We start from the raw sequence: 115,343 nt of genomic DNA, 5'->3' as shown, positions 1-115,343 counted from the left end.
GATAAGTAGAAAGTATACTTTAAGTATAGCTACAACCTGAAAAGCCATTGAAGTATAAAGCCTATGTTGGCTTATACTTTCATGGCTGTACTATATTTTACATAATGTTTATTACGTTTATCCTCCTATATTTGATAGGTTAAATGTGATAGGTTTCGTTTAGCAGATAATTATCGCCAATTCTAAAAAAAATATAAATGCAATTTTATCAGCAGAAGAATATTGAATTTTATGATTTTCTGAATGAGAATTTTAAAATTAACAAAGCTCATCGATGGACTGATATATCGCAGCAAATCACTAAAGCAAGAATTTCAGCTACATATAAATTTTTCTCTAAACTTTTTCCTTTGAATAATGAATATGCAAAGCATTTAAAATCTGAGTCAAATTCATTTAAGAGTATTCATTATAACACCTTGAACCCGAATAAAATAATTAATGAAATTGTAAGATATTCGTTATATTCTGATGAAATAATTGTATTTCATCCATTACAAAATCCATCAATCACTAATCAAAGATTTAGCCCAATAAAAAACCCTCAGTACTGGCTACAAAATTTCATTGATTCACTTTATTTCTATGTTGTGCTGCAAAAATGGGTTCGTTCGGGGATTGTTAAATTAATTGTAAACCCTTATGATTATGATTTTGAGTTAAGAACTAAATTTGATATTGAAGCAAAGAAAAGGGTGGATTCTTTTTTATCTGAAAAGGAATATAACGAAATTGTTATGGAAGAAGCTTCAAATTTTATGGCAGAAATGTTGGCTCAATCATACAAAGGAGAGAGTATTGACAAAATAAAACAAGGATTACTAAATATGGAAAATCCTAAGTTCGGTAAAAAAGAAGCAGATGATTTTGCTCAATTAATTTTTTCAAAATTTAAATTATGCAATCCTTTATACGATAAAATGAACGTTCCTTATAAGCAAAGCTCAATTATGACAATGAGAGGGGGCGGTAATCTTGAATCAATATTGTATGTAGCAGAACTTGTAAAAGGCAATCTTTATACAACAGATAAAACAAATTGATTTCAAATAAATCATTCAAAAAAAGCTGATTACTGGATTAAAGTTGCTCATTTGTACTCAAAAATTGAAATGCCTTTTTTAAATAATGTTAATACATCATTTGCTTTACATTTAAGAGAGGAGGATAGACTTTCAGGTGTTAGAACAGAACTAAGAAAAATATATAGTGCTGTGAATTCCATGTCTTCCGAAGAATTAAAGGGACAAAAAATTATTGAGCTTAATAACGAGTTTTTTGAAGCAGTAAAACAATCTGAGGCGGAATGGAATTTTATTAAAAAAGATGCTCAAAATAAAAGAATGTATTGGGCAGCAACAACTATTGGACTTCCTATAATTTTTAATGATGTTTCAATATTACCTTTGATTTTAGGATCTTCATTTTGGTTAGGTTCAAGTATGCGTGAAGAGAAACTAAAAACGACAAAATTCAAATTAACAAATCCTCTTTCGGTTTATATATATTTGAAGAATAAAGAACCCAATTTTTTTAGCGAATTGAAGAATTGCATATTATAAAAGAACAGGTGATAACACATGTTATAGTGCATGCAGGTTTCAGAGATTTCTAAAGTTTGTGGCTCGGAAATGAAGTCAGTGTATTCTGATAGGAAATTACTTCGTAATCCCGCACGACCTTATACCATCAAGCGTTGTCAATCAAAGAAACAAATTGAAAAACTGGAAGTATATACAAATAGTGTATACTTTTGTTTAAAACTTCAAGTATGAAAAATCTATCATTAAAACTGGAAGACGATATTTTCCAGGAAACGGAACATATAGCAGCTAAAGTCCATAAAAACAGAAACAGATATATCAATGAAGCTTTAGAATTTTATAACAAGGTTCAAAAAAGAAGGCTCCTCGCCAGTCAACTTGACAAAGAGTCGAAACTTGTTTCGAGCGAATCTCTTTCGGTATTAACTGAATTTGAAGCGCTGGAAGATGAAGGTTAAACAGTTCGAATTATGGATTGCTGATTTAAATCCAAGAAAAGGAACAGAAACAGGAAAAGTACGCCCCGTAGTCATAATACAAACTGACCTGCTAAACAAATCTCATCCTTCTACTGTAGTTTGCCCCATAACTACGAATGTGCAGCCTGAATCAAATATATTACGGGTTCATCTGACAAGAGGTACAGCTAACGTTAAAGAAGATTGCGACATAATGATTGACCAAATCAGGGCAATTGACAACTCCAGACTTAAGCACAGAATTGGTCAGCTAGATGACGCAATTAAAACCAAAATAAAAGAGAACATCAAGATTATATTGGACTTGAATTAAAAAGAACATCCGGCAACTATAGCTAAAAACCATTGAAAAGCTTTTTAGTCCACTCCAAAATTCAAAATCAACTCCATCCCGCAAATATGCTACACAGGCATTTCATCGTGCATAAGCCATACGGTTACCTCAGCCAGTTTGTGTGCGATCAGAAAAAGAAGAAACTGCTGGGCGACTTACATGAATTTCCGGCAGGCACCATGGCGATTGGCCGCCTGGACGAAGACAGCGAAGGTTTGCTTTTGCTTACCACGAATGGTAAGATGAGCGAGTACGTCAGGAGCAAAAAGATAGAGAAAGAATATTACGCGCAGGTGGATGGGCTGATAACGGATGAAGCCATTGAACGCCTGCAACAAGGCATAGAAATTACCGTCGAAAAACAGAAGTACCGGACCAAACCATGCGCGGTACATAAGCTCGAAAAAGATCCTGGTTTTGCAGAGCGCAGCCGCAGAATACGCGACGACAGGCACGGCCCGACAAGCTGGATTTCTATTACCTTAAAAGAAGGCAAAAACAGGCAGATTCGGAAAATGACTGCTGCCGCCGGCTTCCCTACCCTGCGGCTGGTGCGGGTGCGTGTTGGCGCCATACACCTCCGCGATTTGGAACCAGACATAGTAAAGGAAGTAGAAAGCTTTGTGAGTACGGACTCTGCTGGTGCGAGCTTGTAGCTCGTACCAGCATTAGGTTATATTTATCACCAGCAAAGGCTCACCGCAGTTATACTTACGTCATCGGAAACCACGCAAAATTTTATGTAGTTTGCCAGTAAGATTTACAGTATGCCAGCAAGAGCTTAAGCCATTGTTGCACCTATACTTGGTTAGCTCGAATGGTCGGCAATAATTTTCCAGCCATCGGCAAAGTGCTTCAGGATTATTGAAAAGTGACCTTCCAGATCGCCTATACCTGCCTCACGGTCTAAATGCCATTTGCCCACTACCAGCATCGTTTCAGGCGATAACGGCCGCATTTCTTTCAGGTCGAAAGTAAGCTTTCCCATGGCCGAGACATCCGGGTAGTTGCGCTTGTAATTGTCAAGGGTTTGCTGCCAGCCATAGGTCAGGCCGCTTTTGCCCACAAACAGCAGCGAGTCCGATTTCCAGTAGCCGGCCATATAGCATTCCAGATTTCCGCGGCTCCAGCAGGCACTTTGTTCCGTCAATACCTGGCGCACCGCTGCTTCCGCATTTGTATTGGTTTCTTCAGATTCGTGGCTGGTGCAGGCAGTGGTCAGGCCAAAGCTGCAGGCAAGTATAAACAGTAAGGCTTTTCTCATGGATTTAAGAAGCAGATAAAATTTAACGAAACAGGAAATAGCAGCCGTAATCCACCCACTCCTTACCTCTCCTTTGCTGAGGAGGAGAACTTTGGTTCGTATGGTTCTTTTGTCCTTTGCCATACTTTCCTTTGATCTGTTACTCATTGCTCGTCATCTGGAGGAAGTATGGCCTCAATATAAGTGGCGCCGCCGAGGTTGTTCATGGCACGGGCAATGCGCCTGCGGCGGGTGCGTACGTAGGAAGACGGGTTTTTAGCAGAATACTTGATCGGGTTTGGCAAGACGGCTGCCAGCAAAGCCGACTCCTGCCGCCCTACCGCTTTGGCTGGTTTGCCAAAGAATTGCTGCGACGCTGCCTCCACCCCAAATATGCCATCACCCATCTCGGCAATATTCAGGTATACCTCCAGTATGCGTTCCTTGCCCCACAGCACTTCAATCAACAGGGTAAAATACGCCTCCACGGCTTTACGCAAATAGCTGCGGCCATGCCAGAGAAAAACGTTTTTTGCTACCTGCTGGCTGATGGTGCTGCCTCCGCGGATTTTACTGCTTTCCTGGTTCCGCTGAAACGCATCCAGTATGGCCTGGAAGTCGAAGCCGTGATGCTGCAGGAAAAGCTGATCTTCGGATGCCACAACCGCCAGCGGCAGCTGCGGCGACATTTCTTCCAGCGGAACAAAAGTATAAGCTATGGTTGGGTCGTCTTTCTCGGCTTTACCGGCCTCAGCACGGCGCTTTACCATGTGCAGCGTGGCAGGCGGAGCCACCCACCTGTATAGCAGCACCCATACTATACTTAGCAGAAAAAGGGTTAATACCAGTTTGATGAACAGCAGTTTTACCTGCCGCAGCCCTATCTTTTTAATCATACTTCATCACTTTCCGAAGGAGGCAAAGGTAATCAGTTTGCAGTATATTTCCAGTGGCTTTCCGGCCCGGCGGCTTTTGCCAACACAGGCCCCGTTTGCCGCGTAAGAATCAAAAATAAAAGGTGGCTTCTGTATCATGATACCGGACACAAGTTTTTTCATTTTATAATTGATCTCCGCTATTTTAAGTAAAAGGACACAGGTAGCAGGGCACTAGACACAAGGTTTTATTTCTGCTTATACCTGATAATCCGGTTTCTATACCTGATAGAGAAATACTTAAAATCTGTCATTTATTTTGTCTGCTATTACATACTTTAACCTGAAGCGAAGGAGATGTATGGGATAATTTACAGGCTTTTAAATTCCTGAGTTCCTCAACCTCCTGCCATGTTTTGGGTTATACTTAGAAACTGAAAAATCTATGTCCAGATATATACCACTCTTTCCGCTCAGTATCGTTGCTTTTCCGGGCGAAAAACTGAACCTGCATATTTTTGAGCCCCGCTACAAGCAACTGGTGCTGGACTGTACTACCGAAGGCAAAACGTTCGGCATCCCGACTTTTATCAACAATGGTGTGGGCGAGTTTGGTACGGAGGTGGAGATCCTGCGCGTGGAGAAGAAGTATGAAAACGGCGAGATGGACATCCGGGCCCGCGGCCTGCGCGTCATCAGAATAAAGCGGTTCGACAGGATGGCGCCGGGCCGGCTGTATGCCGGCGGCGAAGTGGAGACAGTAGAAGACAACACCGCTGAGGATATTGTTGTGAAACAGAAAATAAAAGAACTGCTGGTGCAGCTCTACGAGGCACTGGGCATCAGCAAAATGTTTCTGGATCTGCCCGGCAACTTTAAATCTTTTGACATTGCCCATAACCTGGGCCTGAGTACGGAGCAGGAATATGCGCTGCTGCAGCTCTCTGACGAGAGTACCCGGCAGGATGTAATACTGCTGCACCTGGAGCAGATACTGCCTGTTGTCCGGGAAACAGAGTTGCTGAAGGAACGGGCCCGCCTCAACGGGCACTTCAAACACCTGACGCCTCCTAACTTTTAATCTTCCTCCTCGATAAACCTTATATGCTGGTATACTTTCTTCTCATTATTCCTGCCCTTGTTTTTTTGTTTCTGGCCTTTAGCTACTGGCAGGAGCGGAAGTACAGGCGCAAACCGTTTTACAGGCTCTCGGATGTTGGCTGGCAGCACTGCACACCGCCCGATGATGCCATGCGCCTGCATTCGGTGGCCATGCTTGGCGATGTAGGCGCTGTAGCCACCGACGGCTCTGATCCGGTGCTGCACACGCTGGCAGCCTGGCAGCAGGAAGCCGGCGCCAAAGGCACAGCCATCTTTCTGGGCGACAATTTATACCCTGTGGGGCTCCCGCCGGTTGGGAACATACACCGGCCTGCCGCTGAAAAACGGCTGCACCTGTTGCTGCAGCAACTGCACCACTATGCCGGGCAGGGCATTCTTCTGAGCGGAAACCACGACTGGAACAAAGGCCGGAAAAACGGGTATGCGCAGATGCTGCTTCAGGAAAACTTCGTAAAAGCGCATGCAGGAGAAAATATACAATACCTGCCGGCCAATGGTTGCCCCGGCCCGGTAACCATACAACTGGCAGAAGGCTTGCTTCTGTTAATTATTAATACGCAATGGTGGGTGCAGAAAGGCGAAAAACCCCTGGGTGAAGCTTATGGCTGCGCCTACGCCCACATTGATGAGTTTTTTGTGGCCCTGAACAGCATACTGCAACAGAACAGGCATCAGCGAATCCTGGTAGCGGCACACCACCCCATGTACAGCAATGCCATGCACGGCGGCAAGTTTACCATGAAACAGCATATATTCCCGCTCACCACCGCCAACAAAAGGTTCCTGATACCATTGCCTATCTTCGGCTCTATCTATCCTTTTTATCGCAAATTTTTCGGCGCGGATGAAGACATGTCGCACCGCAGGTATAAAAAAATGCGCAAGCGCCTGTTGCGTATCTTTCACCGCTACAGCAACATTATTTATGTAGCCGGGCACGACCACAACCTGCAGCATTTCGAAATCAGGGACAACCATTATCTGGTGAGCGGTTCCGGCAGCAAAACAGCTTTTGTGCAGAAAGGCGGTAAAGCTACCTTTACTTTAGAGCAGCTGGGCTTCTTCATAATCGATTACTATAGCAACGGACAAGTATGGCTGGAGGCGCGTACGGCTGCCGCGGAAGGTACCAAAGGCGGAACAGTCGTTTTTCGCAAAGAGCTAAGCTTTAGCCATGTGCCGGTTCCGGCGCAGACCGAACGGTCCGGCTAAAGACAATATTTATTCCTCATCGTCGCCAGGCAACGGCAGCACCACACGCAGGCTTTGAGGATGCATGGTTACGGTTATCTCTGTTCCCAATTCAACAGGCTCTCCGTCAATGTGCATTACTTCGTGATCGATGTTATAAATGATTGCCTTCCTGCAACTGAGCTTGCGTGTGTATACGGAGTCATCTATACTATCGGTGTACAGCTTGTACAGGATGCCGATGCCTGCAGTCTTGGGGAATGGCTCTATCAGGCAAATCTCAAAGCGGCCATCGTTCAGAATACCATTCGGGTTGATGCTGGCATTGCTGCCGAAAGCATTGGCGTTGGCTACGGTTACCATAAAAGCATTGCCCTCAAAGGTTTCCAGGTCGGTATCGATGCGGTAAAACTTTGGTTCATACGTCAGGTATTCCTGCATGGCAATCCAGGCATAAGCGCCCGGGCCACGGGTTTCGCCGTTGCTGAACCGCTTTACGACCAGCGCATTAAAACCAAGATCGCTCAGGTGAATCGAAGGGCGTCCGTTCAGATCGATGGTGTCGATGGCCCGCACCTCGTGCCGGTAAATCAGCTTGAGCGCTTCTTCCGTATCCTGCGGAATATGGAGATCTTTGGAAAGCCCGTTGCCGGAACCTAAGGGAATAATGCCCAGGGGCACGGAGGTACCTATAAGTATGGAGGCCGCCATACTTACCGTACCATCTCCGCCAACCGCAAACACGGCATCATATGACTGCTTCCCCATCAGCTGCCTTACCTGATCGATGTCCTGCTGTCCGGAGGTTTTATAAATATCATACGTAATCCGGTGGGCCTGGCAGGTAGAGATTATCTCCTCTTCCAGTTGGTCTTTTTCTATATCGCCTGCTATGGGGTTAATGATAAAAAGCAGGTGTGGCTGTGCGGGGTTTTCCATAGGTGCGGGCGGCTTGTTGGTTGCCTGTGATACAAGTATCCGGTTAAATGAATGATTTTAGAGCATGTTTAAATTTCGTTTTTGCAAGCGAAAATTATTAAGAAAGGTTCTGGCGAAACGGTTTTTGAGCCGCATAGCAGCGCTATGTGGCGATAAAAGCGTGAAGACAGGTTCCTTTATGGGAAATTTGCAGCGCAAAGGATGAATTTTAACCATGCTCTTAGTAAAGCCTTTTACTGCTCAAGTCCTGCCGGAAGTCCGTTGGGATATTCCTCCTGAATGGCGCGTTCTATTTCGGCTATGCGGTTGCCGGGGTTCGGGTGCGTCTGCAGGAACTCGGGCCCTCCTGCCCCACCGCCTGCTTCTTCCAGTATTTTCATCACTTCAATCATAGCGCGTGGGTCGTAGCCCGCCTCTCCTGTGAGGCGCACAGCCAGCCTGTCCGATTCCAGTTCATCTTCGCGGCCATAGCGCATGTTCACCAGGCGGCCTACCATCGCTGCCACCACGGCGCCGGATTGGCTGGCCGGGTTCTGCGGATCATAGGTAGCGATGGCGGCAGCGCCCGTTAACCCCTGGGTGAGCTTTGCTTTTGCCAGCTGTTCGGCAGAGTGGCGCGCCACCACATGCCCGATTTCATGGCCCAGCACCCCGGCCAGTTGCGCTTCCGAGTTCAGCCGCTTCAGCAAGCCTGCTGTAATAAATACCTGCCCGCCAGGTAAAGCAAAGGCATTCACGGTTTCTTCATCGGCCAGCAAATGGAAATCAAAATTATAAGGCGAATTTTTAACTTCGGTGCTTTGCACCAGCCGCTGCCCCAGCGCTTTTACAGCGGCAGCGGCCTGTTTATCGGGGTGCAGCCCGCCATACTGCTGCGCCATTTCCGGCGCCGCCTGCAAGCCCAGTGCAATCTCCTGATCCACGGTCATGTCTACGTGCTGGTTTTCGCCTGTAAACTCGTTTTCCTGCGTGTTGCACCAGTAAGTCCCCAGCGACACCAGCGCTAAAAGTATAGCTACTATAAATTTAACAATGCCTCTCATATTTTCTTTTTCAAATTGAAGTATAAACCCTTTTTACCTAAGTGCTTTTGCCGGACAAGACAGAACGGCCCAGTCCGGCAAAAGTATCATGCGCTGCGGCTTCCGCTGAAGCAATTTTAAGCCATCCGGAAGAATAGCCGGTCCAGCCCTAAGTACAGAGGTGAAACGGCGCAGGCTCACATGTGGTTGCGCCCATTCTGCCGGCCTTGTACCGGCAGGCTACGGCCGGTACGAGGCCGGCGGACATTACTGTTCAGGATATCCGAAATTGCCAGTGGCAGCCCATAAAATAAAGCGCATCCATACTCTTTAATACAACTTCCGTAGTACATACATCAGTCGTGTTAACTGCTGAAATTAATTTAATAACTGAATTTAAAACCTGAATAAAATATGAAAAGGACATTTGGTGCTATCCTCACGGTACTTGGTATTGCCGGTATTATCTGGGGAGCCTACGCTTTCATGATGGGAGGCGATGGCGGGGTTGTCGGCAAGTATTCTGCTGCCGTACCTTTTATAGTTGGCCTGATATTTTTCTTTTCCGGCATTGGGCTTATCAAAACGACAAGAGATAGAACATGAACAGGCAAACCCCATAAGCAAAACAGCCTGCGCTACATTGTAGCGCAGGCTGTTTTGCTTATGGGGTTTATATTATACCGTTGTTCAGATTTGCTGCGGCAGGTTTACTGCTTCCATAGCAAATGCTTCTACAGCGCTGGCCGTGTTTAAAAAGTTTGAGGTATAACTGTTGTCGGAGCCGTTGATGTAGAGGCAGGAATTATCCTTGATTAAGTTTATAACTTCTTTGGACACTTCCTCGGGCACAGCCGGGCAGCCGAGGCTACGGCCTAAACGGCCATACTGCTTTACAAAAGCTTCGCTTACGTAATCTGCTCCGTGCACCACAATGGCGCGAGCCATGGCATTGGAATTATACTTTGCATCCATCCCGTTCAGCCTTAAAGAAAGGCCGTGCTTGCCGAAATAAGTTTTATCAGTCAGGTAAAAGCCAATGCTGCTCATGTATGAGTTAGGCTTGTTCGAGAATTTCGTGGCTTTGTCTTGGCCGGTATTGCGGCCATGCGCCACCAGGGTATTATAAAGCAGTTTTTTTGTTTGCAGATCTACTATCCACAGGCGCTTTTCACGGCTGGGTTTTGAAAAGTCTATTACTGTCAGAATGGTATTGGCAGGATCAATTAACTCCTGCTGCCTGAAGTTGTGGTATCCTACAAAAGCTTTCTGAAACACATCAAACGACAAGCCGGCTTTCTTCAGGCTGGCATCGTTGTAAACCTCCAGCGCATAATCATCAAAAGCCATTTGTTTTTCGGCAAAGGTAACAGCGGCAGTTTTAGAGGCTACAGCATGCACATTCTCTTTCAGAGCAACACGTTCCTTAAAAGCATGTGAGGTAAAAGTTGAAATGCCAGCCTTTGGGGCATTGGGACTGGTAAAAGAAAGTAAAGCAAGGGTAAGGGAAGTCAGAACTGCTCTTATCATAGGATTTCTTTAAGCTTGGTTTAAGCGATCAGTTTAGAAACAGATGACCAGCTAAAAATTGTTCCACTATTTCTTTCTTCCGGCAAAAGAAAATTTTTCCGCTGGCTTGTGCCTAATGTTATAACGCTTTAAAGTTAATTACAATATCCTGCCCGCACAAATTAATGACTAAAGTAAACCTGCTGAACGCACAGGGCCGTTTCAGGGTCATTTTGCTGCAGCTTTATACTTTCCCAGCAGTTGAAGGCTTCAGCCTTTCCTTATGCCTGCACATGGGACGGACAAATCCAGGGGCGCAACGTTTTTCAGGTTATACTTGTGTTATAAAGCCACAAACTGCAACTTTGGGCCATAAACAAATAGATATGTTAAAGCGATTCATTTTCTTCATGCCCCTGCTGCTGTGCCTGCTGCTTACCTCGTGTTATACCCCGGAGAACCTGCGGGATTTTGATAGCGAAACCTGGAAAGCAGACCGCTATGCCTGCAACGGTAAACGAAAAGAACTGGTGCAGGAATTTGAGAAGATACGCCGCAACCTGTACGGGCAGAAAGAGTATGTTGTCCGCAACGTGCTTGGCAAACCTGATCAGGAAGAACTGCTGAAAGGCAACCAGCGCATTTATTTTTATTATCTCGAAGCGGGCGAGCAATGCAAAGATCGCCATGTACGCGCTGCTGCCAACTGGGCCGAAGTGCGCATCAATGCTGTAGGCAAAGTATCGGAGGTTTCCTATAAATACCCCATTACAACAGTAAAGCCCGGATAAACCGGGCTTTACTGTTGCAGGCAGGAGATAATAAACTATCTATTTATCATTTTCAGTTACAAAGCGGGCATTCTGCCGGCCTTCCAGTTCCAGGAAGTAGCGCAGTTGCGTCTGCGTAAGCACCTGACGTAAGGCTTTGTCGTTTTCCAGATTGATATCACGCATTGCCCTGGAGCGTTGAATAGGATCCTGGGCAAAAGTATCTGCGGCTTTCTCCAGTTGCTCGTAGCGGTCCTGGTTCAGTTGCGTTACCTGTACATACTGCGCGTCATCGAGCAACAGTTCCTTCTGCATCTCAACCGTTGCCATGGCCGGGCCATTCAGGCTGACTGCCAGCACCTGCTTGTCTAGTTTATCATCGGTTACATGCAACCCTTGCGAAAAGGTGGCTATCTGCGTGAGGCATATGGCGGTGGTAAGTATAATTTTTTTCATACCATGTTCAGCTTATAATGATCGGTTTATTAACCTACAATGTTGTTCTATGTATAAGAACGTTTATTCTGAGAACAAGTTAATTTTAATGCAAAGGTATACCAGACCTTTCTATCGGGCGTTGGCAGGATGCGCAGCTGGAGCTATCATTATTTAAATTTAAATCTTAACTGCTTACAGAAACTTCCTTCAAAAGCAGCTTTACGAAACTATCAGGCCGCTGTAAAGTATAACCTACTATAGATTTATAGACAACATTATTGACATATAACAGCAGCCAGTGACAGCCACAGGCTTTGTTTTAACCCAGCACGCATGAGAACAACCAACTATAACCCAAGTAAATTAGAAGTTGATTTTGCCAAAGCATTCAGAGATTTAGCCCCGCAATTAGAAGACAAGTTATACCAGGGCGAGCAGGTAACGGACATCGAGTCCATACATGATGCGGATAACCCGCTGGTAATTTTTAAACTGCAAGATAAGGAAGGCGACAAGCATGAAGTCGTCGTACAAATCATTCAGCGCCCCGATACGATTGTAAAATAAATATTCAGTTATAAATAAAACAGAAGGCTTGCAATTTATTGCAAGCCTTCTGTTTTATAATGCTGCTCTTCCGACAGTTATCTCTCTGTTGCAGCTTATACTTTCATCAGGGGCTACCAGGTACTTTCATGTCCTTGCGCTTAAAAAACTGCATGGCGATAAAAGATATCAGCACCCCGGAAATAACACCCTCTAACATCAGCACAGCAAAAATAACAATACCGGGTGTTGTATTGATCCGCTGGCCAAAATACTGCTCTGCTGAGAGGGTTTCCAATAGTTCGGCACCGGCTATGTTTATGTAGATGACCATAAAAACAGCAAAGAGCGTAGTACCCACGATGGCTGTCATGATACCGGTACCCAAACCTTTGAAATAAGAAATATTGCCATTTACGCTATGCTTGTAAGATTTAATGGCAATAGTAATTCCCACTGCCAGGATGAGGCCATTCAGAAAGCGTAGTTCTGTGATGTGTGTAAGCCCCAGCAGGTGCATCAGCACAAAATAAATGATTAGTGCCGCTGCCGTAAAAAGTCCGTACTTGATGCCGATTTTTTCCATACTTTAAATTTTTACAGGCATGGACCACAAACTTTTCAGTTGCGCTAAGCCTGATTAGATACAGAGTGATCCTGGCGTTTAAACCACTGCATGATTACGAAGGTGGCAATAAAACCAGGTACCGATCCCTCCAGCAGCGTCACCAGAAACAACGACAGCACTGTTAAACCTTCCGGAAAAAGCCCGCTGGCACTAAGTGCCTGGATATACGTGCTGTCGAACAAGGTTACAAACAGCACCAGGAACAGCGCCAGAATCAGGCTGGATACAGCAGCGGTAATTGCCCCGATACCGAGGCCCTCAAAATAACGCAACATACCGCCCTGCAGCTTCTTATACTTTGATATGGCTACCACAATCCCGATAAGCAGGAAAACACCACTTAGGTAAGAAAGCCCGATGTTATGAATTAATCCAAGAATGCGCATCAGCAAAAAGTATGCAATGTGCGCGACGCCTACCAGCAAACCATACTTAATTGCCAGGTTCTGAAAAGATACTTTCGTGTATGCCATAGTTCATTTCCATTTAAGTTTATCATTCTGCTTTCTTAAGGAACAGATCAGGAGCGTATTTGGTTAATATAAAGGGCCAGGGTTTAACAAGCAAGGGAGCAATAGCATGCTTTTTGCCATGTACCAGGTATATTATCAAAAATATATACTAGATAAAGGAGCCTGGTGTTGTGGTAAAGGCTATATTTTTTCAAAGTGCCCGCCCCCGCAGGCACTTCCTCCAAAGCTTGATGCCCGACCTTTATGATTTCATGCACTAACCGCCAAAGCCGAAATTATTTGTATTTTTGCGGCGGCAACCATTTTTTAATTCTGACTTAATTTTATTTATGATAAGCACCAGCAACGTTAGCCTGGCATATGGCAAGCGCACACTATTTGAAGATGTTACCATTAAGTTTACGCCCGGCAACTGCTATGGCCTGATTGGCGCAAATGGCGCCGGCAAATCTACATTCCTGAAGATATTATCCGGCGAAATTGACCCCAATACCGGCACGGTAGATATTCCGGCTACTGCCCGGCTTGCTGTTCTGAAACAGAACCACTTTGAATACGATGCTTTTCCTGCCCTGCAAACCGTTATCATGGGCCACAAGCGCCTCTGGGACATTATGCAGGAGCGGGATGTAATTTACGCCAAGCCTGACTTTAATGAGGCAGACGGCCTGCGCGTAGCAGAGCTGGAAGGCGAATTTGCTGACCTGGAAGGCTGGAATGCCGAGTATGAGGCAGCCGAACTTCTCAGCGGCCTGGGCATCAGCGAAGACCTGCACCACGCGCTGATGCAGGACCTGAGCGGTAGCGAGAAAGTACGCGTGCTGCTGGCGCAGGCTCTGTTCGGCAACCCCGATATCCTGCTGCTCGACGAACCAACCAACCACCTGGATGCCGAATCGATTATGTGGCTGGAGAACTTCCTGGATAACTTCCAGAACACCGTGCTGGTGGTATCGCACGACCGTCACTTCCTGGATGCCGTTTGCACGCACGTCGCCGACATCGACTATGGCAAAATTCAGCTTTATGCCGGTAACTATGGCTTCTGGTACGAGTCGAGCCAGCTGGCTTCCAAGCAACGTTCGGATGCTAACAAGAAAACAGAAGACAAGCGTAAAGAACTGGAAGAATTCATCCGCCGCTTCAGCGCCAACGCCTCCAAATCCAAGCAGGCCACTTCGCGCCAGAAGTTGCTGGAGAAACTTACCGTGGAAGACATCAAGCCTTCGTCGCGCAAATATCCATACATTGCTTTTAAGCCGGAGCGCGAGGCAGGCAACCAGTTGCTGAATGTGGAGAACCTGAGCAAATCCGTGGACGGGCAAACCATTTTCAGTGATGTAACTTTTATGGTGAACAAGGGCGACAAGATTGCGGTACTTGGCCGTAACGACATTGCTGCCTCCACTTTCTTCCGCGTTGTTATGGATGAGTTGCAGCCGGACAGCGGCGAGTATAAATGGGGAACTACCATCACGGCGTCTTTCTTCCCGAAAGATAACCAGTCGTTTTTTGATACTGACCTGAACCTGGTGGACTGGCTGCGCCAGTTCTCTGAGGAGAAAGACGAGAGTTTTATCCGGGGATTTCTGGGCCGTATGCTCTTTTCCGGTGAGGAGTCGCTGAAAAAAGCCACGGTGCTTTCAGGAGGTGAAAAAGTGCGCTGCATGTTTTCGCGCATGATGCTGCAATCCGGCAACGTGCTGCTGTTCGACGAGCCGACCAACCACCTGGATCTGGAGTCTATCACAGCCCTGAACAATGCACTGCGCGATTTTGATGGCACTATCCTGTTCTCTTCCCACGACTTGCAGTTTGTGGATACCATTGCCAACCGCATCATCGAACTGACGCCAAACGGCATTATCGACAAACGCATGACGTATGAAGAATACCTTTCGGATGAGGCAGTTAAAGAGCTGCGCAGGAAAATGTACGCAAAAGCACTGGCTTAGCGTTAAAACTGCAACTGCTCTCTAACAGAAGAACCCATGAAACGACACCTGCACCTGGCCGGCATGTTTGCCGTGCTGATCCTGCTGCTGTTTATAAGCAATCGGGCCGCCGCACAGACACCCGACACGGTATACCGTAAACCCACTTTGCCCACTGGTCCGCCAGTGCCGGCAGAGCAGCCAGCCAGGCAGCCACAGCCCGTGAAGCGGCCACAGCCGCTGCCGCAGGAGCAGCCGGAAGTGGTGCGGCAGCAAGACGAAGCAGGAAAACCTGCCCTGATGGATCGCTTATACTTTGGCGGAGGCCTTGGCCTGCAGTTCGGCACTTTTACCAATATTTCGCTGCTGCCTATACTTGGCTACCGGATAACGGACAGGTTTAGTGCAGGCGTTGGGGCAGTATATCATTTTGTGAGTTATAGCAGTTATAGTTACAGCAACTATGGCGGGCGTGTTTTTACGCAGGCCGAGCTGTTTGATATAGGAGATGGCGCCATACTGGCACATGGTGAGGTGGAGGTGCTGAATGCGGAATATAATGGCCCGGGTTCTTACCTGGGAGGCGGTTTTGAGCGGCGCAGCACCGTGGCGTTTCCTATGGTCGGGTTAGGCTACAGGCAGCGCATCGGCGAGAGAGCCTCGTTTGATTTACTGGTGCTGTACAACACCAACGATGCCAGCTACTATAATCCCTACAATAACCCGGTCTTCAGGGCGGGCATCAATATCCCTTTCCGGAAATAACATCCGGGCAGAAAACAAAAAAGCTGCTGCACCTGGGTGCAGCAGCTTTTTTGTTTATTTATAAACGTGTTAGCCCCTGATAAGCCGGAGCAATACTATGATAACGGCAATAACCAGCAGGATGTGGATTAAACCACCTACAGCATCCGGGAAACCCAGAAAGCCAATCAGCCAGAAAATTACCAGAATAACTGCGATAATATACAATAGATTTCCCATAGTTTTATTTTGTTTAAGTGTTCTGTGTTTGTTGTTGTTAAAGAAGCGTCAGGCGGCAATCAGGCGCGTCTTATCAGGCGCAGCACAATTGCAATAATAGCCAGTACAAGCAGTACGTGAATAATCCCACCAACGGCATCCGGGAAACCCAGGAAACCAATCAGCCAGAAGATTATTAAAATAACTGCAATGACATAAAGTATATTTCCCATAGTTTTAAGTTTAGAGCTTTTGTTTTTTATACATTTTCATGCTTCTGAAGATGGCCGGAAACAAACCTGGCCTTCGGTTGTTAGCATTAAATGCTTTTGTATTTTTTAATTTTTAGCTTTTACGGATCTATATTTTAAAGGGTTTATATTATAGTATATTTTTGTAGCAATAGGCTCGATCGCTCCTACTATACTGCCTTCTGCTTTGCCCCTTTGCCTGCCACACCTTGCTGAGTTATAGATTTTTTAGCTGCTTGCAGCCTCGCTGCTCCTTTTTGCTTTATACGCTCCCGCTTATCAATTTCAGGATGTAAGTTGCATAAGATTAACATATTAGGCTTAGTTCCCAAATTGAAGTCTTCCAAGAGCCTGTGGCGTGGGCCGCCATGTTAGGTTATTTCTGCTAATTTTGTATTGCATTCTCAAACACATCACCATCTTACATGAAAAAAGTTGCAGTTATAGGCTCCGGTACCATGGGCAACGGCATTGCGCACGTTTTCGCCCAAAATGGCTTTTTTGTTTCACTGATAGATATTTCGGATGAGGCGCTTCAGAAAGCCCTCGGCACCATCTCCAGAAACCTGGATCGCATTATCGCCAAGGGCAACCTGACGGAAGAGCAGAAGGCTGCAACGCTTGGCAACATCGCTACTTTTACCAATATGCAGCAGGGTGTGCAGGACGTGGATCTGGTTGTGGAAGCTGCCACCGAGAACGTAGATTTGAAGCTCAATATTTTCCGTGACCTGAGCAGGTTTGCCAAGCCCGAAGCTATACTTGCCTCGAACACATCGTCTATCTCCATCACTAAAATTGCTGCTGTTACCGATAGGCCGGATAAGGTAATCGGGATGCACTTTATGAATCCGGTGCCGGTGATGAAGCTGGTGGAAGTTATCCGCGGCTATTCCACGTCTGATGAAGTAACAAAGCAAATAGTAGAACTGGCAAAGCAACTGGGCAAAGTGCCGGCCGAGGCAAACGATTACCCGGGCTTTGTCGCCAATCGCATCCTGATGCCGATGATCAACGAGGCCATTTATACTTTGTTTGAAGGCGTGGCCGGTGTAACGGAAATAGACACCATTATGAAGCTAGGGATGGCGCACCCGATGGGCCCGCTGCAACTCGCTGACTTTATTGGGCTTGATGTATGCCTTTCTATCCTGCATGTGCTGCACGACGGATTCGGGAATCCAAAGTATGCCCCCTGCCCGCTGCTGGTAAACATGGTGCAGGCCGGCCACAAAGGCGCTAAGTCTGGTCAAGGCTTCTACTCCTGGGCTAACGGCGCCAAAGATTTGGTGGTAGCAGACAGGTTCAGGAAGTAGTTTATCGTGTTTCGTTGATCGTTCTTCGTCATTCGGAAATATATATTAAGGAAAGCCTCTGCCGGTTGATCGGCAGAGGCTTTTCGATAAAGTATAATCTACAATTTATACTTTCCAGAGACTAAGAACTACTCTCCTCTAATAGTTATAGAGTTGCAGCTAATCTATCTTTTCCAGTCATCATGAAAGCATCTTCATTGCCCATAGCAAAGGTTTAACCTCTCTTCAACCAGGATCCTTTCAGGATGACAGAAAGGAGCAACAGAAGCTTTACGCCCCTATACTTCCCGAAACACGATCAACGAGCAACGAAAAACGATCAACGATCAATCACACCGCTACCGCGTGGTCGCGCAGTACATCGTTAAGGGAAGTCTTAAGATCAGTGCTTTCCTTACGCTGGCCTATGATGAGCGCACAGGGCACCTGGAAATCGCCTGCCGGATATTTCTTTGTATAGGAACCGGGTATAACCACCGAACGCGGCGGCACATAACCGCGGTATTCTTTCGGCTCGCTGCCCGTTACGTCAATTATCTTAGAGCTGCCCGTAATGGTTACGCCGGCACCAATTACTGCTTCTTTGCCAATACGGCAACCTTCTACCAGTATACTTCTTGATCCGATAAAGGCGCCATCTTCTATAATCACGGGGGCTGCCTGCACCGGCTCCAGCACACCACCCAGGCCTACGCCGCCACTCAGGTGCACGTGTTTGCCTACCTGCGCGCAGCTGCCCACCGTTGCCCAGGTGTCTACCATAGTACCCGCATCCACGTAAGCACCAATATTTACATAAGACGGCATCATCACCACGCCATTGGCCAGAAAAGCTCCGTAACGCGCCACCGCATGCGGCACCACGCGTACACCCAGCTGTGCGTAGTTGCGCTTCAGCAGCATCTTGTCATGAAACTCAAACGGGCCCACCTCAATGGTCTTCATCGACTGAATCGGGAAGTATAGCAGCACCGCTTTCTTCACCCATTCGTTTACCTGCCACTCCTCCCCTTTCGGTTCAGCTACGCGCAGGGTGCCTTTGTCCAGTTCTTCGATCACGGCACGAATTGCCTCAATGGTATTGCTTTCCTGCAGCAGTTCCCGGTTTTCCCAGGCCTGTTCAATTATTTGTCTTTGCGTCATATCCATAGTTAGTTCATGCAAAATAAAGCATAAAAGTATTAAATTTAGCCAATGTCTGAAAAGAGAATCCTCTTAGCTTCGCTGCTCAAGCCCGTAAACGAGGTCCGCATGTATGAAAAACTGGGCCTGTCGTTGTGCAGGCTGCCCCAGGCACAGGTGCATCTCTGCGGATTCCAAGCGGCCATACCCGTAGATGCGCCGCCCAATATATACTTCCACCCTGTCTTCGGATTTAAGCGGCTGCACTTCGGCCGGGCCAAAGCGCAGTGGTTATACTATAGGCTGTTACGCCGGCTCAAACCTCACCTGATTATTGCCTGCACCCACGAGCTGCTACTGCCAAGTATGTATTATGCGCGCAGGTATAAGTGCAAACTGGTGTATGATGTACAGGAAAACTATACTCTCAACCTGACGGCACAGCATAATTATCGTCCCGGTTTAAAGCACCTGATGGCCGCCGGTGTGAGAAGTATAGAAAATGCGGCAGCAGGAAGTATAGATCATTACCTGGTGGCGGAACGAAGCTATCTGCAGGATCTGCCTTTTCTGAAACAGGATTATACCTTAATTGAAAACAAGTATAAACCAAAGGCAACGTATTCTTTGCCGGTCACGCCCATTACCTTACCGCAGGGGCCACTGCGCCTGCTGTATTCCGGTACCATTTCAGAAATTTATGGCGTATTTGATGCAATTGCTTTTGCAGATACGATACAGCAACTGCGGCCCGGCTCCACGCTCACCATCATCGGTTACAGTCCCAGGAAAGAAACGTGGCAAAAAGTAAAAGAACTGGCAACCCGTAAACCATACTTACACCTGGCAGGCGGCGACAAATTGGTACCGCACCAACAAATTGTGCAGCAGATACAGCAGAGTGATGTAGGTTTATTACCTTATCAGCCTAATGAAAGCACCTTCCGCTGCATCCCGACAAAATTGTACGAATACATGGCACATGCGCTGCCCATAATCGTACAACAAAACCCGACATGGCATACTATTATAGCGGAACATGCAGCCGGACTAAGTATAAATTTTACAGCCTGCAATGCCGCAGCACTGCTGAAAGATTTGCAACAACAGCAATTTTATACTTCAGGGATTCCGGGTGATGTATACTGGAACCTGGAGGAACAGAAATTATTGCAGGCTATTAATAACCTGCTTATCTAAATCAGAAATACATTTTGTTAAAAATATTTTTAGACTAACCTAAATTACTTATATTTGAACCATTAACCCCCTTACAAGATGCGAAATTCAAAAATTGCTGGTGTAGGCCATTATGTTCCGGAACGGGTCGTGACCAACAAAGACCTGGAGAAAATAATGGAGACTTCTGATGAGTGGATCAGGGAGCGCACGGGTATTGTAGAGCGCCACTATTTTGAGGAGGGCGTAGACACTACCTCGAATATGGGCGCTGAAGCTGCCCGCAAAGCCCTGAAAATGGCCGGACTGGAAGCGACAGACCTGGACATGATCGTATTTGCCACCTTAAGTCCCGACTATGTTTTCCCGGGATCGGGCGTGCTCCTGCAACGTGAACTGGGGATAAAAGAGATTCCGGCGCTGGATGTGCGTAACCAGTGCTCCGGTTTTGTTTATGCCTTGTCGGTGGCAGATCAGTTTATCAAAACCGGTATGTACAACCACGTGCTGGTAGTTGGTTCGGAAATTCATTCCAGCGGGCTCGACTTCTCAACACGTGGTCGTGGTGTTTCCGTGATTTTCGGAGATGGCGCGGGCGCTGCGGTGCTCTCCCCTTCTGAAAGCAACGACAAAGGCATTCTATCCACGCACCTGCATGCCGACGGCGAATTTGCCGAAGAGCTGGCCACCATCGATCCGGGCAGCAACAAACGCGAGCGCCTCACACACGAGATGATCGACGAAGGCTCTATTTACCCTTACATGAACGGCAACACGGTTTTTAAGCATGCGGTAACGCGCTTCCCGGAAGTAATACAGGAAGCCCTGCAGCAGAACAACTACAAACCCGAAGACATTGATATGCTGATTCCGCACCAGGCCAACCTGCGCATCACCTCCTATATCCAGCAGAAAATGGGATTGCCGGCGGAAAAGGTTTTCAGCAACATACACAAGTATGGCAACACCACGGCCGCCTCTATCCCTATTGCCTTGAGCGAGGCTGTAGAGGAAGGGCGCATCAAAGAAGGCGACCTGGTATGCCTGGCGGCTTTCGGCAGCGGCTTTACCTGGGCCTCCGCGCTCATCCGGTGGTAAGTTTAATTTTGAATGAGTGAATAACTGAATAACTGAATGACTGAATGACTGAATACAAAACGATTATGAATACCCTGGAGAGATTATCGCTCAGTTTTACATTCAATTATTCAAAATTCAGTTATTCAAAATTCTTTACTCAGTCATTCAGTTATTCACTCATTCAAAATTCAAAAAGGTGTACAGTTTCACAGAAGAGAACTATATCAAAACCATCTACAAGCTGTCGGCGAACGGGGCGCAGGAAGTGAGCACCAACGCCCTGGCCGATGCTTTGGATACGAGGGCTGCTTCGGTGACGGATATGCTGCGCAAGCTCAGCGCCAAAAACATGGTGCATTACGTAAAGTACCGCGGCGTAACCCTGACAGAAGCCGGCGAACGGGTAGCGCTGCAGGTAATCCGGAAGCACCGGCTCTGGGAGGTTTTTCTGGTAGACAAGCTGCAGTTTAACTGGGATGAGGTACACGAGGTAGCCGAAGAGCTGGAGCACGTTACCTCCGAACTGCTGACAAAGCGGCTGGACGAGTTTCTGGGTTATCCCAGGTTTGACCCGCATGGCGACCCGATTCCGTCGGAGACCGGCGAAATAAACCAGCCCAGGCAAAAGCTGCTGGCTGCTATGGATATAGCAGAAACAGGCACCGTGGTTGGCGTAAACGATTCGCAGCCGCACTTTCTGAAGTACCTGGACAAAATAGGAATTTCGCTGGGCAGCAAAGTGAAAGTAACAGACAAGATGCTGTATGACAGCTCGATGGAGATACATATTGAAGGCGGCACCACCATACTTGTATCCAGTGAAGTATCGAACAACATATACTTGTCTGCTTAAGCAGGAGTATTCCCTGATTTGGCAGGCAAGTATACTGTACACCGGCGGGCGAATCATACTTTACCGCTTTCATCGCAAAGTATAAAGCCATGATTACCTGTTATAAAGCAACAGAAGCAACCTTATATCTACGATGATGATACCTGTATTCTCTACTTATGAACTTGCTAAAACAGGCCTCTGTCTCCGGTAAATCGCTGGGCGAAGTCCATTCCTCTATCGATACAACCGCCCATACTGGTTTCTGGAAAAAGCTGCTTTCCTTTTTAGGACCGGCTTACCTGGTCAGCGTCGGGTACATGGACCCTGGCAACTGGGCCACCGACATTGCCGGTGGCAGCCAGTTTGGTTACACATTGCTCTGGGTGCTGCTGATGTCGAACCTGATGGCCATCCTGTTGCAGAGCCTGAGTGCCCGGCTGGGCGTAGTGCGGGGCAAAGATCTGGCACAAGCCTCCCGCGAGGCCTATCCTAAATTTGTCAACATACCGCTATACCTGCTCGCCGAAATTGCCATTGCCGCCTGTGACCTGGCTGAGGTGCTGGGTATGGCTATTGGACTGCAGTTGCTGTTCGGCCTGCCGCTGATTTGGGGCGTGGGCCTTACCGTTTTCGATACCTTCCTGCTCCTCTTCCTTATAAACAAGGGCATGCGCAAGATGGAAGCCTTTATACTAGTGCTGGTTACTATCATCGGCGGTGCTTTTGTGTTGGAGATGATATTTGCAAAGCCCGATATGGGTGAGTTGGTGCAGGGGTTCATTCCTTCCATACCCAACAGCAGCGCCTTATACATTGCCATCGGCATTATCGGCGCTACCGTAATGCCGCATAATTTATATTTGCATTCTTCGCTGGTGCAATCGCGCAAAATCGAGCGCACCTCCGACGGCATCCGCAAAGCCATCAGATTCAACAACATCGACTCGGCCATTGCCCTGAACCTCGCCCTGTTTGTAAACGCAGCTATACTTATATTGGCTGCGGCAGCCTTCTACAAAAACGGCATCTATACTGTTTCTGAGATCAAGGATGCCCACAAATTTCTGGCGCCGCTGCTTGGCACCAAATGGGCGCCCGTACTGTTTGCCGTAGCCCTTATTGCCGCCGGCCAGAGTTCCACACTGACCGGCACACTGGCTGGCCAGATTGTGATGGAAGGCTACCTGAACCTGCGCATTCAGCCCTGGCTGCGCCGCATGATTACGCGCCTGCTGGCGGTGTTGCCTGCTATGTTCGTTATCCTGTACTTTGGCGAAGATAAGACCGGCGAACTGCTGGTGCTAAGCCAGGTTATACTTAGTTTGCAACTCGGTTTTGCCGTGATTCCGCTCATCCATTTTGTGAGCCACAAAGAGCGCATGGGCGAGTTTGCCGCCGGCAAATGGGCAAAGCTGGGTGCCTGGCTAGCCGCTGCCACCATTGTGACGCTGAACGCCAACCTTGTTTTCGAAGAAATTTCCGGCTGGCTGCAAACAACGGCACACCCGCTCCTGCTGTGGCTTACGGTTGTTCCTATTGTTGTGGCCTGCATCTTGCTCCTGCTGTATATTACGTTCCAGCCCCTTGTCCTGAAGGCACGCCACCCGCAGCCTGTGGCCGCCCACTTCCGCCCCGTCAGCTACGAGCCGCTGGCAAAACCGGTTTACGCTAAAATCGCCATCACCCTCGATTTCTCCAGAGCAGACCGACAGGTTATCAATAATGCGCTGGCTATCGGCACCGCCAGTGCGGAGTACCTGCTGATACATGTGGTAGAGACGGCCGGGGCCATGGTGATGGGCCAGGAAATACATGATTTTGAAACAGACTCGGATCGGCTTAACCTGGAGCGTTATGCTAATGACTTGCGCAGCAAAGGCTATAATGTATCGTATCAGTTGGGCTTCGGCAATCCCAAAAAGAGCATCCCCAAAATAGTAAAAACCTATAAGGCCGAACTGCTGGTGATGGGCTCGCACGGTCATCAAATGATGAAAGACCTGATACTCGGCACCACCATCGAATCCGTCCGCCACGCCGTCAAAATCCCGGTGCTGATAGTATAAATGAAAGCTTTTGTCCAGAGGAGCTTTCTTAGGGCTGTTAATATTGGTCCCTGCGTATTAACTCCTATGTTTTCATAGCATTATAGTTAATGATGTAAGTTGAGTTACAAAGAAGTTGACTTAAAAGAAGCAGGCTATAACAAAGCAATATTTGCCAGGTGCACTTAATGAAGCTTCACTGTTCGAGCGTTCAGTGAGTTTGAAGCTTCTTGATTCTTTTGCTTACTTTTCTTATCAAGAAGAAAAGTAAGGCCGCGCCGGCGAGGTGAAAAGCCAGCTATAAATCTTAAAGTTCTAATTTTGCTGCTGCCTTTTCTACCAAGTTATTTTATGTCCAGAAATCTCTCCATCTTAACTCTGATCTAGAAGCTTGATAACCACATTAGAAGTTTCTAGCTGGGCCTTGCAGAATATCCAAATCTTGAACTTATCTTATAATTGGAATTTTAATTGTGCCTGTTGATGTTTACCTTTCAACTGAAATCGAAAGCCATACTTCCCTTAATTTAAATCAATGCTGAAAAACACCCTTTTCGCTGCTGCTATTATTTCAACACTTACTTTATCTGGTTGCAAAATCAACGATACCGCTACAGCCAACGCGCCTGCTACAACGACTGCAACAGATCCTGCGGCAAAAAAAGCAGGGGCCGCCACAGCACAGGCAAGTATAAAAGCAGAGCCCATCCACTGGCTTACGATAGAGGAAGCCGCTGCGAAACAAAAGCTGGAGCCGCGCAAAATCGTGATAGACGTGTATACCGACTGGTGCGGCTGGTGCAAGAAAATGGACAAAACTACTTTTGCCGACCCGGAAGTGGCTGCTTATGTCAACGCGCATTATTATGCCGTGAAGCTGGATGCCGAAGGAACCGAACCTATCACCCTGAACGGGCACACCTTTAAATATAACCCGGAATATAAATCGCATGAGTTGGCGGTGGCTTTGCTCAACGGGCAGCTCAGTTTCCCGACAACCGTGTACCTGGATGAAGAGATGAAGATGCTCACACCGGTGCCGGGCTTTATGGATGCGCCTGCCTTCTCGCAAATTTTACGCTACTTTGGCGGCAACCACTACAAGGAAATGAACTTTGACGAGTTTGAAAAAATGTAGAAAAAGGCTACGCTTGAACAGCAACGATTGGCCAGGTCGCGACCTGTCCCTACATGGTTATCACTATTTAATCCGTAAATTTGCGCAGCGAATAACCTAATTCGATTTGACAAACCAGTTCCATACGACCGATACCATTGTGGCCGTGGCTACAGCGTCCGGCACAGGCGCTATTGCCGTTATCCGGCTTTCTGGCCCTGAAGCCATTTCCCTGACGAACAATGTTTTTAAAGGCAAAGACCTGGCAGAGCAGGCCAGCCATACCATCCATTTCGGCACCATCCGTGATGGGGACAAGGTGCTGGACGAAGTGCTGGTATCACTGTTTGTCGCGCCGCATTCCTATACCAAAGAAAACGTAGTAGAGATCTCGTGCCACGGTTCCGACTTTATTGTCCAGCAGATCGTGCAGCTGCTCCTGAAAAAAGGAGCTCGCCTTGCTAATGCCGGCGAGTTCACCAAACGTGCTTTCCTGAACGGCCAGTTCGACCTGGCCCAGGCCGAAGCCGTTGCCGATCTCATCGCCTCCGACTCTGCCCTCTCGCACGAAGTAGCCATGAAGCAGATGCGCGGCGGTTTTTCGCAGGAAATCAAGCGGCTGCGTGCCGAACTGGTGCATTTCGCTTCGATGATAGAGCTGGAGCTGGACTTCGGCGAAGAAGACGTGGAGTTTGCCGACCGCGACCAATTGCGCAGGCTTATCGGCAACATCCAGCAGGTCATCCGGGAGCTGCTAAAATCCTTTGAGCTGGGCAATGTCATCAAAAATGGTGTGCCGACCGTTATCGTGGGCAAGCCGAATGCCGGCAAATCCACGCTGCTCAACAAGCTGCTGAACGAAGAAAAAGCCATCGTATCGGATGTGCCCGGCACCACCCGCGACTTTATCGAGGATGAAATCAGCATCGAAGGCATCACCTTCCGATTTATCGACACGGCCGGCCTGCGCGAGACAACGGATAAGGTAGAAAAGTTGGGTGTGGAGCGCACCATGCAGAAACTCAATCAATCCGCCCTGATTATTTACCTGTTCGACATCACCGAAGTGACGGCTGCCGAGGTTCAGGCCGAGCTACACAAGCTGAATCCGGACAAGCGCCCCCTGCTTGCCGTGGCCAATAAGATAGACCAAGCCTCACCGGAGAAGCTCGCTGCTTTTGCCAGTATTGACGGTGTGCTGCAGATTTCGGCAGCAGAAGGCGCCAACCTGGATGCGCTGAAACTGGCGCTGGTTCAGAAAGTGAACCTGGGCAAACTCAACACCCAAAACCAGACCATCGTCACCAACCTCCGTCACGTCAACAGCCTGCACAAAACCTACGCTGCCCTGGACGATGTGCTGCACGGCGTTTCCTCAGGTATGAGCGGCGACCTAATAGCCGCCGACATCCGCCGCGCACTTTATAGCCTGGGTGAGATAACGGGGGAAATAACAACGGAAGACTTGCTGGATAATATTTTTACCAAGTTTTGTATTGGGAAGTAAACAGTCACAACGAATACATATCGAATATTCACAAAAGCTTCTTTAAACCTTCTAAAGGGCTTTTTTAGTATCCTTAAGGGCTATTTGATAATGCTCGCTTGTAAATTCATTATTACTACTTTTGTATCTCACATGTACCTCATTTTATTTATTTGTACCTCGAATATTTTAATGGAGAAATTTTGCAACATAATGCAACTTGAAGCTCCCTTTTGCAACAAACAGCAACATGAGTTCTAATTTAAGAATAGAAAGAGTCTGCCAACACTGCTGTAGCGACTTTATTGCTAAAACAACAGTAACCCAATACTGCAGCGACAACTGTGCTAAACGGGCCTACAAAGCAAAGCAGAAGAAGATTAATATCGAAGCAAGTAACGAACAGACTAAAGCTGTTAAAATAATGCCACTTGTAGAACTGTAGGCTAAAGAGTTTTTGAGTATATTAGAAACTTGTCAGCTATTAGGCCTTAGCCGATGGACTATTTGGAGAGCTATAAGGGTAAATGAGCTGACGGCTATAAAAGTTGGGAGGCGAACTATTTTGAAGCGCGCTAATCTTGATAAACTTTTCGAGCAAAGTCAGCCACTAGTAACTAACAAAATAAAATCAGCCAGCGTACAAATCTCAATTGATGATTGCTACACCCTTTCATAGGTATAAAAGATTTACAATATTTCAGATAGAGCCCTTCATGTGCTGATTAACCGAAATCAAATTCCTAAGCAGAAGAATGGAATTTATGCTTACGTACCCAAAGAGGAGATTAACCAAATATTAAACCCACAGTAGCACTATCAAATGGCAAAGGTTAAACTAAGAGATAAACCGATATCGAAAGGCTGACAAACGCTGTACTTAGATTATTCCCCTCCGATACCCCATCCAAAAAAAGGAAAGCTAACACTGTGAATTTCTAAGTCTGTATATTTATGATAACCCAAAGGCTTTCTTAGATAAAGAGCACAACAAGGAGACAAAAGCACTTGCAGAAAACATAAGTACAAAGCGCCAAATTGAGGTACATAATGGCCAATATGGATTCCTTCACACAAAAATTAAACACGCAGTTTATTCCTTTCTATAAAGATGAGGCAAAGAAGCGATTCGGATCTAATAACGATCATTGGAATAGCTCTATCTATTAGAGTTCTTTCATGAAGGATAAAAATATCTGAACTCAATAGTAATCTCTATAAGAGGCGGAGACAACCACTGTGGCTGCCTGGCAGATGGCCATCAAGAACAGGCCCCCATTCCACTCCCTTTTGTTTCACTCTGACCAAGGCGTGCAGTATGCCTGCAGTGCTTTCCGCGAGCAATTGGAGGGGATGCCGGTAGTGCAGAGCATAGCCAGAAAGGAAATTGCTGGGACAATGCAGTGGCAAAGAACTTCTTTAAGACGATGAAAACAGAAATGGTTTACCACAATAACTTTGCCACAAGGCACAAAGCCTCGCTAGCCATCTTTGAATACATTAAGGGTTTCTACAACAGGACAATGAGGTATTCAGCGCTTGGCTACCTGACCCCTTGCCAGTATGAAGAATGGGTGAACCATCAAAGTATTGCTGCCTAATAATAAGCCTCCAGTAAACTATTGCAATTCCAAATGTATTTCATTTAGGTATAGACTGAAATTACTAAAGTAAAAGCTCAAAATTTGAAAGTAATTGCTAAATAAGGATTAAAACCATCTTTTATACGCCATTCTAAGTCATTGTTGAGCTCATCAACACTTGAAACTAGATCACCAGGCTCTTTAGTTTTGAGTTCCTGATTCCATAAAAATACATTGCCGTAGGAAAGCCCGAAATAGGAATTCTTATAATTCACAGAAAAATTTCTAAACACAAATCCCCCCCCTGTGAAAAGAGCGGGACGTTCAGCTATTGGTCCCGCACCAAATTGTAATACTGGGAAAAACATATCATCACCAACACTGAAATGAATATTCATCATAGCAGCAAAATTTACTTTGAAAACCTCTGCGGAATTTTCTTCAGAAACATGCATCTGACCACTAGCATCAGTTATAGCACCATATTTTGGAAATGATAATCTGGTAAAAGCCAAACCAGGTGTAACTGCAAGAAAAATCTTTGCTTTATTAAGCCATACCCTTATAACATGTTTCTTCAATACATTATTCTCGGTATTTAAAGACTTTCCATCGTCAGATAACGCATAACCAGCATCAGAAACTTCAACGCTGAATTCGAAAATTTTACCTTTATTTAATGGGTAAACTTTTTTTATTGACCAAGGATAATCATCATAAAGGGTATTTAAATCGTTCTTTATTTTATTATATTCATCTAAAACCAATTTATATGCCTTGTCTAATGTGGAGATTTTAGAGGCTCTTTCATTTGCAATAGTATTCGCAGTTTGTAAATACTGAGTCAAAGCAACTTTCAATGCTAAGTCTAAACCTTTATTATTACAATCAATTTCTTCTATAAGCTTCTGAGTAATATGTATATATTTAAGCAGTAATAAATTATTCGTATTTAATGGTTGCACTTTATTATTAACTTCTTTCATCCCGCTTTCAACACTGGCTTGTGACAAGAATGAAATTTCCTTCATTTCTTGAAATGGTTTTATGAAAGCTTCACTCTTGGTATTATTGATTAATATACTAATGCTATCTACTTTTGCCTTTATTTGTGTAATGCCACTACATCCATTGTTTGCTCCCATAGGTTCTACTGCAAATGGTGCAAAGACTTTTCTTAAATCTATAAGAGCATTACCGAATTCTTCTGCTATAGGATCATTAAACTCATTTGTTGTTATTGTATATAAACGTTGAAGCGGGTTAATAGGCTGTAAATATACTACCAACTCCTTCATGTTACTTTTGCCTCCAGTAAAGGTAAGGTAAGTAGTATCGGAAAGCGGAACGGCAGGTTTTTTACCATCTATTATGTAATTTAAAATAGAATTACCATTATTATCTTTTCCTTCGAATAGAAAAATATATCTATCTACTTTCTTCGAATTAATAAAATCGTCTACTTCCTGTGCATTTACATAAGAAGATGATATTAGAATTATATTTATTGATATAACTTTTAATAATAAAGCATGATATAAGGCTTTTTTCATACAGTATAATAATTTAGCTTCTGTAACTTGTTAAAATATTTTTCTATGTGAAAAATATTCTTGACCTTAGATTATACAAATCTTTTATACTTTGAATATCATCCATAGTGAGCCTTCTATTAATACCTATATAATCCTCATACATAACTTCCCCTTCAATAAGGCTATGCTCAAGACCCAGTATATGACCAACTTCATGCAGAGTTACACTTTGCAAATCAATCTCCATATCATTTCTTGGGTTGACAGACCAAATTTCATCGTAATCAAAATGTATTTGTCCAAAAATACTTGAATGGATATCTGGATATCCAGCATGTGCAACTGAATTTCCTCTGCCGGTTCTTCTACCGTCAAATTTTAATACACAATTATGATTTCTCTGCTCCCAACTTAATTTTATAATAGAGTTTTCATTTGGATTAGTTCTTCTAAAGCTGATTGGTATAAATTGTTCCCACTCATCAAATGCGTATCTTACTGCTTGTTCAATATCATCTTTATGTATTTGTGGATAATAGTTCTTTATAGAATAGCTTATAACAGGGGGATTTCCTAAGCTAGATAAATTAAATTTATACCCAGATGATTTAGCAAATCTTAGAATATTTTCATTATGAATTAAATGGCGTTGATTTCTTACAAATGTAGAATTGCCACATTTTGGTCTAAAAACTATCTGTTCTATAACCTCATCGTTAGACATTTCAGTTTTATTTTGAAGGTATTTATAATTTTCTATTAAATCATTAGCTATTTCATCAACATCTCTGTTTCTTAAAAATATGTCATCTGTTACATTCAAATACCCTCTATTGGCAAGAATTTGTATTGCTAATCTTTTTAAATGTGCCATGGTACTAAACTTTTTTTACAATGATATTAATAGGTATATAATTGAATAATTGGTATTGCCGAATTATCCAAGACCACTCTTGTAATTGAGTTGGCGGTGCAGCCATCATCCCCAGTTGAGCTAGACTCCAGGCTTTAACGCTCCCATGTCCTAGCTTAACTAATTGGCAACGTATCAAAGGAAAACGATATCTTTTATGATGCCTATAAGAAATGGATTTTTGATGCCTAGAATCCTTGGACACTGATAAACAGTTTGCAGAAATATTAGAATAATTCCTCTATAATATATTCTATAAGGCAATTACCACATCATTACAGCCGTTTCTTGCGGTCGATCATTGAAATACATTCTAATCCGTAGTAGATATTTATGTCCTTTGATTAATTTTATCTTGAAAAAAGCATTAGTATCCTGACCACTGTCATCATCTCCTGTTCGGTAGCGTAATTCTCCATTTTCATCCTCAAACAAAACCATAATAGAGTCGGATGTTCCAAAAGTTTGGAAATTATAAAAACGAGTTTCTTGCGGTAGAACAGTAAAGTTACGTTGATCTCCGGCTGACAATTTTAGCAACACCGATTGTGATGGCATAAGCTGTTCCTTAACTGCATTATGCGTTTTATGAACGGTAGGATAAAGAGTTTTAACCCAACTTTTATCCTTAGCAGAAAGCCCTCCTGCAGGTCTTAAACCGTTTATGGCATATTCATCGGGTTTCTTAATAAGACCTTTCTCAAATGGGTAATGCATGATAGAATTAGGATCCCAAGTTGTGCCTTCAACTTCGTTAGAAGGAAGTTTCCGGATAATATTCCAAAATGTGGTATCTCGATCCCAATTATTTGGTGGTTGCGCCAAAGCCTCATATACAGCTTCTTCATCCCATATAATACCTGCTTTTGGGTTTTGATGTTCGTGTGGAAAACCAAGCGTATGACCTATTTCGTGGATGGCGGTATCAATTTCTCCACGTTGGGTTAAATCCCATCCAAAATTCATAGTGCGTATATTTGGTCCGTGTTCCAGTATTTCCCTACCCAGCCATGACCAAGCCCCATCTCCTTGCATAAAGCCAATCCGTATTTCAGCATCTTCCCTGTCAAAAACTTCCCTAAATTCAATTCCAATGCCCACACTTTCCCAGATTTTGGATGCAGCACGTACTACCTCTTTCTGAGCTTCCGCACCAACCCAACTGAACCACTCTGTAGTTCCATCTGTAAATTGGACATTTTGTCCATCAGTATCTCGGTCAAAAAAATAATAATGAAGAACTGTGCCACTGACCCACTTATTACTTAATAGATTTATAAGTGACTGCCGTCCACTGGTAACACCAGGAGCAAAAACGCGAGCAGGCCTTTCATGCAATGCACAAAAGTAGCGGCCAATACTCCTATCCTGCGCTTTCTTAGCTTCGTTTGGCTTTTGAACCGGCAACTCTCTCATTGGTATGTTTTCTTGCTGCTCTTTCATAATTTCAGTGATTGGTTATGAATTAATATTTGAATAAAACTTCATTCTTTCTAAGTAAGAGCTTTACTCCATTCAAACTTTGGTCGAGCTTGGCCACCACTCCGCACAATAGCACCTGCCGTTGTAGCCACAGTCGCACGTGTCGGCGCAGGTACAGTGGTACCTGCTGGCGCAGCTACAGTTGATCCTACTGGTGCGGATCTTCCATTAAAATATAATCTCTCATAAGCTTTTTGCTGAATTTTTATATCTTTTACTGCTTTGGTATAACTTAAAATATTTGTCCAAAAGGCGGACCCGCCACTTGCCAATAGCCCTAATAAAAATACATGAAACTCCTTTCCGCCTATCAAAACCTCACTATTAGGTCTAAAGGAGCCATCATTTATAAAGCTTGCAGTTAACCAACAAGCAATAATTGATAAGACTTGCACAATAAATCTTCTTATTTTATCATTTGCTAAGTCAACTTCACCAGTGTTTGTTACTTTTTCTATGGCAAGCCATGTAATCCACGTTTTAATAATTGTTACTAATCTCTCACCAGCTAAACTAATAGCTAATACCACTGTGATTAATGTGGTTAAACTGTCAACATTCATATTCTGCTTTTAAATTTTTTTACACTTACCTATATACAAATCACAACAAAAGCATGTCCTCTGCAGCAGAAGGCATAGAAGGAACTTATTGTAACTTTTCAACGCCACGTAACGCTGCAGATTAGTTTGAGAACATATTCTTCAGAGCCCGTTTATAACAAGTTATTGCGCAAAAAAGAAATTTAACATACCCCTACTTTTAACATACCCCCTACTAATACTTTATGTGTAGACATTACATTTTTGATTATGTATTTTGTGCTTTTTAGTACGTATAGCTAGTACACGACTAATTTGATTCTTGGAATTGCTTGATAAAAGTGATGATTCTTTAGAATTTTATCCAATACTGATAATTCAGTATTTCAGTATTATTATATAAGGCTATTAGAGATGGCAAACTGTATAAGGCCACCTGTTTGCGTATTATGTGTCTTCTCTATAATTTTTTTACGGTGTGTATTAACTGTATGGAAGCTAATACAGAGTTTATCTGCAATGATATTGCTACTGTACCCCTCAGCCGTCAATTTTACAATCTTTAATTTTCGCTTAGAAAAGCATAGAATCAGGTTGATATTTTCATCATCATAAATTGAAAAGAAGAAACAAGTCCCATTAGAAGTCGATATCACAGAAGCAATTTGCTGCACAAATTGCTTCTTGTGGGAGAATCAAAGTATATGCTACTTCTTGCTTGAAGCTTAGTCTGCCTCTGCTAATGGTTTTCAGCCATTATTTCAACTCTTATCTTTCACATTCAAAGAACAACCAAAGCTAAGCTTAGTCGAAAGGCTTATCAATACTGATTTTTCAGTATTTATAGTGTCAAACCACGTGATGATGCAAATTGTATCAGCTCGCCTGTGTTCTTAGTTTTCGTCTTTTCAATCATGTGCTGGCGGTGGGTATTTACCGTATGGAAACTGATGAAAAGTTTGTCGGCAATGAACTTGCTGCTGTGTCCTTGTGCCAGCAATTTTACTATTTCCAATTCCCGCTTGCTCAAAACTGCCCGGAGCGGCTGGCTTTCTAGTTCATCGGAAGTATAGAAAATAACAGAATGATCAACTGTGGAAGTGACAGAAGCGATTTGCTGGCAACTCTTTTTCCAGCTTGTAATCTCGTTACAGATTCCTAAGATGTGCGTGATATTACCTTTGCTGTCTTGTTGCAACACCGCTATTTGTTCCAAAATTCTTACCGCTTCCCCATTTGGTTTGATAACACGATAGTCAAGGTTAAACTTGAACTGGGCCCGGTTGGCAGGTGGAACATCTATGATAAAACACCAGATTCTTTTCAATAACTTCCAGGTATTTACCAAGTCTTCAGGATGCCTGATTTTATTAATAAAGTTCTGCCCATGGTCAGTAAATAACATGGAGTCGTAGCCAAAAATCTCCTGCGTGTTGCTGCTGATGAATACGAATTCCTGCGTGCGTAAATCGAATACAAATGATACAACGGGAGCACTCCTAAATATCAGTTGAATGCCCGGATTGGATACAATAGAATGTAAAGCGTCTGTCTCCAGGGGCTCATACGCCTGGTTCTTCCAGATTTCTACTAATTCCAGGTATTCTTTAGGTAATCCCTCTTTCTTTGAATCTTTGCCCATCTTTATGTTCCTTTCCGCGCTGTTGCCTTAAAAGATTAAATATCATTTGTTATGTGTTTTAATATGCTTTATAAATAAATTCCGGCATTACCAGTTCTAACTCCAACTTGCCTGAAACTGAAGCATTATGCTGTTAAATAGCTTTAGCAAGCTGCAGGTATGCGTTATGAAATTCCTTTTATAAGTATCCGGACAGCATTAACTTAGGCTATTATTATCCTGCTGCAAGTATCAATTACGCCCTTGTTACAAGAAAGCTTGTCAGCGAGCTTTATGTCCGCTTCATAAGCCTTCTGACATCCGCTAACAGGTTTCGGGAATCCTGTTAGCGGATTTTCAACTTTCAGAATGTATGAATCAGTTTGTACTTCAAACCAATTTTGTACAGGTACTTATTGGTATATAAGGTTACTGAACCTATAATGCATTAAAAAAGAAGAATTATCTCAAGAAGTAACATGATGATTTTACTACAAATTTATCTTCTATAGCAATATTTATCCTTTGCAAGAGTTTGGGAGCACTTAAATGGCACCAAACTAAATTCCAAAATGTCAAAAAGTAACTTTTAATCCTTTGTACAAGAATGAGTTACATGCTCTGCCAGACAAGTCTAAAGAGCAAATGCGAATAAGCCCAAGATTTGAACATGTATAATGATATGTGGCTGGCTCAGGAAGGTGCAGATAGTGGGCGGAAAGTATGGCTGCGACACCAGTCGGCCTGGTTAAGGTGGCCTTAATTGCACCGGTTTACAGACCGCTTTAGCCGGCCGGAATCCCATAGCAGAGCGTCCCTAAAATTTTTATTTTTTATACTTGCCACAACTTCCTGGTAGATGCTCCCGTATAGGAGAATGGCTAAAAGTTGAAAAGTTTTCTATAAACTTATCATAAACAAAAGAGCCCCTCATCCCGAGGGGCTCTTTTGTTTATAGACCTTAACAGCAGTTAGAACAGGCTGAGGCCAGGTATAAAGGTATGAAATGAGCGCGGCATAGAGCTGTTTGAAACCCGACCTGTTTTACTTCACTACCAGAGAAACCATCAGAATAAAGATAAAAGCCGTTACCGATATAATGGTTTCCATTACTGTCCAGGATTGCAGGGTTTCTTTCTCCGTCAGCCCCAGGTACTTTTTCACCAGCCAGAAGCCGCTGTCGTTTACGTGCGACAGGATGGTGGCCCCTGCAGCAATGGCCAGGCAAATAAGGGCTTTCATGGGATCTGAGATTTGCAACTCCACAATGATGGGAGCCATCATCCCTGCGGACGTAATCATCGCCACCGTAGCTGATCCCTGGATAATCCGGATGATTACGGCTAGTATATAGGCCATGAAGAGCGGCGCTACATTGTAGGTGATGAACAACTGCGCCAGCGCCTCCCCTGCTCCACTGTCTACCAGTATCTGCTTATACATGCCGCCGGCTCCCGTTATCAGGATGATCAGGCCAGCAGGCGTCAGAGCTTTATCCGAAAACTCCAGGAGCTGGCTGGCATTATATCCTTTCCTGATTCCTAGAAAGTAAGCGGCCACCAGGGTGGCGATGGTGAGCGCCGCAAAAGGATGCCCTAAAAACTGAAACAGGCTTACCCAGTAATTCTCGCCCGACAATTCTCCCAAGCCTACCACCATATCGAGGGAAGTGGCAATCAGGATGAGAAATAGCGGCAGGATGATGATGAACAGAATCATCAGGAAATCGCTCCGGCTCGATAAGACTTTCTCTTCGCTGAACTCCACAAAATCCGGCGGCCCCACCATGATCTTCCTGCTGATGTACTTGCCGAAAACAGGTCCCGCTAAAGCTGCCGCGGGCAGCCCCACCACTATGCCCAGCCCAATCATCCAGCCCAGGGGGGCGTTCAGGATTTCAGCCACAGCCACCGGGCCGGGTGTCGGGGGAATAAAGGAATGGGTTACTGCCATTCCGGCCAGCAGCGGGATGGCAAAATGCAGGAGCGAGCGGCCCGACCTTTTAGCCAGCGCATACACAATGGGGACGAGGATGATAAAGCCCACATCCAGAAACACCGGAATTGATACAATAAAGCCGGTGAGCATAAGGGCCCAGTGGGTTCGCCGTTCGCCAAAGGCTCCGATGATGTGCTGCGCCAGGATTTCGGCGCCCCCGGAAACTTCCAGCAGTTTCCCCAGTATGGCCCCGAGCCCCACAACAATCGCAATGAAGCCCAGTATGTTGCCCATCCCTTCCTGCAGGCTCTCGATCAGCTCCATGAAAGGCATGCCCGCCGCCAGCCCTACAAAGGTACTTGCCAGCAGCAGCGCCACAAAAGCATGTATCTTCAGGCGCATGACCAGCACCAGCAGCAGCACGATGGAAGAAATGGTAATTAGTAAGAGGTAGGTTGTTTCGCTCATCATATTACCATTCTGCTATGCTGCCGTCAGGGTGCCTCCAAACTGGATTTCTCCAGTTGTGGCCGATTTTGGCCATCTCCCTGACATGCGTCTCGTTTACTTCTATACCAAGTCCCGGACCTTCCGGTATCTGTACGTAGCCTTCCCGGTAGGCAAAAACGCCGGGGTCTACGATATAATCCAGCAGGTCGCTGCCCTGGTTGTAATGGATGCCCAGGCTCTGCTCCTGGATGAAGGCATTGTGGCAGGTGGCGTCTACCTGCAGACAGGCGGCCAAGGCAATAGGACCCAACGGGCAGTGCGGCGCCACCGCCACATCGAAAGCCTCTGCCATCGAAAAGATTTTCTTGCACTCGGTAATGCCGCCGGCATGCGACAAATCGGGTTGGATGATGTCGACGTAGCCTTCCTTCAGAAGCGTTTTAAACTGCCACTTCGAGAACATCCGTTCGCCGGTAGCGATGGGAATGGCAACATGATTGGCTATCTCCCGAAGTGCCTCGTTGTTCTCCGGCAGCACCGCTTCCTCAATAAACATGGGGCGGTACGGCTCGAGCGCCTTCGCCAGTATTTTAGCCATTGGCTTGTGTACCCGGCCGTGGAAATCAATGCCTATTCCGACACCCGGTCCAACTGCCTCCCGGACGGCCGCAATGCGGGCAACGGCATGGTCTACCTTATCATAAGAGTCCACGTACTGCAGTTCTTCGGTGGCATTCATTTTAAGGGCCGTGAAGCCTTTGGCAACCATCTCCTGCGCTGCAACGCCCACGTCTGCCGGACGGTCTCCCCCTATCCAGGAATAGACTTTCATCGTATCCCGGGCCTTGCCCCCGAGCAGTTGGTATATAGGCGCACCGAAAAATTTCCCTTTTATATCCCACAGCGCCTGGTCTATGCCAGCAATCGCACTCATCAGAATCGGGCCGCCCCGGTAAAAGCCTGCCCGGTACATTACGTTCCAGTGGTCCTCTATGTGCATGGGGTCCTTCCCTACCAGGTATTCCATCAATTCGTCCACGGCCGCCTTTACAGTGGCCGCTTTTCCTTCAATCACAGGCTCGCCCCAGCCGGTAATCCCCTCGTCTGTCTCAATCTTCAGAAACAGCCAGCGCGGTGGCACCTGAAACAATTCATAGTTTATGATTCTCATCCGATAGTTTTATTTTTATATGTATCAGGGTAGAATGAACTTCCCATATTTTTCATCCTGCAAGTATAAATCCAGCACCTTGCTACAGGAGAATTTATTAACAAGCTTTATATCCGCTTTATAAGCCTTACTGACGCTCACCAACAAGATTCCCCGAATCAAGTCCGGGATTTATACTTGCAGAATGACAGCATCTGTTTATACTTAAAACTATTATTGTACAGCTACTTAGAAGAACACGGTTAAACAGGGTTGAAAAGATCCCTTTTGTTTTTAGGATTGAAGAAAAGTTAAGATGCTGCAATATTTCCCCGTACCTGCTGCCCTGGTCAGTTCATCTGCTGCATAAAGTGGCGGTACTTTTCCGCAAAGCCGGAAAGATGGCTTTCCAACTGTTCCCATTGTTCGTTTTCAATTAGCGCTCTGGGAATAAGGTGGCTTCCCATGCCGAGCCCCTTCGCGCCTGCCTTTAGAAATTCTGTAAAATTTTCCTGCGTAATGCCGCCGGTCGGCAATAGTTTGATATGGTTGAGGGGAGCGAGCACCTCTTTTATATAGGCGGGTCCGAACTGGCCGGCCGGAAAAACTTTGACCATACTTGCCCCCAGGATCCAGGCCCTGTATATCTCCGTTGGCGTAAAAGCTCCCGCAAACACCGGCACACCGCTTCTGATACATGCTTTGATGACATCTTTCTTCACGATAGGCGTTACCACGAACTGCGCCCCGGCCTGAAGCGCTTTATCCAGATCTGCCAGCGTACAGACGGTGCCCGCCCCGATGTTCAGCCGCTCACCGAACATCTTCACCAGCGAGGAGATGGTTTCTGCAGCCCCCGTTGAATTCATGGTGACTTCAATGGTGGTGAAGCCTGCATCACGGTAAACGGTAAACAGCTTTTGCATGTGCTGTGGCGGCACATTTCTTAAGATGCCCACCACCGGCATCTTCTCAAAGGCCTCCCAGGAGAAAGACGAATTCATACATTACGATTAAAGTGGCTGTATATTTTTAACTGCCCGCGTACAACGGCCTCCTCCGCCCAACCGGCAGGAAAGACATGCGCATTGTTTTTTATCCCCAAAACATCCAGGGCTGTTTCGTACCTGAACTGCAGATGGGATTCGCTGCAAACATATACCGGTAGATCAGCTGCGGACGACAGGCTTTCCAATTCAGCCCCTAACAGCAGTCCGCTCAGGTAGTGAAAGTTTTCTTTTTTGGAGAGCTTTCCGAACAAATCGTTTGTCCTGACACGGAAAGCCTGGTGTAGTAAGTTGGTGTCTATGGCATCCCTTACGCCTTCTTTAAAGCGCTGCAGGCAGTTGGGATGGTGCAGATCCTCATTCTTTTTTATTCCCCCTTTCAGGATGCTTTCCCTGCACAGCAGATCAAAAATTTCCCCGGTCATATAGGTTTTGAAGCCGGTTACCTGCCCGTCCTTCACCTTTATATGCTTGGAATGCGTTCCCGGAAAAATATAGATCCCATTCACATCCGCCGCTCCGCTATCAGCTATGATGCCTACCAATTGCGTTTCCTCGCCCCGCATCACGTCATCGTTGCTCTTAACCCCTGAAATCAGCAGCACCGGATGAGCAAAGGCAGCGTTTGCCTCAAAACAAGCTGTTTCTATATTCTTACCATCCACACCAAAAGGGAGAGAGTTGTAGGGGAGTTCGGCCATGCCGATGGAGGAGGAAGCCATGCCTGAAATGACAAGTGGAACACCGGCCAGGGATATACCCTGCTCCTGCTGTATTTCATCTATAGCCTCCCCGATTATCCGTAAGTAGAAAAGTAACCGCTCTTCCGGGTTGTTCTTTTCCCTTTCACCCAGGCTGTTAAAAGTGGCAGCAATTCCTTTGGAGGACTTCTTTGTGGCCAGTATCTCCGCATTTTCTGTCCGCACCAACCATAGCCGAAAAGATGAAGTACCCCAGTCGCAACTCAGGAATTGATCCATAGAAAAAAAGTTCGTTCGCCTAAAATAAGGAATATACCGGCTAAAATACAACCTTTATTCAGATACACGGCGGGCTAAGCGCAGGTTGTAGGGACAGGTCTGGTTGAGGAAAAGGTGAGAATTATTTATGCTATAAGTTTCACTTCAGGCAAGCGAAAGGTTACTATTCCCCTATCTTTACCACCACCTTTCCTATTGTTTTTCCTTGCTGAAACAGGTGAATGGCTTCCTGCATTTCTTCAAATTTGTAAATCTGTCCGATATGCTGCGGCCTCAGTTGGAGCGCCTGTAGTTCGCCAAGCATGCGGTGCATCATGTCCGTTTGCTCGTAGAGGTAGATGAGGTTAAAGCCCATAAGCGACTTGTTCTGGGTGGGCAGGCGCAGCGGATCTATTTTAGGGCGCTTAAAGTATTTCCAGAGGAGAGCGGGATAGTCAGGTTTGGCACCATGGCTCGAAAAACTGGCATTGCCATATACTATCATCCGTCCCATCGGGGCCATTGCTTTCCAGCCCTGCATCAGGATTTTACCGCCGATACATTCCATAACCAGGCGCAGCGGACGGCCGTCGAGGGCACTTACCAGTTTCTCATAAAAATCATTGTCCCGGAGAATGACTTCATCATAGGCTTCCTGTGCAAGCAGAAAACTGACTTTGTTTGCCCGGCCCACACTGCCGATGGTATAAGCGCCATACTTTTTGCAGATGCGGTTGGCCAGAATACCCACACCGCCTGCCGCACTATGAATCAGCACCGTCATGCCGCGTTGCAGGTTGCCCAGTTCTGTGAGGGCATAATAGGCAGTGAGCCCCTGCACCAGGAAACCTGCTCCTTCCTCAAAGCTCCATTCCTCGGGTAGGGGGATAACGTAGCGGTGGTGGATGTTGATGTGCGAACCATAGCCGCCAAACTTCGTCGCTCCCATTACTTTGTCGCCCACTTTCCATTCTTCCACCGCCTCGCCTATGGCTATAATCTCTCCGGAGAATTCCAGCCCGGGTATAAAGGAGCCCGCAGGGGTGGCGCTGTAGAGGCCCTGCATGGCAAAGATATCCGCGAAATTGAGCCCGATAGCCTTCACTTTTACGCATACTTCGCCGGCTTGGGGCTGCTCCAAATCTTCGGTCAGCAGTTTCAGGTTTTTGATGGAACCAGCCCTGGACATGCGGTAAACCTGGCGTTCGCGCATAAGCTATACTTTATTTTAAGTTCCTTTTACTTTCTATAGCACAACGTGCCGGTAGCAGATATGTTTCCGGCTACGTGACCAGGTACAAGGTCCGAAATCCGGTAGCCAAAGCCTTTTGGTTGACTATAAATGAAATATTTAGTGGCTATAAAACTGGCTGAAGTATAAAATATGCGAACCAGGGGTTAAAATCCTTGTTGCGCTTAGCTACCCCGAAGTACTTCGGGACAGGCCGGTTGCCTTTGCTGCCGAAGGGTAACTTCTTTGCTGGTGCGAGCTTGTAGCTCGCACTTTTTTCCTATAGATGTGAAGGTACGAGCTACAAGCTCGCACCAGCATAGGAGCAACAGCAGAGACTAAGCCTTATTATACTTGCCTGGCCAGAAAAACGCAAAACTTTCTCGTAAAGAATCCAAGTCAATATAATTCAAATTGTAACTCCTGATTCGCATAAAATGTATAGCATTACATTCCATACGTCAGCTTCCCAATATTTTCAGAGGTGAAGTATGGAATGTAAGCTTATCCAACACCAAAGCGCCGGCTGCCACTGCTGTTTTGCAGGCATCCTGTTAAACAGTCTTTGCCATAAATTAGCCCGGAAAGTATATCCCGCACCGCCCTGCTCGCGTTATAAAAATAGAGTTAACAGGTAAACAAATGAGAATTAAGAATATACAGTGCAGCCTGGTGGTCTTTTGCTTTCTGGCCAACATGGGCATGACCGGATGCCAGACCAGCACCGCACCAGCTGGTATCGCCAACACAGAAACCGCAGAAAACAGAAGCCTGGCGCCCCGGCGGGTGGATATAAGGGGGAGTATTATAATGAGCCGCTATAACCAGGGACAGGTCATGCTGGAGGTAGAAGGCTCCCCTTCACCGGATACCCGCTATGACAGAGCGTATGTGCTCGTGGTGCCAACCACGCAGATTATAGGCATTGACGGGCAGGCTATCAGCCTGAGCGAGTTACGGCAGGGCCAGAATGTAGCCATCCTGTTGAGAAACGGCGGCAAAGGAAATTTCGTGGGCCTCGGTGTTGCCCGGAAGGTATGGATAGAAGATATCTTTTGAATTACAGCGTGTGGGCATCTTTAAATTGAGCAGGTATAGGTTACGCAAGGCCCCGAAAACCCATTCCGGTTGTTCACTGTGGGCTGCTTAAAAATATTTCACTGATTTTTATACCTGCTGCAACTTCCTTACAGATGCTCCCGTATAAAAGCATGGCTAAAAGTTGAAAAGTTTTCTAATAAACTTATTCATAAACAAAAAAGCCCCTCACCCCGAGGGGCTTTTTTGTTTACAGGTTATAGGCTCTGATCAGATGTCGCGCTACATGAGCCTAAGGTGCCCTTGCACTAAATTGCCGGAGAAGCCTGAAAGATGACGGCCGTTTAACCGTAAACCGAACCCAATACATATGCCATTCTTAACCTGGCGCACGACCGCTCATCTACGTATTACTACTTACCTGCCATCACTTAGCACCCATTTTAGTTTGATAGGGCTTATTTCGTATGGCAGTGCTGTCGTTGCCGCCTGGTTTTCGTATAACAAAGAGATTGCTGCTGCAACGTCTCCTTGTGTTGATTTTATACTTTATACCCCCTACCGGTTGCTATAAAATCCGTATTTACGATACTTATGAAAATTGTCCAACTTAAAATCATGCGCGGGCCGAATTACTGGTCTATCAAGCATCCGAAAATAATTGTGCTGAAACTGGACCTTGAGGATCTGCGGCACAACCTGACCAGCGAGGTGCCCAACCTGGGGCAAAAGCTTCAGAAGCTCTTGCCGGGCATCTACAGGCACCGCTCCTCTGAAGGCACTGAAGGAGGCTTTATCAGGCTTGTGAACCAGGGAACAACTTTTAGCAAAGCGGTGCAGCATATCGCCCTGGAACTGCAAACCATGGCGGGCATGAGCAGCGGCTACGGCAGGTGTTATGCAGCCCCCGAACCGGGCGTAGACTTTGTGGTGTTTTCGTACCAGGAGGAACGGGCAGGTGAATACGCAGCCGAGGCCGCCGTGCGCATTACGGAGGCGCTGGCCAGGGGCGAACGCGTGAGCGTTATCCAGGACGTGGCCAAGTTGCACCAGATCCGGGAAGATGAATATTTCGGGCCGAGCACGGAAGCCATTGTGCAGGAAGCCGTTAACCGCAACATTCCCTATATTCAGAACAGGCAAAGCGGGCTCATCCATTTGGGTTACGGCATTTACCAGAAGCACATACAGGCAGCGATGACGAATAAAACGTCCTGCTTTGGCGTAGAAAGCGCGGGCGATAAAAACGTAACCAAGCGCATTCTGGAGGAAGCAGGAATACCGGTGCCGCGCGGCCTGACAGTGTACAACACGCGCGAACTGGAGGAAGCCATCGAAGAGCTGGGCTACCCTGTTGTAACCAAGCCGCTGAACGGCAACCAGGGCAAAGGCGCCAGCATCAACATACAAAACTGGAAAGATGCCACGAAAGGTTTTGCTGAAGCCCAACGCTACTCCGAGGCCGTGATAGTAGAGCAATTTATCAAGGGTTTCGACTACAGGCTGCTGGTGATAGACGGCAAATTTATCGCGGCAGCCAGGCGCACACCGGCGATGATCGTCGGAGATGGCAAGTCCACTATCCGGCAACTGGTAAACCAGGTAAACAAGGATCCACGCCGGGGTGTAGGCCACGAAAAAGCGCTCACGCACATTAAAATAGACAAAATCAGCAGGGGCATCCTGCGCGAAAAAAACCTCACGCTGTTGTCTGTGCTGGCAGCCGGGGAAGTGCTGTACCTGAAAAAAACAGCCAATCTGAGCACAGGCGGCACTGCCACCGACGTAACCGACCTGGTGCACCCCTACAATGTGCTGATGGCCGAGCGTGTTGCCGGCATTATTGGCCTTGATATTTGCGGCATAGACGTAATGGCCAGCGACATTGCCATTCCGCTGCCCGAAACCAGGGGCGCGGTGATAGAAGTAAATGCCGCGCCCGGCCTCCGGATGCATATCTCCCCTACCGAAGGCCTGGCACGCAACGTGGCCGAGCCGATAATCAACATGCTGTTCCCGTATGGCTGCCCTTCCCGCATCCCCATCATTGCGGTAACAGGCACCAATGGTAAAACCACCACTGCGCGCCTTATTTCGCACATCCTCAACTTTAAAGGGTATAAAGTGGGCTTTACCACCACCGACGGCATTTACATCCAAGGCAGCCGCATCATCAAAGGCGACACCACCGGGGCCTACAGCAGCGAGTTTGTACTGAAAGACCCTACTGTAAACTATGCCGTGCTGGAATGTGCGCGCGGCGGCATGCTGCGCTCCGGCCTGGCCTTTAAACAATGCGACATCGGGGTGGTGATGAACGTATCGGAAGACCACCTGGGCCTTGGCGATATTCATACCCTGGAAGATATGGCCCGGGTGAAGGCCGTAATACCCAAAACCGTATGCCAGGACGGATATGCTATCCTGAATGCTGACGATGACCTGGTGTACGGCATGGCCGCCGGCCTGCGTTGCAAAATAGCCTACTTCAGCCTGAGCGAAGACAACCCGCGCATCATCGAACACATTTCCAAAGGCGGGCTGGCTGCTGTTCTTGAAGACGGCTATATCTCTGTTTTTAAAAATACCTATAAGATACGGATAGATAGGGTGGGCGACATCCCGCTTACTTTTGGCGGCAGGGCCCGGTTCAATATCTACAACGTGCTGGCAGCTACCCTGGCCGCCTACACGTCGCACATCGAGATAAATGAAATCAAGACCGCCCTGCGCACCTTTATTCCGTCCGCTGAAACTACCCCGGGCCGTATGAACCTGTTTAAGCTGCCCAAGGCCGACGTGCTCATCGACTATGCCCACAACACTGCCAGCATGGAGGCTATCAGAGACTTTATCAGCCACACACCCGCACACCACAAAATCGGCATCATTGCAGGCGTGGGCGACCGCCGCGATGAGGATCTGAAATCTATTGGCCGCATAGCCGCCGAAGTGTTCGACGAGATCATCATCCGGCAGGACAAAGATTTACGCGGCCGTGAGGGCAAAGAAATCAACCACCTGCTGAAGGAAGGTATTTTTATGGTGAAGCCGGAAATGGAACCCCTGGAAATAAACCAGGAAGCCCGCGCGCTGGCCTATGCCCTGGAGTATGCGCCGGAAGGTTCTTTTATCACGCTCTTTGCCGAAGACATACCCGAAGCAGTGAAACTGGTAGAAAATTTCCGCGTTATCCAGCACCGCAACGCCACCACCGATCAGCGGGGTGTATAGGTATATTGGTTTGAGTAGTTTATGGATTTGCTAAAAAGCCCTTGCGGGATCTCCGGATACTGCGGGGCTTTTGAGTTTTGGACCTCTGAAAGAGTTGGTGCCAGGGAGAATTCATTAACCCCGGCCTTATACCTAAGCTGTAACATGCGTTGTGTTAAAGGATGGCAAAGTACATTTCGTGATAAGTGATGGGGCAAAAGAAATCCTGACAAAGCACGAAAGACTTTCATTTTCAAATTGATGGACGCAAACAAGCTATATCTTCTCTATACTTCGTTAATACTTTAAACCATTCCTGCCGCATACGTATGATCAATTTCGTTGACATCCTGTTGCTCCTTATACTTCTGTCCAGTGTGTATACCGGCTGGAGGCGTGGCTTTATCCTGGCGATACTGGACCTGATCAGGTGGATGGGCAGCTTGTTTATCGGCTTCAGCCTCTACCCCTACATGGTTGGCCTGTTGCGAAATGTGGTTGACTGGAACGAGATGTGGTTGCTGCCCACATCGTTTTTTATCGTTACCATGCTGGCCAGCATCCTGCTGCATTACCTCGTAAAATTTATACTTTCCAGGTTATCAGTATCCATACATGCTCGAAAGCTGAACCAGGTGCTGGGCATACTTCCGGGCTTGCTGAACGGCGCCATCACAGCAGCGATTGTAGCTTTGTTACTCTATTACTTTCCCCTGCCCGAAAACCTACAGGCAAATGTACAAAACAGCAAACTGGTCAGCCGCCTTACCTCCGGTACAGATTTAATACAAACGGCACTGGCACCTGTATTTGAAAAGGCCTCGGAACAAGCCTTAACAAATCTTGCCGTTGAATCCGGAACCGAAACCACCATAGCGCTCCCTTACACGGTAGAAAATCCTACACCACAGCCAGATCTGGAGGCCCGAATGCTTGCCTTGATCAACCAGGAGCGAATCGGTAAAGGGCTGGAGCCGCTGCAAGCTGACACTGCCCTCAGAACCGTTGCTCGGCAGCACAGCACCGACATGTTCAGGCGCGGCTACTTTTCGCATTACTCCCCGGAAGGACAGGATGCAGCCGACCGGATAAGAGCGGCCGGTATCAGGTTTAAAACGGCAGGCGAAAACTTAGCGCTGGCGCCTACGCTGCCGATAGCACATAAAGGCCTGATGAATTCGCCCGGGCACAGGGCCAATATTTTACATAAACAGTTTACAAAGGTTGGTATAGGTGTGATGAAAGGAGGCCCGGGCAGGCTGATGATTACGCAGGAATTCAGAAACTGATGAAGTCCTCCGGCAGTCTTTTTCCTAAAGGTTACTCCTGTACGTTCGGACCGGAAACAGGCGGTCGTCTGACAGGCTCAAAGCATAGGTGGCGCCGTTCCAGTGTATCACCGGCACCATTTCTGCCGGTTGGTTTTGGTCAGAACCGGGTAAGTACACCAGGGCATTACCTACGTATACAAGGCCCTGTATGCCCAACTTGTCAGCAATATAGGTTAAAAAAATTTCTTTCTCCTCCTGCGTTGAGGTGAAACCAATCTCGTTGCTCGATGCCAGGCCGCCTGCTTTATCTTCCTTCAGGTAAACGATCCGGGCAAACGTGTTAATCGAGATTTGAGGCAGTTCAAGTGTTGTTACATCCATGGGAGTTTCCGGAGTTTCTGTAAAATCCTCCTCTTCTGTCTCCAGGTCTGGCCGGTACACCATCTGTACTTCCCTGCTGTTTATCCGGAAGGGACCTATTACCAATGTTCTACCCACCACATCTGCTTTACGCGCACGTGCCGGTTTTGGCCGGGGAACAGCTCTGGGCGTTGCTTCCTCCCCGGGCTGCTGCTGGTAGGCGTTTATGATGGCGGTAAAAGTATTCAGGAAATGGTCGGTGTGCTGCAGATGAAAGAGCTCCAGCGCGTGCCCTTTTTTCTGATTCAGCAGGTACTGGTGAATGCGCTTTGTTTTGTCATACACAGCCAGCAGCTTGTGCGCGTGCGGTGTGTTTTTGTAGCGGGTATACAGTTCCTGCAAGGCGGCCAGACGCCTGTTCGATTCGCTGAGATAAGGCAGTTCCTTCACATCTATGCTGTCGGGGCTGCCTGCCACGGTTCTGTTGCCGGTTACCCCGTTCAGCCCAAATAGCATCCGCAAAAGCTTTATCATTTACCTAATATCTTTTTAAGATGCTCCGTTTCTATTTCAACCTGCACTGCATCGGCTGCCTTTAGCTCTCGAAAGCTGACGTCCAGCTTTTCAATATACAAATCCAGAATAGCTTCCTGCTCGCGGGTCAGCAGGCGCCCGGAAGTCGCAGTATATCGTTCTTTCCTGTTCGCCATCATTCCATTTCAATTTGTTTCGACTTGCCGAAGGTGCCGATTATCTTGCTGTTTAGTTCTTCCTGCACCGCAGCCAGTTCTTTCACGGCTTCCAACCTTTTCTTGCTTCCTTCTTCCGATATTTTCAGTACGGCATCCAGCGTCTCCACCATATCGCGGTTTACTTTTTTCAGAGTGTCCACGTCCACTATGCCGCGTTCGTTTTCTTTGGCGGCATTTACCACATTGGTTTTCAGCAGCTGCGCGTTTTTGAGCAGCATCTCGTTGGTAGTGTCGGTTACTTTTTTCTGAATTTCCAATGCCTTGCGCTGCTTCTCCAGGCCAAGTGCAATGGCCACCTGCTGGCGCCATACAGGTATAACAGTTACAATGGAGTTCTGTATCTTCTGGGCCAGCACATCGTTTGTCGTCTGGATCATCCGGATCTGCGGCATCGACTGCGTGGCGATGGTATGGGAAAGCGTCAGGTCATGCACCTTTTTCTCCAGGCGGTCTTTAAAAGCTATCATGTCGCTGAGGCGCTGCACGGTCAGCTCATCCTGCCCGCTTTCTTCTACCTGGGTCTGCAGCTTCGGAATCATTTCGCTATCAATTTCCTCTATCTTCAGTTTACCGGCAGCAATTACGGCACGCACTTCATGGATGTATTCCACTGCCTGCTTAAACATTACTTCCAGGCTGGTCGAATCCTTCAGGATGCCTTGCCTTGTTTTTTCCAGCTTAATAACCACGTCATCCACATTCTCGGAAACGGAGTTATACTGGCTGGCAATGCGCTGTGACCGGTCTTTTATTTTCTTCACGAACGGCAGGCGGGAAAACATGCCTCCCTTTTCCTGTTCGTCTACCTTGATCATGTTTATCTGGGCCAGAAGCTCGTTAATGGCAGCACCTACATCGCCCGAGTCCTTTGCTTTTACCTTCGTCAGCAACTCGTTAGAGTAATAGCCCAGCTTGCGTTGCGTTTCCACCCCGAAGTTGGTGAGGCTTTCGGGTTTGTCCGGATCTATGGTTTTCGAGAGGTCGAGAACTCTTTGCTGTTGCAGCTCTTTGTCCTGTGTTAGCGGCGCGTTAGTTTCTTCCATGGTTTTACGATCCAAATTGTTGCTTGTGCAGATCATCCAGCGCGCCCAGATGCTTTTTGAGGTTCTCGTGGCGCTCTGTTTTTTCGTACCATTCAATATCGGTTAAAGGCAGGTAATCTCCTAATAAATCGCGCACTTCCCGCAGCAAGGCCTCTCCTTTCCTGGTTCTGAAAGCCGGATTTTTATAGTAAGCGCTGAGAAAATCTACTTTTACCTGCCCGCCGCTGGTTACGGCCAGTTCCCTTACTTCCACTACCAGCTCCGACGACTGGTTCTGCTCTGTAACGATGGTGCGGTACACACCTTTGTTTTCTTCTTTCAGCGCAGCTACAGCGGTGCTCCGAGCCTCCTGTATGGCCTGCCGCAGGCGGAGGTTTGGTTTTATAAAATGACCAAACATGTAACCCAATAATACTCCTATAACGAATACCCAGAAAATTATCATATGTGATGTTCTTTTATCCCAGAAGATTGATTTTAATTCCCTATACGCGGAACAGGCCTATCCAGTCGGGTTATACCCAGTACTTTGCAAACCTGGGAGGTTTTATAACTACCGGGTTTCTTTTTCCGAAATGAATTCATCAGACATATATAAATTTCAGTACCTTATGCTCTGTTTCAGTAATGAATGCCTTCTATCTTAAAAATGAAGCAAGGTCAGAATCTTTGGACTAGAGAAGAGTTAATTTTAGCTATTAATTTATACTGCAGGCTTTCCTTTGGGAAACTTCACAGAAATACTTCTGAAGTAATTCATTTAGCTCAACTGATAGGTAGAACACCAAGCTCTGTTGCTTATAAACTTGTCAACTTTGCCAGCCTAGATCCTAGTTTGCAGGCACGAGGAATAAAAGGGGCTCAAAATACAAGTAAGTTAGATAAGGAAATCTGGAACGAGTTTTATCTAAATTGGGATAAGTTGCCCTACGAAAGTGAAAAGCTACGAGCATCTTTTGAACATACTACTATTGAAGTAATAAATAATATTGATGAAGCAGAGTTGCCGAGAGAAGGAAAAACGAGAGAGCAGATGGTGAAGGTAAGAGTTAATCAAAACTTTTTCAGGCGTACTATTCTTGCTGCTTATAATTATACTTGTTGTATAACAGGTCTGCAAAATGCTTCTTTATTGATTGCAGGGCATATAAAACCATGGGGTATAGATGAAAGCAATCGTCTAAATCCAAGAAACGGAATAGCAATTAATGCTTTACATGACAAAGCATTTGAGACAGGCCTTCTTACTATTACTCCAGACTATAAGATTCGAATTTCTCCCTCTCTTAAAGAACAGAAGAAGAGTATAGAAACGATGCGAGAATATTTCTTTAAATACGATAAGAAAGAAATAATTTTACCTTCTAAATTTTTGCCTGATAGAGAATTCTTAGAATACCATAATAACGAAAGATTTATTTCCTGATGCCCGACCAAGACCTTCTTTCCCGATTCCAAAACATCAACACCTGGAAGAGCAAAGGCATACGTGCGCCGCATAAGCCGCTGCTGATGTTGCTGGCTTTAGGAGAGATACAGAGAGGAAACACAGGTTTTATACCTTACACAAGTATAGAACCAAAGTTGAAGGAACTTCTACTTGATTTCGGGCATCCAAGGAGCAATGTTCGGCCTTTTTATCCATTTACAAGGTTATCTAATGATGGGATTTGGATATTTAATAAGCCCTTCCAAATAAATTCGGCAGGTGATGCAAGCCCAAGAGAGCTCCGGAATAATAATATCAAAGGCAAATTCCCGGATGAAGTCACACAACAGCTAAAGCAAAGCCCCGAACAGCTCAGAAGTATAGCCGAGTTGCTGCTGGAGCAAAATTTCCCGGAAACGCTGCACCAGGACATCCTGGATGCTGTTGGCCTGGATATTACGACCAATTCATCCGGCAGTGCTCTCAGGCAGGTAAAAAAGCGGGACCCGCTTTTCAGGGAAAGTATACTTAAAGCTTACGAATACCAATGTGCCGTTTGCGGTTTTGGCGTTCGGCTAAGACATAAAATACTGGCGCTGGAGGCTGCACACATTATGTGGCATCAGGCTGGCGGCCCTGATGTGGAAGTAAATGGTTTAGCCCTCTGCGCCACCCACCACAAACTATTCGACTTGGGTGCATTTACGATAAATGCCGATCTCAGAATGCTGGTTTCGGATGAGGTAAATGGCCTGGGCGCAACGGAATGGCTGCTGCAGCATCACGGCAAGTCCATCAAACCGCCTCAAAAGAAAGCGTTTTACCCTGATCCGGAATTCACGGTCTGGCATGTAAACGAGGTATTTAAAGGCGGCTACCGGGATTTATAGCTTTCCTGAACCAGGTATAAAGCCTTTGCCCTTTCATAAAAAAGCCGTCCCGGATTTACCCGGAACGGCTTTTATTACTTGTATGGCTTGCCGCCAAAACTGCTTTAAAATCCGCTCAGGTTCAGCCGGCCACCGGACACGCACTTGCCGGACAGCGAAGACGTTGGAATGGCGCTGCTCATGAGGGCCGCTTTGATGGTGGCGGCTGTCGCGCCGGGGTGCCTGGACGCATACAGGGCCACACCTCCGGTTACGTGTGGCGCAGCCATAGACGTACCGCTGTAAGATGAGTAGGTTTTGTAAGCCGTTGTGGAGTAAATACCAGAGCCCGGCGCGCCGATATCCACCGTTTTAGCGCCATAGTTTGAGAAAGAAGATTTAGTGCCCGAAGACGTAATGGCCGCTACGGCAATCACGTTCGGCAGATCGATGCCGGATGGATAGCTCGCCACAGCGTCGTTGTTATCACCGGCATTGTCGCTGCCGCCATTGCCTGCTGCTGCCACAAACAAGATTTCTTTGCTGTTGGCCCGCTTTACGGCATCGTACAGCGCCTGCGAATAGCCGCCCCCGCCCCAGGAGTTGTTGCTGGCCACAATGTTCATGCCATGGCGGGTTTTCAGGTCTGTCAGGTAGTCTACTGCTTTCACCGCGTTGGCCGTTGTGCCGCCGTCGCGGCCCATGAACTTACAGGAAATCATGGTTACCTTCCAGTTAATGCCCACTACGCCGCTTCCGTTGCTTCTAGCGCCGATGGTACCGGCTACATGCGTGCCGTGATCATCCAGGTTTCCGGTGGTACCGCCGTCATACACGCCGCAGTTGTTGCCGTCGAAGTCCCAGCCATGCACATCATCCACGTAGCCATTCCCGTCGTTATCCAGGCCATCAAACGGATCATAGGGGTTTGTCCATACCTGCCCGGAAAGATCCGGGTGCGTATACTGAAATCCTTCATCAATGATACCCACCACCACCGAGGCCGCGCCCGTGTGCCCTGCTGCCCATGCCGTAGCAGCCCCGCTGCCATACTTGTTAGCCGGCTTCGTGCGGCTGCCATACATACCCCACAAAGAGCCTTTGGTGTAATAGGTGTCTGTGGATGTAGCACAATGCTGATAGATATAGTTGGGCTCGGCGAACTCTATTTCGGCGGCGCCTTTCATTTTACCGATTGCTTCCAGCGCGGCCATAGGTGTATGCACTAGCACCCAGCCTTCCCTGTCGCCGAAGCGCTCCATCATTTTTGTCAAAATCTTTTCCTTTACATGGCCGCCGATATGGGCGAGTGCCGCAGCCCTGCCCTTTTCCGAAGCGCCTGCTTTAAATTTTATCAGCACTTCGTTTGGCACAAAGTTTTGCTTTGCTCCTGCTGCCTGCATTTCCTGCGATGCTGCCAGAGGCTGTTCCTCTAAAAACTCTTCTTTCTCGCAGCCTGTAAGTATAGCGGCAGAAAAAATAACCACTGCGGCAGCGACTTTACCCGTTTTGATAAAAATTTGCTTCATATACATAATGTTTAGGGTGGAGGAAATTATAGTTATTAAAAGGCTGCATCATTTATTCCGGCCAGGAAATACGGCTGAAAGCAGCACCTGCAGCCCGGGCCGGCGCTGACGCAATTCAGTGATTTATTGTTGATACAGAAACGGATAAGGAGAAAGGCAGCTTTAAAATCGATGATGAACCAACAGCAGTACCGCAGCATCCGGAGATGCAGGTAAAAAAACAATCCTGGCGGAAACCTTTTGCCTGTTCCTGAAACAAGCCAGATGGTTCAGCCGGTGTTAACGGGGTTTCATCGGGGTTATTTTCCGGTAAAGTGAGTGGCAGTACCGGCTTTACCAAATGCTTCTTCCGCTGTTTTTATCTGGAAAAGCGAAAAAGCGCCTGCGGCATATTTTGCCTGAATACAGTACGCGCTGTGTAGCGGCGGGTTGCTCGCTACGACAACTAATTTTGCAGGTAAGATAGTTCTGAAACACCTTATCCTGCGTAGTATAAATTTTAAACTTATTTAACCATGACGAAGCAGTCGCAATATACCGGCATTGCAAGAGAAGCATTCAGCCATTACCTGGATAATACATCAGACCTGGATACCCTTATTGAGCGGCTACGGGAAATAGAACTGCAAATCCTGTCGGATGACGAAGATGAAACCAGCAGCGGTATATGGTTCCGCTTCTTTGAAGGTGATACCATGAAAACCACTATCCGCGATATTGAAAAAGACCTGAGTGCACCTTCCCATCCCAACTATAATATTCTGATGCAGGGCATTGCGTTCGGCCTTCAAACCAACGAGTTGGAAGTACATTATACTTAATTTTAGGGAACGGTGCAGCGGTTTATCGCAACGCAAAGAAGAAATGTTATACCTAGTAAAGCACCTTGTCCCGCCATAAAGCATTTTATCTGAAATCCTGAAGCCTTACTTCCTACCGATGCTGCTCATACTTGTTTGCAGGCAGTACGCTTTGCAGCGTCTTTATTTCCTCACCGGTAAGCGCTGCCGCATTGGCTGCCAGCAGCGCATCGTCTAATTGTTCCGCTGTCCGGATACCCAGGATGGCTGCGCTGATGGCCGGATGATGTAGGGCAAACTGAACCGCCACCTCAGCTGCTTTGCGTGTTGTGCCCGCTATAGCCTGTACGGCATCGGCAGCTTTCCGGACTTCCGCTGAAGTATAACCCAGGTAAGGTTTGGCAGGTTTACCCGCCAGCAGCCCCTGCGCCAGCCCCCCGCGGACCAGTACGCCAATGTTGTGCTGCTGCAGCAGATCCAGTATGGTTTCCTCCGGCCGCCTGTCCAGCAAGCTGTACTGCATCATTACACTTACAATGCCGGAGCGCTTTACGTATTCCCGTATTACGTTCGGCCTGATGGAGGAAATGCCGTAGTAACGAATCTTTCCCTGTTGCTGCAGCAGTTCAAAAGCCTCAATGGTTTCATCTATCGGATCATCCATGGTGCCGCCATGCAGCTGGTACAGGTCGATGTAATCTGTCTGGAGGCGCTGCAGGCTTTTCTCTACCGCCTGCAGGATGTAGGCCTTGCCTGGGTTCCAGTCCCAGCCGCTTCCATCCTGCCGCCACTGGTTACCTACTTTGGTGGCAATCAGCACCTGATCGCGCATGCCGCTGAATGCTTTGCCCACTGTAATTTCGTTCTCGCCTTTCTGATACAAATCGGCCGTATCAAAAAAGTTGATGCCTTTGTCTAAAGCACGGTGCAGCAACCGGGCATTGGCTGCGTGGCCGCCATCCAGCGACATGCACCCGAAGCTTATCCGGCTTACTGCTACATCTGATTTGCCCAGCAGGTTATACTTCATCATTGGATAAGATTTTGTTTGCTATAAACTACTCCCTTTAAGTATGATGGTTGCGATTTCTGTTGCGGTATCATCCGGAAGCCGGCGCGAAAGACCATGTATTCTCCTGAATTCCGGTAAACTTTGCGTAAGTATAAATTTCCTCCTTATATTAACAGCATCGCTTGTAAGAACCATCGACAGCGCCATACACCGACAACAAACCGCCATGAGCAAATTAACGATTAAGAGCCTGGAAGAGCTTGAGCAATACGAAGGCACGGAAATGGGCATTTCGGATTACCACACCATTACCCAAACACAAATTAACCTGTTTGCAGATGCTACCCTGGATCACCAGTGGATTCATGTGGATGCGGAAAGAGCTGCAACGGAGTCGCCCTTCGGCAGCACCATCGCGCACGGCTACCTCACGGTGTCGCTCCTGCCCTACCTGTGGTCGCAGATTGCGTCTATCGAAAACCTGAAGATGCAGGTCAACTATGAGATCGAGAGCCTCCGCTTCAACCAGGCTGTCGCCGTAAACAGCGACGTGCGCCTGCGGGCCAAACTGCTCTCCGTAAAAAACCTGCGCGGCATTGCCAAGGCCCGCCTGGAAGTAACCCTGGAAATTAAAGACAGCAAAAAGCCTGCTTATACCGGCATCATCACCTTCCTGTATCATTTCAACGGGTAAATTATACTTCCTGACAGAAACCCTGCAGGTTTTAAAACCTGCAGGGTTTCTGTCAGGAAGGCTTAGCGCCGTTATTGGTATCATCACTAATAACTTAAGTAAACATATAGAATAACTGATGCTACGCAAAAGCAATAATGCCTTCTGTTTATAAATTTGCTGAGAAAGTTCCCCTTCGGGTAGGTGGATAACCATTAGCTGAGCTATACTTGCGTTCGTTCTGTTTTGTATCTGCATTTATACTTACACAAACTGAAAGCCTGACTGATGCCCACAGAAGTAAATCATCCCCCTACCCCCTTCAAAGGGGGACAAAAATATAATAGTGCTTAACATCCGAGAAATAAAGCTGGTTTATACTTTCAGAATAACGATTTATATCCTTGCCAACCGCATACCTGTACTGCATAAAAACCTTACTGCATAAAAGCCCCTTATGGATTTAACAGATACCAAAGCCCCGGAAGCGCCTGTGTCTGCCGGTCATCCCCGGCAGTTATACATCCTGTTTTTTGCCGAAATGTGGGAGCGCTTCTCCTTTTATGGCATGAAGGCGCTGTTGCTGGCTTATATGGTGACGCAACTGAAGTTTGATGAACCGAAAGGCTATGCCATACTTGGCTCCTATGCCGCCCTGGTATACACCATGCCGCTGTTTGGCGGGATTATGGCCGACCGGTTTCTGGGTTATCGCAGAGCCATTATGTTCGGCGGCATCCTGATGGCTATCGGGCACCTGGTACTGGCAATTCCGCAGGGCTGGAGCTTCTTTTTCGGGATGGCTTTTATTATTTGCGGCAATGGTTTCTTTAAGCCTAATATCTCCAGCCTGGTGGGTACTTTGTACGCTGACAATGATCCGCGCAAGGACAGCGCCTTTTCCATCTTTTACATGGGCATCAACATCGGGGCAGCTTTGGGAGGGCTGCTTTGCGGGTACGTGGGGCAACAGATAAACTGGCACTATGGCTTCGGGCTGGCAGGCATTTTCATGATTGCGGGCCTCGTGGTTTTTTCTTTCGGCAGAAAGTCGTTTCAGCACCGCGGGCTGCCGCCCGATGCCAATGCCCTGAAAAAGCCTTTATTTGCCGGCATTCCCACCGAAGCATTTATTTACGGCGGCACGCTGTTGTTAGTGCCTGTTATTGTCGCCCTGTTTCACAGTTACGAACTGATGGATTACATTATGTTCGGACTGGGCGCGATCTCCATTACTTACATTCTGTTTATTGCTTTTCAGCTGGACAAGGACGCGCGGAACAAGCTGTTTGCCGCCCTGGTACTGATTATCTTTTCGACATTGTTCTGGGCTTTTTACGAGCAGAATGCCGGCTCGCTCAACCTGTTTGCCATGCGCAATGTAGACATGGAGGTAGCCGGAGCACAACTACCAGCCCTGTCGGTCAACAACTTTCTACCGCCGGCCTGGGTAATCGTGCTCAGCTTCTTTTTTGCCCGGCTCTGGCCCGCTCTTAACAAAAGAGGTCTGGAGCCTTCCACTCCTTTAAAGTTCGGATTTTCATTTATACTTCTGGGTATCGGCTTCTGTGTGTTTTATGCGGCCTGCCGCCTCGGAGCTGATTCCGGCCTGATATCGCTGCCTGCCTTTATACTGGGTTATTTCTTTATTATTTGCGGTGAACTCTGTATTTCCCCTATTGGTCTGTCGATGATTACGAAGCTTTCTCCTGCCAAGATAGTATCGATGATGATGGGTATCTGGTTTTTCGCCAGTGCTATCGGCGAATTCTTGGCCGGTAAAATTGGCGCTTTGATGAGCGTACCAAGAAGCGTTGTGGACAACCCTATCCTTTCGCTGCCCTACTATGCCGATATCATCAGCAAAATTGGCATCTATTCTATCTGCATCGGCGTCGTGTTAATTTGCCTGGTACCACTTATCCGGAAACTGATGAGCGATGTGCGGTAAGGCTCCATTGATCCCGTAGCCGCAAGCACCACTACCGGTTATTTATCTGCCGGAACATTGCATCCAGTTCTTCACGGGAGGCTTTACGTGCTCTTTCGGAGGAACCGTAGCCGATTTCTATACTTCCGTTCACAAGATCATTCACCACCGAATCAGCAAAATCCTGGAGCGGGGCGCCAAAAGTATGAAGCCCCGGCCCGCCTAAATCTGTCTGCACGGCTGGTGGCGCTATTTCCAGTACCCGGATGTTGGTTTGGGCAAGCTGGTGCCGCAGCGACAGCGTAAAAGAATGCAGGGCCGCTTTGGTAGCACTGTACACGGGCGCAAAAGCCGCCGGGGCAAAGGCCAGTCCGGAAGTGATGTTCAGAATGGCGGCCTCCTGCTGCTGGCGGAAGTATGGAACAAAGAGCGCGCAGAGGTGCACGGGCGCTTCGAAGTTAATGGCAATCTCCTGCTGCTGGCTGCGCCACTCCTCCTGGTCGTCGGTAAAAGAAAACCGGCGCTGGATACCGGCATTGTTCACCAGCATGTTTACCTCCGGGTAATTTTGCGTTACCCACTCGTACAAAGCAATCCGATCTGCTTCCTGGGCCACATCGCAAACCTTTATGCCGAGTGCCGGATACTGTTGTTTTGCTTCCTGCAGTTTGTCTTCCCGGCGGCCACACACGATAACTTTACTGCCGGCCTGCATAAAACGTGCGGCCAGAGCCAATCCGATGCCTGAGGCACCGCCTGTTACTAAAATAGTTTTATTCGCTAAGTTCATAGTCAGAGTTAAGATGCTGAAGTATAAAAGGCATGCTGTCTGCCTGTTTATACTTGGTGCGGTTCCCGGAAGATTCAGCTATTTTGTATAAGGAACAGCGGCTTTGTGTATGCTGCCCGTATTAGCTGCGAATTGAGTACAGGTATGCTTAGGTGCTGGTGCGCGCTTACAGCTCGCACCTCCTTAAATGCAGCGGTAAACGGCTGAAGTAACAGCAGCAAACAGCAGCAAAGTATGCGATTCAGAAGAATAAAGGAAGAGTTAACCAAGTACGAGCTGCAAGCGCGCACCAGCAGGATACGCTTTCGTTTCCCCCTACAAGATGAGCTTTGAATGGGAATGCTCAATACGAATAGTAATTCCCCTGCCTGATTTGCCCAAGGGAGGGGCTTTCTTAGACATCGCAACAGTTCAGATTAAGTATATAATGTTCTGTTTTGTGAAAGTACTGGTTATATTTACAATAGTATCGGTAATGGCTTTTAACAAGTTAAGTTTATGGAAAACAACTATAAATTACTCCTGATTATCCCTGTTCTTATGCTTGCATTGGCAACTTACCTCCTGCTATCGGGCGAGAGGTTGCTGAGACACGCACCTGCGCCTGATACTATGACAGCCCCAAGCAAAAGCCTTAGTACTGCACAATACAACAAACGCACGGCTGATACGCTGAGTGACAATTTGAAGAGCAACCGCGAGTCTGCTTATCCTTACTTCCTGCTGGGGGCAGGGCTGCTGGTGGCGCTTATTGTTTTGCCGAAGCTTAGCGAGCTTTCCTTTTCACCTACCAATGGCATCACACTTAAAGTGTTGCAGAAGGAAGTAAAGGCAGCCCTCGATGAGGCAAAAACAACGGCCAAAAATATCGAGATAAAAACCAGTCAGGTTATACTTCCGGATGCTCAAAAATCGCTGATGGCTACCCCCACAGACATAAGTCATGAACTTACCGCTCTTAATGAAAGTACCGCCAGGTTAAATGCCTACGCCGACCTGCTGGAAAAGCTCATAGAGAAGAAAGGCAGGCCATAAGGCGGCACAACCTGAAATTTGGATACGGATTTTACCCCGTCAGCCTTAACCAAACGTGCTGAAATGAGTAATGTATTTTATGAGTACTGGCGGGCGCCTACATTATTTTTACATCATCCCAGATATAAAAGCAGGATTACGCAAGTATGAACAGGTAACCGCTTAAAGTATAAGATCTTTATCCTTTTAACTACCCGGCCGCGTTTGCCATACTTTACTTTGATTACATCAAAAGCATAACCTATAGAAATATGTGCCATACCCACCACCGACATTCTATCTTCTGTATACTACCTCCTTACCTATTGCGCGCTATAGCGGAGAACGGCGACAAAGCGGCACGCAACATGGCTCTGGAAGCGCTGGGCAGCGACATGACCTTCCGGAATTTACGCTCTGTGCCTAATCTCCACCTGGAAGTAATCCGCAAAAGGCCTTTTTCCTTCATGTCGGCCGGCGAAAAGCAGCGGACTATTTACACGGCCAATAACGAACAGGCCCTTCCGGGTGTGGTGGTGCGTGCCGAAGGAAGCCCGGCCACCTGCGAACCGGCTGTGGACGAAGCATATGATGGCTTGGGCGCTACCTACGATTTCTTCTGGGATGTATTTAAACGCAACTCCATTGACGACGAAGGAATGCCGCTGAACGGCACGGTTCATTTCGGAACCAATTACTCGAATGCTTTCTGGGACGGGCAACGCATGGTGTTCGGCGACGGCGACGGCGAAATATTCAACCGCTTTACCATTGCGCTGGATGTTATTGCGCACGAACTGACACACGGCGTAACCGAAGACGAAGCCCAGCTTATCTATACAGGGCAATCAGGAGCGCTCAACGAGTCGATTTCGGATGTTTTTGGCGCTCTGATAAAACAATATACCCTTAAGCAAACGGCCGATCAGGCAGACTGGCTTATCGGGAGCGGTATTTTTACGGATAAAATCAAGAGCGGCGGCGATCATCCGGCAGCCATCCGATCAATGCAGGCGCCGGGCACTGCCTACGATGATCCTGTGCTGGGCAAAGATCCGCAGCCTGCACACATGGATGCCTTTGTGAACACTTTTGAGGACAACGGCGGCGTACATATTAATTCCGGCATTCCGAACCATGCTTTTTACCTCGCCGCCATAAATATAGGCGGCAATGCCTGGGAGAAAGCCGGGCGTGTCTGGTACCAAACGTTGCTCGACCCTGCGCTGAAGCCCAACACCAAGTTTCAGCGTTTTGCTGAGCTGACCATCGAAAACGCCAAGCGCTTTGAAGTAGAAGCCCAGGTGCGGGATGCCTGGCAACAGGTGGGTATTACACCCCCCAGCTAACGAATCCGTATGCATAAGATCATACACCACATATTATGAAAGTTATTTTTAAACCCGAAGGAGGATTTGGTTTTTTCCCGGGGCTGAACAAACCACTGGAGTTAAGCTGCGACAACCTGCCTGAACCGGAAGCGCACCATTTGCAGGAACTGCTGAATGATGCCTGCTTTTTTGATCTGCCAAGCCAGTCACCCGAAAGCAGTCGCGGCGCAGACCAGAAACATTATACCATACAGGTAGAAGACAACGGGCAGGCGCACAGTGTGGCCTTTTCGGATACGGATGCCAACGCAGCCCTGCAAAACCTGGTCAGCTACCTGAGTAAAAAACAGCAGGAATCCCGCTCAGGTTTATAACGATTGGATGGTACTGTACGGGCGCAGGCATACTCTTTCTGCTTTTCATTATCTTGGGCAGCAGATACTTCCTTGTGTATTTTCTACAACAAAAGAATTCAATCACAGACATTTTCAGCAGGAACCTTGATGATCTAAATATGATCTTTCCTGTCAGCGAATGAGGTCCCGGCAAGCAGTGGGCTCACTTAATTACGCGGAGCAGCAGAATGCGGTATCGCAACCACTTTTTATCTTTCTACCTGTGCATTTTATTTAACCTATGGCGAAAACATATAAAATCAGTGTGGAGTTAACCACAGAGGCAACGCTCCAGTTGTTCAGGTTAGAAGGCTTTGCAATTGCTCTGGTCCGCACCCTGGACAACGTTTACCGGATTTCCCTGCAGGACTTCCCTATCGAAGACGAGCTGGATTTTTATGTGCACTGCACCGGCTGGAACAAAACGCCCTGGAGCTTAAAGATTTTTATAGATGACAAAGATATTACGCCTGAGCCTATACGGGGCGAAATAGAAAAGGGCTATTCTGCGGTCAGGGGTTCTATCAACTTTCAACAAGATCAGCATGAACAAACAGTATAAGTTTTCCGGTTTCCTGGTTTTACTGCTGCTAACTGCGCTGAGCAGGCAAGGTTATGCCCAGACATTTAAGCCTATTTTTGAAGACGCCGACGGCAGAACATCCATCATTGCTCCCCTGGGCTACCTGGGTATAAACACCGAAAACAGCAGCATCCAGTTTCAGTATTTCATGTCCAAATCAGCTGGGGCAGATCCGGATGATGCGCTGCTGCTAAAACGCAACCGCTTTTACTGGGGTGTAAAGGTAGCGGGTTCGGCAGCAGGCGGCGTATCTACCATCTTTAACTATGGCAATTTTACTCCTGGCACTTCGGCCAGCCTTTTTCTGGGGCACCGCTCTTTGCTTTTCCAGGCGCTGGATAAAAACGGCGAACCTGTTCTGTATGGCAGCAACCAGATAGCCATAGAGGATTGGCTGACCTTGCGGTTGGGTGGCGAAATAGCAAACTACACTTTGTATGATGCCGCCAGGCCTTTCGACGAGCAGATTTATTCCGAACAGTTCAGAGGCCACATCGCGCAGCTAACTTACAATGTTTTAATCGGCGGCGCTACCTCTGTCGGAGTTTCGTGGGATGTATCGAAAGTTAATAACATCGATGCGCTGTCGCCTGTTAAATTTACGCAGCAAACTATTCTGCCAGGCCCCAGTGGGCAGACAACACGCATTTTTGAGCGGGAAGTAAATGCTTTTTCCGGCGCCTACCAGACTTCCATCGTCAATACTTATGGCGTGGATGCAGTGCGGTATGTTACGCCGGCCTCAGAACTCAATTATGCCTTTCATGTATTTGGCCGCCTTAAACACACCACTGACATCAAACCAGTTTACGAGGCTGGCGCAGGATTCTATTTATTTCCGAAAGGCAAAGTAGCTGGCGGCGTGTTTCTCCAGACCAGCGACCTGACCAATGCTGTTTCGGAAACGCCGGATTTTGCCAAAAGACTAGATCTGGGACTTACGGTTAAGCTGCTGCTCCCTGGTTTAGGCGTACCAAACCCCTAAGTTATTCTAACAGATAATAGAAGGCTTTTTATACTTGCACCGGCCGGCACAAGTATAAAAAGCCTTCAGTAATTTTATTGCACCGCAGCAGGTGGACAGGCCTGAAATTCTTTATCAGCAGCCTATTGCCGGAACAGCATAAACCCCATTCCGGCTCATACCACATTATCCCATACCTTATATTGGCGTCTGAAAAAGCAGCAAAAACCACTTTTAGCCTGCCAGACTTTAAGGAAACGTCAGCGGAAATGTTATCAGAAATTAAAAATTTATACATGCCAGCTTCATGCTAATCCACCTACCTTTGTACTTAACCCGAACTTACAATATCAACTTATCTGCATGCAGCGCCTCATTTTAATCCTGGGCATTTTGTCCTTTCTGATGGACTGGTACGCTTTTCAAGGCGTTAAACGGCTTACGGCCAGGTGGCAGTCATCGCGGTGGCGCTTTGTTGTTTACTGGGCTTACTGGTTTTTCTTTATCGGTTTTATCATCGGCTTCAGCTTAGCCCTGTACCTGCGTTTTTCTTCCGACCATACTTCCGGTTTCACGCAGTGGGCCATCAACGCTTTTCTCACTTTGTTTGTAACCAAACTGGTCTTTATACTGGTGCTGTTTGCCGAGGACATTTACCGCGTTGTGGCAGCAGCCTTCCGCTTCCTGCAACCCCGCAGGAGCGCTGCCGCACGGAAGCCACTGCTGCCTGCCCGCCGGAAGTTTGTAAGCCAGGCGGCCCTTGTTTTAGCCGGCATACCATTCGCGGCATTCGTGTACGGCATCGTAAAAGGCAAGTATGATTATACCGTACACCGCCATACTTTATACTTTGATGATCTGCCGGAAGCATTCGACGGCTTTACCATTACGCAGCTTTCGGACATCCACTCCGGCAGCTTTGATGATGCCGAAGCTGTGCAGCGTGGTGTTGAACTGGCTCAGGCGCAGAAGTCCGACCTGTTTGTTTTCACCGGCGACCTGGTAAACGACTATGCTTCAGAAATTGTACCCTGGCTAGATCATTTCAGCAAGCTTCGTGCACCTTACGGGCAATTCTCAATACTGGGCAACCATGATTACGGCATGTATGTAGACTGGCCCAGCGAAGCGGCGCAGGAAGCGAATCTCGATCGGCTGAAACAGCATCACAAGGAATTGGGTTACCGCCTGCTGCTGGATGAGCATGTTACCATTGAGAAAGATGGCCAACAGTTGGCGTTACTGGGTGTAGAGAACTGGGGCACCGGATTTATACAGCGGGGTGACCTTAACAAAGCTTTGCTGGGGGTAGATGAAAAGGCCTTCAAAATATTGCTCTCGCATGATCCCTCGCACTTTGAGGAAATTGTGAAACAACATCCTACCCACATACATCTCACATTGTCGGGCCATACACATGGCATGCAGATGGGCATAGAAACGCCGCTCGTCAGGTGGAGCCCGGCGCAGTACAGATACAAAAACTGGGCGGGTCTGGCACAGGAAAATAACAGGCGGCTGTACGTGAACCGCGGCTTCGGCTTTCTGGGTTTCTCTGGCAGGGTGGGCATCTGGCCCGAAATAACTGTATTGGAGCTACGGAAAAGAAAAGCTTAACCAGACTCATCAAAATCATAGCAAAAAGATCAGACTGATACACGGAGAACAAGTATAAACTTGTAATAACCAACGTATAAAGCTGACCGTGGCTGCTGATAAAATAAACTCTATCCTCGGTAGCTTAACATAAAATCACAACTACTGGTTATACTATACTAATGTTTTGATACTTATGCCTGTTTACGTATGGCTGCTGATAATGTAAATAATGCTGCGCTCAGGAAGTATGCCATGTCAGCGGCCTCAGCTGTTGCCACGCAGGCAGCGCTTGCCGTAGAGGCCTTTCTGCGTCAGCATCCGGCAACCTTAAAAGTAGTAAATGTTGAAGAAAATCCGGCTTACCAGGCCAGGGACATTGATTTGCTGTGGCAGTTTTCGCACAAAGGCACGATAAAAGAAGTTTCCATTGAAATAAAAGGCGACAGGTGGCACAAGACCGGAAACTACTTTTTTGAAACCATCAGCAACGAAGACAAAGGCACCCCCGGATGCTTTCTGTACACGGAGGCAAACTACATCTACTATTATTTTGTGGAGGAAAAGGAGCTGCATGTTCTGCCCATGCCGGCTACCCGGAACTGGTTTTTACAGCATCTGCATGAATTTAAGGAGCGCAAAACCTCTACGCCTGTTGCCAATGGAAACTCCTACATAACAGTTGGCCGCCTGGTACCCCGAAAGCGTGTGCAGGCAGAAGTGCCGCATGTGCGGGTACTGCAGCTGTAGCATTAAGTCTACGTCATGCCATTCTCCTGACGAACTCAGGTTAAGGTTTACTGTTCACGTGCAGCACGTCGTCGTTGGAAATAAGCAGCTCAAAAACCGCTCCTCTCCCACTGCCCTTTGCATTTATGGCTCTTTTGGCTTTCACCTGCTCGATGTTGTACCCCTTGTATAACTCCTGGAAAAAGCCGTTTCCCTCGCTGTCGCTGTTGTCGGAGTTGCTTTGCACAAAGTAGGCGCCGCCGGCATTTACTTTGTCACAAAAAGCTTTTAGCCGCTCCTGGTCTGCATCGCCAAAGCCTTCTTTGGCATAGGCGTTGAAGGAGGAGGTTGCGCTGATAGGTTTATAAGGCGGATCGAGGTAAAAGAAAGTATCCGGCGCTATTAAAGCTTCCATTTCGCTGAAGTCAGTGTTCAGGATTTCTACTTTCTGCAGCGCTTCGCTGTTGGCCAGGATAACGGGTGCATTACAGATAGTCGGGTTGGCATACCTGCCGAAAGGCACGTTGAAATTTCCTTTGGCATTAACCCGGTACAGGCCGTTAAAGCAGGTCTTATTCAGAAACAGCAGCAGTGCGCTTTTTTGCACGGCATCGCCGGCCAGCGCATTAAAGGCAGTGCGTTTCTCCAGGAAAAAAGCTTTCCTGTCATCTTCCGAAGTATACGTAAAGTAATCCTTTTCCAGCGCACTCAGTTCCTTAATCAGCTCCTGAGGGTTATACCTGATGGTACGGTAACAGTCGGCTAAAACAGGGTTCACATCGTTTATCGTTGCCTGCCGGATATGGCGGCCATACTTGCGGAGCATGAAGAACAGCACCGCGCCGCTTCCCACAAAAGGCTCCACAAACTGAATAGTTTCCTTGCTGCGCAGCAATTGTTGCACTTTGGTTTCGATAGCAGGCAGTAATTGTGTTTTTCCTCCTGCCCATTTCAGAAATGGTTTTATACCGGCCGCACTTTCTTTACTGGCTGCTGTTGTCATGCTGCAAAAGTACGCATTCGCACCCATATACAGCTAATGGTACAGCAGAATACCTATGTCCGACTGGCACAGCCTCCGCAGTGGCACAGGCTTTGGGCAGCGGCTGCCGGCGAAACCTTTTCACCTGCCAACGGTTAAATAACTAACGTGCTGCGGACGCAAAACCGGTGCCTTAGGTTATTTGATGATTAAACGCTGCAGCACTTTTCATTTTAGTACATTTTATATAATTTCGCTTCAATAAGAGACACAACAACAGACATAAACAAAACATACGCATGTCAGACTTCGCTGAATTTATATTAGAAGGGAAATCCTATAAGTACCCCATAGTGGTAGGCACAGAAGACGAAAAAGCAATCGATATTTCTACCCTGCGTGCTGATAGTGGTTTTATTACGTTAGATCCCGGTTATAAAAATACTGGCGCAACCAAGAGCGCTATCACTTTTCTGGACGGCGAACAAGGCATACTTCGTTACAGAGGTTACCCCATTGAACAACTGGCTGCCAATTCAAGTTTTATAGAAGTAGCTTTCCTGCTTATCTATGGCACTTTGCCCACGCAGCAGGAACTGGATGAGTTTAGCAACAAAATAACCCTGCACACGCTCGTAAACGAGGATATGCGCAAAATTCTGGATGGCTTTCCGTCTACAGCGCATCCGATGGGCATTCTGGCAGCGCTGGTTAGCTCCCTTACCGCCTTCTACCCCGAGTCGCTCAATCCCAACCAGTCTAAGGAAGAGGTTGATTTGTCTATCGTGCGTTTGATAGCTAAAATTTCGACGATAGCTGCCTGGTCTTACAAAAACTCTGTGGGCCATCCGGTAAACTATCCGAAAAACAACCTTGATTACTGCTCCAATTTTCTGCAGATGATGTTTGCTTTTCCTACCGAGAACTATGAAGTGAACCCGGTAGTAGTGGATACGCTGAACAAACTGCTGATTCTGCATGCCGATCATGAGCAGAACTGCTCCACGTCTACCGTACGCCTGGTAGGTTCTGCCAACGCCAGCCTGTACTCGTCTGTTTCTGCCGGCATCAGTGCGCTGTGGGGCCCGCTGCACGGCGGTGCCAACCAGGCTGTGATAGAGATGCTGGAAGAAATCAAAAAAGATGGCGGCGACTCAAAGAAATTCATCGCCAAAGCGAAAGATAAAAACGATCCGTTCCGCCTGATGGGCTTCGGCCACCGGGTATATAAAAACTTTGATCCGCGCGCCAAAATCATCAAAAAAGCAGCAGATGATGTGCTCACAGCCCTGGGGATAAAAGATCCAATCCTGGACATCGCCAAAGAACTGGAAGCTGCTGCCCTGACCGACCAGTATTTTATAGATCGCAAGCTGTACCCGAATGTGGACTTTTACTCTGGTATTATCTACCGTGCCCTGGGAATCCCGACCGATATGTTTACGGTGATGTTTGCCCTCGGCCGCCTGCCTGGCTGGGTTGCCCAATGGAAGGAAATGCGCGAGAACAAGGAGCCAATCGGACGACCGCGCCAGGTATATGTGGGCGAAACCGAACGCGATTACGTTCCTATAGAGAACAGGTAAGTAAATTTGAAAATTTGAAGATGTATAAATTCGAAGACGGCGCTCTGGTCATCAGCACTTTGCTGAATAAAAGAACATCTTTCTGATTTGTCTCTCTTAAGTATAAACAGGAAAGGCTGGTTATTAAACCAGCCTTTCCTGTTTTATTGAATTTATAACTTGTACAGCTTCCGGTTTATACTTGCGGAATGCTACATCACAGTTCAGCCTTTGCAACACCTCCACGATAAACGAACAACGACAAACGAACCTACAGCACCTGCATCTCAATACGGCGGTTCAGCTGCCGGTTCTCGTCTGAAGTATTGGGTTTCAGAGGTTTGCTTTCGCCATAGCCTTTGTAGCGGATGCGGTTTTTGCTGATACCATGGCCTGTCAAGTATTCCGCCACAGCTTTGGCGCGCTTTTCCGATAACTCCATGTTGTCCTTTCCCGAGCCCACATCGTCCGTATGCCCGGATATTTCGATTCGGATATTCTTGTCCTGCTGCATAAAAGCAATCAACTTGTCCAGCTCCGTCTTCGACTTCCGCTCCAACGTATACTGGCCCGTGCCGAAGAAAAGGTTGTTGAGCACCACTGCGGCGCCTGCCTTCAATGGCTCCAGGTATATATCCAGGGCAACGGGCGTTAAGGCTTTTGACGAAGTATAATCAAAGCTCAGGCTGTTCATCAGGTATCCGGGTGTGCTCACATAAAAAGCATATTGCCTGCCTTCTGTCAGCACCACGGTATACTCACCTGTTATTTTATCAGAATTAACCTGCTGCACCAGCGAGTCTGCCTCCGTATCGTAAAGCTGTACCTGGGCCGCAACTGATTTTTTGGTGCCGGCATCCAGCACCCTGCCTTGCGCAAAGGTACTGCTGGCACTGCTCCTCCATTCCTCTGGCACCTCAAATTGATAGAGTTTAATAGTTGCTGATCCCGTACCCGTTGTTTCCTGGCGGGAATAGTAACCCATTTTATTATCTGGGGTGATAAAAAGAGACCCTTCGTCTTCCTGCGTATTAAGCGGATAACCCAGGTTTTCGGGCGCTGACCACTGGTTGCCGGCTCCTCTGTCAGCTTTAAAAATATCCAGGCCGCCCATGCCCGTATGGCCGTCGCTTACGAAGTATAAAGCAGCGCCGCTTGCATGTATAGACGGCGCCATGTCGCGGCCGGTGGAATTAACAGATGCGCCGAGGTTCACAGATTTTTGCCAGGAACCGTCATCGTTGCGCTGCGTTACCCAAATATCTTCTTTGCCTACCCCTCCACCGCGTGTGGAACTGAAGTATAAAATACGGCCGTCGGCCGAAAGACTTGGCTGCGAGTCCCAGGCTTTGGAATTAACGGTATTGCCCATATTTACCGGCTTGCTCCAGTCGTTGCCCGTTCTGAAAGAGATGTACAGGTCGCAATCGCCCTGACTGTCGGAGCGGCTGCAGGAAGTAAAAACAAGGCTTTTGCCGTCTCCGGAAATCGTAGCCGCGCCCTCGTTAGCCGGGGAGTTGATGGCATCCGAAATAGAAACTGGCGCTTGCCAAGCACCATCTTTGCGCTGGCTGATGAAGATATTTTCGTCCTGCTCCGGTTTTGATCCCGCACGCGCGGTGTAGATAAAAAAGCGCTGATCGGCAGTAGTATAGGGAAAATACTGCAACTGAAAACTGTTGATGCTGGCCGGCAGGGGAACAGGGCTGAAGTTAACAGGGTGCTGCATGGCCTCAAGAGCAAAGTCAATGGATTGCTGCTGCTGCCGTGCCCTTGCAACAAGATTCGGTTTCCTGGAGCCTGCTTTCAGAAAATCACTGTACCTGGCTTTTGCCTGCTCGTAAGCGCCGCGATCAAAGTATAACTCGGCCAGATCAAAATAGTAGGGAGCCAGCGCAGGACTGTAGGGCAACAGTTGCAATCCTTTTTTCAGGTTCTCGAACACAGCAGCCTTGTGGCCCATCATCTTGTGCAGGCTGGCCGCCTTCAGGTACGCTTCTGCAAAACCCGGGTCTTTGGCTACTGCATCGGCCAGGCTTTCCAGCGCCTTATCGAAATCCCGCGCTTTTGCGTACTCGTCAGCTTTATAGTATAAGCGCTCCGCTTTGGATGAGCTGGTGCTTAATGCCTTGGTCTGAGCAAAGCTGGCCGAATTGATGCCGAGTGTGAGGAAGAAAATGGCAAAGAGCAGTTTATACATAAGGCCTTACGGAATATCCATGTACTTGTGCGTTTGCAGCGACACACGCCATTTCGGATTATTTTTAACGTATGCAACAATCAAAGGCATTATCTCAGATGCTTTGCTCCACTCAGGCTGCAAGTATAAGTTGGTATCTCCGCTCACGCGGGCAGCATGTTCCTCGGCCCAGGCAAAGTCGCTTTTGTTAAAAATTATCACTTTCAGCTCATGTGCAAAAGGGTAAACCGAAGCATCCGGGGCTTTAAACTTTTTAGGAGACAGGCAAATCCAGTCCCATTCGCCACTAAGCGGGTACGCACCGGAGGTTTCTATAAAAGTCCGGATGCCCTGCGCCTGCAACGCCGTGGTCAGCGGATTAAGATTATAGAGCAGGGGTTCACCTCCTGTTATCACCACGGCTTTGCCCGGAAATGCAGCGGCAGCTGTTACAATTTCCTCTACTGGCGTGAGCGGATGTAATGCAGCATCCCAACTCTCCTTCACATCGCACCAGTGGCAGCCCACATCGCAGCCGCCCAGCCTGATAAAGTAGGCGGCTGTACCGGTGTTAGCGCCTTCGCCCTGAATAGTATAAAAGGCCTCCATCAGCGGCAGCATGCTACCGTCTTTGGGTACAGTATGGATAGAGGCCGTTTCGTATTTTTTTGTTATTTCCAAAATTCTAATTTCACGGCCATACTTTAAAAGTATAGCCTTTTACTTTATACTGCTGCGGAGTTTATACTTTAAAGAACAGGCAGTACATAATATGCAATTTAGCTAATGAGGCAACAAGGATACAGGTCATTGTGTTCCCGCTTCAGAATCAGGATTGTGTTTTACCTGTTTAAGCCGATGCCTAAATGAAAACGCAGGAACAGGTCGTGACTTGTCCCTACGATTACCTGTTCGCGACAGTTTACGCGTATACTTCGCTTTTGGCTGCTCTCAGTGTGTTCTTCATCAGCATGGCAATGGTCAGCGGGCCTACGCCGCCAGGAACCGGAGTTATAAAGCTGCATTTAGGTGCTACGGCATCAAAGTCCACATCGCCCTTCAGCTTATATCCTGATTTCTTTGTTGCGTCCGGTACACGGGTTGTGCCTACGTCTATTACCACCGCGCCTTCTTTTACCATGTCTGCCGTAATCAGGCCGGGCTTGCCAACAGCTGCAATGATGATATCTGCCTGTCGGGTATAATGAGGTAAATCCACCGTGTTGCGGTGACAGAGCGTAACGGTGGCGTCGCCAGGATAAGCGCACTTGGACATCAGAATGCTCATAGGTGAGCCCACAATGTTGCTGCGGCCAATCACCACGCAGTGTTTGCCCCTTGTTTCAATCTGGTAGCGCTCTAGCAGTTGCAGAATGCCGGCTGGTGTGGCTGGAAGGTAAGCTGGCAACCCGGCCACCATACGGCCTACATTTATCGGGTGGAAGCCATCCACGTCCTTCTGCGGATCAACAGCCTCCAGTACTTTTTCGGTGTCGATGTGCTTTGGCAAAGGCAGCTGCACGATAAAGCCATCTATCTCATCGTTCAGGTTCAGCTCCTTAATTTTAATCAGCAGTTCTTCTTCTGAAATGGTATCCTCGTAGCGGATAAGCGTGGAGCCGAAACCAATGCGCTCGCAGGCCAGCACTTTGTTATTCACGTAGGTTACCGAGCCGCCGTCATTCCCGACAAGTATGGCGGCCAGGTGCGGTACTTTCCCACCGCTGGCTTTTATTTCAGCTACTTCGGCTGCAATTTCTTGTTGAATGGCTTCGGATGTTTTTTTACCGTCGAGCAGGGTCATTTTATGAATTATGAGTTGAAAGTTATGAGTTGAAAATTCCCGCCATTGTTGGTGTTTTCACCAGCAATTTATACTTCAGCGGCCGTTCGCTTGCCGGTGATAACAGAAAGCATACGGCGGGAACCTATACTTCTAGGCTACGTCTTTTTTATTTATTTCTGTGCTTAAACCATAAAGTACATCGGGACATAAATCAATGCCGTTTTCCCAAACAAGCGAACCAAAATTCTCGTCTAACCTTACTTTTCTAAAGCTTTCAAAATTCTGTAGTTCAGCAAACTTTGATTGTGGATTGGAAGACCATTCATGAAGTTTGGCAGTTAAGTCTACAAGCCTTATTTCTCCCGTATTAAATCGTAGCGTAAGTTTGGAAGGGTCAACACTTAAAATTTCTTCTATCAAATGTATCATTCCTAAGGTTACCTTAAAGGTTCTATTTTATTTAGCTCAGGACTATCGGACTGTGCCGCTTCCCAGTTTGCCATCAGTTCTATTCTGTGTAGTTCAGCCCAATCTTGTACTAAACGTAGGGCTCTTCTCGGCAAGTCTCCTTCAATTATTTCGCCTGTTCTAATATCAATTACACCAATAAACTCACCATACTTTGCATGGAAGTGCGGTGGATTATGGTCTTTGACAAACATATAAATGATAATTCCATAAAATCTACTGAGTTCAGGCATCAAAATTTGGCTTTACAATCTTATAGTATAACCAAGCCCCGACATGTTGCAGCACATCAGGGCTTGGTTATACTTTTTAATCCAGTTTCAACACGGCCAAAAACGCTTCCTGTGGAATTTCTACGTTGCCGACCTGGCGCATGCGTTTTTTACCTTTTTTCTGCTTCTCCAGCAATTTGCGTTTACGTGAAATATCGCCACCATAACACTTGGCCAGCACGTTTTTACGCATGGCTTTCACCGTCTCGCGGGAGATAATTTTCTGCCCGATAGCAGCCTGGATGGCAATTTCGAACATCTGGCGCGGCAGCAACTCACGCAATTTCTCGCAGAGGCGCTTGCCCCAGTCGTAGGCTTTGTCGCGGTGTACAATGGCACTCAGCGCATCCACTTTCTCGCCGTTCAGCATGATGTCCAGCTTTACCATGTTCGACGGGCGGAAACCAATCAGTTCATAGTCCAGCGACGCATACCCGCGCGAAATGGTTTTTAGCTTGTCAAAGAAATCAAACACGATCTCGGCCAGGGGCATTTCAAACGAAAGCTCAACGCGGTCGCTGGTCAGATAGGTCTGGTTCTTCAGAATGCCGCGCTTGTCCATACACAGCGTGATGATAGGGCCCACGAACTCTGATTTGGAGATAATCTGCGCTTTGATAAATGGCTCCTCGATGTGGTCGATGTAATTCGGCTCAGGCATCTCGGAAGGCGCATTCACCTTAATCATCTTTTCCTTGGTGGTATAGGCATGGAACTGCACGCTCGGCACAGTCGTAATTACTGTCATGTCGAACTCGCGTTCCAGGCGCTCCTGCACAATTTCCATGTGCAGCATGCCCAGGAAACCGCAACGGAAACCAAAGCCAAGCGCTGCAGATGTTTCCGGCTCCCATACCAGAGAGGCATCATTTAACTGCAGCTTTTCCATGGAGGTACGGAGTTCCTCGTACTCGCTGGTCTCTACGGGGTAAATTCCGGCAAACACCATCGGCTTCACATCCTCAAAGCCCTGAATAGAGGCTCCCGGACGTTCTACATGCGTAATGGTATCGCCAACTTTAACTTCTTTGGCGTTTTTTATACCTGAAATCAGGTAGCCCACATTACCGGCGCCCATCTCTTTCCGCGCTTCCTGGTTCAGTTTCAGCACCCCAATTTCATCCGCCTCATAGGTTCTGCCAGTGTTGATGAACTTCACCTTCTCCCCTTTTTTCAGGGTGCCGTTAAAAATGCGGAAGTATACTTCGATGCCGCGATAGGAGTTAAAAACAGAGTCGAAAATAAGCGCCTGCAGCGGTGCTTCCGGATCGCCTTTTGGCGCGGGTATGCGGTCGCAGATGGCGTTCAGTATTTCTTCTATCCCAATGCCGGCTTTGCCCGATGCATGGATGATATCTTCTTTGTCGCAGCCAATCAGCTCGATAATCTGGTCCGACACCTCTTCGGGCATGGCGTGCGGCAGGTCTATCTTGTTCAGCACCGGGATAATCTCCAGGTCGTTGCCGATGGCCAGGTATAAATTGGAAATGGTCTGTGCCTCAATGCCCTGCGAGGCATCCACGATGAGCAAAGCGCCTTCGCAGGCGGCAATGGAACGGGATACTTCATAAGAAAAGTCTACGTGGCCGGGTGTGTCGATCAGGTTCAGCACGTAATTCTCTCCTTTGTAAGGAAAATTCATCTGGATGGCGTGGCTCTTGATGGTAATGCCGCGCTCACGCTCCAAATCCATGTTATCCAGCAGCTGGTTTTGCATCTCGCGCTCGGCCACCGTAGAGGTAAACTCTAGCAGGCGGTCGGCCAGGGTACTTTTCCCGTGGTCGATGTGGGCAATGATGCAGAAATTGCGAATGTTCTTCATAAATAGCTATACGAATAACAAAGTTAAGAAATCTTCTAATCATGTAAGAAGATTTTAAATATCCTGCAATAAATACGTTCCTGCTCTGGCGTGCTGCTGCATAGGGCAGGCACTTCATTTTGCAGGACTGACAGAATGCTCTGTGTGAAATTTTATCAGTATAAGTATGGTTAGTTCTATAGCTAATCTCATCAGGAAATAGAAATGACAGAAGAAGAGTTTGACGATAAATTTAAAGACACGCTGGACACCTTGTTGGCAGCCATGGCCGAGAATTCGGAAATAGAACCAGATAAGTTCTATAGCATGGCGTGCATCCTGGAAAACCTAAGATTTTTCAGTCCGGTGCTGTACGGCGCCATCAGAAGTACTAAGAAATAGGCTCGCTACAAGTATAACGGGTATTTTTATATCGCCTGATAGCCAGGCCTTGCTAAAGTTTAATAGCCGCAGACTTTATACTTGCTATTCCGGGAATCATACTTCATTTTAATCTTATATAATCCCTTTCGCTCACCTTATCTCCTTCAGAATGCCTCTCGTATAAGGCATCAACATAAAAACTTATATGAGAAACAAGCAACAGAATGGAATGGCGCCAGACGAGCGCGGGAGAATGACGCATGTGGTGGAGCGCAATATTGAGGCGTTGCTGGAGCGCAAAAAGCAGGAAGATAAAGCAAGAAAGACGCAGGATAAAGTCGCCGATAGCATTACACGCTTTGCTGGCAGCATGGCTTACGTTTACATACACCTGGTGCTTTACAGCGTTTGGGTCATCTGGAATCTGGGCTGGCTAGGCCTGAAGCCATTCGACGAATCGTTTGTCGTGCTGGGTATGATTGCCTCGGTAGAAGCTATTTTCCTCTCTACTTTTGTGCTGATAAGCCAGAACCGCATGTCAGCCCAAGCTGATAAACGTGCCGAACTGGATTTGCAGGTAAGCCTGCTGTCGGAACATGAAATAACGCAGCTGATTAAACTGGTGCGGGCCATTGCGGCGAAAATGGATATTGCAGAATCTCATAATCCGGAGATTGATGAACTGGCCAAAAATGTGGCTCCTGAAAAAGTACTGGACAAAGTAGAAGAGAAGCAGGAAGAAATGGAGAAAAGCTGAGCCAGGGTAGAGGCTGCTATGGTTTGAAGCTTCACGGGGAAATGCCGGGCAGGCCTTCCTTTTCCCGGAATGAAATGCCGCTCCAAAATCCTGTGATTTCAGCAATCCTAAAAATCTAAGTCCTATCTTCGCATCAAAACCGAAAAAATACTGTTAAGTATATATGACCTATACTACTGTAGCACCATACAAGCCTGTTAACCATATCCGTATTGTAACAGCCGCCTCTTTGTTCGACGGCCACGATGCAGCCATTAACATCATGCGCCGCATTATTCAGGCTTCCGGCGCCGAGGTAATTCACCTGGGCCACAACCGTTCGGTGCAGGAAATCGTGGACTGCGCTATTCAGGAAGATGCCCAGGCCATTGCCATTACCTCCTACCAGGGCGGCCACATCGAGTACTTTAAGTATATGTATGATTTGCTGCAGGAGCGCGGCAGTGGCCACATCAAACTGTTTGGCGGCGGCGGCGGCGTTATACTTCCGGAAGAAATTGAGGAACTGCAACAGTATGGCATCGCCCGCATCTACTCCCCCGACGATGGCCGCGCGATGGGTTTGCAGGGTATGATTAACGACATGCTGCAGCAGTGCGACTTTCCGACGGGCCAGAACCTGAACGGCGAGGCCAAACACCTGAAAGAGAAAAATCCCAGAGACATTGCCCGCCTGATTTCAGCCGCCGAAAACTTCCCGGAAGAATACGCCAAAGTAAAAGAGCAGATCATCGGCAGCTACAAAGCCGACCGATCAACGAACAACGGACAACGAACAACACCTGTGCTGGGTATTACGGGCACTGGTGGCGCCGGCAAATCCTCGCTGGTAGATGAACTGGTGCGCCGTTTCCTGATTGATTTCCCTGATAAAAAGATTGCCATTATCTCGGTAGATCCGTCGAAGCGCAAAACCGGTGGTGCGCTGCTGGGCGACCGCATCCGGATGAACTCGATCTCTAACGAACGGGTATACATGCGCTCACTGGCTACGCGCCAGAGCAACCTGGCCCTCAGCAAGTATGTGCAGGATGCCGTGGATATTATTAAAGCGGCGGATTTCGATTTGATTATTCTGGAGACTTCCGGTATCGGCCAGTCTGATACTGAAATTATTGAGCACTCGGATACCAGCCTGTATGTGATGACGCCGGAATATGGCGCGGCCACGCAGCTGGAGAAAATCGACATGCTGGACTTTGCTGATGTGATTGCGCTCAATAAGTTTGACAAGCGCGGCGCTTTAGACGCGCTGCGTGACGTGAAGAAGCAGTACAAACGCAACCACCAGATCTGGGACGTAAGCGACGAAGATATTCCGGTATTCGGCACCATTGCCTCGCAGTTTAACGACCCAGGCATGAACCAGTTGTACCGCGCCCTCATGGCCAAAATCTCCGAAAAAACAGGCCTTGCCTTCGACTCGCACCTGAAAACCTCGAAAGAGATGTCGGAGAAAGTATATATCATTCCGCCTGCCCGCACACGCTACCTTTCAGAAATTGTCGAAACCATCCGCAGTTACGACAAGTGGGGCAGAGAGCAGGCAGAAGTGGCGCAGAAACTCTACGGCATCAGAAAGTCTATAGAGGCGGTGCAAAGTATAGCTGTGGAAGACAAGGACCGCCTGGTAAAGCAACTGGAGCAGGCCTATGCCGAAATTGAACTGAACCTGGACGGCCAGAACCGTAAAATACTCGAGAACTGGAAAGACAAAGTACAGGCTTACAAAAATGAGTTTTATACTTTTAAAGTGCGCGACAAAAAACTCAAGATAAAAACGCATACCGAGTCGCTGTCGCATTTGCAGATACCCAAAGTAGCCACACCCAGGTATGAGGCCTGGGGCGATATACTGCAGTGGAACCTGCAGGAAAATGTGCCTGGCGAGTTTCCTTATACCGCTGGCGTGTTCCCGTTCAAGCGCGAAGGCGAAGACCCGACGCGCATGTTTGCCGGCGAAGGCGGACCGGAACGCACCAACCGCCGCTTCCATTACGTGAGCCTCGGCATGCCGGCTAAACGTTTGTCTACAGCCTTTGATTCGGTAACACTATACGGTGAAGACCCGGACTACCGGCCGGACATTTATGGCAAGATTGGTAATTCGGGCGTGAGTATCTGCTGCCTCGACAATGCCAAGAAACTATACTCGGGCTTCAACCTGGCTGATCCGATGACGTCCGTTTCCATGACCATCAACGGCCCCGCCGCTATCCTGACAGGCTTTTTTATGAACGCGGCCATTGACCAGCAATGCGAACTGTATATTAAGGAGCATGGCCTGGAGGATGAAATCAACCGGAAAATTGATACTATTTATCAGGAGAAAGGTGCGGCGCGCCCAACGTACCAGGGACCACTGCCGGAAGGCAACGATGGCTTAGGGTTAATGCTGTTAGGGGTGACAGGCGACATGGTGCTGCCTGCCGATGTATACGAGCCGATCAAAACACGTACGCTGGCTTCGGTGCGCGGCACGGTGCAGGCCGATATCCTGAAAGAAGACCAGGCGCAGAATACCTGTATTTTCTCTACAGAGTTTTCGCTGCGCCTGATGGGCGATGTGCAGGCTTACTTCATCAACAAGAACATCCGTAACTTCTACTCGGTTTCCATTTCGGGCTACCATATTGCGGAGGCGGGTGCAAATCCTATTTCGCAGCTGGCCTTTACGCTGGCAAACGGCTTCACGTTTGTGGAATATTATGTGAGCCGCGGTATGGACATCAACAAGTTTGCGCCGAACCTGAGCTTCTTCTTCTCCAACGGCATCGACCCGGAATATGCGGTGATTGGCCGGGTGGCACGCAAAATCTGGGCGAAAGCCATGAAGCTGAAATATGGCGCCGATGCCCGCTCGCAGATGCTCAAGTACCACATCCAGACGTCCGGGCGTTCGCTGCACGCACAGGAAATCGACTTTAATGACATCCGCACAACGCTGCAGGCGCTCTATGCCATTTACGACAACTGTAACTCACTGCATACCAATGCTTATGATGAGGCGATCACCACCCCTACAGAAGCGTCGGTGCGCCGGGCCATGGCAATTCAGCTGATCATTAACCGCGAGTTAGGTTTAGCCAAAAACGAGAACCCGCTGCAGGGCTCCTTTATCATCGAAGAACTAACCGACCTGGTAGAAGAAGCGGTATTGCTGGAGTTTGACCGAATTACGGAGCGCGGCGGTGTGCTGGGTGCTATGGAAACCATGTACCAGCGCGGCAAAATTCAGGAGGAAAGTTTATACTACGAAACACTGAAACATAATGGCGAATATCCGATTATTGGCGTAAATACCTTTCTATCCTCCACCGGTTCGCCTACCGTACTTCCAAAAGAAGTTATCCGGGCTACCGAAGAAGAAAAGCAATACCAGATAAGTATGGTACACGGCCTGCAGGAGCGTAATGCTGATAAATCGGCAGAGCTGCTGAAACACTTACAACAGGTAGCCATCAACAACGGCAACATTTTCGAGGAACTGATGGAAACGGTGAAATACTGTTCGCTCGGCCAGATTACGAACGCATTGTTCGAAGTAGGTGGCCAGTACAGACGGAATATGTAATCTTTTTCATAAGTATAGCATTAAACAAAAGGTCAGGCATTTAGCCTGACCTTTTGTTTATAAAAGATTTAATTCTGCTGGTGCGAGCTTGCAGCTCGTATCTTTTGTATATAAGAAGATACGAGCTGCAAGCTCGCACCAGCATATTTTCTCTCACGTAGTCAGAAACTACGCAGATCTTAAAGCTTTGCCGTCCAAAAGGATTTTAGCATTTGTGCTTGTGCTGAAACGTTGCCTGGTCATCAGTGGTCTTTAGCAAACACTTGGCAGCATTAAACGTAAACAGGTGCAACCATACGTTGCATACAGCATGAAACTTTCCCTAGCCCTGGTGGGCACAGCCTTTCTGGTAATCGGAGCTGCAGCCTACATATACTTAAGCAGCACTTACAGAGCAGAACACGTCGCCATCGATCTCTCGGATGAGGATGCACACGTTTACCTATAATTTAAACGCAAAACGGCGAAAACCATTATAAACACAAAATGCCCACAACTAAAATCCAGCTGCGGGCATTTTGTGTTCTGACAAAGTATAAACCTGAAGTATACCTGAAAGTATAGCCCGTCAATGCACGTCAACCGGCACGTTAGCATTTTTATTGAACTTCTGCAGATATACGATTGGAATGGCGCAAAGCATGATAATCCCTGATATCCAGTAAATATCAGTATAGGTAAGTAAGAGCGTTTGCCTGATTACCGTTCCTTCCATTGCCTTATAAGCTGCCACCTGCGCATCGAGAAAAGTATAGCCTTTGGCCACAAAGCTCTGCACCATGCCCTGGAAACGCTCCACAAAAGCAGGATTATACTCGTTGATGTTGCTAAGCAAATTGCTGCGGTGCAAGCCTTGGCGGATGTGAATCAGGGTGGTGAGCGCGGCAATACCAAACGAACCGCCCAGCTGGCGCATCATGTTGTTGAGGCCTGTTCCCTGTCCTATTTCACTTCCTCTCAAATCCTGAATAGCCAGCGTGGTGAGCGGCACGAACAGCATAGACATGCCGATACCCCTGATGACGAGCGGCCAGAAAAAATCTTCGGTTCCGGACGACAGCGTGGATTTACTCAACATTGAGGAGAAGACAAAAAACAAAACCATACCTGCCGTGGCCATGAACTGTGCGGGCACCCCGCGTTTCAGCATAATACCCACAAAAGGCATCATGGCGATGGTACACAGGCCCCCCGGGAGCAGGATAAGTCCCGTTTGCTGCCCCGTAAAGCCCAATAACTGCTGGCAGAATATCGGGAATACAAACACGGAGCCATACAGACCGAAGCCCAGCACAAAGGACGTTAACATACCCAGCGAAAAGCTCCGGTGCCGCATAATTTTGAAATTTACGATCGGATACTCAGTGGTCATTTCGCGCCACATAAACAGCAGCGTGCCTACAACCGCAGCTACCGCCAGTACGGTAATATAAGTTGTGGCAAACCAGTCTTCGGACTCGCCTTTCTCCAGCAATGTTTGCAGGCTTCCGACAGCTACGGCCAGCAGGATAATTCCCCACCAGTCAATCGGCTTGCCTCTGCCTGTCTTAGGTGTTGCATTAATGAAAGTATACGTTGCAAAGGCAGCTACGGCTCCCACCGGAATATTCACGTAGAAAATCCAGGGCCAGGAGTAGTTGTCGGTAATATAGCCACCCAGTGTCGGCCCGATAGTCGGGCCGAAAACGGCTCCGAGGCCAAACAGGGCTGTAGCAATGCCTACCTCTTCAGGAGGCCATGTTTCCAGAAGTATGGCCTGTGCCGTAGAAATTAATCCGCCACCCGCTACCCCCTGTAAAATCCGGAACAGAATCAACTCATCCAGGTTGGTGGCATTACCACACAGAAAGGAGGCAATGGTGAAGAGAATAATCGATCCCAGGAAGTAGTTCTTCCGGCCGAAAAAGCTGCCGAGCCACCCCGACATAGGCAAAATGATAACGTTTGCTACGGCATAGCCCGTGGTGAGCCAGGCAACGTCTTCGAGCGTGGCGCCCAGGTTTCCCTGAATCTGGGGGATGGATACGTTCACGATGGTGGTATCTATCAGCTCCAGCAGGGAGGCTGAAATCACCGTTATCGTGATGACCCATTTTTTTATACCTGTTTCCGCCATCTTTATGCGTCTTCTTTGGTAAGCACAGACACTTTCACGCTCATACCCGGGCGCAGCTTATCCATGATTTTATTCGGCTTGATTTTGATTTTAACGGGCACGCGCTGTACCACTTTCACGAAGTTACCAGTGGCGTTGTCCGGCGGCAGCAGCGAGAACTTGGCGCCTGTAGCCGGCGAAAAGTTATAAATTACACCGTCCAGTTCCACATCCGGAAAAGCATCTACTTCAATGTCCACATGCTGGCCTTCGTGCAGGTTTCCGAGCTGCGTTTCTTTAAAGTTAGCGGTTATATACAGGCTGCTGTCATTCACAATAGAGAAGAGTTTCTGGCCTGGCTGTACCAGCTGGCCCACCTGTATGTTTTTGTTGGAAACCATACCGCTCACCGGCGCCTTAATGGTAGTATAAGACAGTTGTAGTTTGGCAAAGTCTACATTGGCCTGGCTCTGGTCTACGCCAGTGTTTGATACTGCCAGCTGCGATTTAGTGGTTTGTATCTGCTTGGTGGCGGCATTGTACTGATCCTGCGCAGCCTGATAGGCGGCCTTTGCGGCATCGCGCTGCGCCAGCGCCTGCTCAAACTGCTGCTGGGTTACCGAACCGTCTTTAACCAGGTTAGCGTAGCGGGCATAATCCTGCTCAGCCTGGCGCAGCTTTACGCGCGCTGCTACCACGTTGGCCTTTGCCGTAGACGCATTGGCAATGGTGGTATTAATTTGCGCCTGCGCCACATTGGTGCCGGCCGAAGCGCCCTGCTGTGCTGCCTGCGCCTGCTCCAGCTTTATCTGGTAATCGCGCTGGTCAAGTTTTACAAGTACCTGCCCTGCCTCAACATGTTCGTTTTCCTCAAACATGATAGAATCTACGTAGCCGCCCACGCGCGTAACCACGGGGCTGATATCCGCATCTATCTGTGCATCGTCGGTATCCTCGTGCTTGCTATAGTACAGGTACTCTTTTACACCAAAAATACCCCCGACAACGAGCAATATGCCCAGAATAATGGGAATGATTCTGTTTGGCTTTTTCTTTACGGTTTCCATGTTGTGTTACTACTGGTTATGTGTTAATGTTCCTGTTGATTTCAGCAAAGTATAATAGGCCAGGTCGGCGTCAGCCTTGGCCAGCGCCAGGTTAATCTGCGCCTCAAACAGCTGCGTTTCTGCATCTACCCTGTCGATGGCCGAAGCAATGGTGTTCTGGTATTGCGACTCCACCATGCGGTCGTTTTCCGTAGCCTGGGCAATGGCTGTTTCAAGAATCTGTACCCGTTCCAGCGCCTTCCGGTAATTCTGATAGCTCTCGTTGACCTGTGTTTTTACAAGGTCTATGGTTGCGTCCCTGCTGATTTCCACTTCCGTTTTCTTTATTCTGGCTTCAGCTGCCTTGTTGTCGTTCAGCCACAGCTGATCAAAGTTCCAGGCTACGGTTACACCCGCCATAACGGGAGCCACATAGCTGTTGGCAGGCGGCACAAAAGCGCCACTCGGGTTGATGTAGTAAGCGCTGGCACTCGCCAGTACAGACGGCATTTTTTCAGCTTTAATGGATTTAATCTGGTTATCTGCCACTTTGGTTTGCAGGCCCAGCGCCTTTATCTCCTGTCGGTTAACGAGGGCTGTGTCCACAAAGGCTGCCACAGGGACAGTTAGTTGCCCGGGCGTTTCTATTTTCTCTACAGCCAGATTCGTTTCGGGGGGCAGGCCCAGCATAATATCGAGGTTGTACACTACCACTTTGCGGTTCGTTTCCAAATCCACGCCCGACAGCTCTATGTTGCTGCGCTGCAGCCGGAAGCGCAGCACATCGTTGCGGGTAGCCAGCCCCTGCTCAAAAAAGCGTTGCGCCTGTTTTATCTGGCGGTCTATGGCTTCCAGGTTTTGTGCAACCACCTGCTGGCTCTGCTGCAGTTTGTATAAGTTAAAGTATGCGCTGGCTATATTGTATACCAACTCCTCCTTATCACTCTCCGCATCCAGGCGCGCCACCTGCGTCAGCAAAGCAGTGGATTCTGTTGCATATTTGAGCCTGTTGCCGCCAAAAATCACTTCCTGCAAGGTGAAAGTTCCCAGAAAAGCATCCGCCCGCCTCGGCAGGAAAAAGGGCTCTGCCTTATCAGAAATTTTAAAGGTGGTAGTCGGTATTTCAGCGTGGTTATAAGTATAGCTCACGCTTCCGGTTGGCAGCGTGTTGTCTTTCACCTGGTTGTACCTGGAAATAGCTTCCTCAATCCTGGCCTGTGAAAGCTTGATAGTGTTGCTGTTCTGGGTGCCCAGCCTGATGGCCTCTTCCAGGCTCAGTTGCCGTACGTTTTGCGCCGAAACAGCACCGCCGAGCAACAGCAGCAGCGCCAGCAACCCATACTTCTGAAAACGGGAATGCACGCGCCTGAAAGCTAAACGTGCAAAAACATTACTGCTTCTCTGAATCATGATGCATTAAATATGCTTGTAGATAATCGTGTAAAAACTTTTTGATGCGGGGCTTAATTTCTGTGTCTACCGCCGCCTGATCCTGAAAATCAGTGTCCAGCAGGCGGGCAGCAACCTGTTCTGAATTAAGGAGATAGTAAATGGTACCTAAAATACTGGCTGCCGTCATCTCCACATCCACCTTCCGGAACGAGCTATCCTGAATACCCTCCCGGATAATGTCCATGATGGTTTGCACGTTGCGGAAAACATTCTCAGAAAGAAAGTAACTCAGAGTTGAACGCTGGTTAAGTGAAATTTCGCGGTAGATAATCCGGTGGAAAGAATTATTGGCGCTCACCCTGTTCAGGTAAATTTCCAGGGCACGGTTCAGCTTCTCCCAGGCCGAAGCATTTACTTCTTTCGCTTCTTCCAGTTGGTTCCGCATACCTGCAATCCGCCGCTCCAGCACCGCCTGCAGCAGGCTTTCCTTGGAGCCGAAATAATAGTTCAGCATGGCCATGTTCACGCCTGCTTCACTGGCCAGCTGACGCGTAGAAGCACCTTCGTAACCAAATGCTGCAAACATTTTCTCTGCAGTATCCAGTATATGCTTTCTCTTGTCTTCCTTGGTCATGGTTCGTTTATGCAATCCGGCTGCAAAATTAATCAAACGATTGATTAACCCAAAGAATTTAATTAAAATTAATGTTACAACATAGCCAGGCTTGGTTAATAGACCGTGCCTCAGCAATGTAGAAGTATAACTCATTACCTCATACTCATCAGTTTTGGTTGCTGCCATCGTATATTTTGAAGTATAAAGACCACGAACGACGGGCAGCCAGCTACTATTTCTGCATCTGAAGGTGGCGCCTGTATCCTCTCTCCCACTCTTTCCGTTCTTAGAAATGGCGTAGCTTTGCGCCGGCGCCGGAAATGGCGTATATTTTTAACCGCACCAGCCCTGGTGCCAAATTCATTTTTATGAAACCAGAAAATCAGAAAGACAGGATCAGTTACATCATTGGCCGCGACATGGCCGCCAACCTTCGCAAACAAGGTATTGAAGTAGAAGCCGATCCGTTTATGCAGGGCCTGAAAGAAGTAGCAGCCGGGAAACCTTCCAGTTTATCGCAGGACGAAATACAGCAGGCTATGACGGCCTTACAACAGGAAATGGGACAAAAACAAAGCGCCCAGGGCTCTGATAACAAAAAAGCGGGCGAAGCATACCTGGCAGAAAACAGCAAAAAAGAGGGCGTAAAAACCTTGCCGAGCGGTCTGCAATACCAGGTACTAAAGGAAGGTAATGGCAAATCGCCGTCCAAAACCGATACTGTAACCACTCATTACCATGGCACCCTGATTGACGGCACTGTGTTTGACTCCAGCTATGAGCGCGGTCAGCCGGCCACTTTCCCGGTAAACGGCGTCATCGCGGGCTGGACCGAAGCCCTGCAACTGATGAAAGAAGGCGCTAAATGGCGATTGTTTATACCGTCTGAACTGGCTTATGGCAGCCAGGGCGCAGGCGACGCCATCGGTCCCAATGCTACCCTCATTTTTGATGTGGAGCTCCTCTCTGTGAAATAACAGCCTATACTTATACAGCAGCAGAGGCGAAGCAGGTAGAAGGCTTCGCCTCTGCTTTTGTGGCCGAAGGTATAAATATCTTTTGCCTGAATATTCAAGTAACATGAGCAAACAAGCCAACAAATATGTCAGATTTCTATGTTGCGCGCATAATGTATGACTGGCGCAAATCAGTTCTTATTCCTTAAAACTGAGTGGCCACGTTTTGCTGTTGTCGCCTTTATTTCCGGAAGGTGATTTAACGGAATAAGAGTAAGGCTACCTTACGCCAGCCTTTTAACAGCCAAGCCGGTCATTGCAGAGAATTTCAGAACAAATCGATCCGGTAACCGTTCTAAAATCAATTAAAGCTAAAACCAAAACCAAACTTGTATGGCAAATAACCCCAACGAAGGCAGGCAGTTTTTAGATAGTGTCCACCAGTTTTTTGACAACGCAGCCAGCTATTCACGCCTGGATGCGGGTATACTGGCGCAAATCAGGACCTGCAACAGTGTGTATAAAGTGTCGTTTCCGGTTGAGATTGATGGTAAGATAGAAGTGGTGGAAGGTATACGGGCGCAGCACAGCCACCATAAACTTCCCTCAAAAGGAGGTATACGTTACAGCATGCAGGTAGATGAGGACGAAGTGATTGCCCTGGCTGCGCTCATGACTTTTAAATGTGCCGTGGTGGATGTGCCCTTCGGCGGCGCCAAAGGCGGCGTAAGAATCAACCCGCGCACCACATCCGTAAAAACACTGGAGAAAGTTACCCGCCGCTTTGCTGCCGAACTTATCCGCAAAAACCTGATTGGTCCTGGCATTGATGTACCTGCTCCTGATTATGGCACCGGCAGCCGTGAAATGGCTTGGATTGCTGATACTTACCAGGCGCTCAACTATGGCGAAACCAATGCATTGGGCTGCGTAACGGGCAAGCCTGTCGGGCAGGGCGGCATCAGGGGGCGCGCAGAAGCCACCGGCCTTGGCATATACTACGGTATCAGAGAAGCGCTTGCCGATTCCGATCTGCTGAAAGGAAAAAACCTGGATGGCCATACCATGCAGGGCAAGCGCATTGTGGTGCAGGGTCTCGGAAACGTAGGTTACCATGCAGCCTATTTCTGCCAGCAGGATGGTGCTATTATTGTGGGGATTGCGGAGCGCGAGGGTGGTATCTTCAACGAGAATGGCATAGATGTACAGCAGGCTTTCAAGCACCGCAGCGAGAACGGGTCTATACTTAACTTCCCGAATGCGAAGAATTATGAAAACTCGATGGAGTTGCTGGAAGTTGAATGCGATATCTTAATTCCGGCGGCGTTAGAAAACCAGATCAACAGCGACAATGCGGCCAGGATCAAAGCAAAGATTGTGGCCGAAGGCGCTAACGGACCTGTTACCAAAGATGCAGAGCGGGTGTTGCTCCAGAACGGCGTCATTATTATACCAGACCTGTACCTGAATGCAGGCGGCGTAACTGTATCTTATTTCGAGTGGCTTAAAAACCTGTCGCATGTGCGCTTTGGGCGTATGGGCAAGCGCGCAGAGGAAGCAAGCCTCCGGCGTATAGTTAATGCCATCGAATCATCTTCCGGCAAAAGCATGTCTCAGCAGGAGCGCCATATCCTGATTCAGGGTGCTGATGAAGTAGACCTGGTACGCTCCGGCCTGGAAGACACCATGATAAACGCTTATCACGAAATCAGGGATGTGATGGTTCTGAAGAAAATACCCGACCTCCGCACGGCAGCCTTCCTGACAGCCATCGAGAAAATTGGGGTAAGTTATGAAGCGCTTGGCATTTTCCCATGAGCCGGGAAAATGTATACGTCAATTAAAAGGCCGGGGTGCAGCAGACAACAAGGCTGTATCCGGGCCTTTTTTTATGCTCTGCAGCCAGAACAGGGCTTCCTCCAGATCTGTAAAGTAAGTAAAGTTTATAAACTGATGCTGCGCTGCCGGCGACGCCACCTGGTAATTGCTGACAATAGCTTTGAAATGTTCTTCAGAAAATACTACAGCTGCATAAATATTGTCTTTTATTACATTATACACCATCGGGTAATATTCCAAATTCAACCAGGTCTCCTGTTCCCGGTCCAAAGCTCCTATGCAGCTTAAATCTGTACAATAGAATTTTATAACATTGTTTATAGTTGCAACTTTAAGTATCTGTAGGTAAGCTTCTCTGAAAGCAACAACCCCCGGCTTCTGCAACCATTTGATTAGCAGAGATTCACTCTCAGGATAATAAACTATTCGGATGCATGGGGTTTCGACAGCCACCATAAATAGAAATATAAATTTAATTAAATTTCTCGAAAATTAAACGGTTTAGCGCAATAAACCAAATTATAATATTTTTATCTTTTAAAACCAACTGTAAACTTTGGTAAATTATAAAAATGTCTATAAATAAAAGCTTACACATATTTATTAAATACAATTAACAAAGACATCTAAGACATGCTATATTATTTGATATGAACACGCATATAGATCAATTACCGCCTAACGCCAGCATCATGAAAAAGAACCCAAATCTCGTTCTCCCTGTAACCATTCTGGGTATAAGCTTTATTATATGTACGCTGCTTCTGGGTTTGTTTCTGAAGGAACGGGGGCAGGCGAATCAGACCATCAATGTAACCGGCTCTGCAAAGAGGGATATTGTATCTGATTTAGGAATCTTGAGAGGCAACCTGCAGGCCTCCGGCGCTACGGCCGAAGAAGCTTACCAGAACCTGCAGCAGCAGCGCCCTGCCATACTTGCTTACCTCAGGCAACAGGGCTTTGCTGCAACTGCCATCAACCAGAGCACCATAAGCCTGAACCCGGTATTTGAGCTGAATGGCCAGGGTTTCCAGACAAACAATATTCTGGCTTATAATGCCAGCCAGATGATTGATGTGCAATCGGAGGATGTCGCCAGGATAAAACAGGTATCACTTGATATTACATCACTGGTAAACAAAGGCGTGAACTTTTCGGTGAACCCGCCGGAATACTATTATACCAAACTGGCCGATCTGAAAGTGGAAATACAGGCTGATGCAGCAAAAGATGCACTCAATAGGGCCCAGAAAATTGCGGAAGCCACCGGCTCTGAACTTGGGCCGATTACGACTGCCCGGATGGGGGTGATCCAGATTACGCCTGTCAACTCCAACATGATTTCCGACTATGGCATTAACGATGTTTCTTCTATCGATAAAGAAATCACGGCCGTCGTGAGCGCCTCCTTCCGGCTGGAATAGCAAAGTATAAGTCAGAAGAATGAGCCTATTTATCGCTTCTGTTTATACTTCTAAAGAAATATCAGATTGAATACGGGTACGCTTGGTGCTGGTATGCGTTTGCAAGCGCACACCACCGCCAAGCTTCATTTTCCCAATAAGCTAAGTATAAATTGTAGTATTTTGGAAAAAGCCCCGTCAAAAGAAGAACCTGGTGAGAAACAAAAAACGGTGAGGCGCATGCTTTTACCACATCCGTCTCACCGTTCCTGTCAAATTTATACTTAGGGCTTAGCTATTTTTTATATACAACCATTTGTTGAAGATTTCCTGCTGCAGCGCGGTTGGACTGGCCACTTCTTCAAAATGATAACGGATGGTTTTGTCCTTCAGCAGCGGCACTTGTAGCGTTACCAGTTTGCCATCGCGGGCCACCAGCACTTCCAGCTTGTCGCCTATGTTGTGTTCGCTCAGGATGCGGCTCAGGTCATTGTTATCGATACGATATCCGTTGATGGCGATGATCTCATCGTTCACGTTCAGGCCGCCCTCCCAGGCGCTGCTGCCGCGGTTTACTGCCCGCACCAGTACTTTGCCATCAGATGCAGCCGTAGCAGCGCCCCAGCCCGGTACGTTACGATCTGCGTTCTCGTTTACCAGTTTCAGCCCGGCCGCGTTAAAGTATGCGCTATAATCCGGGGTTTTGGTACCGTTTACATAATCCCGGAAAAAATCGTCCATACTGTGCCCAGCTATTTTCTCCACACCTTCCTGAAATTCTGCTTGGGTATAGCCCCGCTTCAGTTGCTTGTAATAGCGGTTATACATGTAGCGCATCACATCATCCAGAGACTTTTCTCCTTTGGTGCTGCGCATAATGTCCATGTTCAGCAAGTGGCCCATCACGCCGCCTTTGGTATAATAGGATACTTCGGCATTGTTGGAGTTCTCGTTGCGGCGGTAATACTTAATCCAGGCATCGTAGCTTGATTCGGCTACTGTCTGCACTTTGTTGCCGGGCGTGTTCTCCACGTTGCTGATGCTGGAAGCTACAATATCGAGGTAGCGCTGTGGTGTTATAAAGCCAGCGCGGCGCACTATCAAATCATCGTAGTAACTGGTAATACCCTCCGACACCCATAGCATGTCGGTATAGTTTTCCTGGTTATAGTCGAATGGCCCCAGTGCCAGCGGGCGGAGGCGCTTCACGTTCCAGAGGTGAAAATACTCGTGTGCCACCAGGCTCAGGAAACCGTTGTAGCCAGCTTCAGTACCATAGTTCCAGCGGGAGGTTTCCAGCGTAGTAGAGTTCAGGTGCTCCAGGCCGCCACCGCCGTGGTCCAGGTTGTGTACAATAAACACGTAGCGATCCACGGGCAGCTCGCCTATTACTTTGCCGGCTTCTTCAGTTACTTTCTGCATGTCTGCCATCAGGCGCTCCGGGTCATAGTTGCCGCCGCCGTACATCGCTACTTCATGCTTCACCCCATTTGTTGTAAATTCATATACCGGGTGGTTACCGATCTCGAGCGGAGAATCGGCCAGAATATCATAGTTGGGAAAAGTATACGTAAACTTACCGGTACTTTTAAGGCCTGTAGATACTTTGTCCCAGCCCTGGTACGGCTTTACCACCAGTGTTCCGGCAGTTTTCTCATAGCCTTCCGGGTACATAAAGGTGCTCGTGCCGTTCGCATAACCATGTGAGGCATCCAGAAAGCTGGTGCGCACCGATATTTCAAAAGCGTATACGTCGTAGGACACATGCACGGCATCAGCTTTGTTGCTGTATACGCGCCAGGTATTTTTATCGATTTTTTCGGCGCGCAGGCTTTTGCCGGATTTATCAGTAGCCTCGAAGTTCTCTACATTTTTGGCAAACTCCCGCACCAGGTAAGAACCCGGCGCCCAAACCGGCATGGTAAAGTCTATATATTTTTTATTAGCACCCGACAAATCTGCCTCCACCTTAAAGTAATGCGTGTGAGGTTCCGGCATAGACAAAGTATACTGTAGCTCCGCAGCCAGGGTGGCGGCAACGTTGCCGAGGCATAAAAAGGCCATTAACAGGAAAGGTAAAATTAATTTCTTTTGTTGAAGCATGTTATTCGTTGGGATTTTGGTTAAAGCTTCGGCATTTTACAACATTTACCCTGCTTTTCAAAATCCTGTCCTGCTGCTTCTGCTAAGGAATGGCATAGCCGTGAGCCGCTATGGCTCAGGCTGCATGTGGGCTGCGTCTGTTCAGCCATGCATGCGCTTTCTCGGGCTCATAAAAATTGTGTATGATGATGAAAGAGTTATAACTCGTTAACCCCTCTGCTCCTGATTCTTTAAGCAAATGCTGGTAGCAAGGTTCCGGTATCAGGACTGCCAGGTAATTTTCCTCGCCCAGCGTCATCATCATCTCAGGAAAAAGCTGCGCATATACCCACGTTTCATCTTCTTCGCTCAACTCCCCTATTTCACGCAAATCCAGCAACCAGTGTTTAACATAGTGCGCTTTCGCAAACGTCAGGGCTTCCAGGAGGGAACTTCTGAAACCGGCTGAATCAAAGCTACGGCTACAATGCACCTGCAACCGATCATGCAGCGGATCAAATCGCACTTCCGACGTATTGTTTCTGCTTATCATCATCCCTGTATCGAATCTTATAATTGATAGAAGATCAAAAATACAAATTATTTTGAGTTCACTTTGATACAATTTATAAAAAGTTACATTTTTTCTATATTTTCCGTGTAATAGCAAATTACAAGGGTAAATGCAGACTTTGTGCCTGTAAACTTTTTACAGCTCTATGTTTGTTATAGGTAGCAAGCATTGTTGCCGCTAAAGCATTGTCCATACGATGTATGCCCGAGCAACTCCGCAGTTGTAAACTGGCATGGTATTATCAGCCAATGCCTGAACGAATAAACCAAGCATTATGAGAAAACCTGCCGTCCTGTTTTTATCGCCCTTCCTGGTCTTCATCATACTGCTTTCGGCAAGGTCGCACACCCGCAAGTATACTTCTCCTGCTTCTGAAACTTATACTATGCCCAAATCACCTCTACGGACGCAGTCGGTACCTGCAGCAACTGTGCAAAACAAGGCAGATAAGCTTGTAAAATACGCTTTAAGCTTGCAGGGAAGCCCCTACGTGTATGCAGGCATTAAGCCCAGTGGCTTTGATTGCTCCGGCTTTGTAACGCATGTTTTTGACCATTTCAGTATGGATGTACCTCATTCTTCGGCGCTTCAGGCAGAGGTAGGTAAGCCGGTGCAGCGGCAGCAAGCTCAGCCTGGTGATCTGGTTATTTTTACAGGAACACAGCCCAGCATACGGGAACCCGGACATGTGGGCATCGTTATTTCGGAGCCCGGCGACACGATTTCTTTTGTGCATGCTTCTTCAAACGGAGGCGTGAAAGTGAGCCAGGTAGAGGGCTCACGCTACAATCTTCGCTTTCTGGAAGTACGCCGCATACTTTAAAACAGGATCAACAGAGAACAGGCAGGCAAGGTCAGTATAAAGTATGATCAGCTAGGTAAGCCTTAAACGTTCGGTTTGTGCCACCTGTCCTCTGTTTAGGCTTCGTCAAGCCTTGCGCGGGCTGTCTGCGCATTCATACTTTGCAAACCTGCCGCACTTTTTCCGTAAGTATAAACCATAGGCTGCATTTTTCTTTTACTAAACCTAAGCAACCATGGCACATTCATACGTCATCAACAGTATAAACGGGCTGGTTTTAATTCTTGTCGGGCTTACCCGTTATGTTGTAATACCTGACCAGCCTGTTACGGCACTAGCGGTTCCTGTTTTCGGTCTGCTGCTGCTGGCCTGCACTTATCACCTGCGCAAGCACAACCGCTTTGTATTTCATACCGTTACTTCGCTCACGCTGCTGGCAGCTGTCCTGCTGAGTTTGCAGGTAAGCGCCGACGCCTCGTGGAGCACGCAGGATGTGCTGCTGCTGTTAATGGGACTGAGCTGTTTTATCGCCACGCTGTTTTTCGTGGGCTCGTTTGTGCGGGAGCGGCGCCTGCGCGACAGATCTGTGTATAAAGATGACTTGTAAAGTATAAAAAGGAAAAGCGCCAGATGTAGCCCGTCAAGGTACATCTGGCGCTCAAAAAATCCTTCTTCATCTTAGCAAGCGGCACCCTGACAGGCAGTAGCGCCATCTTAAAGACCAAAGGTAAAATTACTGCGCAAGCAGTAAGTACTGCTTACTAAGCCAGCTCACAATTAATGTGAACAATTTTACCCTGGCTTACTAAGACGTCTGATGGATTAGACATAGCACCTCCTCTCTCTTTAGTCCGACATACACTCTGCACTTCCGGCATTCTGTAAGTTTGCCTGAAGACCTGAGCCGTAGCACTCGCTACATTTTTCTAAAGATAAAATAACGCTTAAAAGTTCACAAGGTTAAGGGGTTATTTTTTATACTTTTTACAGCTGTTTTTTCCCGTTCCGGCTACTTTTTATACAAGGCTCTTTAACTCAACTATATACAGAAACCGTCGGTTTTACCACCTGTGCCGTAAGCCACATGGCTGCGTAAGTTTTATACTTTTATTTGGCAATACATTTGCTACAAGTTAACAGAAATAAACAATTTCTTCGTGCAGCAAGCGGTTTCTGGCTTGATCTGAATTATTTTCTTATATTACATTAGATATCCATCTTAAAATTACCAGAATATGAAAAAGCACTTATTTATACTTGTTGCGCTTATGCTGTTCTCTACGTTTGCATGGGCGCAAAAACTTTCCCCACTCGGCACCTGGACGAATGAGGAAGGCAAAGCGAAATTTGAAATTTATAAGTGCGGCGATAAGCTGTGTGGCAAAATTGTGTCGCTCCGGGAGCCGCTGCTGAATGGCAAGCCTAAAACAGATATCAACAATCCCAGCAAAAAGCTGCAAAGCCGGCCGCTGCTTGGCCTTGAATTTATGAAAGGCTTTGTGTACGACGGAGATAACAAATGGGACGAAGGCACTATCTACGATCCGGAAAGTGGCAAAACATACTCCTGCTATATGAAAATGACTGGTAAAGATAAGATGGAAGTGAAAGGATATATCGGCATTTCCCTCATCGGCAGGTCGCAGGACTGGACGCGCGTTGATTAACTTTCTCTCTAGCACAAAACAAAGAAGGGCAGCACTGATGCTGCCCTTCTTTGTTTTCAACCCTTTACTTTTTCTTTTAACCTATCCCAGCCAAAAAGGTTGCTCCTGCTTTCGCAGGTTAAAATTCGGCTATAAGGCCCTGCTACCTAAAACACCTCCAGAATTTTGTAAGACTTATCGCGGAAGGTGAAATACTCGCCTGCGCTTTTGCCGGCCATAGCCTTAAACAGCGGCGACATGCCGGAAATAGCATAATAGGAGGTGCCTTCGACTTTAATTTCGCCGAGGCTGACGCCTATAAAATAATTCTGCAGCTCTGTGTGCACCACAGCGCCAAGCGAAACGTCGTGATTGGACTTGGTCGCGTTGATGCGTTTGAGCACACTCATGGTTGTTATCAGCTCATCCAGCTGGCGCGCGTACATGTCGCGCTGAATCTGGCAAGCTTCCCGGAAAGATTCAAATTTATCTTCCATAGCGCCCTGGTGCTCGTTTGCGCTTTCCTGCGCATCGTCCATGGCCTCTTTCGCAGCTTTCATCTGCATGTTCAGCATCCTGATGCATTCCTGCAACAGCCGCCGCTTCATTTCAAGTTCTTGTGTCAGCATGTTCATAGGGATAGTTAACCTTTAAAGCTAAGTACCGGCTACAAAGGTTTTGTACAATAAGATAGTGCCTGTTTTTAAATTGATTAACAATAAAATAGTATAACCGATAATGGGCAAGCTGCAATAAATTGCCTGCACAGAACTCAAACTATTTAACGCGAAACATGTTTAAGAATAAATTACTAAATGCCGTTTAACGAATTTTTAAAACGATTGTTAGCCTGGGAAGTCAAACTTCCGACCTGCCGAAAATTAAGACGTTCTGCAGCATACAGGGCTGCGTACAAAAAATGGATAAACAATCAGGCATACCTCCGCTGGACAGGCCCGCTGTATAAAGCATATCATTACCAGAAGGCCGGCCTGCCCCATAGTTGCCGGGTACAATTAGTGGAAGCGGAAAACCGCAAAGGGTTCATCTTTTTCCATGATCCGGCTATCAGCTCAGAAAACTTCAGCTTTCTGTTTGATTTTCTCAAAGATCGGGTGCTGGCGCAGGGTTATTGCCTGCACAGCATGGACGAGCTTGAGAAAAGGCATGCCCGCTATACCGAACAGGTAAATAAATACATACTGCTGCCCCCCGCTGCCGAACTGCCGGGCTCCGGCCTTTGCAACCAGCTTTACGGCAACATTACACTCGATTATATAAAGATTAACAGGAACCCCGGCTACATACGCCTGCTGGCTGATTCTTATGCTGATCCATACTTCTCCAGACCCCTGGCATTTACGGATTTACTCGACAAAGTACTACAGCCTGATGAGCTGCCCTCTGAAGGAAACAACTATCAGCCTTAAGTCCCCGGTCCTGTCATGATGACGACCGCTCTTCAGATATAACATTGCCTGCTGCTAGTATCAAATAAGCGGACAATATAAATGCTGCATTTCAAGCATCCTATTATGCTGCATAAAAGCCGGATTATCAGCTTTAAGCCGGAATAAAGCCTTGCATCTCCCATCCCCGATGCCCGGCAACTTCACGTAACACTTATGTTTCTTACTTATTGCAGGTAAAGTATACTTTCTATCATTCATTTAATATGAAAGTTGCGTTCAGTACCTGAAAAAATATTCTGATAATCTTAAAACTCGTGTCTTTTGCTTATATTTATAATGCTTTCGGATACGTGATATTCCACTTCGTTGCCGTGCTTATGCCAAAACGTATACTCCTGCTGTTGCTATGCAGCTTTTTAGTTTTAAGTAAAGCCTGGGCTACCCACATTGTTGGTGGTGAGTTTGAGTTGCAGTATCTGCAGCGCAGCGAGTACCGGCTCACATTGAATTTATACTTTGATGACGTGAACGGCAGTCCCGGTGCGCTAGACCCATACATTACGGTAAATATCTTCCAGAAATCATCCAACAGATTGATGCAGTCTAAAGTAATGCCGCTGCGCGAACAATCATTTGTACCTTATACCAACATAGATTGTACAGTAGGCAGCCTGCGCACCCGCAAGCTGGTATACAATGAGCAAATCACGCTGCCTGCCAGCCAATATAGCAACCCGGCCGGCTATTATGTTACCTGGGAGCGCTGTTGCCGTAACCGCACCATCAGCAACATTGTATCTCCTGAAAACGCAGCCCAGACATTTTACATGGAATTTCCGGCTGTTGTGCGCGACGGGCAGCCTTTCATTAACTCATCTCCCCGGCTTTTCCCGCCGCTCAGCGACTATGCCTGCATAAATGAGCTCTTCTACTTCGATTTTGATGGCACAGATCCGGATGGCGACTCGCTGGTGTATGACATGGTTACCCCCCTGAATGGCTTTACCTCTGCCTTAAACCCCAATGCGCCATCGCAGCAATATCCTTACACGCCGCGCTCCGGCCCCTATCCTGAAATAGGCTGGCTGCCGGGCTATAGCAAAGACACCCAGATAAAAGGCAACCCGGCCATGAACATCAATGCCCGGACAGGCCAGCTGACGATGCGGCCCCAAAACAAAGGGCTTTATGTGTTTGGCGTTCGCTGCCAGGAGTTCAGAAACGGTGTAAAAATAGGTGAAGTGAGGCGTGACTTTCAGGTGCTGGTACTGGATTGCCAGATAAATGCATCGCCGCAGGTGATGGCGCTTGAACAGGGCCAGAATGTTTTCTACCAGGCAAACCAGGTACTTCGCCTCGATCCGGCCGGAAGCCGCTGTATTGAGGTGCTGTTTACCGATCCGGACCTGCAGGAGTTTGTGCAGCTGCGTGCACAGCCTGTTAACTTCGACAGCCAGGATTATACTTTGAATGGCGTTACCAGCGGTACTATTAACCAGGACGGCACCAGTAGCGACACCCTGCGCGCCACGCTTTGCTTTGACGAATGTTTTGACACCGGCGGCAAAGTATACCAGATGGACCTTATTGTGAAAGATGATGGCTGCAGCCTGCCCCGCCAGGATACGGTTCATCTTAACTTTGTAATTAACCCCGTACCTGATGCACCACCAGCGCTTGCCCTGTCTACACCGAAGCGTGTTTTTGAAGTGCAACAGGGCGATGTGCTTAACTTTGACGTGACCGGTACCGACTCCGATGGACAGGATGTAACGCTGACCGCCAAAGGGCTTAATTTTGATCTCGCCTCGCAGCCTGTGACGTTTGAAAACCAGACAAAGCCCGCTGAAGTAACATCACCTTTTTTGTGGCAGATAGACTGCAGCACCGTGCAGCAGGAATCCTACCAGGTGGAATTTACAGCAAGCTCGGTCGTATGCGGCAAAACCATCGAAAAAAAAGAAGTGGTGGAAGTACGCCCGATCTATAAAAACAATGTTCCATCCATCAGCACCGACCAGCAGGTCCTGGTCATCAACTTAGAACCCGGCCAACCTTATGAAGCTAAAGTATTCGGCAAAGATATTGATTTAGATGCGCTGGCTTTATCGGCTGCAGGCAATGGTTTTAACCTGGGCGATCTCGGAATGGATTTTACAAGTACCGGCGGCCAAGGCAGCGCCGAAGGCCTGTTCCGCTGGGTTGCCACCTGCAACGCAGCCACAGGCAATGTTATACGTGTTAACTTTAACCTGAAGGAAGATGCCTGCGTGCCTTCGCCAGATCAGCAACTGGTGCTGGAGTTTCATATCATCGCGCCGAACGATGCGCCCGTTATCACAACAGACAAACCCGTTCTTTCTTTCGATTTAAACCTGAATGAACCGTTTGAAGCCAAACTTTTTGGAGACGACATCAACCTGGACCCGCTACGGTTACGTGCGGAAGGCGATGGCTTTAACCTGGCTGACTATGGCATGAACTTTACGGCCACTGATGGCAAAGGCAAGGCTGATGGCACTTTTAACTGGGTGGCAAACTGCAAGGCTGCCGGGCAGGAAGTAATTCGTGTAAACTTTAAACTGGCCGAAGATGCCTGTACGCCCTTCCCCGAACAGGTGCTAACCATGGAATTCAGGGTAACAGCGCCCCAGTTAGCAGATTTTCTGCCGCCGAACATCTTCACACCTAACGACGATGGACTGAACGACTATTTTGAAATTCCAGGGCTTCCGACAGATTTCTGTTCCGCCGTATTCTCTAATATCGTTATTTACAATCGCTGGGGCAAAGAGGTTTTCCGCAGTACCAACAGCGATTTTAAATGGGACGGGAAAGGTGTAAATGTTGGCGTATACTTCTATGTGATAGATTTTGGTACCAGCAAGTATAAAGGCAGCATCACCATCGCAGAATAATATACCATAGCCAAACCCCAGCCGGGCAGCTGCAATAATACAGGGCAGCGTAGCAGGTATAAGTCAGGTATAAGTATAGAAAGTAGCGGCAGCCGGCTCAGCCTTAGATTTCAGAATAGTTAAGTATAAACTGAATAATGGAACAATAGACTTCCAGATGCCATCAAACAGGTGCTTATACTTTATATGGTACCGTTAATTTAAACAGCGAAGGGCGTTGTTTATACTTAAAGCCAGGTAATTAACGCTTTAATTAAACATAAAGAAGAAGAAAGCCGCGCCGTGCTTTTATAAGTGCAGCTGGGCCTGTTCAAAGAAGGAAGTGAGGAGAAAACAGCCTGTCAGGCCATAAACAGAAATACCAGGTATAAACCAAGCCACAGAAAATCCATGAAGTGCCAGTAGCCGCACAGCATAGCCAGCTGCAGGTGGCGGTATGGGTCGCGGATAAATATCAGGCTCCGGACACCGTCTGCAGCTACATGCGCCGTTTTAAAGAAAAGAAAAGACAGGAAGATAATTCCACCCAGCAGATGCAGCACATGCAACGCTGAAATAAGGTATAAGTAAGTGCCCGATGCTTTGCCTGTAAAGTATACACCAGCCTTGGCCATCTCGTTCCAGCCGATCAGTTGCGCCCCCACAAACAATATTCCCAGCGCCAGCGTCATCCCCAGGTAGCGCGTCATCTTTTTCAACTTGTCTCTTTTGTAAAGGCGCGGCACACGGCTGATAGCGTAGCTGCTGAAGAGCAGCAGGATAGTGCTTACGCTGAAGAACTTGGGTAATTCAAAATTTTCCTGCTGAAAACCGCCTGTGCGTGCAAAAGCAACTACCAGAATAAAGAACAATATACCAATACCGATCATGCTCAGGTAAAGGAGCATCCGGATAGGGTGCATCTTCTCTATACCGCCAAACGCAGAAAGCTGCCTCGCATCAACCTTTTTTTTCTTATCTGAGTCCATCCCTAACCTATTGAAGGCGTACGGCAAGGCAAAAAGCCACACGCTGGAGAGTAGCATTATCACTATCTTTCGTACTACCTATATACCTTGCAAAGCATCCTATAGTTTTGCAATTAAGGTATTAATTTTTATAATATGCTGCCCTCTTATTTGTTAACCATAACTATTACTGAATTGTTGCTCTTTCAGCTGTAAAATAGCAAAAAAAGTCTTATAAAGCAGTACCGCTACTACCTTTCCGCAGGTATTTGCGTTAGCTATAAAAGCTTAGGATTTATACTATGACAAAACGACTACGCTTTCCCTTCTTCCTGTTGGTTTTCCTGTTCTGCCTGTCAGCCCGGCAGACAAGCGCCCAGACGAACATGGCTTACACCAGCGACAATACCATACTGATTACATTGGAAGGAACCGGGCAACCTTATGTATTTACCTCCGACAATTTACTTGTGCAGTATAACCAGACCACTCACAGGTTAGAGTGCATTCTGGACGTAAGCACCTTAGTGCCCGCCAGCGACACGGCTGCGCCACCGGCCATGGCTTATGAGGTATTGTACGGCGCCAAATACCCGGAACTATCCCTTGAGATTGATGTGCCCCTGGATCAGGTAAGTGGCCAGGATATAGAACGTGCATCTGTTCCGCGCGTAACCACGGTAAAGTTGCAAGGTGTATCAAATGAAACCGTTATACCTGTGGTCTTTACCCCCGATAACCAATCCCTGCTGTTCAGTACTAATTTTGATCTCTGGCTGAATAATTTTTCTGCCACCATTCCTGTTGAATATGTGCCCTTGCTCACAGGGCGTCTTTTCATTACCATCAACAGTGCCCGCTGGGTAAATATGCAGGCACGTTAACTAACTGGCTGCACACTTCTGAAAAAAATGCAGCTTGCTGTGCTGCCGCTGGCTGCAGCAGCCATATTGCTCCTTCCCTTTTTATCCTAAAAGTATACATACAACTAATTTAATGTAAAAGCATGATTATTAACTGCCTATCATACCATCACAGTTAAAATTTCTTAACTAAAACTGCTCCAACCAGGTGCTGTCCCGCTAAATACCACTCCTCCCGATTCCGCTGCTTTTCCATACTTTCTTTACCGCTCTTATCCATAGAGATGCTTGTTTGATCCCGTAGCCTTTCTGCGTCCTGCAGCCTTTGCTGCTATTGCTTCTGATGTGCTTTTATACTTGCTAAGTGCTGCCTGGCGCAGCATTCAGGCTTAAAAGAGCCTGGAGGATTTCTAATACAGGCCTGCTTATAAGCAAGTATGGCTTTCATACTTGTGAGTTAATCTAAAGAGGCTTTGCCTGCCCAGGCAGTTTAAGATGCTAAAGGTTACAGCCCTGCTCTACAGCAAGCGCATACCCGGACAGTATGGAAGGTATACATGCATCCTGGCCGGCTACTTACCATCAGGCATAACCAACGCATCATCATCAGATTACCCCTAGAACAAGAAGATGCGCCGTAAACCGCTACCAGAGGCTGTAAAGCGCCCTTTTACACACTTCTTACACACTTAGCTAATCTCATTAGCCTCAGCATTGAAATGTTTTTTCATCTGGCATAACCATCTTATAAACTTATACATGCACATCTTTCTTAAAGTAAGCATTTAAGCACCGATCATCCCTGTGCCCATGCCGGACAGCCCGGCTCCTGTTGAGGAGAAGCCTTGCTTTATACCTCCTGTTTTTTAATTTTACGCAAGTATAAAACAACCTACAATGGCCTCAGAGAAAGACCCGGCACTGGAGATACAGGAGCTGGCAGAACGTATAAATTACCTGAACTACCAATATTACCAGAACAGCATCTCGGAGGTGCCCGACTATGAATTTGACATGATGCTGAAGCGGCTGCAGGACCTGGAAGAACGATTTCCGGAGCTGCGCCTGCCCAACTCCCCTACTTTGCGCGTGGGCGGCACCGTTACGAAGAACTTCGGCACCGTTTACCACAAATCACCTATGCTTTCGCTGAGTAACACTTACTCGGAAGAGGATCTGCGCGAATTCGACAACCGCGTGCGCAAAGCCATTGGCGAAAACGTGGAGTATGTGTGTGAACAGAAGTTTGACGGGGTGGCCATCAGCCTGACTTATGAGAACGGCCTGTTTGTGCAGGGCGCCACGCGCGGCGACGGCACCCGGGGCGATAACATTACGGCCAACGTGCGTACCATCCGCGATGTGCCATTGCAGGTGCATGGCAAAGATTACCCGGAAGCATTTGAGGTACGTGGCGAAGTATTTCTGCCCTTGTCGGTTTTTGAGCAGCTAAATGCCGAGCGCGAAGAGGCCGGCGAGCAGCTGCTGGCCAATCCGCGCAACGCAGCCTCCGGCACCCTGAAACAGCAGGACTCCGCCATTGTGGCCGGTCGTAAGCTAGGTTGCTACTCCTACAGCTTCCACTGCGATCCTAATCCTTTCGATTCGCACTCCGAAAGTTTACAGGCTATTCAGAAGTGGGGCTTTAAAGTATCTGATACCTGGCGCAAGTGCAGCTCTGTTGAGGAGGTGCTGGCTTATATAAACGAATGGGAAATGCGCCGCTTTGAGCTGCCCATTGCTACTGATGGCATAGTAGTGAAGGTAAACAGCTTTGCACTGCAGGAAGAACTGGGCTATACTTCTAAAAGCCCGCGCTGGGCCATTGCTTACAAGTATGCCGCCCTGAGCGCCGCTACAAAACTGACAGGTATACAGTACCAGGTGGGCCGCACGGGTGCCGTTACGCCGGTAGCCCTGCTGGAGCCGGTGCTGCTGGCCGGCACCATCGTAAAGCGCGCTTCGGTACACAATGCCAATCAGATTAAGCTGCTCGACCTGCGCCTGGGCGATACGGTTTTTGTGGAGAAAGGCGGCGAAATCATCCCTAAAATAACAGGTGTGGACTTCAGCAAACGTCCTGCAGACAGCGAGCCCATTATTTACCCGGCCCATTGCCCCGCCTGCGGCACGCCGCTGGTGCGCTCAGAAGGCGAAGCGCAATTCTACTGCCCGAATGACGAAGGCTGCCCGCCCCAGATAAAAGCCAAACTAGAGCATTTTATTTCGCGCAAGGCAATGAACATTGATGGGCTGGGCCCGGAAACCATTGAGCAGCTATACAGTACCGGGCTGGTACACAACGTAGCCGACCTCTACGACCTGACTTTCGATCAGCTGGCAAACCTGGAGCGTATGGGAGAAAAGTCAGCCAACAACATCCTCAGGAGCCTGGAGAAGTCGAGGAGCGTGGCCTATGACCGTGTATTGTTTGCGCTAGGCATTCGCTTTGTGGGCAGCACGGTGGCCCGGAAACTGGCAGAGCAGCTCCCGGATATAACCGCGCTACAGGGCGCCACCTACGAAGAGCTGATTGCCATCAACGAAATCGGCGACCGCATTGCCAACTCCATTATCGCCTATTTTAACGACCCGGATAACGTGCTGGTGATAGAGCGCCTGAAAGCAGCCGGGCTTCGTTTTGAAGCAGATAAGACAGCTCCGGCCATAGAAAGCGACAGGCTTTCGGGGAAAACATTTGTGATTTCAGGCGTTTTTGAAAGTATGAGCCGCGAAGAGCTGCAACAATTAATCCTGAGCCACGGCGGCAAAGTAGTGAATTCCATCTCGGCAAAACTCTCTTACCTGGTAGCCGGCGATAAAATGGGGCCTGCCAAGCTGGAGAAGGCCAGCAAACTTAACATACCTATACTTTCTGAAAGCGAGTTCCTGGAGATAATCCGGTAATGAGCAGACAAGTATAAAATGATATTATTTTACAGCCGGGCCAGGAACAACCCTATTACCTAAATACATTGCGTTTCCTGATGCTCCACATTTACTTGAAGCATACTATATAAATGTATTGTTCTCCAGGCAGGTACATATAAAAAAAGTGGAGCCAACTGCAATTGGCCCCACTTAACAAACAACAACTAACACTAACTCAAAACATCATAAAATCTTTTTTCGTGAGATATCCATATAGCCAAGTATAAACACGGCGGTGCCTACAGCCAGGCTCCGCCAAATTTCCTCGGTAAAGAACTGCCCACTCTGTTTCATATAGCCATTAAACGTCATCAGCGGGTAAGCGAAAGGGTAATAATGGATGTGTTCCCAACGGCTCGCTACAACTGTCGTGATGATGGCAACAATGGCAACGCCCATCGAAAGGGCAAAACTGCTCCAGCGCATGCTCAGCCAGAACTGAATCGCCACAATTACAAAGGAGGCCAGAAATATTTTAACGGAGGTTATCAGAATCATCGATATGCCTTCATAGTTCTGAAAGCCCAGATCCGGCCGGAGCCAGCGCAATACTGTACCTGCGCTAAGTATAGCCAGCATAAACACAAGTGTGCTGCAGGCCACAAGCCCGAGCACAAGGGCTGCTTTAGAGAAATAAACGGTGCTTTTGGGTAGCGGCAGCGCGTACAGGTGCTTCCAGCCATTGGCTTTGTGCTCAATGCCGTTGGTCATGCTGGTGAGCAGCGCTATAAAGATGGGCATCAGTAACTGTGTGTACAAGGCAAAAGTGCGAAAGCCGAAGCTTGTCCAGGGCCCGAGGCTCTTCATGACCAGGTGCTCGCCCTTCGACCAGAAAGCCAGGAAGAACATACTGATCAAAGCGCAGGGCGCAAGTATAGCCATCCAGAGTGCAAAAGTGTTTTTCAGCTTCAGTGTCTCGGCGCTTAAACTCCTTGTCAGGTAAGTGGTTGTGCTCTTCATTGCATCCTATACTTTAAGCTAAGCAGATAAGGCCATCACCGGCTCTTTTGTCGTCATGCGCAGGAAAAAATCCTCCAGGTGCTGGGTTTCTGTACTCAGATGGTATACATCCACTCCATTCTCAACGAGCAGCCGGTTTATACTTGCCGCCTGCTCCCTGCCCGCAAGCCGCACAACCAGCTTATCGTGCTCGCTGTCTAAAAGCTGGTACTGGTGATCTGTCAGGATTTGGACGGCAATAGCAGCATTGCTTGTGCGGAGTTGCAGTATAGCCGGTTGAAAGGTATGGGCATACAGATCTTTCAGGCTGCCCTGGTAAAGCGTGGCCCCCTTGTCGATGATAGCCAGTTCTGTAGCGGTTTTCTCAATTTCGGACAGCAGGTGGCTCGACAGGAAGATGGTTTTGCCGAAGTCTTTGTTCAGGCTGCTAATAAGGTTCCGCACCTCCCGGATACCACTGGGATCCAATCCGTTGGTAGGCTCATCCAGAATCAATAGTTCAGGATCGGGGAGCAGCGCCAGCGCAATGCCCAGCCGCTGGCTCATACCCAGCGAATATTCTTTTGTTTTGCGTCCGGCATCAGCCGTAAGCCCTGTAATTTCCAGCACTTCCTGCAGCCGCTTTTTTGGAGCGCCAATCATCCTTCTGGTCATCTCCAGGTTATCGTAACCAGAGAGGTGGCGATACAGCGTGGGCATTTCGATGAGTGCACCCGTTTGCCGCAGAATGTCCAGGCGGTTATTTTTGAGTTCCAGCCCGTGTACCAGCACCTTTCCTTCCGGCACCGGCAGCAGCCCCAGCAGGATGCGGATAGTGGTTGATTTACCGGCGCCGTTCGGTCCCAGAAAGCCATAGACAGATCCTCTTGGCACACGCAGCTCCAGGTTTTGCAGAATTTGCCTTTTCCCGAAATGGTAATTAAGTCCGTGCGTTTCGATGATATTCTGTTTCATGTTGGTTTATTTAGCAGCCGATGTATAAATGAAAACAAAAAAACTTCCGGCTGAAAAAGAAATATACCAACAGCTTTAAAGTATAGATAAACAGTAATTTAACCTCCAATATGGCTTTTAACGCTTTCATCGGCTTAATTCTGCCTTTTATCGCTATAAAAGCCGGTTTGGTATAGACCTGTCGCTATACTTTAAGGATGTAGCATTCTTTGCTTATCTTTAGAACCAGGCGCACGTTATCCGGGCACTTTTTACCCGGGCTCAGAGCTTGCGCAGGTATAAATCACATTCCTATAACCATACCCACATGCCCATCGCCTTACCACAGGTAAATATGAGAAGATACTATCAGGTAGCGCTGCACGTAGCCGGCTGGATGCTGCTGGGCGTCTGGGTGATCTACTTCCTGCAGGCCAACCGCACCCTTTCTCCGGGAAAGATACTCGACGTAACGCTCGGTATTGCCTTCCAGATGATCATCTTTTACTTTAACTGGTACGTGCTGATTCCACGCTTTCTGGCGCGCAACCACATCCTTACCTACATTGCGACGGTGCTTACCACCCTGCTGGCCTTTGCGCTGGTGCGTGCGCCGCTCGACTTCTATATGTTTCGTGAATTTAACCCCGAGATGACGTCACTGTATACCACCGATAGGCAGTTGCAGTATGCTCTGGGCGGGCTGGTAACCATATTCATCAGTTCTGCCCTGAAAGTAACCGGTAACTACATCCGCAACGAGCGCCGCAACAAAGAACTGGAAACCCAAACGCTGACGGCAGAGCTGGCCTATCTCAAATCACAGGTAAACCCGCACTTCCTGTTCAATACACTAAACAACATATACTCACTGGCTTATAAGCAATCTCCGGAAACGCCTGATGCTATCATGAAGCTCTCGCTGCTGATGCGCTATATGCTGTATGAGAGCAACGATACCCTCGTGAGCCTGGAGAAAGAGGTCACCCACATCCATAACTTTATCGATCTGCAGAAGCTGCGCCTGCGCGAGCATGCAGGTATAAAATTCGATATAGAGGGTAGTATGGAGCAAAAACAAATTGCCCCGATGCTGCTGATGACACTGGTGGAGAACGCTTTTAAGCACGGGCTGGTGAGCAAAAACGAAATCGGCATCATCATAAAATTGGTTATCGGGAACGATGTGCTGGTGTTCAGCACCATTAACAACAGCAGCACGCATAAAAAGCGCGAGTTTGGCGGCATCGGCCTCGAAAACCTGAGGCGCCGCCTGAACCTGCTCTACCCTAACCGGCACCAGCTTACCTTAGAGGAAAAAGAGGGTACTTTCTTTGCTACTTTAAAATTATACTTCGCACCTAACTAAATAAAACTATGACGATACGTTGCCTTGCCGTAGATGATGAGCCCCTGGCGCTGGATATTATAGAAAGTTACATCAGCAAGCTGCCTTACCTGCAATTGGTAAAAACCTGTTCCAGCGCGACAGAGGCCATGCAGGTGCTGCAGGAAGAGCAGGTTGATCTGATGTTTCTGGACATTGAAATGCCCGAGCTGACCGGTATTCAGTTTCTGAACATCCTCAAGCACCAGCCGCTCATCATTTTTACCACTGCCTACCCCGATTATGCCCTGGAAGGTTTTAACCAGGGCGCCGTAGATTACCTGCTCAAGCCTATTCCGTTCGACCGCTTTCTGAAGGCCGTAACCAAGGCGCAGGAAAGACTGCAGCACAACGGAAAGTCTCCCGAGGCGCCTGCTGCGATGCCCACACCTACCGTGGAGCATGATTTTATGTTTGTAAAGGCCGATTACAAAACTATCCGCGTGGATTTTAAAGACATTCTCTGGATCGAGGGCCTGAAAGACTATATCATTATCCAGACGAAAGACCAGAAGATCATCACGCTGCTTTCGATGAACAAAATGATGGAAAAACTGCCAGACACAAAATTCCTGCGCGTGCATCGTTCGTTTATTGTGTCGCTGCAGAAAATAGACAGCATCGAGAAGAGCCGTATTCGTATCGGCAGCAAAGAAATACCCATCGGCGAAGTATACAGGGAGCAGTTTCTGAAATGGGTGGAGGAAAACAACATCCAGTAGAATTACGAATTTTGAATTACAAATTAAGAGTTAAGACTTTTCGGAGCAGCAGGTTTACGCCTGTATACTATGGTAGCTTTATCTGCTAACATTTGCAGATGTCAATTCATAGTTCGTAATTCGTAATTTGTAATTCAAAAAGATGATTAGAGAGAAACTGAGAGGGACGGGTGTGGCGCTGGTAACGCCTTTTACCAGAGAGCTGGCAGTAGATTACGATGCCCTGCGCAAGCTGCTGGACTTTGTGCTGGAAGGCGGCGTAAATTACCTGGTAATCAACGGCACCACGGCTGAGTCTGTAACCACCACCTCCGAAGAGAAGGCAGAAATACTGCGTTTTGTAAAGCAGCAGGCCGGCCATCGCGTGCCGCTGGTTTATGGCCTTGGCGGCAACAACACGCAGCACCTGCTCGACACCATTGCCACTACGGATCTGGAAGGCATAGCGGCCCTGCTTTCGGTTAGCCCTTATTATAACAAACCATCGCAGCAGGGCATCTACCAGCATTACGTAGCGCTGGCCAATGCCTCGCCCGTGCCGCTTATACTTTATAATGTGCCCGGCCGCACCGGCAGCAATATTACGGCTGAAACCACCCTGAAGCTTTCCGCGCACGAAAACATTATCGGTATAAAAGAAGCCTCGGGCAACCTGGAGCAGTGCATGTACATTGCCAAGCACAAACCCAAAAGCTTCATGCTTATCAGCGGCGACGACATGCTGGCGGTACCCCTGGCAGTTTTTGGCGCTGACGGCGTGATATCGGTACTGGCCAATGCTTTTCCTGAAAAGTTTGCTACGATGGTGCAGTTGGCGCTGGATGGCGACTTGAAGGCGGCCGGCAGCCTGGCGCTCAATTTTGCCGACGTCAATCCGCTGCTGTACGAAGAGAGCAACCCGGTAGGCCTGAAAGCAGTGCTGGAGCGCTTTGGCATCTGTACTGCCGCCGTCAGGCTGCCACTGGTGGAAGCATCTGCAGGTTTAAAAGACAGGCTGTATAAGTTACTATAACCAAGAGTGCATAGCAGCGCTTTAAAAGTATGACGCCATACTTTTAAAGCGCTGCTATGCACCTGCATGTTCATTTCGTCCGAAAATATTTCGCCGTTCCCGGAATCAACCGTACATTTGCCTGATTTTTATACTTTATGATAGAGTTACTGCAGCATTTTATAGATTTTGTGCTACACATCGACAGGCACCTCGTGGATTTAACGCAGCAGTACCACGGCTGGATATACCTGATTCTGTTCCTGATTATTTTTTGCGAAACAGGCCTCGTAATTCTCCCCTTTCTGCCCGGCGATTCGCTGCTGTTTGCTGTAGGGGCTATGTCGGCCCTGCCGGGGTCAGGCCTGAACATTTGGCTTGTCCTGTTACTGCTTTGCGTTGCGGCTATCCTCGGCGACTCCTTTAATTACCTGCTGGGGCGTAAGCTGGGCGACAAAGTATACGATCGCAATTACTGGTTTCTGAAACGGGAATATCTGGATGAGGCCCAGCTTTTTTACGATCGGTATGGCGCGCGCACCATTGTGTATGCCCGCTTTGTGCCGATTGTGCGCACATTTGCACCTTTTGTAGCCGGCATAGGCAAAATGCATTACCAACGCTTTATTATATATAATATAGTGGGAGCGCTGGTATGGGTGCTGCTGTTTACCATGGCCGGTTATTTCCTCGGAAACATACCTGTGGTAAAAGAAAACTTTTCGCTGCTGGTGCTGGGTATTATTTTAGTGTCGCTGGTGCCGCCTATTTATACGCTCATTAAAAAGAAGCTTAGCAAACAGAAAGAACAAGTATAACAAGTAGCAAACCTAATAATAGTAATCTACTAAACCCACCTTGCTGCGTGTTCTCACCAACCAGGCAGGCGGGTAAAATGTTAAACGGCTTAATTGTTAACGCATATTAATCTTTTAACCATTTAATGATTAAGCAATTAAACTTTATCTAAGGTATAAATTGTTTGGATCAGGTTTATATTAAATTATTTTTAAATGAGTCTCAAACATAAAGCCGGCACCGTTTCCACCGCCGGCTTGCTGATTTCCCTGGGTATCATATACGGTGATATCGGCACTTCGCCGCTGTACGTAATGAAAGCCATCATCGGGGAAAATTCAATCTCCGGAATTCTGGTATATGGGGGCATCTCCTGCGTTTTCTGGACACTGACACTGCAGACCACCATCAAGTATGTGTTGCTCACTTTGCAGGCCGATAACAATGGCGAGGGCGGTATTTTCTCGCTTTATACTTTAATCCGCCGCCGCGCCCGCTGGCTTATTGTGCCGGCTATGATAGGCGGCAGCGCCTTGCTGGCCGATGGCATTATCACACCACCTATCTCGGTTTCATCCGCCATTGAGGGGCTTCGCATCCTTTACCCCGACATCCCCACCGTACCCATTGTACTGGCCATACTTACCGGCCTGTTCGTAATGCAGCGTTTCGGTTCTGAGTTTGTCGGTAAAGCTTTCGGCCCGATTATGTTCCTGTGGTTTACGATGCTAGGCGCCCTGGGCGCTGTATCGGTGGCCAGCCACCCGGAAATACTCAAAGCGCTGAACCCCTACTATGCCTACAACATGCTGGTGAACTATCCGAATGGTTTCTGGCTGCTGGGCGCTGTATTTCTTTGTACTACGGGCGCTGAAGCGCTTTACTCTGATTTGGGCCACTGCGGCCGCCCCAACATACGCATGAGCTGGATGTTTGTGAAAACCTGCCTCCTGCTCAACTACCTGGGCCAGGGCGCCTGGCTGATGACGCATGCCGGCAGCCAGCTGCACCAGAATCCTTTTTATGGCATAATGCCCGGCTGGTTTTTGCTGGCCGGCATCTGTATCGCAACTATTGCCGCCATTATCGCCAGCCAGGCCCTGATCAGCGGCTCCTTTACCCTTATCAGCGAAGCCATCCGCCTGAACCTCTGGCCAAAGGTAAAGCTTGTTTACCCTACCAACCTGAAGGGGCAGCTGTATGTGCCTAGTGTAAACTGGCTGCTGTGGCTGGGCTGCATGGGCGTGGTGCTGTACTTCCGGGAATCGGAACAGATGGAGGCTGCTTATGGCCTGGCTATTACCATGGCCATGTTGTCTACTACCATGCTGATGAGCTATTACCTGTACATCAGGTACAGGTTGCAGTGGCTGGTTTATGTTTTCCTGGTTGTTTATACTGGCATTGAGGCGGCCTTTCTGGTAGCCAACCTGAATAAATTTCCGCATGGCGGCTGGGTTTCGCTGATGATAGGCGTTATACTGCTCACCGTAATGTACATCTGGCTGAATGCGCAGCAAATCAAGCGCAGCCTGACCGAATACGTGCGCCTGAAAGACTATCTGCCTGCCCTGCGCGAACTCAGCGCCGACGACACCATCCCCAAGTATAGCACGCACCTGGTGTTTATGACAAGCGCCTCCAACCCGAACGAAATAGAATCGAAAGTAATTTACTCTATCTTCCAGAAACGCCCCAAGCGTGCCGATATTTACTGGTTTGTGCACGTAGAGACCACAGATCAGCCCTATACATTGGATTACCAGGTGCGCAAGCTGGATGCTGATGATGTGATTCGCATCGACTTCCGCCTTGGCTTCCGGGTGGAGCAGCGCATTAACCTCTTTTTCCGGAATGTGGTGGAAGAAATGGTAGCCAACGGCGAGGTAGACATCACCAGCCGCTATCTCTCGCTGAGCAAGCAGCACCTGATTGGCGATTTCCGGTTTGTGGTGCTCGAAAAGTTTTTGTCTTACGAAAACGATTTGCCTTTAAAAGAACGGCTGATCATGGAGTGGTACTTCAACATTAAGCAATTTACCAGCTCCGAAAGCAAATGGTTTGGCCTGGACAGCAGCTCTGTAAAAGTAGAGAAAGTGCCATTGGTAATTATGCCTGCCCAATTGCCGCAGCTAAAACGCATTATGGTTTAAAGCCGGAAAGCAACGGTCATTATAATTTAGTACATAGTAGCCCATCCTTTTCCATTCTATCTGGGCAAAGGGTGGGTTTTACTTTTATATACCTTTCTCCGGAAGATTGCTTGTTCTTTCCTCCTGAGAATGCATAGTTAAAACACTATACTCATGAGATCTTTCAAGTATAAAGTTGAGCGTATAACAATGCCCCTTTCCGGTATGAATTTACAATTTATAAGACGACTAAGATTGATGCATCTGCCTATAGCTGCTTTTCCGGCGCTTTAGATGGAATTACCACTATTGTTGTGTTACTTTACCAATTGCGAACCTTTTAATTATATTTGCTAGCTGGTAAAGTTGTCCTCCTGAGGTAAGCAACAATGTGTTCGGTACTTCAGAGCTTTCAGGAAAATCATTATCAGAATCTTAAAACCTAACCCAACCAATAGCTGTAGCACAGCTTTGCCCATGAACGAACTGCTCAAAAACATCCGGCGCCGTAAAAATGCGTCGGCCATGCTTTCTGACTACAAAGATGACGGCGAGATAGCCGGCACCGACCTGGTGCGTACCCTGCGGCTCAAAGACCTTGTGGCATTTGGCATCGCCGCCATTATTGGCGCGGGTATTTTCAGCACCATCGGCAATGCCAGTTCGGCAGGCGGGCCGGCCGTTTCGCTGCTTTTTATTTTTACCGCCATTGCCTGTGGTTTTTCGGCCTTGTGTTATGCGCAGTTTGCTTCGTCTATCCCGGTTTCCGGTAGCGCCTATACGTATGCTTATGCCTCTTTCGGGGAGTTGGTAGCCTGGATTATCGGCTGGGATTTGCTGATGGAGTATGCTATCGGCAACATTGCGGTGGCTATTTCGTGGTCTGATTATTTTACGGCTGTCCTCGACGGCATTGGCCTGGGGCTGCCGCAATACCTGACCATGGATTACCTGAGCGCTTCGCGCGGCTACCAGGAAGCCATTGCGCAACTGGCGCAGGGTAATGCGCTTGCATCACTGCCTTTTAACATACAGGAAGCTTACCTGGCCTGGCAAAATGCACCTGCCTTGGGCGGCATCAAGCTTATTGCTGACTTTCCGGCGCTGGGCATCACGGCGCTTATTACGTACCTGGTGTATGTGGGCGTAAAAGAATCCAAGCGCACCGCCAACCTGCTGGTGCTGCTCAAGCTCATTGTTATTTTTATTGTGATAGCCGTGGGCGCTTTCTATGTAAATCCCGATAACTGGAGCCCCTTTGCCCCAAATGGCGTAAGTGGTATTATGAAAGGCGTTTCGGCTGTGTTTTTTGCCTATATCGGCTTCGACGCTATTTCTACCACGGCAGAAGAATGCGAAAACCCGCAACGCGACCTGCCACGCGCCATGATTATTGCCCTGCTGCTTTGTACCTTTCTATATGTGATTATCGCGTTGGTGCTCACGGGCATGGTGCCCTACAACGAACTGGCCGTGGGAGATCCGCTGTCTTTTGTTTTCTCCCGCGTTAACCTCGATGTGATTGCGGGGATTGTGGCGGTAAGCGCCATCATTGCCATGGCCAGCGTGCTGCTGGTATTCCAATACGGCCAGCCGCGCATCTGGATGAGCATGAGCCGCGATGGCCTGCTGCCAAAAGCCTTTTCCAGAATTCACCCCAAGTATAAAACCCCTTATTTCGCCACCATCGTAACAGGTTTCGTTGTGGCGGTGCCTGCCCTGTTTATGAACCTGACAGAGGTGACGGATCTGACAAGTATAGGCACCCTGTTTGCCTTTGTGCTGGTGTGCGGCGGCGTGCTGGTTCAGGAAGATTACCACGAGGTACCCGCAGGCAAAAAGGTTTTTCGGGTACCTTACATTAACGGCAAGTATATTCTGCCGCTGCTGATGCTGGCCGGGCTGGGGATACTGTTCGTGTATAACCGTGAAGGAATAGACACTTTTCTAAGTATGAGCAACGGCACCGAGAGCGGCTGGGAGGTGTTCAAACATAAGATTCCGCTGCTGGGCTTTTTTGTAGTAACTGCTGTGGTTACGGTGCTCACTTTTATGCGCAACATGTCCCTGATTCCGGTGCTGGGCCTGCTCACCAACCTATACCTGATGACGGAACTAGGTATCACTAACTGGAGCCGCTTCCTGATCTGGCTGGTACTGGGGCTTATCATCTACTTCTTCTATGGCTACAGCCACAGCAAAATAGCCAACAACAAAGAAGCTGTAAAAGTCTGAATGTAACGTCCGGAAAATGAAAAGCACTAAACTCTACCCGCTTCTGCTATTATGGATGGCAATGCTGTGCTTTTCTGCTGTTTTAAAGGCAAATACGGAGGTGCCGGACATCACATTACGTGCTTCATTAACAGAACAACTTACCCCAGATCTGCCACCGCATTCGGTAGCCTGGCTGGAGCAAAAGCTGCCACAAAGCACAATTCAGGCTTTGGACAAGGCGATCCCTTTGCCACTACAACTCCGGCATCTGCCATTACACCATCCCAATGCCTTTGGCCGAAATCCGGCAGGCTATAAATGCAGTTTCATATCCCCATCAAGCCGGTTCCGCATACTTCCTAATGCGCCTTAACCATTATTACTCTCCTGTATAGCGCTTCTTTCTCCTTGTCCTGAGACTCCTATTAAAGGAGAGCCTTCAGGATAATGTCGGATCTTCTTAAACCAGCTTACTAGCAGCGCTTTATACCTATGGCGGCTGTTTACATGTAAAGCCAAACCTAATATAAACATTTATAGCTTTCTTACTTAAAAATACATCTATGGCGAAAAACATTTTTGCGACTAAATCAGTCGATAAGCTCATCCTGGAATCAGAGAGTGGCGAGAACGGGCTCAGGCGCACCCTTACCGCTACCAACCTTACTATGCTCGGCATCGGAGCCATTATTGGTGCAGGTATATTCGTACTAACAGGTACCGCAGCTGCCAATGCCGCCGGGCCGGCTATTGTGATTTCGTTTATTATTGCAGGCCTTGGGTGCTTGTTTGCCGGCCTCTGCTACGCCGAATTCGCCTCTATGATTCCGATTGCCGGCAGCGCCTATACCTATGGCTATGCCACGCTTGGCGAGTTTATCGCCTGGATTATCGGCTGGGATCTGATGCTGGAGTATCTCTTTGGCGCGGCTACGGTAGCGGTGGGCTGGAGCGGCAACTTCGTGAGCCTGATGAAATCGCTGGGTATCATTATTCCGGCCACTGTTGCCAGCGCTCCGCTTTCTTATGATGGCGTCAGCTTTACTACTACCGGCTCTTTCATCAACCTGCCGGCCGTTATACTGGTGCTGACCATGACGACACTGCTGGTGATTGGCATTCAGGAATCTGCCCGCTTCAACAACGTGATTGTAATTGTAAAGGTAGCCATTGTGCTACTCGTTATCGGTTTTGGCTTCCAGTATGTAGACGCTGCCAACTGGGATCCTTTTATCCCGGCACAGGAGACCTTTGCTGATGGCATCACCAGGTATGGCTGGCAGGGAGTAGTACAAGGGGCAGCCATTGTGTTTTTCTCCTACATAGGTTTTGATGCGGTGAGCACGGCCGCACAGGAAGCCAAAAACCCGCAGCGCGACATGCCTATCGGGATGCTGCTTTCGCTTGGTATCTGTACACTGCTTTATATTCTGATGTCGCTGGTGCTGACAGGGCTTACTTCTTTTAAAAACCTGAACGTGCCAGACCCGGTGCTGGTCGCGCTGGCTGCTGCCGGTCCTGCCCTTCAGTGGCTATACTTCTTTACGGGTGTGGGCGCTGCTGCCGGCCTGGCTTCGGTGGTACTGGTGTTGCTGATGGGCCAGCCCCGTATCTTCTTCGCTATGTCGCGCGATGGTTTGCTGCCGCCGGTATTCGGGAAGGTACATCCTAAATTCGGTACACCATATGTTACCACTATCCTGACAGGTGTAGTTGCCGCTATTGTAGCAGGTATTTTCCCGATTGGCCTGCTGGGCGAACTCGTAAGTATAGGTACATTGCTGGCTTTCGTCATCGTATGTGCGGGCGTAATTGTGCTCCGTCGCACCAATCCTTCCCTGCATCGCCCCTTTAAAACACCGCTGGTGCCGCTGGTACCAATTCTGGGGATACTGATATGCGGCTACATGATGGTGAACCTGGGTTTCGACACATGGATGCGCCTCATTATCTGGATGGTGCTGGGTATTGTTATTTACTTTACGTACGGCCGCAAGCATAGCAAACTAAACGCAAAAGCGTAGGCGCTTTTATACCTGCGTGTGCGCTTGATTTTCGAATTTAAGCAGCCATTCATCCAGGTATAAAAGCAATTCGGTAACAAAAAGTGGCGGGCTTGTTTACAGCCTGACAACCAATGTGTGTTAACAGCAAAGCCATCCGCCATGGGTGGCTTTGCTGTTAACACGGGTTCTGCAAACCGGGATATTATGCCATCTTGGTTTTATACTTGCGATATCTCACCCGGGAACAGCTGGCACGGATTTATACATCTGGTAAATTAATATATAGAATATAAGGTATTAAAAATCAATATTTTACATGCGAACAATAAATTTAACCCTCCGTATTAATCACATACATAAAAGTATTAATTGAATTCTGAAATTTAAACGACCACAATTCTATGGGACAAACAGTAATAGGGATTTTCGACAATAAAGGCGAGGCACAGTCTGCCGTAGCCGAACTTACCCGCAGCGGCATCAGCCGTAACAATATAGATGTATCAGACAGAACCGATGCTGACGTTAACAGCGGCATCGCAACAGATACCCACCGCGAGGAACACACCGACAGCATCAGCGAATTCTTCAGCAACTTATTTGGAGGCGATGATGACGACGACAGATACAGCCATTATTCTGAGGTAGCCAGGCGTGGCTCTATTGTAACGGTACATGCCCAAAGCCAGGAAGAAGCTACCCGTGCCGCTGCCATACTGGATGATCATGGCGCCGTTGATATCGACGAACGTGCCTCTCAGTACCGCAGTGGTACTATAGGTGCTGCAGGCATTGCCGGCACTGCTGCTACCGCTGGCGCCGATACCGTAATTCCAATAATTGAAGAGAACATGCAGGTAGGCAAGCGGGACGTAGAAACAGGTGGTGTGCGCGTGCGCAGCCGCATTGTGGAGCGGCCTGTAGAAGAGCATCTGCGCCTGCGTGAAGAACACGTATGGGTAGAGCGTAATCCGGTAAACCGCCCGGCTTCCGAAGCAGATTTGGCCAACTTTAAAGAAGGTGACATCGAGATGACGGAACATGCCGAGGTGCCGGTTGTGAACAAAGAAGCACGCGTGGTAGAGGAAATTAATGTAGGCAAAGAAGTTGAAGAGCGGGAAGAGAACATCAGAGGCACCGTGCGCAAAACCGACGTTGATATTGAGAACATCCGCGAGGATGACAACCTGAACAGGACGGATGAGCGCAACAGGCCAGCTGGTTTGTAGGGCTTAATGACAGCAATACATATATTTTATTTAGAAAGCGGCAGCCCGGCAACAGGCTGCCGCTTCTTTAATGATCATACAAAGATAAATGACATCGTCTGAACCATTTTACAAGAAGAGTACCACCATCCTGTTCGGCCTGTTCCTGCTGGTATATGTACTTTACCTGCTCTCCGATATCCTGGTGCCACTGGCTTTTTCGCTGTTGCTGGCTATTCTGCTCAACCCGCTTTACAACCGGCTGCAGAGGCTCAGGCTGCCGAAGCTGCTGGCTATTACGCTAACCCTCCTCATCGCCATACTCCTGGTAGCGGGATTGCTGTACTTTCTCTCCTCACAGATTATCCAGTTCGGAGAAATGATACCGCAACTAAAAGAGCGCTTCAGCCTCATACTTGCCAACCTGAACACCTGGATTGAAACTACTTTCGGAATCACTATCGAAAAACAGATGGAGCTGGTAAGAGAGGCGGCAAACAGCAGCAGCGCACTGGTAGGGCAAACA

General features: G+C 47.8%; 110 protein-coding genes (2 of these 110 cut by a window edge). 62 read left to right on the top strand and 48 right to left on the bottom strand.

Going from position 1 to position 115,343, the window contains the following annotated elements; genetic code table 11:
* The 6 genes from I2I11_RS15825 to I2I11_RS15800 all read left to right on the top strand — a co-directional run.
* Positions 1-9, top strand: partial view of an App1 family protein phosphatidate phosphatase gene (locus tag I2I11_RS15825; protein ID WP_196268702.1) — the 3' portion only. The gene continues 1,134 nt to the left of window position 1, outside the view; the window shows 9 of its 1,143 coding nt (coding positions 1,135-1,143); its start codon lies off the left edge, out of view; it ends in the stop codon at positions 7-9.
* Between the two features lie 188 nt (positions 10-197).
* Positions 198-1,043, top strand: coding sequence for a hypothetical protein (locus I2I11_RS15820; RefSeq protein ID WP_196268701.1), 846 nt, complete (start codon positions 198-200; stop codon positions 1,041-1,043).
* 51 nt (positions 1,044-1,094) lie between these two features.
* Positions 1,095-1,562, top strand: coding sequence for a hypothetical protein (locus tag I2I11_RS15815; RefSeq protein ID WP_196268700.1), 468 nt, complete (start codon positions 1,095-1,097; stop codon positions 1,560-1,562).
* 209 nt (positions 1,563-1,771) lie between these two features.
* Positions 1,772-2,002 carry a hypothetical protein gene (locus I2I11_RS15810; protein ID WP_196268699.1) on the top strand — a complete coding sequence of 77 codons (231 nt, stop codon included), beginning with the start codon at positions 1,772-1,774 and terminating at the stop codon, positions 2,000-2,002.
* Entirely contained in the window at positions 1,992-2,336 is a 345-nt protein-coding gene (locus I2I11_RS15805; protein WP_196268698.1) for a type II toxin-antitoxin system PemK/MazF family toxin, read from the top strand. The genes I2I11_RS15810 and I2I11_RS15805 overlap by 11 nt, the downstream gene beginning before the upstream one ends.
* Before the next feature lie 86 nt (positions 2,337-2,422).
* The gene (locus I2I11_RS15800; RefSeq protein ID WP_196268697.1) at positions 2,423-3,013 is read left to right on the top strand and encodes a pseudouridine synthase; all 591 of its coding nucleotides are present in this window, start codon (positions 2,423-2,425) and stop codon (positions 3,011-3,013) included.
* Between the two features lie 152 nt (positions 3,014-3,165).
* On the opposite strand, the gene I2I11_RS15795 is transcribed toward I2I11_RS15800, so the two are convergent.
* From I2I11_RS15795 to I2I11_RS15785, 3 genes are all read right to left on the bottom strand, one after another.
* Entirely contained in the window at positions 3,166-3,621 is a 456-nt protein-coding gene (locus tag I2I11_RS15795) for a YybH family protein (protein ID WP_230680343.1), read from the bottom strand.
* Positions 3,622-3,764: 143 nt separating this feature from the next.
* A complete protein-coding gene (gene mtgA, locus I2I11_RS15790) occupies positions 3,765-4,496 on the bottom strand; it encodes a monofunctional biosynthetic peptidoglycan transglycosylase (RefSeq protein ID WP_196268696.1) in 732 nt (243 codons plus the stop codon).
* A 6-nt stretch (positions 4,497-4,502) separates the two neighbouring features.
* Positions 4,503-4,658 (bottom strand): hypothetical protein, encoded by a 156-nt coding sequence (locus I2I11_RS15785; RefSeq protein ID WP_196268695.1) that lies wholly within the window; start codon positions 4,656-4,658, stop codon positions 4,503-4,505.
* Positions 4,659-4,920: 262 nt separating this feature from the next.
* Here I2I11_RS15785 and I2I11_RS15780 point away from each other — a divergent pair, with 262 nt between their 5' ends.
* Complete coding sequence (locus I2I11_RS15780; RefSeq protein WP_196268694.1) at positions 4,921-5,556, top strand: LON peptidase substrate-binding domain-containing protein; 636 nt, start codon at positions 4,921-4,923, stop codon at positions 5,554-5,556.
* 23 nt (positions 5,557-5,579) lie between these two features.
* Positions 5,580-6,809, top strand: coding sequence for a metallophosphoesterase (locus tag I2I11_RS15775; RefSeq protein WP_196268693.1), 1,230 nt, complete (start codon positions 5,580-5,582; stop codon positions 6,807-6,809).
* 9 nt (positions 6,810-6,818) lie between these two features.
* Here the strand turns inward: I2I11_RS15775 and I2I11_RS15770 are convergent, their stop codons facing one another.
* On the bottom strand, positions 6,819-7,727 hold the full coding sequence (locus I2I11_RS15770; protein WP_196268692.1) for a diacylglycerol/lipid kinase family protein: 909 nt from the start codon (positions 7,725-7,727) through the stop codon (positions 6,819-6,821).
* Positions 7,728-7,960: 233 nt separating this feature from the next.
* Positions 7,961-8,770: a M48 family metalloprotease gene (locus I2I11_RS15765; RefSeq protein WP_196268691.1), complete on the bottom strand. Its 810-nt coding sequence runs from the start codon at positions 8,768-8,770 to the stop codon at positions 7,961-7,963.
* 393 nt (positions 8,771-9,163) lie between these two features.
* On the opposite strand from I2I11_RS15765, the gene I2I11_RS15760 reads away from it, so the two are divergent.
* Positions 9,164-9,355, top strand: coding sequence for a hypothetical protein (locus I2I11_RS15760; protein WP_196268690.1), 192 nt, complete (start codon positions 9,164-9,166; stop codon positions 9,353-9,355).
* Between the two features lie 84 nt (positions 9,356-9,439).
* Here the strand turns inward: I2I11_RS15760 and I2I11_RS15755 are convergent, their stop codons facing one another.
* On the bottom strand, positions 9,440-10,279 hold the full coding sequence (locus tag I2I11_RS15755; RefSeq protein WP_196268689.1) for a murein L,D-transpeptidase catalytic domain family protein: 840 nt from the start codon (positions 10,277-10,279) through the stop codon (positions 9,440-9,442).
* Positions 10,280-10,644: 365 nt separating this feature from the next.
* On the opposite strand from I2I11_RS15755, the gene I2I11_RS15750 reads away from it, so the two are divergent.
* Positions 10,645-11,049, top strand: a complete 405-nt coding sequence (locus tag I2I11_RS15750) for a hypothetical protein (RefSeq protein ID WP_196268688.1) — start codon at positions 10,645-10,647, stop codon at positions 11,047-11,049.
* Positions 11,050-11,088: 39 nt separating this feature from the next.
* Here the strand turns inward: I2I11_RS15750 and I2I11_RS15745 are convergent, their stop codons facing one another.
* Positions 11,089-11,484, bottom strand: coding sequence for a hypothetical protein (locus I2I11_RS15745; RefSeq protein WP_196268687.1), 396 nt, complete (start codon positions 11,482-11,484; stop codon positions 11,089-11,091).
* Between the two features lie 315 nt (positions 11,485-11,799).
* Here I2I11_RS15745 and I2I11_RS15740 point away from each other — a divergent pair, with 315 nt between their 5' ends.
* A complete protein-coding gene (locus I2I11_RS15740; RefSeq protein WP_196268686.1) occupies positions 11,800-12,033 on the top strand; it encodes a hypothetical protein in 234 nt (77 codons plus the stop codon).
* Positions 12,034-12,139: 106 nt separating this feature from the next.
* Here the strand turns inward: I2I11_RS15740 and I2I11_RS15735 are convergent, their stop codons facing one another.
* Together I2I11_RS15735 and I2I11_RS15730 are read right to left on the bottom strand one after the other, a co-directional pair.
* On the bottom strand, positions 12,140-12,598 hold the full coding sequence (locus I2I11_RS15735) for a DUF4199 domain-containing protein (RefSeq protein ID WP_196268685.1): 459 nt from the start codon (positions 12,596-12,598) through the stop codon (positions 12,140-12,142).
* Between the two features lie 44 nt (positions 12,599-12,642).
* On the bottom strand, positions 12,643-13,113 hold the full coding sequence (locus I2I11_RS15730; RefSeq protein WP_196268684.1) for a DUF4199 domain-containing protein: 471 nt from the start codon (positions 13,111-13,113) through the stop codon (positions 12,643-12,645).
* A 329-nt stretch (positions 13,114-13,442) separates the two neighbouring features.
* On the opposite strand from I2I11_RS15730, the gene I2I11_RS15725 reads away from it, so the two are divergent.
* Positions 13,443-15,068 (top strand): ABC-F family ATP-binding cassette domain-containing protein, encoded by a 1,626-nt coding sequence (locus tag I2I11_RS15725; protein WP_196268683.1) that lies wholly within the window; start codon positions 13,443-13,445, stop codon positions 15,066-15,068.
* Between the two features lie 36 nt (positions 15,069-15,104).
* A complete protein-coding gene (locus I2I11_RS15720) occupies positions 15,105-15,812 on the top strand; it encodes a hypothetical protein (RefSeq protein WP_230680342.1) in 708 nt (235 codons plus the stop codon).
* A gap of 69 nt (positions 15,813-15,881) precedes the next feature.
* Here I2I11_RS15720 and I2I11_RS15715 read toward each other — a convergent pair whose 3' ends face one another.
* Complete coding sequence (locus tag I2I11_RS15715) at positions 15,882-16,031, bottom strand: lmo0937 family membrane protein (RefSeq protein WP_196268682.1); 150 nt, start codon at positions 16,029-16,031, stop codon at positions 15,882-15,884.
* 59 nt (positions 16,032-16,090) lie between these two features.
* Positions 16,091-16,243, bottom strand: coding sequence for a lmo0937 family membrane protein (locus I2I11_RS15710; RefSeq protein ID WP_196268681.1), 153 nt, complete (start codon positions 16,241-16,243; stop codon positions 16,091-16,093).
* Between the two features lie 443 nt (positions 16,244-16,686).
* On the opposite strand from I2I11_RS15710, the gene I2I11_RS15705 reads away from it, so the two are divergent.
* On the top strand, positions 16,687-17,577 hold the full coding sequence (locus tag I2I11_RS15705; protein ID WP_196268680.1) for a 3-hydroxybutyryl-CoA dehydrogenase: 891 nt from the start codon (positions 16,687-16,689) through the stop codon (positions 17,575-17,577).
* Positions 17,578-17,907: 330 nt separating this feature from the next.
* On the opposite strand, the gene I2I11_RS15700 is transcribed toward I2I11_RS15705, so the two are convergent.
* Positions 17,908-18,720 (bottom strand): 2,3,4,5-tetrahydropyridine-2,6-dicarboxylate N-succinyltransferase, encoded by an 813-nt coding sequence (locus I2I11_RS15700; protein ID WP_196268679.1) that lies wholly within the window; start codon positions 18,718-18,720, stop codon positions 17,908-17,910.
* 51 nt (positions 18,721-18,771) lie between these two features.
* Here I2I11_RS15700 and I2I11_RS15695 point away from each other — a divergent pair, with 51 nt between their 5' ends.
* The 8 genes from I2I11_RS15695 (at position 18,772) to I2I11_RS21590 (ending at position 28,042) form a co-directional block, all read left to right on the top strand.
* Entirely contained in the window at positions 18,772-19,899 is a 1,128-nt protein-coding gene (locus I2I11_RS15695; protein ID WP_196268678.1) for a glycosyltransferase, read from the top strand.
* A 78-nt stretch (positions 19,900-19,977) separates the two neighbouring features.
* Positions 19,978-20,976, top strand: coding sequence for a 3-oxoacyl-ACP synthase III family protein (locus I2I11_RS15690; protein WP_196268677.1), 999 nt, complete (start codon positions 19,978-19,980; stop codon positions 20,974-20,976).
* 178 nt (positions 20,977-21,154) lie between these two features.
* A complete protein-coding gene (locus I2I11_RS15685) occupies positions 21,155-21,811 on the top strand; it encodes a metal-dependent transcriptional regulator (protein ID WP_196268676.1) in 657 nt (218 codons plus the stop codon).
* 158 nt (positions 21,812-21,969) lie between these two features.
* Positions 21,970-23,859, top strand: a complete 1,890-nt coding sequence (locus I2I11_RS15680; protein ID WP_196268675.1) for an Nramp family divalent metal transporter — start codon at positions 21,970-21,972, stop codon at positions 23,857-23,859.
* A 514-nt stretch (positions 23,860-24,373) separates the two neighbouring features.
* Positions 24,374-24,976: a thioredoxin family protein gene (locus tag I2I11_RS15675; protein ID WP_196268674.1), complete on the top strand. Its 603-nt coding sequence runs from the start codon at positions 24,374-24,376 to the stop codon at positions 24,974-24,976.
* Positions 24,977-25,082: 106 nt separating this feature from the next.
* On the top strand, positions 25,083-26,462 hold the full coding sequence (mnmE, locus tag I2I11_RS15670) for a tRNA uridine-5-carboxymethylaminomethyl(34) synthesis GTPase MnmE (protein ID WP_196268673.1): 1,380 nt from the start codon (positions 25,083-25,085) through the stop codon (positions 26,460-26,462).
* A gap of 436 nt (positions 26,463-26,898) precedes the next feature.
* Positions 26,899-27,120, top strand: coding sequence for an excisionase family DNA-binding protein (locus tag I2I11_RS21300; RefSeq protein ID WP_230680341.1), 222 nt, complete (start codon positions 26,899-26,901; stop codon positions 27,118-27,120).
* 643 nt (positions 27,121-27,763) lie between these two features.
* Positions 27,764-28,042, top strand: coding sequence for an IS3 family transposase (locus I2I11_RS21590; protein WP_370582990.1), 279 nt, complete (start codon positions 27,764-27,766; stop codon positions 28,040-28,042).
* A 77-nt stretch (positions 28,043-28,119) separates the two neighbouring features.
* Here the strand turns inward: I2I11_RS21590 and I2I11_RS15655 are convergent, their stop codons facing one another.
* The 11 genes from I2I11_RS15655 to I2I11_RS15605 form a co-directional block, all read right to left on the bottom strand.
* Positions 28,120-29,577, bottom strand: coding sequence for a hypothetical protein (locus tag I2I11_RS15655; RefSeq protein WP_196268671.1), 1,458 nt, complete (start codon positions 29,575-29,577; stop codon positions 28,120-28,122).
* Positions 29,578-29,620: 43 nt separating this feature from the next.
* Positions 29,621-30,433 (bottom strand): matrixin family metalloprotease, encoded by an 813-nt coding sequence (locus I2I11_RS15650; RefSeq protein ID WP_196268670.1) that lies wholly within the window; start codon positions 30,431-30,433, stop codon positions 29,621-29,623.
* 303 nt (positions 30,434-30,736) lie between these two features.
* The gene (locus tag I2I11_RS15645) at positions 30,737-31,915 is read right to left on the bottom strand and encodes a M12 family metallopeptidase (protein ID WP_230680340.1); all 1,179 of its coding nucleotides are present in this window, start codon (positions 31,913-31,915) and stop codon (positions 30,737-30,739) included.
* Between the two features lie 50 nt (positions 31,916-31,965).
* Positions 31,966-32,517, bottom strand: a complete 552-nt coding sequence (locus I2I11_RS15640; protein WP_196268669.1) for a hypothetical protein — start codon at positions 32,515-32,517, stop codon at positions 31,966-31,968.
* A gap of 374 nt (positions 32,518-32,891) precedes the next feature.
* Entirely contained in the window at positions 32,892-33,152 is a 261-nt protein-coding gene (locus tag I2I11_RS21585; RefSeq protein WP_370582989.1) for a response regulator transcription factor, read from the bottom strand.
* 185 nt (positions 33,153-33,337) lie between these two features.
* Positions 33,338-34,138, bottom strand: coding sequence for a LuxR C-terminal-related transcriptional regulator (locus I2I11_RS21295; RefSeq protein ID WP_230680339.1), 801 nt, complete (start codon positions 34,136-34,138; stop codon positions 33,338-33,340).
* A 1,023-nt stretch (positions 34,139-35,161) separates the two neighbouring features.
* Complete coding sequence (locus I2I11_RS15625; RefSeq protein ID WP_230680338.1) at positions 35,162-36,526, bottom strand: GntP family permease; 1,365 nt, start codon at positions 36,524-36,526, stop codon at positions 35,162-35,164.
* 1 nt (position 36,527) lies between these two features.
* Positions 36,528-37,676 (bottom strand): galactonate dehydratase, encoded by a 1,149-nt coding sequence (gene dgoD, locus I2I11_RS15620; RefSeq protein ID WP_196268667.1) that lies wholly within the window; start codon positions 37,674-37,676, stop codon positions 36,528-36,530.
* 329 nt (positions 37,677-38,005) lie between these two features.
* A complete protein-coding gene (locus I2I11_RS15615) occupies positions 38,006-38,659 on the bottom strand; it encodes a bifunctional 4-hydroxy-2-oxoglutarate aldolase/2-dehydro-3-deoxy-phosphogluconate aldolase (protein WP_196268666.1) in 654 nt (217 codons plus the stop codon).
* Positions 38,656-39,642: a 2-dehydro-3-deoxygalactonokinase gene (locus I2I11_RS15610; protein ID WP_196268665.1), complete on the bottom strand. Its 987-nt coding sequence runs from the start codon at positions 39,640-39,642 to the stop codon at positions 38,656-38,658. Before I2I11_RS15610 ends, I2I11_RS15615 begins: the two co-directional genes overlap by 4 nt.
* Positions 39,643-39,805: 163 nt before the next feature.
* Positions 39,806-40,834: an alcohol dehydrogenase catalytic domain-containing protein gene (locus I2I11_RS15605; RefSeq protein WP_196268664.1), complete on the bottom strand. Its 1,029-nt coding sequence runs from the start codon at positions 40,832-40,834 to the stop codon at positions 39,806-39,808.
* Positions 40,835-41,494: 660 nt separating this feature from the next.
* Here I2I11_RS15605 and I2I11_RS15600 point away from each other — a divergent pair.
* The 3 genes from I2I11_RS15600 (at position 41,495) to I2I11_RS15590 (ending at position 46,392) form a co-directional block, all read left to right on the top strand.
* The gene (locus I2I11_RS15600; RefSeq protein ID WP_196268663.1) at positions 41,495-41,911 is read left to right on the top strand and encodes a hypothetical protein; all 417 of its coding nucleotides are present in this window, start codon (positions 41,495-41,497) and stop codon (positions 41,909-41,911) included.
* Between the two features lie 573 nt (positions 41,912-42,484).
* Entirely contained in the window at positions 42,485-45,124 is a 2,640-nt protein-coding gene (cphA, locus tag I2I11_RS15595; RefSeq protein ID WP_196268662.1) for a cyanophycin synthetase, read from the top strand.
* A 308-nt stretch (positions 45,125-45,432) separates the two neighbouring features.
* Positions 45,433-46,392: a CvpA family protein gene (locus I2I11_RS15590; RefSeq protein ID WP_230680337.1), complete on the top strand. Its 960-nt coding sequence runs from the start codon at positions 45,433-45,435 to the stop codon at positions 46,390-46,392.
* 24 nt (positions 46,393-46,416) lie between these two features.
* Here the strand turns inward: I2I11_RS15590 and I2I11_RS15585 are convergent, their stop codons facing one another.
* Genes I2I11_RS15585 through I2I11_RS15570 form a run of 4 tightly spaced genes read right to left on the bottom strand, consistent with a single transcriptional unit; the run spans position 46,417 to position 48,974 of the window.
* Positions 46,417-47,268, bottom strand: a complete 852-nt coding sequence (locus I2I11_RS15585) for a hypothetical protein (RefSeq protein ID WP_196268661.1) — start codon at positions 47,266-47,268, stop codon at positions 46,417-46,419.
* Positions 47,265-47,447 carry a hypothetical protein gene (locus I2I11_RS15580; RefSeq protein ID WP_196268660.1) on the bottom strand — a complete coding sequence of 61 codons (183 nt, stop codon included), beginning with the start codon at positions 47,445-47,447 and terminating at the stop codon, positions 47,265-47,267. The genes I2I11_RS15585 and I2I11_RS15580 overlap by 4 nt, the downstream gene beginning before the upstream one ends.
* The gene (locus tag I2I11_RS15575) at positions 47,444-48,529 is read right to left on the bottom strand and encodes a toxic anion resistance protein (protein ID WP_196268659.1); all 1,086 of its coding nucleotides are present in this window, start codon (positions 48,527-48,529) and stop codon (positions 47,444-47,446) included. Before I2I11_RS15575 ends, I2I11_RS15580 begins: the two co-directional genes overlap by 4 nt.
* A 4-nt stretch (positions 48,530-48,533) precedes the next feature.
* Entirely contained in the window at positions 48,534-48,974 is a 441-nt protein-coding gene (locus I2I11_RS15570) for a hypothetical protein (RefSeq protein ID WP_196268658.1), read from the bottom strand.
* A 204-nt stretch (positions 48,975-49,178) separates the two neighbouring features.
* Between I2I11_RS15570 and I2I11_RS15565 the strand changes: the two genes are divergently transcribed.
* Complete coding sequence (locus I2I11_RS15565; protein ID WP_196268657.1) at positions 49,179-49,955, top strand: HNH endonuclease; 777 nt, start codon at positions 49,179-49,181, stop codon at positions 49,953-49,955.
* Positions 49,955-50,848, top strand: a complete 894-nt coding sequence (locus tag I2I11_RS15560) for a phosphorothioated DNA-binding restriction endonuclease (RefSeq protein WP_196268656.1) — start codon at positions 49,955-49,957, stop codon at positions 50,846-50,848. Before I2I11_RS15565 ends, I2I11_RS15560 begins: the two co-directional genes overlap by 1 nt.
* Positions 50,849-50,952: 104 nt before the next feature.
* Here the strand turns inward: I2I11_RS15560 and I2I11_RS15555 are convergent, their stop codons facing one another.
* Positions 50,953-52,356 carry a S8 family peptidase gene (locus I2I11_RS15555; protein WP_196268655.1) on the bottom strand — a complete coding sequence of 468 codons (1,404 nt, stop codon included), beginning with the start codon at positions 52,354-52,356 and terminating at the stop codon, positions 50,953-50,955.
* Positions 52,357-52,871: 515 nt separating this feature from the next.
* Here I2I11_RS15555 and I2I11_RS15550 point away from each other — a divergent pair.
* Positions 52,872-53,177: a hypothetical protein gene (locus I2I11_RS15550; RefSeq protein ID WP_196268654.1), complete on the top strand. Its 306-nt coding sequence runs from the start codon at positions 52,872-52,874 to the stop codon at positions 53,175-53,177.
* Positions 53,178-53,289: 112 nt separating this feature from the next.
* Here the strand turns inward: I2I11_RS15550 and I2I11_RS15545 are convergent, their stop codons facing one another.
* Positions 53,290-54,189 carry an aldo/keto reductase gene (locus I2I11_RS15545; protein ID WP_230680336.1) on the bottom strand — a complete coding sequence of 300 codons (900 nt, stop codon included), beginning with the start codon at positions 54,187-54,189 and terminating at the stop codon, positions 53,290-53,292.
* A gap of 205 nt (positions 54,190-54,394) precedes the next feature.
* On the opposite strand from I2I11_RS15545, the gene I2I11_RS15540 reads away from it, so the two are divergent.
* Together I2I11_RS15540 and I2I11_RS15535 are read left to right on the top strand one after the other, a co-directional pair.
* Complete coding sequence (locus tag I2I11_RS15540; RefSeq protein ID WP_196268653.1) at positions 54,395-54,862, top strand: MaoC family dehydratase; 468 nt, start codon at positions 54,395-54,397, stop codon at positions 54,860-54,862.
* A 436-nt stretch (positions 54,863-55,298) separates the two neighbouring features.
* A complete protein-coding gene (locus I2I11_RS15535) occupies positions 55,299-56,792 on the top strand; it encodes a peptide MFS transporter (protein ID WP_196268652.1) in 1,494 nt (497 codons plus the stop codon).
* 31 nt (positions 56,793-56,823) lie between these two features.
* Here I2I11_RS15535 and I2I11_RS15530 read toward each other — a convergent pair whose 3' ends face one another.
* Positions 56,824-57,561 carry an SDR family oxidoreductase gene (locus I2I11_RS15530; protein WP_196268651.1) on the bottom strand — a complete coding sequence of 246 codons (738 nt, stop codon included), beginning with the start codon at positions 57,559-57,561 and terminating at the stop codon, positions 56,824-56,826.
* Between the two features lie 498 nt (positions 57,562-58,059).
* On the opposite strand from I2I11_RS15530, the gene I2I11_RS15525 reads away from it, so the two are divergent.
* The 7 genes from I2I11_RS15525 (at position 58,060) to I2I11_RS15495 (ending at position 64,194) form a co-directional block, all read left to right on the top strand.
* Entirely contained in the window at positions 58,060-58,596 is a 537-nt protein-coding gene (locus tag I2I11_RS15525; RefSeq protein WP_196268650.1) for a hypothetical protein, read from the top strand.
* 305 nt (positions 58,597-58,901) lie between these two features.
* Entirely contained in the window at positions 58,902-59,924 is a 1,023-nt protein-coding gene (locus I2I11_RS15520) for a M4 family metallopeptidase (RefSeq protein WP_230680335.1), read from the top strand.
* Between the two features lie 35 nt (positions 59,925-59,959).
* Positions 59,960-60,280, top strand: coding sequence for a protealysin inhibitor emfourin (locus I2I11_RS15515; protein ID WP_196268648.1), 321 nt, complete (start codon positions 59,960-59,962; stop codon positions 60,278-60,280).
* A gap of 262 nt (positions 60,281-60,542) precedes the next feature.
* On the top strand, positions 60,543-60,863 hold the full coding sequence (locus I2I11_RS15510; RefSeq protein ID WP_196268647.1) for a hypothetical protein: 321 nt from the start codon (positions 60,543-60,545) through the stop codon (positions 60,861-60,863).
* Entirely contained in the window at positions 60,847-61,869 is a 1,023-nt protein-coding gene (locus I2I11_RS15505) for a hypothetical protein (protein ID WP_196268646.1), read from the top strand. Before I2I11_RS15510 ends, I2I11_RS15505 begins: the two co-directional genes overlap by 17 nt.
* A 342-nt stretch (positions 61,870-62,211) precedes the next feature.
* Positions 62,212-63,465 carry a metallophosphoesterase gene (locus tag I2I11_RS15500; protein ID WP_196268645.1) on the top strand — a complete coding sequence of 418 codons (1,254 nt, stop codon included), beginning with the start codon at positions 62,212-62,214 and terminating at the stop codon, positions 63,463-63,465.
* Positions 63,466-63,654: 189 nt separating this feature from the next.
* On the top strand, positions 63,655-64,194 hold the full coding sequence (locus I2I11_RS15495; protein WP_230680334.1) for a hypothetical protein: 540 nt from the start codon (positions 63,655-63,657) through the stop codon (positions 64,192-64,194).
* A 40-nt stretch (positions 64,195-64,234) separates the two neighbouring features.
* On the opposite strand, the gene I2I11_RS15490 is transcribed toward I2I11_RS15495, so the two are convergent.
* Positions 64,235-65,176, bottom strand: coding sequence for a DNA adenine methylase (locus I2I11_RS15490; protein WP_196268644.1), 942 nt, complete (start codon positions 65,174-65,176; stop codon positions 64,235-64,237).
* Positions 65,177-65,454: 278 nt separating this feature from the next.
* Here I2I11_RS15490 and I2I11_RS15485 point away from each other — a divergent pair, with 278 nt between their 5' ends.
* Positions 65,455-66,741, top strand: a complete 1,287-nt coding sequence (locus tag I2I11_RS15485) for a citrate synthase (protein ID WP_196268643.1) — start codon at positions 65,455-65,457, stop codon at positions 66,739-66,741.
* A 250-nt stretch (positions 66,742-66,991) separates the two neighbouring features.
* Here the strand turns inward: I2I11_RS15485 and I2I11_RS15480 are convergent, their stop codons facing one another.
* From I2I11_RS15480 to lepA, 6 genes are all read right to left on the bottom strand, one after another.
* Complete coding sequence (locus I2I11_RS15480; RefSeq protein WP_196268642.1) at positions 66,992-68,920, bottom strand: OmpA family protein; 1,929 nt, start codon at positions 68,918-68,920, stop codon at positions 66,992-66,994.
* A gap of 6 nt (positions 68,921-68,926) precedes the next feature.
* Positions 68,927-69,580 carry a 7-carboxy-7-deazaguanine synthase QueE gene (locus tag I2I11_RS15475; RefSeq protein ID WP_230680333.1) on the bottom strand — a complete coding sequence of 218 codons (654 nt, stop codon included), beginning with the start codon at positions 69,578-69,580 and terminating at the stop codon, positions 68,927-68,929.
* A 241-nt stretch (positions 69,581-69,821) separates the two neighbouring features.
* Positions 69,822-70,703 (bottom strand): bifunctional 5,10-methylenetetrahydrofolate dehydrogenase/5,10-methenyltetrahydrofolate cyclohydrolase, encoded by an 882-nt coding sequence (locus I2I11_RS15470; RefSeq protein ID WP_196268641.1) that lies wholly within the window; start codon positions 70,701-70,703, stop codon positions 69,822-69,824.
* A 132-nt stretch (positions 70,704-70,835) separates the two neighbouring features.
* The gene (locus I2I11_RS15465; RefSeq protein WP_196268640.1) at positions 70,836-71,105 is read right to left on the bottom strand and encodes a DUF2442 domain-containing protein; all 270 of its coding nucleotides are present in this window, start codon (positions 71,103-71,105) and stop codon (positions 70,836-70,838) included.
* Between the two features lie 17 nt (positions 71,106-71,122).
* On the bottom strand, positions 71,123-71,386 hold the full coding sequence (locus tag I2I11_RS15460) for a DUF4160 domain-containing protein (protein ID WP_196268639.1): 264 nt from the start codon (positions 71,384-71,386) through the stop codon (positions 71,123-71,125).
* Positions 71,387-71,462: 76 nt separating this feature from the next.
* Entirely contained in the window at positions 71,463-73,247 is a 1,785-nt protein-coding gene (gene lepA / locus I2I11_RS15455) for a translation elongation factor 4 (RefSeq protein WP_196268638.1), read from the bottom strand.
* 204 nt (positions 73,248-73,451) lie between these two features.
* Between lepA and I2I11_RS15450 the strand changes: the two genes are divergently transcribed.
* From I2I11_RS15450 to I2I11_RS15435, 4 genes are all read left to right on the top strand, one after another.
* On the top strand, positions 73,452-73,628 hold the full coding sequence (locus I2I11_RS15450; RefSeq protein WP_196268637.1) for a hypothetical protein: 177 nt from the start codon (positions 73,452-73,454) through the stop codon (positions 73,626-73,628).
* A 187-nt stretch (positions 73,629-73,815) separates the two neighbouring features.
* Positions 73,816-74,367, top strand: a complete 552-nt coding sequence (locus tag I2I11_RS15445) for a DUF1003 domain-containing protein (protein WP_196268636.1) — start codon at positions 73,816-73,818, stop codon at positions 74,365-74,367.
* A 163-nt stretch (positions 74,368-74,530) separates the two neighbouring features.
* Complete coding sequence (locus I2I11_RS15440) at positions 74,531-77,941, top strand: methylmalonyl-CoA mutase family protein (RefSeq protein WP_196268635.1); 3,411 nt, start codon at positions 74,531-74,533, stop codon at positions 77,939-77,941.
* Positions 77,942-78,251: 310 nt separating this feature from the next.
* Entirely contained in the window at positions 78,252-78,389 is a 138-nt protein-coding gene (locus tag I2I11_RS15435; protein WP_196268634.1) for a hypothetical protein, read from the top strand.
* 120 nt (positions 78,390-78,509) lie between these two features.
* On the opposite strand, the gene I2I11_RS15430 is transcribed toward I2I11_RS15435, so the two are convergent.
* The 4 genes from I2I11_RS15430 to I2I11_RS15415 are packed head-to-tail and all read right to left on the bottom strand — an operon-like array spanning position 78,510 to position 83,108.
* Positions 78,510-80,057: a DHA2 family efflux MFS transporter permease subunit gene (locus I2I11_RS15430; protein ID WP_196268633.1), complete on the bottom strand. Its 1,548-nt coding sequence runs from the start codon at positions 80,055-80,057 to the stop codon at positions 78,510-78,512.
* A 2-nt stretch (positions 80,058-80,059) separates the two neighbouring features.
* Positions 80,060-81,103 (bottom strand): HlyD family secretion protein, encoded by a 1,044-nt coding sequence (locus I2I11_RS15425; RefSeq protein ID WP_196268632.1) that lies wholly within the window; start codon positions 81,101-81,103, stop codon positions 80,060-80,062.
* Positions 81,104-81,112: 9 nt separating this feature from the next.
* A complete protein-coding gene (locus I2I11_RS15420) occupies positions 81,113-82,492 on the bottom strand; it encodes a TolC family protein (RefSeq protein ID WP_196268631.1) in 1,380 nt (459 codons plus the stop codon).
* Positions 82,473-83,108: a TetR/AcrR family transcriptional regulator gene (locus I2I11_RS15415; protein ID WP_196268630.1), complete on the bottom strand. Its 636-nt coding sequence runs from the start codon at positions 83,106-83,108 to the stop codon at positions 82,473-82,475. Before I2I11_RS15415 ends, I2I11_RS15420 begins: the two co-directional genes overlap by 20 nt.
* Positions 83,109-83,458: 350 nt before the next feature.
* Here I2I11_RS15415 and bamJ point away from each other — a divergent pair, with 350 nt between their 5' ends.
* Positions 83,459-84,067, top strand: a complete 609-nt coding sequence (gene bamJ, locus I2I11_RS15410) for a BamJ family beta-barrel-assembly machinery protein (protein ID WP_196268629.1) — start codon at positions 83,459-83,461, stop codon at positions 84,065-84,067.
* A 372-nt stretch (positions 84,068-84,439) separates the two neighbouring features.
* Positions 84,440-85,864 (top strand): Glu/Leu/Phe/Val family dehydrogenase, encoded by a 1,425-nt coding sequence (locus I2I11_RS15405; protein WP_196268628.1) that lies wholly within the window; start codon positions 84,440-84,442, stop codon positions 85,862-85,864.
* An 18-nt stretch (positions 85,865-85,882) separates the two neighbouring features.
* On the opposite strand, the gene I2I11_RS15400 is transcribed toward I2I11_RS15405, so the two are convergent.
* Positions 85,883-86,155 carry a hypothetical protein gene (locus I2I11_RS15400; RefSeq protein ID WP_196268627.1) on the bottom strand — a complete coding sequence of 91 codons (273 nt, stop codon included), beginning with the start codon at positions 86,153-86,155 and terminating at the stop codon, positions 85,883-85,885.
* Between the two features lie 380 nt (positions 86,156-86,535).
* On the opposite strand from I2I11_RS15400, the gene I2I11_RS15395 reads away from it, so the two are divergent.
* Positions 86,536-87,309, top strand: a complete 774-nt coding sequence (locus tag I2I11_RS15395; protein WP_230680332.1) for an SIMPL domain-containing protein — start codon at positions 86,536-86,538, stop codon at positions 87,307-87,309.
* Between the two features lie 270 nt (positions 87,310-87,579).
* Here the strand turns inward: I2I11_RS15395 and I2I11_RS15390 are convergent, their stop codons facing one another.
* Together I2I11_RS15390 and I2I11_RS15385 are read right to left on the bottom strand one after the other, a co-directional pair.
* Positions 87,580-89,352 (bottom strand): M61 family metallopeptidase, encoded by a 1,773-nt coding sequence (locus I2I11_RS15390; RefSeq protein WP_230680331.1) that lies wholly within the window; start codon positions 89,350-89,352, stop codon positions 87,580-87,582.
* Between the two features lie 154 nt (positions 89,353-89,506).
* Positions 89,507-89,926 (bottom strand): hypothetical protein, encoded by a 420-nt coding sequence (locus I2I11_RS15385; RefSeq protein ID WP_196268626.1) that lies wholly within the window; start codon positions 89,924-89,926, stop codon positions 89,507-89,509.
* Between the two features lie 292 nt (positions 89,927-90,218).
* On the opposite strand from I2I11_RS15385, the gene I2I11_RS15380 reads away from it, so the two are divergent.
* From I2I11_RS15380 to I2I11_RS15370, 3 genes are all read left to right on the top strand, one after another.
* The gene (locus I2I11_RS15380; RefSeq protein ID WP_196268625.1) at positions 90,219-90,767 is read left to right on the top strand and encodes a C40 family peptidase; all 549 of its coding nucleotides are present in this window, start codon (positions 90,219-90,221) and stop codon (positions 90,765-90,767) included.
* A 214-nt stretch (positions 90,768-90,981) separates the two neighbouring features.
* Positions 90,982-91,353, top strand: coding sequence for a hypothetical protein (locus I2I11_RS15375; RefSeq protein ID WP_196268624.1), 372 nt, complete (start codon positions 90,982-90,984; stop codon positions 91,351-91,353).
* Between the two features lie 628 nt (positions 91,354-91,981).
* On the top strand, positions 91,982-92,413 hold the full coding sequence (locus I2I11_RS15370; RefSeq protein WP_196268623.1) for a DUF2147 domain-containing protein: 432 nt from the start codon (positions 91,982-91,984) through the stop codon (positions 92,411-92,413).
* Between the two features lie 146 nt (positions 92,414-92,559).
* On the opposite strand, the gene I2I11_RS15365 is transcribed toward I2I11_RS15370, so the two are convergent.
* On the bottom strand, positions 92,560-93,021 hold the full coding sequence (locus I2I11_RS15365; protein WP_230680330.1) for a hypothetical protein: 462 nt from the start codon (positions 93,019-93,021) through the stop codon (positions 92,560-92,562).
* A gap of 390 nt (positions 93,022-93,411) precedes the next feature.
* Between I2I11_RS15365 and I2I11_RS15360 the strand changes: the two genes are divergently transcribed.
* Both I2I11_RS15360 and I2I11_RS15355 read left to right on the top strand, forming a co-directional pair.
* Positions 93,412-93,822 carry a hypothetical protein gene (locus tag I2I11_RS15360; protein ID WP_196268621.1) on the top strand — a complete coding sequence of 137 codons (411 nt, stop codon included), beginning with the start codon at positions 93,412-93,414 and terminating at the stop codon, positions 93,820-93,822.
* Between the two features lie 359 nt (positions 93,823-94,181).
* Entirely contained in the window at positions 94,182-96,722 is a 2,541-nt protein-coding gene (locus tag I2I11_RS15355; protein WP_196268620.1) for a T9SS type B sorting domain-containing protein, read from the top strand.
* 341 nt (positions 96,723-97,063) lie between these two features.
* Here I2I11_RS15355 and I2I11_RS15350 read toward each other — a convergent pair whose 3' ends face one another.
* Entirely contained in the window at positions 97,064-97,690 is a 627-nt protein-coding gene (locus I2I11_RS15350) for a cytochrome c oxidase subunit 3 (RefSeq protein ID WP_196268619.1), read from the bottom strand.
* Between the two features lie 281 nt (positions 97,691-97,971).
* Between I2I11_RS15350 and I2I11_RS15345 the strand changes: the two genes are divergently transcribed.
* Together I2I11_RS15345 and ligA are read left to right on the top strand one after the other, a co-directional pair.
* Positions 97,972-98,553 carry a hypothetical protein gene (locus tag I2I11_RS15345; RefSeq protein WP_196268618.1) on the top strand — a complete coding sequence of 194 codons (582 nt, stop codon included), beginning with the start codon at positions 97,972-97,974 and terminating at the stop codon, positions 98,551-98,553.
* A gap of 876 nt (positions 98,554-99,429) precedes the next feature.
* Positions 99,430-101,439: an NAD-dependent DNA ligase LigA gene (gene ligA / locus I2I11_RS15340; RefSeq protein WP_196268617.1), complete on the top strand. Its 2,010-nt coding sequence runs from the start codon at positions 99,430-99,432 to the stop codon at positions 101,437-101,439.
* A gap of 207 nt (positions 101,440-101,646) precedes the next feature.
* Here ligA and I2I11_RS15335 read toward each other — a convergent pair whose 3' ends face one another.
* Both I2I11_RS15335 and I2I11_RS15330 read right to left on the bottom strand, forming a co-directional pair.
* A complete protein-coding gene (locus I2I11_RS15335) occupies positions 101,647-102,423 on the bottom strand; it encodes an ABC transporter permease (protein ID WP_196268616.1) in 777 nt (258 codons plus the stop codon).
* A gap of 18 nt (positions 102,424-102,441) precedes the next feature.
* Entirely contained in the window at positions 102,442-103,377 is a 936-nt protein-coding gene (locus tag I2I11_RS15330) for an ABC transporter ATP-binding protein (RefSeq protein ID WP_196268615.1), read from the bottom strand.
* A 334-nt stretch (positions 103,378-103,711) separates the two neighbouring features.
* Between I2I11_RS15330 and I2I11_RS15325 the strand changes: the two genes are divergently transcribed.
* From I2I11_RS15325 to I2I11_RS15280, 10 genes are all read left to right on the top strand, one after another.
* Positions 103,712-104,725, top strand: a complete 1,014-nt coding sequence (locus I2I11_RS15325) for a sensor histidine kinase (RefSeq protein ID WP_230680329.1) — start codon at positions 103,712-103,714, stop codon at positions 104,723-104,725.
* 8 nt (positions 104,726-104,733) lie between these two features.
* On the top strand, positions 104,734-105,465 hold the full coding sequence (locus I2I11_RS15320) for a LytR/AlgR family response regulator transcription factor (protein WP_196268613.1): 732 nt from the start codon (positions 104,734-104,736) through the stop codon (positions 105,463-105,465).
* Positions 105,466-105,607: 142 nt separating this feature from the next.
* Positions 105,608-106,477 (top strand): 4-hydroxy-tetrahydrodipicolinate synthase, encoded by an 870-nt coding sequence (gene dapA / locus I2I11_RS15315; RefSeq protein ID WP_196268612.1) that lies wholly within the window; start codon positions 105,608-105,610, stop codon positions 106,475-106,477.
* Positions 106,478-106,614: 137 nt separating this feature from the next.
* The gene (locus I2I11_RS15310; protein WP_230680328.1) at positions 106,615-107,274 is read left to right on the top strand and encodes a DedA family protein; all 660 of its coding nucleotides are present in this window, start codon (positions 106,615-106,617) and stop codon (positions 107,272-107,274) included.
* A gap of 195 nt (positions 107,275-107,469) precedes the next feature.
* Positions 107,470-109,407 carry a KUP/HAK/KT family potassium transporter gene (locus tag I2I11_RS15305; RefSeq protein WP_196268611.1) on the top strand — a complete coding sequence of 646 codons (1,938 nt, stop codon included), beginning with the start codon at positions 107,470-107,472 and terminating at the stop codon, positions 109,405-109,407.
* Positions 109,408-109,863: 456 nt separating this feature from the next.
* A complete protein-coding gene (locus I2I11_RS15300; protein WP_196268610.1) occupies positions 109,864-111,621 on the top strand; it encodes an amino acid permease in 1,758 nt (585 codons plus the stop codon).
* A gap of 16 nt (positions 111,622-111,637) precedes the next feature.
* Positions 111,638-111,976, top strand: coding sequence for a hypothetical protein (locus I2I11_RS15295; RefSeq protein ID WP_196268609.1), 339 nt, complete (start codon positions 111,638-111,640; stop codon positions 111,974-111,976).
* A gap of 190 nt (positions 111,977-112,166) precedes the next feature.
* Positions 112,167-113,627: an amino acid permease gene (locus I2I11_RS15290; RefSeq protein WP_196268608.1), complete on the top strand. Its 1,461-nt coding sequence runs from the start codon at positions 112,167-112,169 to the stop codon at positions 113,625-113,627.
* A 383-nt stretch (positions 113,628-114,010) separates the two neighbouring features.
* Entirely contained in the window at positions 114,011-114,838 is an 828-nt protein-coding gene (locus I2I11_RS15285) for a YsnF/AvaK domain-containing protein (protein WP_196268607.1), read from the top strand.
* Positions 114,839-114,926: 88 nt separating this feature from the next.
* Positions 114,927-115,343: the 5' end (the start) of an AI-2E family transporter gene (locus I2I11_RS15280; protein WP_196268606.1), read on the top strand. The gene runs 642 nt beyond the window's last position; only the first 417 of its 1,059 coding nucleotides appear in the window; its start codon is at positions 114,927-114,929; its stop codon lies beyond the right edge, outside the window.

This window comes from Pontibacter rufus, assembly GCF_015694705.1.
GTDB lineage: Bacteria > Bacteroidota > Bacteroidia > Cytophagales > Hymenobacteraceae > Pontibacter > Pontibacter rufus.
The sequence above is the reverse complement of the archived record's forward strand: the minus strand, read 5'-3'. Positions and strand labels throughout refer to the sequence as shown.

Bases quoted from the DNA above. Each gene is read 5' to 3' on its own strand.
- I2I11_RS15820 (WP_196268701.1), top strand. From the start codon at position 198: ATGCAATTTTATCAGCAGAAGAATATTGAATTTTATGATTTTCTGAAT.
- I2I11_RS15810 (WP_196268699.1), top strand. From the start codon at position 1,772: ATGAAAAATCTATCATTAAAACTGGAAGACGATATTTTCCAGGAAACG.
- I2I11_RS15805 (WP_196268698.1), top strand. From the start codon at position 1,992: ATGAAGGTTAAACAGTTCGAATTATGGATTGCTGATTTAAATCCAAGA.
- I2I11_RS15800 (WP_196268697.1), top strand. From the start codon at position 2,423: ATGCTACACAGGCATTTCATCGTGCATAAGCCATACGGTTACCTCAGC.
- I2I11_RS15795 (WP_230680343.1), bottom strand. From the start codon at position 3,621: ATGAGAAAAGCCTTACTGTTTATACTTGCCTGCAGCTTTGGCCTGACC.
- mtgA (WP_196268696.1), bottom strand. From the start codon at position 4,496: ATGATTAAAAAGATAGGGCTGCGGCAGGTAAAACTGCTGTTCATCAAA.
- I2I11_RS15785 (WP_196268695.1), bottom strand. From the start codon at position 4,658: ATGAAAAAACTTGTGTCCGGTATCATGATACAGAAGCCACCTTTTATT.
- I2I11_RS15780 (WP_196268694.1), top strand. From the start codon at position 4,921: ATGTCCAGATATATACCACTCTTTCCGCTCAGTATCGTTGCTTTTCCG.
- I2I11_RS15775 (WP_196268693.1), top strand. From the start codon at position 5,580: ATGCTGGTATACTTTCTTCTCATTATTCCTGCCCTTGTTTTTTTGTTT.
- I2I11_RS15770 (WP_196268692.1), bottom strand. From the start codon at position 7,727: ATGGAAAACCCCGCACAGCCACACCTGCTTTTTATCATTAACCCCATA.
- I2I11_RS15765 (WP_196268691.1), bottom strand. From the start codon at position 8,770: ATGAGAGGCATTGTTAAATTTATAGTAGCTATACTTTTAGCGCTGGTG.
- I2I11_RS15760 (WP_196268690.1), top strand. From the start codon at position 9,164: ATGAAAAGGACATTTGGTGCTATCCTCACGGTACTTGGTATTGCCGGT.
- I2I11_RS15755 (WP_196268689.1), bottom strand. From the start codon at position 10,279: ATGATAAGAGCAGTTCTGACTTCCCTTACCCTTGCTTTACTTTCTTTT.
- I2I11_RS15750 (WP_196268688.1), top strand. From the start codon at position 10,645: ATGTTAAAGCGATTCATTTTCTTCATGCCCCTGCTGCTGTGCCTGCTG.
- I2I11_RS15745 (WP_196268687.1), bottom strand. From the start codon at position 11,484: ATGAAAAAAATTATACTTACCACCGCCATATGCCTCACGCAGATAGCC.
- I2I11_RS15740 (WP_196268686.1), top strand. From the start codon at position 11,800: ATGAGAACAACCAACTATAACCCAAGTAAATTAGAAGTTGATTTTGCC.
- I2I11_RS15735 (WP_196268685.1), bottom strand. From the start codon at position 12,598: ATGGAAAAAATCGGCATCAAGTACGGACTTTTTACGGCAGCGGCACTA.
- I2I11_RS15730 (WP_196268684.1), bottom strand. From the start codon at position 13,113: ATGGCATACACGAAAGTATCTTTTCAGAACCTGGCAATTAAGTATGGT.
- I2I11_RS15725 (WP_196268683.1), top strand. From the start codon at position 13,443: ATGATAAGCACCAGCAACGTTAGCCTGGCATATGGCAAGCGCACACTA.
- I2I11_RS15720 (WP_230680342.1), top strand. From the start codon at position 15,105: ATGAAACGACACCTGCACCTGGCCGGCATGTTTGCCGTGCTGATCCTG.
- I2I11_RS15715 (WP_196268682.1), bottom strand. From the start codon at position 16,031: ATGGGAAATCTATTGTATATTATCGCAGTTATTCTGGTAATTTTCTGG.
- I2I11_RS15710 (WP_196268681.1), bottom strand. From the start codon at position 16,243: ATGGGAAATATACTTTATGTCATTGCAGTTATTTTAATAATCTTCTGG.
- I2I11_RS15705 (WP_196268680.1), top strand. From the start codon at position 16,687: ATGAAAAAAGTTGCAGTTATAGGCTCCGGTACCATGGGCAACGGCATT.
- I2I11_RS15700 (WP_196268679.1), bottom strand. From the start codon at position 18,720: ATGACGCAAAGACAAATAATTGAACAGGCCTGGGAAAACCGGGAACTG.
- I2I11_RS15695 (WP_196268678.1), top strand. From the start codon at position 18,772: ATGTCTGAAAAGAGAATCCTCTTAGCTTCGCTGCTCAAGCCCGTAAAC.
- I2I11_RS15690 (WP_196268677.1), top strand. From the start codon at position 19,978: ATGCGAAATTCAAAAATTGCTGGTGTAGGCCATTATGTTCCGGAACGG.
- I2I11_RS15680 (WP_196268675.1), top strand. From the start codon at position 21,970: ATGAACTTGCTAAAACAGGCCTCTGTCTCCGGTAAATCGCTGGGCGAA.
- I2I11_RS15675 (WP_196268674.1), top strand. From the start codon at position 24,374: ATGCTGAAAAACACCCTTTTCGCTGCTGCTATTATTTCAACACTTACT.
- I2I11_RS15655 (WP_196268671.1), bottom strand. From the start codon at position 29,577: ATGAAAAAAGCCTTATATCATGCTTTATTATTAAAAGTTATATCAATA.
- I2I11_RS15650 (WP_196268670.1), bottom strand. From the start codon at position 30,433: ATGGCACATTTAAAAAGATTAGCAATACAAATTCTTGCCAATAGAGGG.
- I2I11_RS15645 (WP_230680340.1), bottom strand. From the start codon at position 31,915: ATGAAAGAGCAGCAAGAAAACATACCAATGAGAGAGTTGCCGGTTCAA.
- I2I11_RS15640 (WP_196268669.1), bottom strand. From the start codon at position 32,517: ATGAATGTTGACAGTTTAACCACATTAATCACAGTGGTATTAGCTATT.
- I2I11_RS21295 (WP_230680339.1), bottom strand. From the start codon at position 34,138: ATGGGCAAAGATTCAAAGAAAGAGGGATTACCTAAAGAATACCTGGAA.
- I2I11_RS15625 (WP_230680338.1), bottom strand. From the start codon at position 36,526: ATGATGAGCGAAACAACCTACCTCTTACTAATTACCATTTCTTCCATC.
- dgoD (WP_196268667.1), bottom strand. From the start codon at position 37,676: ATGAGAATCATAAACTATGAATTGTTTCAGGTGCCACCGCGCTGGCTG.
- I2I11_RS15615 (WP_196268666.1), bottom strand. From the start codon at position 38,659: ATGAATTCGTCTTTCTCCTGGGAGGCCTTTGAGAAGATGCCGGTGGTG.
- I2I11_RS15610 (WP_196268665.1), bottom strand. From the start codon at position 39,642: ATGGATCAATTCCTGAGTTGCGACTGGGGTACTTCATCTTTTCGGCTA.
- I2I11_RS15605 (WP_196268664.1), bottom strand. From the start codon at position 40,834: ATGCGCGAACGCCAGGTTTACCGCATGTCCAGGGCTGGTTCCATCAAA.
- I2I11_RS15600 (WP_196268663.1), top strand. From the start codon at position 41,495: ATGAGAATTAAGAATATACAGTGCAGCCTGGTGGTCTTTTGCTTTCTG.
- cphA (WP_196268662.1), top strand. From the start codon at position 42,485: ATGAAAATTGTCCAACTTAAAATCATGCGCGGGCCGAATTACTGGTCT.
- I2I11_RS15590 (WP_230680337.1), top strand. From the start codon at position 45,433: ATGATCAATTTCGTTGACATCCTGTTGCTCCTTATACTTCTGTCCAGT.
- I2I11_RS15585 (WP_196268661.1), bottom strand. From the start codon at position 47,268: ATGATAAAGCTTTTGCGGATGCTATTTGGGCTGAACGGGGTAACCGGC.
- I2I11_RS15580 (WP_196268660.1), bottom strand. From the start codon at position 47,447: ATGATGGCGAACAGGAAAGAACGATATACTGCGACTTCCGGGCGCCTG.
- I2I11_RS15575 (WP_196268659.1), bottom strand. From the start codon at position 48,529: ATGGAAGAAACTAACGCGCCGCTAACACAGGACAAAGAGCTGCAACAG.
- I2I11_RS15570 (WP_196268658.1), bottom strand. From the start codon at position 48,974: ATGATAATTTTCTGGGTATTCGTTATAGGAGTATTATTGGGTTACATG.
- I2I11_RS15565 (WP_196268657.1), top strand. From the start codon at position 49,179: ATGAAGCAAGGTCAGAATCTTTGGACTAGAGAAGAGTTAATTTTAGCT.
- I2I11_RS15560 (WP_196268656.1), top strand. From the start codon at position 49,955: ATGCCCGACCAAGACCTTCTTTCCCGATTCCAAAACATCAACACCTGG.
- I2I11_RS15555 (WP_196268655.1), bottom strand. From the start codon at position 52,356: ATGAAGCAAATTTTTATCAAAACGGGTAAAGTCGCTGCCGCAGTGGTT.
- I2I11_RS15550 (WP_196268654.1), top strand. From the start codon at position 52,872: ATGACGAAGCAGTCGCAATATACCGGCATTGCAAGAGAAGCATTCAGC.
- I2I11_RS15545 (WP_230680336.1), bottom strand. From the start codon at position 54,189: ATGATGAAGTATAACCTGCTGGGCAAATCAGATGTAGCAGTAAGCCGG.
- I2I11_RS15540 (WP_196268653.1), top strand. From the start codon at position 54,395: ATGAGCAAATTAACGATTAAGAGCCTGGAAGAGCTTGAGCAATACGAA.
- I2I11_RS15535 (WP_196268652.1), top strand. From the start codon at position 55,299: ATGGATTTAACAGATACCAAAGCCCCGGAAGCGCCTGTGTCTGCCGGT.
- I2I11_RS15530 (WP_196268651.1), bottom strand. From the start codon at position 57,561: ATGAACTTAGCGAATAAAACTATTTTAGTAACAGGCGGTGCCTCAGGC.
- I2I11_RS15525 (WP_196268650.1), top strand. From the start codon at position 58,060: ATGGAAAACAACTATAAATTACTCCTGATTATCCCTGTTCTTATGCTT.
- I2I11_RS15515 (WP_196268648.1), top strand. From the start codon at position 59,960: ATGAAAGTTATTTTTAAACCCGAAGGAGGATTTGGTTTTTTCCCGGGG.
- I2I11_RS15510 (WP_196268647.1), top strand. From the start codon at position 60,543: ATGGCGAAAACATATAAAATCAGTGTGGAGTTAACCACAGAGGCAACG.
- I2I11_RS15505 (WP_196268646.1), top strand. From the start codon at position 60,847: ATGAACAAACAGTATAAGTTTTCCGGTTTCCTGGTTTTACTGCTGCTA.
- I2I11_RS15500 (WP_196268645.1), top strand. From the start codon at position 62,212: ATGCAGCGCCTCATTTTAATCCTGGGCATTTTGTCCTTTCTGATGGAC.
- I2I11_RS15495 (WP_230680334.1), top strand. From the start codon at position 63,655: ATGGCTGCTGATAATGTAAATAATGCTGCGCTCAGGAAGTATGCCATG.
- I2I11_RS15490 (WP_196268644.1), bottom strand. From the start codon at position 65,176: ATGACAACAGCAGCCAGTAAAGAAAGTGCGGCCGGTATAAAACCATTT.
- I2I11_RS15485 (WP_196268643.1), top strand. From the start codon at position 65,455: ATGTCAGACTTCGCTGAATTTATATTAGAAGGGAAATCCTATAAGTAC.
- I2I11_RS15480 (WP_196268642.1), bottom strand. From the start codon at position 68,920: ATGTATAAACTGCTCTTTGCCATTTTCTTCCTCACACTCGGCATCAAT.
- I2I11_RS15470 (WP_196268641.1), bottom strand. From the start codon at position 70,703: ATGACCCTGCTCGACGGTAAAAAAACATCCGAAGCCATTCAACAAGAA.
- I2I11_RS15460 (WP_196268639.1), bottom strand. From the start codon at position 71,386: ATGCCTGAACTCAGTAGATTTTATGGAATTATCATTTATATGTTTGTC.
- lepA (WP_196268638.1), bottom strand. From the start codon at position 73,247: ATGAAGAACATTCGCAATTTCTGCATCATTGCCCACATCGACCACGGG.
- I2I11_RS15450 (WP_196268637.1), top strand. From the start codon at position 73,452: ATGACAGAAGAAGAGTTTGACGATAAATTTAAAGACACGCTGGACACC.
- I2I11_RS15445 (WP_196268636.1), top strand. From the start codon at position 73,816: ATGAGAAACAAGCAACAGAATGGAATGGCGCCAGACGAGCGCGGGAGA.
- I2I11_RS15440 (WP_196268635.1), top strand. From the start codon at position 74,531: ATGACCTATACTACTGTAGCACCATACAAGCCTGTTAACCATATCCGT.
- I2I11_RS15435 (WP_196268634.1), top strand. From the start codon at position 78,252: ATGAAACTTTCCCTAGCCCTGGTGGGCACAGCCTTTCTGGTAATCGGA.
- I2I11_RS15430 (WP_196268633.1), bottom strand. From the start codon at position 80,057: ATGGCGGAAACAGGTATAAAAAAATGGGTCATCACGATAACGGTGATT.
- I2I11_RS15425 (WP_196268632.1), bottom strand. From the start codon at position 81,103: ATGGAAACCGTAAAGAAAAAGCCAAACAGAATCATTCCCATTATTCTG.
- I2I11_RS15420 (WP_196268631.1), bottom strand. From the start codon at position 82,492: ATGATTCAGAGAAGCAGTAATGTTTTTGCACGTTTAGCTTTCAGGCGC.
- I2I11_RS15415 (WP_196268630.1), bottom strand. From the start codon at position 83,108: ATGACCAAGGAAGACAAGAGAAAGCATATACTGGATACTGCAGAGAAA.
- bamJ (WP_196268629.1), top strand. From the start codon at position 83,459: ATGAAACCAGAAAATCAGAAAGACAGGATCAGTTACATCATTGGCCGC.
- I2I11_RS15405 (WP_196268628.1), top strand. From the start codon at position 84,440: ATGGCAAATAACCCCAACGAAGGCAGGCAGTTTTTAGATAGTGTCCAC.
- I2I11_RS15395 (WP_230680332.1), top strand. From the start codon at position 86,536: ATGAACACGCATATAGATCAATTACCGCCTAACGCCAGCATCATGAAA.
- I2I11_RS15390 (WP_230680331.1), bottom strand. From the start codon at position 89,352: ATGGCCTTTTTATGCCTCGGCAACGTTGCCGCCACCCTGGCTGCGGAG.
- I2I11_RS15385 (WP_196268626.1), bottom strand. From the start codon at position 89,926: ATGATGATAAGCAGAAACAATACGTCGGAAGTGCGATTTGATCCGCTG.
- I2I11_RS15380 (WP_196268625.1), top strand. From the start codon at position 90,219: ATGAGAAAACCTGCCGTCCTGTTTTTATCGCCCTTCCTGGTCTTCATC.
- I2I11_RS15375 (WP_196268624.1), top strand. From the start codon at position 90,982: ATGGCACATTCATACGTCATCAACAGTATAAACGGGCTGGTTTTAATT.
- I2I11_RS15370 (WP_196268623.1), top strand. From the start codon at position 91,982: ATGAAAAAGCACTTATTTATACTTGTTGCGCTTATGCTGTTCTCTACG.
- I2I11_RS15365 (WP_230680330.1), bottom strand. From the start codon at position 93,021: ATGCTGACACAAGAACTTGAAATGAAGCGGCGGCTGTTGCAGGAATGC.
- I2I11_RS15355 (WP_196268620.1), top strand. From the start codon at position 94,182: ATGCCAAAACGTATACTCCTGCTGTTGCTATGCAGCTTTTTAGTTTTA.
- I2I11_RS15350 (WP_196268619.1), bottom strand. From the start codon at position 97,690: ATGGACTCAGATAAGAAAAAAAAGGTTGATGCGAGGCAGCTTTCTGCG.
- I2I11_RS15345 (WP_196268618.1), top strand. From the start codon at position 97,972: ATGACAAAACGACTACGCTTTCCCTTCTTCCTGTTGGTTTTCCTGTTC.
- ligA (WP_196268617.1), top strand. From the start codon at position 99,430: ATGGCCTCAGAGAAAGACCCGGCACTGGAGATACAGGAGCTGGCAGAA.
- I2I11_RS15335 (WP_196268616.1), bottom strand. From the start codon at position 102,423: ATGAAGAGCACAACCACTTACCTGACAAGGAGTTTAAGCGCCGAGACA.
- I2I11_RS15330 (WP_196268615.1), bottom strand. From the start codon at position 103,377: ATGAAACAGAATATCATCGAAACGCACGGACTTAATTACCATTTCGGG.
- I2I11_RS15325 (WP_230680329.1), top strand. From the start codon at position 103,712: ATGAGAAGATACTATCAGGTAGCGCTGCACGTAGCCGGCTGGATGCTG.
- I2I11_RS15320 (WP_196268613.1), top strand. From the start codon at position 104,734: ATGACGATACGTTGCCTTGCCGTAGATGATGAGCCCCTGGCGCTGGAT.
- dapA (WP_196268612.1), top strand. From the start codon at position 105,608: ATGATTAGAGAGAAACTGAGAGGGACGGGTGTGGCGCTGGTAACGCCT.
- I2I11_RS15310 (WP_230680328.1), top strand. From the start codon at position 106,615: ATGATAGAGTTACTGCAGCATTTTATAGATTTTGTGCTACACATCGAC.
- I2I11_RS15305 (WP_196268611.1), top strand. From the start codon at position 107,470: ATGAGTCTCAAACATAAAGCCGGCACCGTTTCCACCGCCGGCTTGCTG.
- I2I11_RS15300 (WP_196268610.1), top strand. From the start codon at position 109,864: ATGAACGAACTGCTCAAAAACATCCGGCGCCGTAAAAATGCGTCGGCC.
- I2I11_RS15295 (WP_196268609.1), top strand. From the start codon at position 111,638: ATGAAAAGCACTAAACTCTACCCGCTTCTGCTATTATGGATGGCAATG.
- I2I11_RS15290 (WP_196268608.1), top strand. From the start codon at position 112,167: ATGGCGAAAAACATTTTTGCGACTAAATCAGTCGATAAGCTCATCCTG.
- I2I11_RS15285 (WP_196268607.1), top strand. From the start codon at position 114,011: ATGGGACAAACAGTAATAGGGATTTTCGACAATAAAGGCGAGGCACAG.